The 93,734-nt window shown below is 40.8% G+C and carries 74 protein-coding genes, 11 tRNA genes, 3 rRNA genes and 6 pseudogenes (1 of these 94 cut by a window edge); 73 read left to right on the top strand and 21 right to left on the bottom strand.

Features of this window, described 5'->3' with window-relative positions; translation table 11 throughout:
• The 22 genes and pseudogenes from RCG21_RS31060 to pyc all read left to right on the top strand — a co-directional run.
• A partial coding sequence (locus RCG21_RS31060) for an AAA-type ATPase lid domain-containing protein (RefSeq protein ID WP_504928514.1) occupies positions 1-344 on the top strand: 344 nt, incomplete at its 5' end.
• Between the two features lie 321 nt (positions 345-665).
• A pseudogene (locus RCG21_RS31055) lies at positions 666-1,898 on the top strand (trans-sulfuration enzyme family protein).
• 214 nt (positions 1,899-2,112) lie between these two features.
• Positions 2,113-2,271: a hypothetical protein gene (locus RCG21_RS31050; RefSeq protein ID WP_308914224.1), complete on the top strand. Its 159-nt coding sequence runs from the start codon at positions 2,113-2,115 to the stop codon at positions 2,269-2,271.
• A 160-nt stretch (positions 2,272-2,431) separates the two neighbouring features.
• Entirely contained in the window at positions 2,432-2,698 is a 267-nt protein-coding gene (locus RCG21_RS31045) for a hypothetical protein (RefSeq protein ID WP_308914223.1), read from the top strand.
• Positions 2,699-2,727: 29 nt separating this feature from the next.
• Positions 2,728-2,853: a hypothetical protein gene (locus RCG21_RS31040; RefSeq protein ID WP_308914222.1), complete on the top strand. Its 126-nt coding sequence runs from the start codon at positions 2,728-2,730 to the stop codon at positions 2,851-2,853.
• A 283-nt stretch (positions 2,854-3,136) separates the two neighbouring features.
• The gene (locus RCG21_RS31035; RefSeq protein WP_308914221.1) at positions 3,137-4,168 is read left to right on the top strand and encodes a MalY/PatB family protein; all 1,032 of its coding nucleotides are present in this window, start codon (positions 3,137-3,139) and stop codon (positions 4,166-4,168) included.
• Between the two features lie 21 nt (positions 4,169-4,189).
• Positions 4,190-5,662, top strand: a complete 1,473-nt coding sequence (gene nhaC, locus RCG21_RS31030; protein WP_133333192.1) for a Na+/H+ antiporter NhaC — start codon at positions 4,190-4,192, stop codon at positions 5,660-5,662.
• 228 nt (positions 5,663-5,890) lie between these two features.
• Positions 5,891-6,856 (top strand): annotated as a pseudogene (gene trxB, locus RCG21_RS31025) (thioredoxin-disulfide reductase).
• Positions 6,857-6,869: 13 nt separating this feature from the next.
• Complete coding sequence (locus RCG21_RS31020) at positions 6,870-7,211, top strand: thioredoxin family protein (RefSeq protein WP_026573868.1); 342 nt, start codon at positions 6,870-6,872, stop codon at positions 7,209-7,211.
• Between the two features lie 377 nt (positions 7,212-7,588).
• The gene (locus RCG21_RS31015; RefSeq protein WP_308912637.1) at positions 7,589-8,407 is read left to right on the top strand and encodes an amino acid ABC transporter substrate-binding protein; all 819 of its coding nucleotides are present in this window, start codon (positions 7,589-7,591) and stop codon (positions 8,405-8,407) included.
• An 11-nt stretch (positions 8,408-8,418) separates the two neighbouring features.
• Positions 8,419-9,102, top strand: coding sequence for an amino acid ABC transporter permease (locus tag RCG21_RS31010; RefSeq protein WP_235824720.1), 684 nt, complete (start codon positions 8,419-8,421; stop codon positions 9,100-9,102).
• A gap of 20 nt (positions 9,103-9,122) precedes the next feature.
• The gene (locus RCG21_RS31005; RefSeq protein WP_133333195.1) at positions 9,123-9,866 is read left to right on the top strand and encodes an amino acid ABC transporter ATP-binding protein; all 744 of its coding nucleotides are present in this window, start codon (positions 9,123-9,125) and stop codon (positions 9,864-9,866) included.
• Positions 9,867-10,153: 287 nt separating this feature from the next.
• Positions 10,154-11,353 carry an FAD/NAD(P)-binding oxidoreductase gene (locus RCG21_RS31000; protein ID WP_133333196.1) on the top strand — a complete coding sequence of 400 codons (1,200 nt, stop codon included), beginning with the start codon at positions 10,154-10,156 and terminating at the stop codon, positions 11,351-11,353.
• Between the two features lie 26 nt (positions 11,354-11,379).
• Positions 11,380-11,961: a hypothetical protein gene (locus tag RCG21_RS30995; RefSeq protein WP_133333197.1), complete on the top strand. Its 582-nt coding sequence runs from the start codon at positions 11,380-11,382 to the stop codon at positions 11,959-11,961.
• Between the two features lie 16 nt (positions 11,962-11,977).
• Complete coding sequence (locus tag RCG21_RS30990; RefSeq protein WP_133333198.1) at positions 11,978-13,405, top strand: MBL fold metallo-hydrolase; 1,428 nt, start codon at positions 11,978-11,980, stop codon at positions 13,403-13,405.
• Positions 13,406-13,451: 46 nt separating this feature from the next.
• Positions 13,452-14,255 (top strand): annotated as a pseudogene (locus tag RCG21_RS30985) (sulfite exporter TauE/SafE family protein).
• Positions 14,256-14,385: 130 nt separating this feature from the next.
• A complete protein-coding gene (locus RCG21_RS30980; RefSeq protein ID WP_208025319.1) occupies positions 14,386-14,763 on the top strand; it encodes a RidA family protein in 378 nt (125 codons plus the stop codon).
• 352 nt (positions 14,764-15,115) lie between these two features.
• Complete coding sequence (locus RCG21_RS30975) at positions 15,116-16,594, top strand: amino acid permease (RefSeq protein WP_133333199.1); 1,479 nt, start codon at positions 15,116-15,118, stop codon at positions 16,592-16,594.
• Between the two features lie 229 nt (positions 16,595-16,823).
• Entirely contained in the window at positions 16,824-18,008 is a 1,185-nt protein-coding gene (locus RCG21_RS30970; RefSeq protein WP_133333200.1) for a MalY/PatB family protein, read from the top strand.
• 27 nt (positions 18,009-18,035) lie between these two features.
• On the top strand, positions 18,036-18,617 hold the full coding sequence (locus RCG21_RS30965; RefSeq protein ID WP_133333201.1) for a cysteine dioxygenase family protein: 582 nt from the start codon (positions 18,036-18,038) through the stop codon (positions 18,615-18,617).
• Positions 18,618-18,664: 47 nt separating this feature from the next.
• A complete protein-coding gene (locus tag RCG21_RS30960; RefSeq protein WP_133333202.1) occupies positions 18,665-19,972 on the top strand; it encodes an aminotransferase class I/II-fold pyridoxal phosphate-dependent enzyme in 1,308 nt (435 codons plus the stop codon).
• Between the two features lie 52 nt (positions 19,973-20,024).
• Positions 20,025-23,465: a pyruvate carboxylase gene (gene pyc, locus RCG21_RS30955; protein WP_133333203.1), complete on the top strand. Its 3,441-nt coding sequence runs from the start codon at positions 20,025-20,027 to the stop codon at positions 23,463-23,465.
• A gap of 55 nt (positions 23,466-23,520) precedes the next feature.
• Here the strand turns inward: pyc and RCG21_RS30950 are convergent, their stop codons facing one another.
• Positions 23,521-23,676, bottom strand: a complete 156-nt coding sequence (locus tag RCG21_RS30950) for a hypothetical protein (protein ID WP_165976178.1) — start codon at positions 23,674-23,676, stop codon at positions 23,521-23,523.
• A 299-nt stretch (positions 23,677-23,975) separates the two neighbouring features.
• On the opposite strand from RCG21_RS30950, the gene RCG21_RS30945 reads away from it, so the two are divergent.
• Entirely contained in the window at positions 23,976-25,064 is a 1,089-nt protein-coding gene (locus tag RCG21_RS30945) for a patatin-like phospholipase family protein (RefSeq protein ID WP_133333204.1), read from the top strand.
• A 59-nt stretch (positions 25,065-25,123) separates the two neighbouring features.
• On the opposite strand, the gene RCG21_RS30940 is transcribed toward RCG21_RS30945, so the two are convergent.
• On the bottom strand, positions 25,124-28,288 hold the full coding sequence (locus tag RCG21_RS30940) for an EAL domain-containing protein (RefSeq protein ID WP_133333205.1): 3,165 nt from the start codon (positions 28,286-28,288) through the stop codon (positions 25,124-25,126).
• Positions 28,289-28,413: 125 nt separating this feature from the next.
• On the opposite strand from RCG21_RS30940, the gene RCG21_RS30935 reads away from it, so the two are divergent.
• The 7 genes from RCG21_RS30935 to RCG21_RS30905 all read left to right on the top strand — a co-directional run bounded on the left by RCG21_RS30935 (position 28,414) and on the right by RCG21_RS30905 (position 36,492).
• A complete protein-coding gene (locus RCG21_RS30935; RefSeq protein ID WP_308914220.1) occupies positions 28,414-28,566 on the top strand; it encodes a hypothetical protein in 153 nt (50 codons plus the stop codon).
• A 599-nt stretch (positions 28,567-29,165) separates the two neighbouring features.
• Positions 29,166-29,792 (top strand): metal-dependent hydrolase, encoded by a 627-nt coding sequence (locus RCG21_RS30930; protein WP_133333206.1) that lies wholly within the window; start codon positions 29,166-29,168, stop codon positions 29,790-29,792.
• Positions 29,793-29,931: 139 nt separating this feature from the next.
• The gene (locus tag RCG21_RS30925) at positions 29,932-30,636 is read left to right on the top strand and encodes a hypothetical protein (protein WP_235824721.1); all 705 of its coding nucleotides are present in this window, start codon (positions 29,932-29,934) and stop codon (positions 30,634-30,636) included.
• A 208-nt stretch (positions 30,637-30,844) separates the two neighbouring features.
• Positions 30,845-31,966 carry an N-methyl-L-tryptophan oxidase gene (gene solA, locus RCG21_RS30920; protein ID WP_308914219.1) on the top strand — a complete coding sequence of 374 codons (1,122 nt, stop codon included), beginning with the start codon at positions 30,845-30,847 and terminating at the stop codon, positions 31,964-31,966.
• Between the two features lie 285 nt (positions 31,967-32,251).
• A complete protein-coding gene (locus RCG21_RS30915) occupies positions 32,252-33,625 on the top strand; it encodes an MFS transporter (RefSeq protein ID WP_308914218.1) in 1,374 nt (457 codons plus the stop codon).
• Positions 33,626-33,661: 36 nt separating this feature from the next.
• Complete coding sequence (gene hutH / locus RCG21_RS30910) at positions 33,662-35,221, top strand: histidine ammonia-lyase (protein ID WP_308914217.1); 1,560 nt, start codon at positions 33,662-33,664, stop codon at positions 35,219-35,221.
• Positions 35,222-35,301: 80 nt separating this feature from the next.
• Positions 35,302-36,492, top strand: coding sequence for a helix-turn-helix domain-containing protein (locus tag RCG21_RS30905; protein ID WP_308914216.1), 1,191 nt, complete (start codon positions 35,302-35,304; stop codon positions 36,490-36,492).
• Between the two features lie 5 nt (positions 36,493-36,497).
• On the opposite strand, the pseudogene RCG21_RS30900 reads toward RCG21_RS30905, so the two are convergent.
• Positions 36,498-36,644, bottom strand: a pseudogene (locus tag RCG21_RS30900) (hypothetical protein); the annotation flags it as partial.
• A gap of 196 nt (positions 36,645-36,840) precedes the next feature.
• A pseudogene (locus RCG21_RS30895) lies at positions 36,841-38,439 on the bottom strand (sigma-54 interaction domain-containing protein); the annotation flags it as partial.
• 273 nt (positions 38,440-38,712) lie between these two features.
• Here RCG21_RS30895 and RCG21_RS30890 point away from each other — a divergent pair.
• The 9 genes from RCG21_RS30890 (at position 38,713) to RCG21_RS30850 (ending at position 48,225) form a co-directional block, all read left to right on the top strand.
• A complete protein-coding gene (locus tag RCG21_RS30890; protein ID WP_308914215.1) occupies positions 38,713-40,134 on the top strand; it encodes a YfcC family protein in 1,422 nt (473 codons plus the stop codon).
• 32 nt (positions 40,135-40,166) lie between these two features.
• Positions 40,167-41,339, top strand: coding sequence for a beta-aspartyl-peptidase (iadA, locus tag RCG21_RS30885; protein WP_133340051.1), 1,173 nt, complete (start codon positions 40,167-40,169; stop codon positions 41,337-41,339).
• A gap of 358 nt (positions 41,340-41,697) precedes the next feature.
• On the top strand, positions 41,698-41,841 hold the full coding sequence (locus RCG21_RS30880) for a YjcZ family sporulation protein (protein WP_133340049.1): 144 nt from the start codon (positions 41,698-41,700) through the stop codon (positions 41,839-41,841).
• Positions 41,842-42,384: 543 nt separating this feature from the next.
• Positions 42,385-43,266, top strand: a complete 882-nt coding sequence (locus tag RCG21_RS30875; RefSeq protein WP_133340047.1) for an acetamidase/formamidase family protein — start codon at positions 42,385-42,387, stop codon at positions 43,264-43,266.
• 123 nt (positions 43,267-43,389) lie between these two features.
• Positions 43,390-44,079 carry a GntR family transcriptional regulator gene (locus RCG21_RS30870; protein ID WP_235824955.1) on the top strand — a complete coding sequence of 230 codons (690 nt, stop codon included), beginning with the start codon at positions 43,390-43,392 and terminating at the stop codon, positions 44,077-44,079.
• A 153-nt stretch (positions 44,080-44,232) separates the two neighbouring features.
• Positions 44,233-45,513, top strand: coding sequence for a histidinol dehydrogenase (hisD, locus tag RCG21_RS30865; RefSeq protein WP_208025441.1), 1,281 nt, complete (start codon positions 44,233-44,235; stop codon positions 45,511-45,513).
• 218 nt (positions 45,514-45,731) lie between these two features.
• A complete protein-coding gene (locus RCG21_RS30860) occupies positions 45,732-46,583 on the top strand; it encodes an ABC transporter substrate-binding protein (RefSeq protein ID WP_308914214.1) in 852 nt (283 codons plus the stop codon).
• A gap of 189 nt (positions 46,584-46,772) precedes the next feature.
• Positions 46,773-47,480 (top strand): amino acid ABC transporter permease, encoded by a 708-nt coding sequence (locus tag RCG21_RS30855; RefSeq protein ID WP_133340041.1) that lies wholly within the window; start codon positions 46,773-46,775, stop codon positions 47,478-47,480.
• 4 nt (positions 47,481-47,484) lie between these two features.
• Positions 47,485-48,225, top strand: a complete 741-nt coding sequence (locus RCG21_RS30850; protein ID WP_133340053.1) for an amino acid ABC transporter ATP-binding protein — start codon at positions 47,485-47,487, stop codon at positions 48,223-48,225.
• 194 nt (positions 48,226-48,419) lie between these two features.
• Here the strand turns inward: RCG21_RS30850 and RCG21_RS30845 are convergent, their stop codons facing one another.
• From RCG21_RS30845 to RCG21_RS30820, 6 genes are all read right to left on the bottom strand, one after another.
• Entirely contained in the window at positions 48,420-48,812 is a 393-nt protein-coding gene (locus tag RCG21_RS30845; protein WP_133340039.1) for a GtrA family protein, read from the bottom strand.
• Positions 48,809-49,771: a glycosyltransferase family 2 protein gene (locus tag RCG21_RS30840; RefSeq protein ID WP_308914213.1), complete on the bottom strand. Its 963-nt coding sequence runs from the start codon at positions 49,769-49,771 to the stop codon at positions 48,809-48,811. Before RCG21_RS30840 ends, RCG21_RS30845 begins: the two co-directional genes overlap by 4 nt.
• 171 nt (positions 49,772-49,942) lie before the next feature.
• Complete coding sequence (locus RCG21_RS30835) at positions 49,943-50,473, bottom strand: ferric reductase-like transmembrane domain-containing protein (protein WP_133340035.1); 531 nt, start codon at positions 50,471-50,473, stop codon at positions 49,943-49,945.
• 36 nt (positions 50,474-50,509) lie between these two features.
• Positions 50,510-50,803: a hypothetical protein gene (locus RCG21_RS30830; protein WP_308914212.1), complete on the bottom strand. Its 294-nt coding sequence runs from the start codon at positions 50,801-50,803 to the stop codon at positions 50,510-50,512.
• A 354-nt stretch (positions 50,804-51,157) separates the two neighbouring features.
• A complete protein-coding gene (locus RCG21_RS30825) occupies positions 51,158-53,422 on the bottom strand; it encodes a glycosyltransferase family 39 protein (protein ID WP_308914211.1) in 2,265 nt (754 codons plus the stop codon).
• A gap of 52 nt (positions 53,423-53,474) precedes the next feature.
• Positions 53,475-54,158: a response regulator transcription factor gene (locus tag RCG21_RS30820; protein ID WP_133340029.1), complete on the bottom strand. Its 684-nt coding sequence runs from the start codon at positions 54,156-54,158 to the stop codon at positions 53,475-53,477.
• Positions 54,159-54,441: 283 nt separating this feature from the next.
• Here RCG21_RS30820 and RCG21_RS30815 point away from each other — a divergent pair, with 283 nt between their 5' ends.
• Together RCG21_RS30815 and RCG21_RS30810 are read left to right on the top strand one after the other, a co-directional pair.
• The gene (locus tag RCG21_RS30815; RefSeq protein ID WP_133340027.1) at positions 54,442-55,128 is read left to right on the top strand and encodes a response regulator transcription factor; all 687 of its coding nucleotides are present in this window, start codon (positions 54,442-54,444) and stop codon (positions 55,126-55,128) included.
• Positions 55,125-56,606 (top strand): sensor histidine kinase, encoded by a 1,482-nt coding sequence (locus RCG21_RS30810; RefSeq protein ID WP_133340025.1) that lies wholly within the window; start codon positions 55,125-55,127, stop codon positions 56,604-56,606. Before RCG21_RS30815 ends, RCG21_RS30810 begins: the two co-directional genes overlap by 4 nt.
• Before the next feature lie 55 nt (positions 56,607-56,661).
• Here RCG21_RS30810 and RCG21_RS30805 read toward each other — a convergent pair whose 3' ends face one another.
• The 4 genes from RCG21_RS30805 to RCG21_RS30790 all read right to left on the bottom strand — a co-directional run bounded on the left by RCG21_RS30805 (position 56,662) and on the right by RCG21_RS30790 (position 61,823).
• Complete coding sequence (locus RCG21_RS30805; RefSeq protein WP_133340023.1) at positions 56,662-57,351, bottom strand: TetR family transcriptional regulator; 690 nt, start codon at positions 57,349-57,351, stop codon at positions 56,662-56,664.
• Between the two features lie 292 nt (positions 57,352-57,643).
• Complete coding sequence (locus RCG21_RS30800; protein WP_308914210.1) at positions 57,644-58,945, bottom strand: MFS transporter; 1,302 nt, start codon at positions 58,943-58,945, stop codon at positions 57,644-57,646.
• Between the two features lie 134 nt (positions 58,946-59,079).
• Positions 59,080-61,125 carry a CocE/NonD family hydrolase gene (locus RCG21_RS30795; RefSeq protein WP_308914209.1) on the bottom strand — a complete coding sequence of 682 codons (2,046 nt, stop codon included), beginning with the start codon at positions 61,123-61,125 and terminating at the stop codon, positions 59,080-59,082.
• A 323-nt stretch (positions 61,126-61,448) separates the two neighbouring features.
• Complete coding sequence (locus RCG21_RS30790) at positions 61,449-61,823, bottom strand: nucleotide excision repair endonuclease (RefSeq protein WP_133340019.1); 375 nt, start codon at positions 61,821-61,823, stop codon at positions 61,449-61,451.
• 288 nt (positions 61,824-62,111) lie between these two features.
• Here RCG21_RS30790 and RCG21_RS30785 point away from each other — a divergent pair, with 288 nt between their 5' ends.
• From RCG21_RS30785 to RCG21_RS30695, 19 genes are all read left to right on the top strand, one after another.
• Positions 62,112-62,510: a hypothetical protein gene (locus tag RCG21_RS30785; RefSeq protein WP_133340017.1), complete on the top strand. Its 399-nt coding sequence runs from the start codon at positions 62,112-62,114 to the stop codon at positions 62,508-62,510.
• A gap of 415 nt (positions 62,511-62,925) precedes the next feature.
• Positions 62,926-64,475: ribosomal RNA gene (locus tag RCG21_RS30780) — 16S ribosomal RNA — on the top strand.
• A 196-nt stretch (positions 64,476-64,671) separates the two neighbouring features.
• Positions 64,672-67,610, top strand: a 23S ribosomal RNA gene (locus tag RCG21_RS30775).
• A gap of 80 nt (positions 67,611-67,690) precedes the next feature.
• Positions 67,691-67,807, top strand: a 5S ribosomal RNA gene (gene rrf / locus RCG21_RS30770).
• Together the 16S, 23S and 5S rRNA genes with 11 tRNA genes alongside form the textbook arrangement of a ribosomal RNA operon.
• Before the next feature lie 42 nt (positions 67,808-67,849).
• Positions 67,850-67,924 (top strand) — tRNA-Glu (locus tag RCG21_RS30765).
• A 39-nt stretch (positions 67,925-67,963) separates the two neighbouring features.
• Positions 67,964-68,039: transfer RNA gene (locus RCG21_RS30760), tRNA-Val, on the top strand.
• A 13-nt stretch (positions 68,040-68,052) separates the two neighbouring features.
• A tRNA-Leu gene (locus RCG21_RS30755) sits at positions 68,053-68,137 on the top strand.
• A gap of 7 nt (positions 68,138-68,144) precedes the next feature.
• A tRNA-Gly gene (locus RCG21_RS30750) sits at positions 68,145-68,219 on the top strand.
• A 4-nt stretch (positions 68,220-68,223) separates the two neighbouring features.
• A tRNA-Leu gene (locus tag RCG21_RS30745) sits at positions 68,224-68,312 on the top strand.
• Positions 68,313-68,344: 32 nt separating this feature from the next.
• Positions 68,345-68,421, top strand: a tRNA-Arg gene (locus RCG21_RS30740).
• Between the two features lie 8 nt (positions 68,422-68,429).
• Positions 68,430-68,506 (top strand) — tRNA-Pro (locus RCG21_RS30735).
• 22 nt (positions 68,507-68,528) lie between these two features.
• Positions 68,529-68,601: transfer RNA gene (locus RCG21_RS30730), tRNA-Ala, on the top strand.
• Between the two features lie 254 nt (positions 68,602-68,855).
• A tRNA-Met gene (locus RCG21_RS30725) sits at positions 68,856-68,929 on the top strand.
• A gap of 5 nt (positions 68,930-68,934) precedes the next feature.
• Positions 68,935-69,008, top strand: a tRNA-Asp gene (locus RCG21_RS30720).
• Positions 69,009-69,155: 147 nt separating this feature from the next.
• Positions 69,156-69,226 (top strand) — tRNA-Gly (locus RCG21_RS30715).
• A gap of 204 nt (positions 69,227-69,430) precedes the next feature.
• Positions 69,431-70,225, top strand: a complete 795-nt coding sequence (locus RCG21_RS30710) for a GNAT family N-acetyltransferase (RefSeq protein ID WP_133339969.1) — start codon at positions 69,431-69,433, stop codon at positions 70,223-70,225.
• A 15-nt stretch (positions 70,226-70,240) separates the two neighbouring features.
• Positions 70,241-71,122: an alpha/beta fold hydrolase gene (locus RCG21_RS30705; RefSeq protein WP_308914208.1), complete on the top strand. Its 882-nt coding sequence runs from the start codon at positions 70,241-70,243 to the stop codon at positions 71,120-71,122.
• 14 nt (positions 71,123-71,136) lie between these two features.
• Positions 71,137-72,018: a PhzF family phenazine biosynthesis protein gene (locus RCG21_RS30700; RefSeq protein WP_308914207.1), complete on the top strand. Its 882-nt coding sequence runs from the start codon at positions 71,137-71,139 to the stop codon at positions 72,016-72,018.
• A 281-nt stretch (positions 72,019-72,299) separates the two neighbouring features.
• On the top strand, positions 72,300-73,013 hold the full coding sequence (locus RCG21_RS30695; RefSeq protein WP_308914206.1) for a DUF2278 family protein: 714 nt from the start codon (positions 72,300-72,302) through the stop codon (positions 73,011-73,013).
• A gap of 129 nt (positions 73,014-73,142) precedes the next feature.
• On the opposite strand, the gene RCG21_RS30690 is transcribed toward RCG21_RS30695, so the two are convergent.
• A complete protein-coding gene (locus tag RCG21_RS30690; protein ID WP_133339977.1) occupies positions 73,143-73,517 on the bottom strand; it encodes a nucleotide excision repair endonuclease in 375 nt (124 codons plus the stop codon).
• A gap of 272 nt (positions 73,518-73,789) precedes the next feature.
• Positions 73,790-74,329, bottom strand: a complete 540-nt coding sequence (locus RCG21_RS33670; protein WP_372512737.1) for a CBO0543 family protein — start codon at positions 74,327-74,329, stop codon at positions 73,790-73,792.
• 595 nt (positions 74,330-74,924) lie between these two features.
• On the opposite strand from RCG21_RS33670, the gene RCG21_RS30685 reads away from it, so the two are divergent.
• Genes RCG21_RS30685 through RCG21_RS30675 form a run of 3 tightly spaced genes read left to right on the top strand, consistent with a single transcriptional unit; the run spans position 74,925 to position 76,326 of the window.
• Entirely contained in the window at positions 74,925-75,527 is a 603-nt protein-coding gene (locus RCG21_RS30685; RefSeq protein ID WP_133339979.1) for a YARHG domain-containing protein, read from the top strand.
• Positions 75,527-75,784, top strand: coding sequence for a hypothetical protein (locus RCG21_RS30680; RefSeq protein WP_308914205.1), 258 nt, complete (start codon positions 75,527-75,529; stop codon positions 75,782-75,784). Before RCG21_RS30685 ends, RCG21_RS30680 begins: the two co-directional genes overlap by 1 nt.
• 17 nt (positions 75,785-75,801) lie before the next feature.
• Positions 75,802-76,326, top strand: a complete 525-nt coding sequence (locus RCG21_RS30675; RefSeq protein ID WP_308914319.1) for an N-acetylmuramoyl-L-alanine amidase — start codon at positions 75,802-75,804, stop codon at positions 76,324-76,326.
• 74 nt (positions 76,327-76,400) lie between these two features.
• Here RCG21_RS30675 and RCG21_RS30670 read toward each other — a convergent pair whose 3' ends face one another.
• Complete coding sequence (locus RCG21_RS30670; RefSeq protein WP_165976412.1) at positions 76,401-78,506, bottom strand: helix-turn-helix domain-containing protein; 2,106 nt, start codon at positions 78,504-78,506, stop codon at positions 76,401-76,403.
• Positions 78,507-78,658: 152 nt separating this feature from the next.
• Here RCG21_RS30670 and RCG21_RS30665 point away from each other — a divergent pair, with 152 nt between their 5' ends.
• The 3 genes from RCG21_RS30665 to RCG21_RS30655 all read left to right on the top strand — a co-directional run bounded on the left by RCG21_RS30665 (position 78,659) and on the right by RCG21_RS30655 (position 81,629).
• The gene (locus tag RCG21_RS30665; protein WP_308914204.1) at positions 78,659-79,873 is read left to right on the top strand and encodes an amidohydrolase; all 1,215 of its coding nucleotides are present in this window, start codon (positions 78,659-78,661) and stop codon (positions 79,871-79,873) included.
• A 68-nt stretch (positions 79,874-79,941) separates the two neighbouring features.
• Positions 79,942-80,145: a DUF3311 domain-containing protein gene (locus RCG21_RS30660; RefSeq protein WP_133339987.1), complete on the top strand. Its 204-nt coding sequence runs from the start codon at positions 79,942-79,944 to the stop codon at positions 80,143-80,145.
• Positions 80,142-81,629: a sodium:solute symporter family protein gene (locus RCG21_RS30655; RefSeq protein ID WP_308914203.1), complete on the top strand. Its 1,488-nt coding sequence runs from the start codon at positions 80,142-80,144 to the stop codon at positions 81,627-81,629. Before RCG21_RS30660 ends, RCG21_RS30655 begins: the two co-directional genes overlap by 4 nt.
• Before the next feature lie 47 nt (positions 81,630-81,676).
• On the opposite strand, the gene RCG21_RS30650 is transcribed toward RCG21_RS30655, so the two are convergent.
• The gene (locus RCG21_RS30650; RefSeq protein WP_308914202.1) at positions 81,677-81,817 is read right to left on the bottom strand and encodes a hypothetical protein; all 141 of its coding nucleotides are present in this window, start codon (positions 81,815-81,817) and stop codon (positions 81,677-81,679) included.
• Positions 81,818-82,045: 228 nt separating this feature from the next.
• Here RCG21_RS30650 and ftsZ point away from each other — a divergent pair.
• Positions 82,046-83,006: pseudogene (gene ftsZ, locus RCG21_RS30645) on the top strand (cell division protein FtsZ); the annotation flags it as partial.
• Between the two features lie 531 nt (positions 83,007-83,537).
• Here ftsZ and RCG21_RS30640 read toward each other — a convergent pair.
• Complete coding sequence (locus tag RCG21_RS30640) at positions 83,538-84,284, bottom strand: LuxR C-terminal-related transcriptional regulator (RefSeq protein WP_308914201.1); 747 nt, start codon at positions 84,282-84,284, stop codon at positions 83,538-83,540.
• A 287-nt stretch (positions 84,285-84,571) separates the two neighbouring features.
• On the opposite strand from RCG21_RS30640, the gene RCG21_RS30635 reads away from it, so the two are divergent.
• The 6 genes from RCG21_RS30635 (at position 84,572) to RCG21_RS30610 (ending at position 91,866) form a co-directional block, all read left to right on the top strand.
• Entirely contained in the window at positions 84,572-86,044 is a 1,473-nt protein-coding gene (locus RCG21_RS30635) for an aldehyde dehydrogenase family protein (protein ID WP_308914200.1), read from the top strand.
• A gap of 286 nt (positions 86,045-86,330) precedes the next feature.
• Positions 86,331-88,391: a copper amine oxidase gene (locus RCG21_RS30630; protein ID WP_308914199.1), complete on the top strand. Its 2,061-nt coding sequence runs from the start codon at positions 86,331-86,333 to the stop codon at positions 88,389-88,391.
• Positions 88,392-88,429: 38 nt separating this feature from the next.
• A complete protein-coding gene (locus RCG21_RS30625; protein WP_308914198.1) occupies positions 88,430-89,077 on the top strand; it encodes a cell division ATP-binding protein FtsE in 648 nt (215 codons plus the stop codon).
• Complete coding sequence (locus RCG21_RS30620; RefSeq protein WP_308914197.1) at positions 89,074-89,943, top strand: cell division protein FtsX; 870 nt, start codon at positions 89,074-89,076, stop codon at positions 89,941-89,943. The genes RCG21_RS30625 and RCG21_RS30620 overlap by 4 nt, the downstream gene beginning before the upstream one ends.
• Positions 89,936-90,895 carry a coiled-coil domain-containing protein gene (locus RCG21_RS30615; protein ID WP_308914196.1) on the top strand — a complete coding sequence of 320 codons (960 nt, stop codon included), beginning with the start codon at positions 89,936-89,938 and terminating at the stop codon, positions 90,893-90,895. The genes RCG21_RS30620 and RCG21_RS30615 overlap by 8 nt, the downstream gene beginning before the upstream one ends.
• Positions 90,896-90,963: 68 nt before the next feature.
• A complete protein-coding gene (locus RCG21_RS30610; protein WP_133340003.1) occupies positions 90,964-91,866 on the top strand; it encodes a hypothetical protein in 903 nt (300 codons plus the stop codon).
• 177 nt (positions 91,867-92,043) lie between these two features.
• Here RCG21_RS30610 and RCG21_RS30605 read toward each other — a convergent pair whose 3' ends face one another.
• Together RCG21_RS30605 and RCG21_RS30600 are read right to left on the bottom strand one after the other, a co-directional pair.
• The gene (locus tag RCG21_RS30605) at positions 92,044-93,117 is read right to left on the bottom strand and encodes a sensor histidine kinase (RefSeq protein WP_133340005.1); all 1,074 of its coding nucleotides are present in this window, start codon (positions 93,115-93,117) and stop codon (positions 92,044-92,046) included.
• Positions 93,114-93,734, bottom strand: partial view of a response regulator transcription factor gene (locus tag RCG21_RS30600; protein WP_308914195.1) — the 3' portion only. 60 nt of this gene lie beyond the right edge of the window; 621 of the gene's 681 nt are visible here — the last part of the coding sequence; the start codon falls outside the window, past its right edge; it ends in the stop codon at positions 93,114-93,116. The genes RCG21_RS30605 and RCG21_RS30600 overlap by 4 nt, the downstream gene beginning before the upstream one ends.

Below are 93,734 nucleotides of genomic sequence, written 5' to 3'. Positions count from 1 at the left end.
CATTGAAGGAGAGGAGGGAAGACATTCCCTTCTTCCTCCAATACTTCATTTGTAAGTATTGTTCAATCTTAAACCGTCCGTACATGACGGTCAACCGCCAGTTAGAAAAATGGCTAATCCAATATGATTGGCCAGGGAATATTCCGGCAGGTATCAAAGAAAGATGTGGAGTATATGGTGAATATGGCGGAATGAGGTGTGATTGGTTTTCGAGATTGTTCCGATTATTTGTACCGATCAAGGCACCTATTCAGACAGGAGGGTTAAGCTTAGATGAGATGGTTGCCGAATATGAAAAGTCCATTATTCAAAGTTTCTTTTATGAGTGGTCATGGCCGAAATGACAAAGAAAAAGTAGCCGATGAATTGAAAATTAGTTTATCGACACTTTATCGTAGTTTCAACGATATCATCTAAAAGTTTTCTAACTTTTCCCTGAGATTGCAATTTCATTTGCAATCTTTTTACTTAAGGAAAAATATTTTTGAATAATTAATAAAATATTTTTCAATTTGGAAATAAAAGCAGTACTGAATGGTCATGTTTGGCTCTAATCATCGCGGAAATGATAATTTCATCTCCTTTGCCAACCAGGAATGTTGAATTAACAAGGATTTTATTATGGCACAACTCTTCCATAATTATAATCAAAAGGAGTGAACAAAATGGAACTGGATACAAAATTAATTCACGGTGGTCCGTTGATTGATCAGCATACCGGAAGCTCATCCGTACCGATCTATCAATCATCTACCTTTCATCAAGCTAAATTTGCGCAATCACAGACAAGAGTTTACCTACACGCGTTTTGGCAACCCAACAAGGAAAGCATTGGAGGAAACTGGTAGTTGTTTGGAGTTTGCTAAATATGGATATGCCTTTGCTTCCGGTATGGCGGCAATTTCTGCGGTATTGCTAAATTTCTCACAGGGGGATCACGTAATCCTTTGTAAAGATATATACGGGGGAGCCTATCAGCTCATAACCGAGATGTTTCCGAGATACGGAATTGAATACACTTTCGTGGATGAGACGGATCTTAACGCCTGGAAGAAAGCAATCAAGCAAAATACAAAAGGAATTTATATTGAGACACCCTGCTTAATCCCTGTTTATTAACGGTTACCGATATTAGAGGTGTTGTTAATTTAGCAAAGAAATACAACTTGCTGACCATCATCGACAATACGTTTATGACACCCATTTCCAAAATCCGATTAAATTGGGAGTGGATATCGTCATCCATAGTGCGACAAAATTTATCAATGGCCATAGTGATGTAACCGCTGGATTCATTATCAGCCAATAAGAGATTGCGGAAACGTTATTCAAAACGCAAAAAATGCTGGGCAGTATGCTCCCCCATATGAGTTTCTGGTTAATTTTAAGAGGGATCAAGACCCTGAAAATCCGTATGGAAAAGGAAGTTGAAAATGCGGCATTTATAGCGGGTGAGCTTTAAAGCATAGCAAGGTGAAGGCTGTTTATTATCCGAGTCTTGAATATCACAATGGACGGGAGATTGATTTTTCCAAGCAGGCAGCGGTGGAGCTGTTTTAACATTTGATTTAGGAAGCTATGAAAATGTGAAGGACTTTTTTGCCCATGTAAGCATACCTATAGTGGCCATTAGCTTAGGCGGTGTTGAATCGATATTATCTTATCCTTTCACGATGTCCCATGCCGTAATTCCTGAAAAAGAGAGGCTTGAATTAGGGGTGACAGACGGGCTAGTTCGGCTGAGCTGCGGCATTGAAGATAAAAATGATCTTCTAAATGATTTATTTAAAGCCTTGGATCATGTAAAAACAGCCGATGTCTTCTTACAAAATACTATAATGATTGGAAAATACTTAATGGAGAAAATAGAGATCGCCAATGTACCCACAAAAGGTTGAAAAAGTGGACTTTTTTCAATAAACACTTAAACGAATCAGGTTCTATCAAGCGCGATGACCAGACGGGAATGGGATCATCGGGAAACAAAATTAGAAAGCTGGAATATTTATTAGCCGATGCAAAAAACAGAAAATGTGATTATTTAATTACCTGTGGCGGGATCCAATCGAACCACGCGAGGGCAACTGCGGTGTTGAGCGGCTGAGATACCAGATGAAATCCTTGTTGATTTTAAAAGAAAGTGAAGTAAATAGAACGGAAGGGAATCTATTTCTTACTAAATTAGTTGGTGCAACCATTAAGGTGGCAACTGAGGATGAGTATCAAGATTTAACACCTACAAGTGATTGCAAAAATGACAAAAGAGATTGATTGCCTCCGGGCACAACCCCTATGTCATTCCGATGGGAGGCTCAAACGGCATTGGTGCTCTAGGGTATGTAGAAGCCTATTATGAAATACTCCTTCAAGAACAGGCAATTAGGAATCGTGTTCGACACGATTGTCGTTACGAATCGGTCGGGCGGTGCCTATGCCGGTTTGTTATATGGAAATAAAAGAAAGTAATCAAAATAAAACCATTATTGGCATGAGTGTCTTAAATCAGAGGGAACAAGCCGTTCATGATCTATTACACATTTTAGAAGATATGGATCAATATAGAGACCATCATCTCCGTTTTTCGGCTGAGGAAATCAACATTATTGATCGCTATATAGGTTTAGGTTACGGTAAGAGCCAATTGGATGAACTGAGATTCATAGAGTCAATTCGCACAAGAAGAAGGGATTATCCTTGATCCGGTAGATATACCGGGAAGTCGAATGTATGGTTTATACAACGAACTTAAAGATGGAAAACTTGCAGGGAAGCCAAAACATACTGTTTATTCATACCGGTGGGATTTTTGGCTGGACGGACGAGAAGATTAAAATGTTATATGGAGCTATTTAATTGTGTTCTGTCTCTTTGGACACATCTCGGGGGTGCGTCCGGAAGACTGCTAAAAAGTTTCATTTGATATATTGGCTGCGAAAATCTAAACGCATTCGCAGTAATTTTTTAGAAAAATCGGGGGTAAGCATGATTCACAACTTTGATGAAACGATTAATCGAATTGGTACGGATTCCGATAAATGGGACAATGAAGGAAAATGCGGCCAATTGAATCGCACTGGGCATTGCTGATACCGATTACAAGGCACCATGTGAAGTTTTAGCGTCTGTAAGGGAAAAGGTGGATTTTGGCGTATTTGGTTATGGATATTTTCCGCATGATCGATTTAATGATGCGATCAAAGGGTGGTATGGCCGCCATCATAAAATTGATATTAGGGCAGACGATATTAGTTTTTATGCGCCTGGATTAATGACAGGGGCGTTATGGATGTTTTTAGATGCCTATACCAATCCGGGAGACAAAGTAGTGATACAGCCTCCTGTCTATGCAACCTTTAAAAGGGTAATAGAGAATTTTAATAGAGTTGCAGTCGACAATCCATTAACTTACTACAACGGAAGTTATCAGATTGATTTTGAAGATTTAGAAGCTAAACGAAAGCTACCAGATGTGAAAATACTTCTTGTATGTAATCCAGCCAATCCAATCGGGCGGGTATGGACAAAAGCGGAAATGCAGAGAATGTATGATTTATGCCGTGAGAATAACGTAATGATTATAAGTGACGAAATTCATAGCGATATGATTCACAAAAGTTTGCCTTTTCACTCCTTTTTAGAGATTTGTGAGGAAGAAGATCAAAATGTGGTGGTAATGAACTCTCCAAGTAAAACCTTTAATTTAGCCTCTTTCTTCAGTGCATATGTGATTATAAAAAATAAAAAAATGAAAAAAGCATTTGATGATATTTACACAAAATACCACTTTGATTATAACTATTTAGGAGTTGAGGCTTTAATTACGGCTTATAATAAATGCGATTATTATGTGGATGAATTAAATGCTTATTTACGAAGCAACATTGATTTTTCGATTAACTATATCCATAAACATTTACCAAAGTTAAAAGTTCAGTATCCTGATTGTTCCTATTTGTTATGGATTGACTGTGAGGGGCTGGGCCTCACCAGTACGGAATTGGATGAATTTTTTACAGACGCAGGGGTTAGAGTCAATGATGGGAGTTCATACGGAAAAGATAGTGGTAACTTTGTAAGAGTAAATATTGCTTGCACAAGGGCTTTACTAGAGCGCGCATTGAAACAGATTAAGCTAAACTATGATAAATATGGTTTTAAAAAAAACTAATTGAATTGTGAGGTTTTGCGTATGGGGAACAAACCTGAAAAGCAGGGAAATGCAACTGTTTCGTGGGATGATAAATCTTATAAATTTCCGGTGTCATTTAAATATGCAGTGGTTTCTGTCTTAATCTTTTTCGGCCTGCTGCTTACAGGAACACTTGGTTTTGGTGCATCTCTGGAATTAATGTTTTTGTTGTTATGGATTGTTGTGAGCCTGCTAGTTATGAAACTGGGATACAAATATAATGAGGTTCAAAATATGGCTTGGGAAATGGGAAAGCAATCTTTTGAGCCGAATACGATTATTTTAGTAGTCGGCGTCATGATTGCTACCTGGATGGCTTCTGGTACAATCCCTTATGTTATGTATTGGGGCTTAGAATTAATTTCACCGCAATACTTTTTAATCACGGCTTTGCTCCTAACATCAGCAACATCTCTTGCAACCGGAACTTCATGGGGGACTTTGGGTACAGCGGGTTTGGCCTTAATGACAGTTGGTAATGCACTTGGAGTTCCCCAAGCAATGACAGCAGGTGCCATTATTTGTGGTTCCTTCTTTGGAGATAAGTTGTCACCATTGTCTGATAGTACCATTTTAGCAGCTACCGTTGCCGGCTCTAAAGTAATGTCACACGTAAAACATATGTTATGGTCAACTGTCCCGGCGTATATTCTAACAGCAATTATCTTTATCATTTTAGGTTTAAAGTATGGAAAAAGTGGAGCGAATATGCAGGAGATTCAACAAATCACTGGTGTAATATCAAAGCATTTCCATTTATCCTGGATTTCATTGATTCCTCTTCTGGTTGTACTAGTGATGCTTATAAAGGGCATTCCATCTATTATCTCGCTATTAATGGGAGTGTTTAGCGGCATGGCTGTCGCTGTTTTTACTCAGGGGTATAATTTAACAAAAGTGTTTGATATCATGACCAATGGATTTGTGTTTAAAAGCGGCAGTACGTTAGTTGACCCCATCCTAAGCAGAGGCGGGCTCTACAGTTTAATGAGCTCATTCCTTGTTGTCCTTTTAGCCATGTGTGTAACCGGCATGTTAGAACAATCAGGCATTCTCAGTGCTTTAGTAGAGCCTTTAGTTAAACGTACACACGGTTCTACTTTTAAAATAACTTTAGTGACTATGTTAATTGCCTTAATCACAAATATGATTGGCTCATCGATGTTATTAACTGCGATTGTAGCGGGTTCGCTTATGAGAAATGTCTTTAAAAATAATCATTTGGCGCCAGAAAATCTTTCGCGTAATATCGAGGATGTTGGAACGATGGGTGCACCGGTTATTCCATGGAATTCCAACGCCATCTATTGTTCGCAGATGCTGGGTGTATCGCCATATGCTTATTTCCCATATGTCTTTTTAGCTTTCTTTGTCCCATTATTCGATTTACTCTACGGTGCCACTGGATTTGCAATAAAGAAGTTAAAGCCTGAGAAGCTCGAGGATGTTGAAACAGTAACTAAAGCGATCTAACTGAATAGGTTTTAATGTAGGCGATTCCTAATCGGAATCGCCCTTTTTTAATTGGTAAGTTGACCTGGTTCATGTTTTCTTAGTTTTAAAAAAATTTTTTTCAAACATGATAGGAAATAGGAATAAGTAACCTATCAGAAGCTGGGGAAATAGTGATTTTGCAAGGAATTTAAAATTGGCACGAATATTGCAAGTTAATCTTCATGACTAAGAGAAAGGGGGAATGAGATGTATAAAGCTATTATTCTAGGGACTGGACCTGCTGGGTTAACCGCTGCAATCTATTTAGCACGTGCTAACATAAGTCCTTTAGTCATTGAAGGGCCAGAACCAGGGGGGCAATTGACATTGACAACAGATGTCGAGAATTTTCCTGTTTTCCTGAAGGGGTTCTAGGACGAGAGTTGATGCAGAACATGCGAAAGCAAGCTGAGCATTTTGGAGCAAAGTTTAAAAGAGGTTGGGTTAAAAAGGTCGATTTTTCAAACAACCCTTTTACCTTAACGGTGGAAGGAATAGGGGAGCTAAAAACGCAATCATTAATCATTTCAACGGGAGCTTCTGCAAAACTTTTGGAAATTCCGGGGGAAAGAGAAAATATTGGCCGTGGGGTAAGCACCTGTGCAACATGCGATGGATTTTTCTTTAGAGGAAAGAAAATTATCGTTGTCGGCGGCGGGGATTCAGCTATGGAAGAGGCCAATTTTTTAACGAAGTTTGCTTCGGAGGTTCGCATTGTCCATCGCAGAAAGGAGCTTCGCGCTTCCCAAATTATGCAAGACCGTGCCAAAAAGAATCCCAAAATTACGTGGAGCTTAAATTCCATTCCTGAAGAAGTAATTGCAGGGGATCGACACGTTACTGGCTTGAAAGTAAGAAACAGCGAAACAGGAAAAGAGGAAATCCTGGAAACGGATGGTATTTTCGTTACCATCGGCCATAAACCGAACACAGCATTTTTAGACAATCAAATCAAAACGGACGATATGGGATATATCGTGGTGAATCCTGGTACCACCGAAACCAATATTCCAGGTGTATTCGCCTGTGGGGATGTTCAAGATCATAAATACCGCCAAGCCATTACCGCTGGCAGGAAGCGGTTGTATGGCTGCACTGGATTGCGAAAAATACCTTGATGCAAGTGAATTATGTAGTGAAAACAATCAATCTATCATGGAAAACCAAATATAGGGAGGATTTAAAAATGAAAGAGATTAAAACGAAACAAGAGTTTGAAGAGGCAATTTTATCAACAAAACCAGTTATGGCCAAATTCTATGCCGAATATTGCCCAGACTGCCAGCATACCGATTTATTTATGCCCATTTTAGAAGAATCGTATAAAGAAAAGGTAGACATGATTGCAGTAAACCGAGAACATTTTCCAGAAGTTTTAGAGAAACTAGACGTGTACGGAATCCCAAGCTTTATTGCTTTTCAAGAAGGGAAGGAACTGGACCGCTTTGTAAGTAAACTTGGAAAAAGTCAGGAAGAGGTTGAACAGTTTCTTAATCAAATTGTTGAGGCAAGTGGAAAACTAGGATAGAAAATCCTTGCCAGGGGCCAATAAATATGGAGATATTGCTCTATATTTATTGGCTTTAAAAGGAATATTTTTGAATAATTGAAAAATATTTTTCGAATTTGGGAATAGGAGAATAGTACTGAACAGTAGGTTTTCACTAGAATTATTGCAGAAATGATAATGATGCATCTTTTTTTTTAGCAGGAATGTTGAATTAACAAGGATTTTATTATGGCACAACTTTTGCATAAAAAGTAATTGAATAGGAGGAGGTGGAGTTCATTTGAAAAAAGTAGATATTGAAACGGGATAAATTAACAGAATATTTAAATGATACTGAAAAATGAAACTAATAAACCGCAAATCATCCATTTTTTATAAATACAGGGGGGAGTTTTATGAAAAAGAGTTTATTTATATTTGCTTTTTCAGTATTCGTAGCACTTGTATTAACGGCATGCGGGAACACTCAAAAAGAAACATCAGCCAAACCTGATCAGGCGGCAGAAAGTAAGAAACTACTGGAAAAAATAAAAGCAGATGGGACGATTAAAATTGGTACAGAAGGAACATATGCACCGTTTAGTTACCATGATGCATCGGGGAAATTGACTGGTTTTGATATCGAAATCGCTGAAGAAGTAGCAAAAAGACTTGGTGTGAAAGCTGAATTTGTTGAAACCCCGTGGGACGGAATTTTTGCGGGACTTGATTCGAAGCGCTTCGATATTATTGCATGTCAAGTAGGTATTCGTCCTGACCGGCAGGAAAAATATGATTTTTCTGATCCAACGAATGTGTCAAAACCTTACTTAATTGTCAGCAAAGACAATAACACGATTAAAACGTTCAAAGATTTGAAGGGGAAAAAGTCAGCCGAGTCACTAACTAGTATGTTTAAAGACATGGCAGCTTCCAATGGTGCTGAAATCGTCGGTGTTGAAGGATTTAATCAAGCTATTGATTTATTAATTTCAAAACGTGTGGATGCGACGATTAATGATGGGTTGTCTTATCTTGATTTCAAAAAGCAACAGCCTAATGCGCCGCTTAAAGTTGCAGCCGAACTTGATGAACCAACAAAAATGGGAATTATGTTAAGAAAAGGGAATATAGAATTGGTCGATGCTATCAATAAAGCACTCGCTGATATGAAGAAAGATGGGATGTATTTAAGCATCTCAAAAAAATACTTTGAAACCGATGTTTCCAAATAAGGAGTGTTCGAATGTTGGATCAAGAAAGAATGGACCGAATTATTGACATCGTTGTCAACTCATTTTTTCCGATGTTAAAAGCCGGGGTTGCTTTTACCGTGCCGTTGACACTCCTTTCTTTTTTTCTGGGACTGATTCTTGCTCTGCTTACTGCACTGGCTCGAATCTCTGGAATTAAACCTCTGGATGCTGCTGCACGATTTTATGTATGGGTGATTAGGGGAACACCGCTGCTTGTTCAGCTGTTTGTTATTTTTTATGGTCTTCCAAGTATAGGGGTTACCATTGGTCCGCTGCCATCCGCAATAATCGGTTTTACCATTAATATGGGCGCCTATAACTCAGAGATTATTCGCGCAGCTATCCTTTCCATTCCCAAAGGTCAATGGGAGGCAGGTTACTCCATTGGGATGAGCTACCCGCAGGCATTAAAAAGAATTATTCTCCCGCAGGCAACAAGGGTGTCTGTTCCGCCTTTGGCAAACAGTTTTATTAGTTTGGTAAAGGATACATCTTTGGCCGCTACCATTACGGTGACGGAAATGTTTAGAGTGGCCCAGCAAATTACCGCAACAACCTATGAACCATTGGTACTCTATTGTCTAGCAGGATTTATTTATTTGATTTTCAGTACAGTTCTTTCTAACGCTCAAGGACGGATGGAAAAACGGTTTGATCGTTATGTGACGGGTTAATTTGATAGGGGGATATCCGCGTGATTGAGATAAAGAACCTGCATAAGCAATTTGGACAAACAGAGGTTTTAAAGGGAATCGATCTTAAAATTGAGGAAGGCAATACAGTCTGTATTATTGGGCCATCGGGTTCAGGGAAAACAACCTTGTTACGTTGTCTGAATTTATTGGAAGCGCCTACAAAAGGGACCATTACGCTTGGAAAGTTTTCTTTGGATTTTCAGGAGAAAAAACAAGTTCCAAAAGATCGAGTGATTAAGTTCCGTCAACAAACAGGTATGGTTTTCCAAGGGTACAATTTGTTTCCTCATATGACGGCACTAGAAAATGTTATGGAAGGTTTAGTTTACGTTCGTAAACAAGACAAGGAAACCTCTCGTACGAAGGCTCTTAAATTGCTGAAAAAGGTAGGATTATCGGAACGGGCGAACCACTATCCATCCCAGCTTTCCGGTGGACAACAACAACGGGTAGGAATTGCCCGGGCGATGGCAATGGAGCCTGAAGTCCTCCTTTTTGATGAACCTACTTCCGCGTTAGATCCTGAGTTAGTAGGAGAGGTTCTAAAGGTCATGAAAGAACTTGCTAAAGAAGGAATGACGATGGTTGTCGTGACACATGAAATGAATTTCGCACGTGAAGCGGCGGATAAAGTCGTATTCATTGATAAAGGTGTGATCGTTGAAGAAGGAACACCTCAACAAATTTTTGAACATACAGGGCATGAACGGACATTACAATTTTTAAATAAACTTTGTTCATAGGAAAGGCCTAAGATTGCAAATCTCATTTGCAATCTTTTTTTTGAATAATTAAGAAAGTATTTTCAAATTTGGGAATCTAAAAACAGTACGAAACAGTAGATTTACACTATTTTCATATCGGAAATGATAAATTACTGGTTTTTTCAGTAGCAAGAAAGCTGAATTACCAATGGTTTTATTTTGGCACAACACTTGCAAGATAAAAAAACGAAAAGAGGGAGGGGGAGGAAATTAAAAAAAATAGACTTTGAATCTGTGCAAACTTAGGTGACTAGAGGAGGGTTTATATGAATGATAGGACAGACTACAAAGTTGTGATTGTAGGCGGCGGAAGTGCCGGTATTACTGTGGCAGCACGTCTATTAAAAGAATCAAGGGCTCTTTATGGGGAAATTGCCATTATTGACCCTGCTGAAAAACATTATTTCCAGCCGCTATGGACACTGGTTGGTGGCGGGGTTGTTGATAAAAAGGTAACAGAAAGAGAACAGTCTACTTTAATTCCAGATGGTATTGTTTGGATTAAAGAAGCGGTTGAAGATTTTTTTCCAAATGAACAATCAATCGTAACGTCATCTGGCAACAAATTGAGTTATGACTATTTAGTGGTTGCAGCAGGTATTCAAATTGACTGGACCAAGGTGAAAGGTTTAAAAGAAAGCATTGGCAAGAATGGCGTCTGCAGTAACTACTCTTTTGATTATGTCGATAGTACTTGGGAAAATATTCGCAATTTCAGCGGCGGTAATGCCATCTTTACAAATCCGAATACACCGGTTAAATGTGGCGGTGCACCGCAAAAAATTATGTACCTGGCGGATGATTACTTTCGCAAATCAGGGGTTCGCTCAAATTCCACGATCCACTTTTTCTCAGGAGCGGGCAGTATTTTTGGCGTAAAAAAATATGCGGATACATTGAACAAAGTAATTGAAAGAAAAGAAATTGAAACACATTATCAGCACAATTTAGTGGAAATAGATGCACAGCAAAAAAAGGCTGTTTTTAAAAACCTTTCGACTGATGAATTGGTAACGGTTTCCTATGACATGATTCATGTTGTCCCGCCAATGAGTGCGCCTGATTTCATTGAGAAAAGTCCATTAGCCAACGAGACTGGCTGGGTGGATGTAGATCCGTATACATTGCGCCATAAAAAATATGGAAATATCTTTGGAATTGGAGACTGTACCAATTTGCCAACATCAAAAACTGGCGCCGCTATTCGAAAACAAGCGCCGGTTCTTGTCCAGAACTTATTATGTCTAATGAACCAAAAGACAGGTATGCAAAAGTACAACGGCTATACTTCGTGCCCACTTGTAACGGGATATGGCAGCTTAGTTTTAGCAGAGTTTGATTATGAATCTAAGCCGGATGAGAGCTTTCCTTTTGATCAAGCAAAGGAAAGATACAGTATGTATTTATTAAAGAAGCAGGTACTCCCTATTGTCTATTGGAACGGAATGTTGAAAGGTTTGTTATAAAAAAACATGTCAGTGAGAGGAAGATTATGCAGAAAACAACGATTGATCACTTATCTGATCTCCAACCATTACTTTCATTATTGAGCCAGAAGGAAATACAAACTAGTTTAATCGAAACACTGGAAAAATTGCCAGGGCTTGTTGACCAGTATTCTGCCTTAGAACGAAACATCGCTTTTATAAAATCCACTCTGAGCGATAAAGAATCGATGGACTATTTATTGGGTGGACTAGGAGATGAATTCGGAAAATACATTCCCACTAAAGATTCATTGGAAGCATTGACGGCATTAGTCCAGGGCCTCCCTAAATATACTAAGTACTTGTCAATGATGGAACCGATTATGGATTTCCTCTTATCGATATCCCGTGATAAGGAGTCCGTTGATTATTTGTATAAGGGGGCACAGGAAATCGCAGGCCCGATCCAGCAAAAGGTTGAAAATGGCATGAATTTGATTCAGCGGGCGAAAAATGAAGCGGACAAAGACCATTCACCTGTGACCATCTTTACCGTATTCAAATTAATCAAGGAACCTGCCGTTCAGCGGGGGATTCATTTTGTTAAAGCGCTTGTAACCCTGGCTTCAGAACCTAAATCAAAATAAAGGAGTGTTCACTCACATGTTCATGAAATATTTTTATGATGAGAAACTGGCTCATGCCTCTTATCTGGTCGGGTGTCAAGCTAAGGGAGTGGCCATTGTGATTGATCCTTCCCGCGACATCCATTCCTACTTGATTACAGCGGAGGCTAATGGATTATCGATTACAGCTGTTGCGGAGACACATATTCACGCTGATTATATTTCCGGTTCAATGGAGCTGGCCTCCAAAACAGGGGCCAAGCTTTATCTGTCAGATGAGGGCGATGCTGATTGGAAGTATCAGATTGCCGATCAGATTGATTCCCAATTGCTGAAAGACGGGGATCGCTTCTCAATTGGGAATTTAACCTTTGAAGTCCTTCATACTCCAGGGCATACACCGGAACATGTTTCATTCCTATTGACAGACGGCGGCACAACAGTGCAAGCCCCTATTGGTTTATTCACAGGTGACTTTGTTTTTGCCGGAGATGTAGGCCGTCCCGACTTACTGGAGAGAGCTGCCGGTGTAAAGGGTTCGGCTTATTCGCTGGCAAAAAAAATGTTTAAATCCCTGCAGCGATTTCAACAACTTCCAGACTATTTACAAGTCTGGCCAGCGCACGGAGCAGGGAGTGCATGCGGGAAATCATTGGGTGCAGTGCCTTCGTCAACCGTTGGATATGAAAAGTTGGCCAACTGGGCATTGCAATATGATGAGGAAGATTTATTTATTGAAGAATTGCTTTCCGGACAACCTGAGGCGCCAAAATATTTTGGAATCATGAAGTCACTGAACAAACAGGGGACTACCCTAATCGAAAAACTTGAGCCAGTCCATCATGCACAACCTTCATTAACCCTCGTTCAGGAATGGATCCAAAACGGCATTGTGGTGGATACCCGGCAAGCGTTGCAATTTGCGCAAAAACATATTGCGGGAACCATCAATCTTCCCTGCAATCAATCCTTTGTGACGTGGGCTGGATGGCTGCTTGATTATGATCAGCCGATCTATTTATTGGTAAGTAAGGAAAAAGAAGCGGAAACCCTGAAAGCATTACAATCGATTGGACTAGATCAGGTGAAAGCTGTGATGGATCACTCGTTCATTGAACAGCTTGAATTGAATGAAATGGATGTCGTGGATTATCAATCAGTTGAACCAAAAGAGATTATGGAGAGGCTTGAGGAGTATTATGTCCTTGATGTTCGTCGGAACAGTGAATGGAGGGCAGGCCATATTCCTAAGGCTCACCATATCATGCTTGGACATTTAAAAGACAGAATGAACGAGATTCCTAGTGAAAAACCAATTCTTATAAACTGTAAATCAGGCGCAAGATCGGCGATTGCCGTTAGTATCTTGAAAGCAAATGGATTTGACCAAGTCCTTAATTTAACAGGCGGGTTTGACCAATGGCTAAAAGAGAGCAGTACAAAACTAGTAAATAAAATTCACTAAAGAAACACCTATATACACATCGTGGATTGTAAAAAGGAGTTATCGAATGACAATTCTACAATGGATTCTCACAATTGCCTCTGGCGGAATAATTGGCTTTACTTTAGGACTTATTGGCGGTGGCGGTTCCATTTTAGCGGTTCCTCTTTTGCTTTATGTGGTCGGGGTGAAAGACCCGCATATTGTGATTGGCAGTACAGCCCTTGCTGTTTCCATTAATGCCTTCTTGAATCTTATACCCCATTCACGTGCAGGGCATGTCCACCTAAGACCGGCCATCGTATTTGCAATACCAGGTGTAGTGGGCGCCCTCTTTGGTTCTTATCTTGGTAAGCTTTTACCGAGCAAGCAATTATTGTTTCTTTTTGCGCTACTTATGATTTTTATGGCTATTAAGATGATCATGCCTAAAAAGGCAGTAAAACAGGCAGCAAATATTGAAACAGAAGGTTTGAGTTAAATGGATAAATTTAATGGAAAAAAGTTATCCCTATTCGGCGTTATGACAGGATTGGCATCAGGATTTTTTGGCATAGGCGGTGGATTCTTGGTTGTTCCCTCCCTGCTGGCAGCCACAAATATGGCCATCGTTGAAGCAATCGGCACATCCTTGTTTTCTGTAGGAACTTTTGGACTAACAACCGCACTGAATTACAGCCTTTCTGGATTGGTTAATTGGTTCGTAGTACTGGCACTTGTATGCGGTGGATTTATAGGGGGAATCTTTGGTACCATCGTTGCAAAGCGTTTAAGCAAACAACGACAAGCCCTTCAATATATCTTCTCTGCTGTTGTCATAACTGTAGCTATTTATATAATGATTAAAAATGGAGACGCTTTGAATTTATGAATCTATATTTTGTAGAGACAACAGGAAGGAATTGATTTATTTTTTGTTAGATTGAAAGTATGCTAATTTCCACTATTGCACGGTGGAAATGTGATATTAAGATTAAATTTGAAAAGGAAGAGTGATTACTATGATGAAAGTTATCTCAACAAATAAAGCACCGCAAGCGATTGGGCCATACTCGCAAGCCATTCGTGTAGATGGATTTCTATTTCTTTCGGGGCAGATCCCGCTTGATCCCGAAACGGGAGAGGTAGTTCAAAAGGATATTAGACTTCAAACCGAGCAGGTTTTAAAGAATATTCAGGGTATTTTAGAAGAGGAAGATTTTTTACTTACGAATATTGTAAAAACGACTATTTTTATAAAAGATATGAATGATTTCCCTGTTATTAACGAAGAGTACAGTCAATTTATGCAGGGGCATAACCCTGCAAGGTCTACTGTGGAAGTAAGTCGTCTTCCAAAGGATGTAATGATCGAAATAGAAGCTATTGCTAAGAAATAATTTTTGCTGTGATCAACGATTTTTTGAACATAGGTGATCTTAGGTCAATTTTGAGTCTCGAGTTCTGCCTAGATCACCTATGAAGCTTTACGATCGTACATAAGTCCCTTCTACATGCCCCTTTGGCAGAACTAAATGAAAGCGTTATCGTATCGTTCTCTTTGCATCTTATGCTCCAGTGTCAGCTTGTATGTGATGATGATCCCTAGATTACACGCACTCCTCTTTCATACGGATGAGCGTTGCAAACGATTCTTTGCCTGATTGATTTTGTATACGGCAAAATGGCTATTAATTTTTTGCAATATTTTATCATTTTTGAAAGTAATTTTATAAAATCGGAGGTACTTATATGGGCAAACCGGTACTTAAATTAAATATGATCCCAAACAAGGAAAAATCAACTGGACAGTTACACCGAAGTCTACAGTCCAGACATTTAACGATGATGGCGATTGGCGGTGCAATCGGAACAGGGTTGTTTGTATCGAGTGGATCAGCGATTAGTAAAGCAGGACCTGGAGGGGCTCTTGCAGCCTATTTACTAGTGGGAATCATGGTTTATTTTGTGATGAATAGTTTAGGGGAGCTGGCATCCTTTTTACCTGTGCCGGGGTCATTTGAAACTTATGCAACAAGGTATGTGGATCCCGCCTTCGGATTTGCTTTAGGATGGAATTATTGGTATACCAATGCTATTACGATTCCGGCCGATCTCTCAGCAGCAGTTCTGATAATGAAATATTGGTTTCCAGACTCCTCTGCATTATTATGGAGTACGATTTTCTTAGTTATATTACTAGCTCTTAATCTATTATCCGTTAAGGGATATGGGGAAAGTGAATATTGGTTTGCAGGTATTAAGGTCGTTTCGATTATTTTGTTTTTAATCATCGGAACAGCTATGATATTCGGAATAATGGGAGGGCATACCGAGGGTTTAAGTAACTTTACAAAAGGAGATGCTCCCTTTCACGGCGGATTTTTAGCCTTCTTTAGTGTAATCCTTGTTGCCGGTTTCGCCTTCCAGGGGACCGAAGTGATTGCAACGGCTGCTGGTGAAACGAATAATCCATCTAAAAATGTCCCTAAAGCCATTCGAACCATTTTCTGGCGGATTCTTATTTTCTACGTATTAACGATCTTTATTATTGGTTTGATTATTCCTTATACGGATCCAAATCTGCTTAAAACGGGTATTAGCAATGTTTCGATTAGTCCATTTACCCTTGTGTTTAAACGGGCCGGATTAGCGTTTGCCGCTTCGGCCATGAATGCAGTCCTGCTTACTTCTATTTTATCTGCAGCAAATACCGCCATGTATGCATCTTCACGTATGCTTTGGTCATTGGCGAAGGAGGGAAAAGCTCCGCGTATGTTTGCGAAGGTTAATTCTCGCGGTATTCCAATGGCTGCCTTAATGGTATCGGTCATCTTCGGGTTTATTTCATTTCTTTCATCTATGTTTGGAAGCGGTTCCGTTTTTATGTGGCTAGTGGCTACTTCGGCTATGACGGGATTTATTAAGTGGTTCGGGATCGCTGTGAGTCATTACCGCTTTCGCAAGGCCTATATTGCTCAAGGAAAAGATCCTAGTGAACTGCCGTTTAAAGCTAAATTATTCCCTTTAGGTCCAATGATCACCTTCTTGTTCATTATTGTTTTAGTTCTTGGTCAAAATTTATTTACGGAAGGCAAGTTTGATTGGGGAACGACCATCGCTAATTATATCGGCATTGTTTTCTTTGTAGTGCTTTGGATTGGTTATAAAATGATTAAAAAAACTAAGGTTGTACCTCTTACGGAGTGTGACTTTGAGAATCGCGAGTAAGTTGATCCCAACTGTATTTCAATAATGAGATAATCCTTCCTTTCTGAGGAAGGATTTTTTTTCGGATGTGAGATGGATTCTTATCAGATTTGCTAAAAGACGGCCAAAAGCAAATTTGAACGAATACACCAAAAATTGTTGTATCAATGCTTGAGGATCATTTTTATAGTTGGCATGGTTTTTGCAATATAGTTTGGCGTAAAGAGTTAATTAGTTTGGGGGATGCGAAATGAATTACAACTTCGATCAGGAAATTAACCGGACCAATACAGCTTGCGATAAGTGGGATGATCTTGAGACACGCTTTGGTGTGAATGATGTCCTGCCCATGTGGGTGGCTGACATGGATTTTAAGGCACCTTCTACTGTGATTGAAGCCTTAAAGGAAAGGGTAGAACACGGGATTTATGGCTACACCTATCGCCCGGACTCGTATTTTGAAGCGATTGTGGATTGGGTGTCAAGAAGGCATCAATGGTCCATTAAAAAGGAATGGATCACCCATAGCCCCGGCGTTATTCCGGCTTTGGCCTTTCTCCTGCGCTCCTTAACCCAGCCAGGTGATAAGATCATCGTTCAATCACCAGTTTACCATCACTTCTTCAGAGTGATTGAATCGCAAGGACGTACGGTTGTGAACAACCCTCTATCCTTTAAGGATGGACGATACACGATGGATTTTGCGGATTTAGAGAATCAGATTGATTCGTCCGTTAAAATGTTAATCCTTTGCAGTCCGCATAATCCCGTGGGAAGGGTATGGACACAAGAAGAGCTCACACGTCTTGGGGAAATCTGTCTTAAAAATAATATTTTAATTGTTTCGGATGAAATTCATTTTGATCTCGTCTACAACGAGTATAAACATGTTCCAATCGCCTCGATTTCAGAAGAGCTGGCTAAACAGACGATCACGTGTTTTTCTCCAAGTAAGACTTTCAATATTTGGGGAGTCCAAACATCTGTGGTGATTATTCCAAATCGTGATCTGAGAGAACGCTATAATCGTGAAATCAACAGTATGGCGATTGGATGGGCAACCCCTTTTGGTATAGCCGCTTTAGAAAGTGCCTATCGATCTGGGGAAGAATGGCTGGATCAGCTGATTGATTATTTAGAAGGAAATGTAGATTTTGTTCGGTCGTATTTGAAAAAGAATGTCCCGCAAATCAAGCTTGTCGAACCGGAGGGAACATACCTGCTATGGCTGGATTGCCGGGAACTTGGATTTAGTATGAAAGAATTAGATCAGTTTATGCTGCAAAAAGCAAGATTGGCCTTAAATGAAGGTCACATTTTCGGTCAAGGGGGAGAGGGATTTATGAGAATGAATATTGCATGTCCCCGCTCTACGTTAGAAAAAGCCCTTCGCCAATTAGAACAAGCCGTCAATCAACTTTCACATACAAAGTAAGACCTAATACATTGAGGAGGAAGTAGGATGGATCACAGGAATAAATATGATTTCAAAGATTTTGTTGAGGATATGACCGATATGGTTGAACGGAGTCAGAATGATAAAGTTTGTGTTTTGGAAGCGGAAAGGTTAGTTGGTAAATTAATTCAATCCCATTCCTGGCTGCCTGCAGAGAAGAGAAGGCCAAGTGATGGGGGATACTCGCGGCATCCGTTGTATTGTGATCCAAAGGATCGTTTCGAAGTGATCGCGCTCGTCTGGAAGCCCGGTCAAAGGACCACGCTTCATGATCACGATGAAACATGGGGTGCAGAAGGCGTTGTAGCGGGTCAGATCAAAGTTACGAATTATATCCGATTAGAGGAATTATCAGGGGGAAAAATCGTTAAGTTGCAGCAGACGGATACCATCGTTGTAAACGAACAGAATACAGGGACGCTATTGCCTCCAGCCGACTGTCATATTTTAGAGGGGGTGGGGGATTATCCCGCCATCACAATCCATGTTTATGGAAAGCAATTGAGGAAATTCCGGGAATTCACTCCATTAGAAGAAGAAGGGCTCTATCTTGCACAAGAAAAGTATGTGGAATACACCGCTGTATAGGCTGTGATCTGGATTGACTAGAATTTATTACCGCGAGGAGGAGAGCCATGTTAAACCCGTTAGCTAAAGAATTAAATCATACGATAGAAAAAAATGATGCACATGTTTATCAAATGTTATCTTCGCTTGGGAAGTCCCTGTATTTTCCAAGAGGAATTGTAAGTCAGAGTGGAGAGGCTCGTGAAAAAGCCCATACCTTTAATGCAACGATTGGGACTGCCACAAAAAAAGGAAGTCCCATGTACTTGGAGGCTTTACAAAGCAAACTAGCAGCGTTTGATCCAAAGGATTTATATCCTTATGCTCCGCCAACAGGAAAAATGGAGTTACGAACGATCTGGAAAGAAAAATTAATGAAGGAAAATCCCTCATTAGGTGAAAAGAAATTGGGTCTCCCTATTGTCACCAACGGTCTAACGCATGGATTAAGCATTGTGGCTGACTTATTTGTGGAAAAGGGGGATCCAATCATTCTGCCCAATTTGTTTTGGGATAATTATCACTTAACGTTTGATGTACGACACGGAAGCCAAACCGTAACCTACCCTCTTTTTACAAGCACAGGTACGTTTCATGTAGAAGCGATGGAAGAAGCCATGATGCAATGCGGCAAGTCCAAGTTAATTTTAGTGATGAATTTCCCGAATAATCCAACAGGATACACTCCATATGAAGAAGAAGTAGCCAAGATTATTGAGGCAATTATAAGGGTAGCAAATTCAGGTATTGATCTCGTTGTGGTAGCCGATGATGCGTACTTTGGACAGTTTTATGAGGATTCAATAAAAGAATCGATTTTTTCACGGTTAGTTGGTGTTCATCCACGTGTACTTCCCATCAAGGTAGATGGCGCAACGAAAGAAGAATACGCATGGGGGTTTCGGGTTGGATTTCTGACCTTTGGCATTCAGAATCCAGAAGTTTTAGAAGCTTTAGAGGAAAAGACTTTGGCTTCGATTCGAAGCACGATTTCCTGTTGTCCGCACCCTTCGCAAACCTTTATTTTAGATGTTCTTCAGCATCCAAATTTTGAGGTCCAACGAAAGGACCATTTTCAAGTAATGAAAACGCGTTGGCAAAGAATTAAAGAGATTGTGAGCAGTAAAAAGTATACGGATGCATTTGAGGCCTATCCTTTTAATTCGGGTTATTTTGTCTGTCTCCGTATCAAGCAGGTGGATGCGGAGTCCCTTCGGAAATATTTAATTGATCAATATGGGGTAGGTACCATTTCGTTTGGACAGCAGAATCTCCGGATTGCTTTTTCAAGTGTTGAAGTAGAGGATTTACAACAACTTTTTGAATGTATTTATCAAGCCAGTAAGGAACTAGAGACGAATTTGGTCAAATTATAGATACGAGATTACTATTTACTAAGTTTATAGATCATAAGGAGAAGGTAAAAATATGACTCGAAAAATTAACAAAGTGTTAGTGGCAAACCGAGGGGAAATTGCGATTCGTATCTTTCGTGCGTGCACAGAGCTAAATATCCGGACTGTAGCCATTTATTCCAATGAAGATGCAGGATCTTTTCATCGCTATAAAGCGGATGAAGCGTATTTAATTGGAAAAGGGAAAAAGCCAATTGAAGCCTATTTAGACATTGAAGGAATCATTGAACTGGCCAAAACACATGAAGTAGATGCCATTCACCCAGGGTATGGGTTTTTGTCGGAAAATATTCAATTCGCCAAACGTTGTGAAGAAGAGGGTATCATCTTTATTGGTCCACAATCCAGACATCTTGATCAATTTGGTGATAAGGTGAAAGCTCGTTATCAAGCCCTCCAAGCTAATATTCCCGTGATCCCCGGGAGCGATGGTCCAATTTCAAGTCAGGATGAAGCGGAAACGTTCGGCCGAGACTTTGGTTATCCTCTTATGATTAAAGCCGCATTGGGTGGGGGCGGCCGTGGTATGCGTATTGTTCGAAGTGCGGATGAATTAAAAGAAGCTTATGAACGTGCTAAGTCTGAAGCAAAGACTGCGTTTGGGAATGATCAGGTTTATATCGAAAAATTTATTGAAAACCCTAAGCATATTGAAGTACAGATTTTGGGTGATCAAGACGGCAACATTGTTCATTTATATGAGCGTGATTGTTCGATCCAGCGCCGACACCAAAAAGTTGTGGAAATCGCACCGAGTGTTACCTTATCGGAAAAATTGCGTAGACAAATTTGCGAGGCAGCTATTCGATTAATGGCAAACGTTGGCTACCTAAATGCCGGAACCGTAGAGTTCCTTGTGGCAGGAGATGCGTTTTATTTCATTGAAGTGAATCCAAGGGTTCAGGTGGAGCATACGATTACTGAAATGATTACAGGGATTGATATTGTTCAGTCGCAAATTCTCATTGCGGATGGATACTCCTTACATAGTAAGGAGATGGGGATTCCGCTTCAGGATGACATACAAATCAATGGTTTTGCGATCCAATCTCGGGTGACGACAGAAGACCCTCTTAACCATTTTATGCCGGACACAGGAAAAATTATGGCGTTCCGTTCAGGTGGCGGGTTTGGTGTTCGTCTGGATGCTGGAAATGGGTTTCAAGGGGCGGTCATTACTCCTTATTATGATTCCTTGCTCGTAAAAGTAACGACATGGGCAGATACGTTTGAGAAGGCGGCTTCAAAAATGCTGCGTAACCTTCGTGAATTTCGTATCCGCGGGATTAAAACGAACCTTCCTTATTTGGAAAATGTGGTCAAGCACGAAAAGTTTTTAAAGGGTGACTTTGACACGTCCTTTATTGATACGACACCAGAATTATTCCTATTTCCGAAAAGTAAGGACCGTGGGACAAAATTGCTGACGTATATCGGGAATGTCACAGTAAATGGGTTCCCTGGCATCGGGAAAAAGAAGAAGCCTGTATTTACAAAACCCACCTTACCTAAAACCATCTGTTCAGAACCTATTCCCGTTGGTACGAAACAAATTTTGGATGCTGAAGGTGCTGCTGGTGTCGTCAAGTGGATTCAGGAACAAAAAGAAGTATTGTTAACCGACACGACCTTTCGTGATGCCCATCAATCTCTGCTGGCAACCCGGATACGGACCAATGATTTAGTACGAATTGCGGAGCCAACGGCACGCTTAACCCCTCATCTTTTTTCGGTAGAAATGTGGGGTGGTGCTACATTTGATGTATCGTATCGTTTTTTACATGAGGATCCTTGGGATCGGTTATTCCAATTACGCAAGAAAATGCCCAATCTATTATTCCAAATGCTTCTTCGTTCTTCCAATGCGGTGGGGTATAAAAACTATCCAGACAATGTGATTAAAAAATTCGTTGAAGAATCAGCAAATGCCGGAATTGACGTGTTCCGAATTTTTGATAGTTTAAATTGGGTGAAAGGGATGTCATTAGCGATTAATTCTGTAAGAGACAGCGGTAAAATTGCCGAAGCTGCCATGTGTTATACTGGAGACATTTTAGATCCGACGAGAAGAAAGTATGATTTGAGTTATTATAAACAGCTTGCGAAAGAGCTAGAAGAATCAGGTGCCCATATTATTGGGATTAAAGATATGGCTGGATTATTAAAGCCACAAGCCGCTTATGAGTTAATCTCGTCTTTAAAGGAAACCGTAGACATTCCGATTCACCTGCACAGCCATGATACAAGTGGAAACGGAATTTATATGTATGCGAAGGCCATTGAGGCAGGGGTAGATATTATCGATACAGCCGTAAGTTCGATGGCGGGTTTAACCTCGCAGCCAAGTGCGAATTCGTTATTTTATGCGTTAGAGGGTCAGGAACGGAAACCAAACATCGATATTCAGAGCCTTGAGGAGCTCTCCTATTATTGGGAAGATGTTCGTAAGTATTATCAACCTTTTGAAAGTGGAATGATCGCCCCGCATACAGAGGTATATGTTCACGAAATGCCCGGAGGTCAATACAGCAACTTACAGCAACAGGCCAAATCAGTTGGATTAGGGGATCGCTGGGATGAAGTAAAAGACATGTATTCAAGGGTGAATCACTTATTCGGAGATCTTGTCAAAGTAACGCCTTCTTCAAAAGTCGTTGGTGATATGGCCCTATTCATGGTTCAAAACAATCTTACGGAGCAGGATATTTACGAGCGCGGAGAAACATTGGATTTCCCGGATTCGGTAATTGAACTATTTGAGGGGTATTTAGGTCAGCCTTATGAAGGTTTCCCAAAAGAACTTCAACGCATTGTTCTGAAAGGGAGAGAGCCGATTACGGTTCGTCCCGGAGAACGATTAGAAGAGGTTAACTTTGAACAAATAGAAAAAACGCTTTTTTCTTCGCTTAACCGTCCTGTTACCAGTCAAGAAGCGATTGCTTATGCCTTATATCCAAAAGTATTTATCGATTATCAGAAGAACGTTGAGCAATTTGGGAATATTTCCGTTTTAGACACGCCTACTTTCTTATACGGAATGCGCCTTGGCGAAGAAATGGAAATTGAAATTGAAAAAGGGAAAACGTTGATTGTTAAGCTTGTCTCCATTGGTGAGGCTGGGCAGGATGGCATACGTACGGTGTATTTTGAGTTAAATGGTCAATCCCGTGAAGTCATGATTAAAGATGAGAGTATTAAGACCACTATCCTTTCTAGACAGAAAGCTGATTTAACCAATTTAAACCATCTGGGAGCTACTATGCCGGGTACGATTATCAAAGTATTGGTGCAAAAGGGAGAAACGGTCTCAAAAGGTGATCATCTCATCATTACCGAAGCGATGAAGATGGAGACCACCATTCAAGCACCATTCGACGGAATCATAAGAGATATTTATGTGAAAAGTGGGGAAGCCATTCAACAAGGGGATTTGCTTATTGAGGTAAGCCGATAAATCCTTTCTCGAAAGCATAAATCGCCCATAGGGACGGTTAACCGTCCCTGTGGCATTAGAGTTTTGCACTCTTTAGCGTCTTTAGTTCCTTTAACCTTTCTTGGATGAACTCAATTTGATCTTCGGTAATAATAAAATCGGTAAGACGGTCCTCAAAATGAGCAATTCGTTCATCTAACTCCTCTATCGTAATGCTATCAGGATTCCTCATAAACCTACCACTCCTTAAATTTTCATGAAAAATAGGGTCATTTTTTAAGTGAATTTATCATTTTTCGATCGCGATTAAACTATTTAAATAGTACTATAAATTTCGCGTATAAAAAATTGATAAAATTCGAAAAAATTCGACATTATCGCTAATCGTGTCGAAAACTAAAATGATAAAATATAGGTGTTAATTGATGTTATCACTTACAATTAAAGGTAAATGAACAAGAGCCTTGATTAATATATGTACGAAAAGCTATAAGTATGAAGCAAATCCAGTTATTTTAAGGAGAAGAAAATATGGAAAAAAAGAAGATTCTCTTAGCCTTACAAGGCGGAGGGGCGCATGGAGCTTTTACATGGGGAGTTCTCGACCGATTGCTTGAAGAAGAAAACCTAGAAATTGCGGCTGCATCCGGAACGAGTGCGGGGGCGGTGAACGCAACCGTATTGGCCTATGGATTGACGATTGGAAACAGACAAACAGCGCGGGAGATGCTTGACCTATTTTGGCGTAAAAACGCTGAATCGGGAATGTTTTCTCCTTTTCAACCGACATGGCTCGATCGGATGGTGAGTCCTGGTAATATGGATTTCAACCCGTTCTATCAATCATGGGGAATCCTTACTTCGTTCCTCTCCCCTTATCAGCTCAATCCATTCGATTTTAACCCGCTTAAGGATACACTGAATGAAATGATTGATTTTGAGAAGGTCCGTAACAATCAGAAAATAAAGCTTTTCTTATCTGCTACGAATGTGAGGACTTCACAAGTTAAAGTGTTTGATACCGATGAAATTACAGTCGATTCCGTGCTAGCCTCAGCGTGCTTGCCGCAAGTCTTTAAAGCGGTTGAAATCGACGGAGAGCATTATTGGGACGGTGGTTATGTAGGGAATCCTGCTCTTTACCCACTGTTATGGGAGCATGATTGTAATGATTTAATGGTTGTTCAAATTAACCCGACCAATTATCCCAAGCTGCCAACAACTGCTCATGATATTGTTGACCGTGCAACCGACATCGGTTTTAATGCTAGTTTAATGCGTGAAATACGCTTCATCAATGGGTTAAATCGACTTGTCGATAACGGATTTGATTACGATGGTGAATTGGAGAAAGTATATATTCATTTTATTAATACAGGTGAAGGGTTGAACCATTTAAATGGTTCAAGTAAATTGAATGTTTCGTGGGATTATCTCACTTACTTGCGTGACTTCGGCCGAAAAAATGCGGATTCATGGATTAAGGAAAATTACGATAAGATTGGCGTCGAGTCAACCTTTGATGTTGAAAAGTTTTTTGGTTCGGACTCCCCTGAGGCCCAAACTTTCATCCTTCCCGGCAGGAAAAAAGCCCGACCGTTTGATTGCTTTTTCCAATAAGTGGACCATGGGGACAGTTCTGATGGCATTTTTGAACCAAGAGAACCGTCCCTGTGGCTTTACCCTAAAGAAAGCGGCACCCTAATATTCACTGTTGTACCCAGATTTTCGATGCTTTCGAACGTTAACGTTCCTTTATGCTGTCTGATAATCCTCATACATAGCATTAAACCTAATCCCGTTCCTTTTTCTTTGTTACTATAGAAGGGTTCTCCTAATCTCTTGATCCGTTCTTCGCTGATTCCCACTCCGTTATCACGAACCTGAATCAGAAGATTTTCTCCGTTCTCGATTCGAACGGTGATGGTGATCATTCCTCTTCTGTTGAAATCTAAAGCTTCAATACTATTTTTACAAAGATTAAGTAAGACTTGTTTGATTTGATTCGCGTCACACATAATGGAAGGGAGCTTCGGTTCCATTTCAATGAAAAATTGGATTCCTTTCAGATGGGCTTCCGACTCTAGTAAGGTTTCTACTTCTTTTAACAAGGCAGAGATATTTACTTGTTTAAGCTGAATTTCCTGTGGTTTTGCAAGGGAAAGAAATTCCTTGATAATATCCTCGATTCGATTAAATTCCGATAGAATCACATTATAGTATTCTTCTTTTAATGGACCTTGTTGGAAAAGTTGAATAAACCCTTTTATCGAGGTAAGCGGATTTCTTATTTCGTGTGCGACTCCTGCAGCTAACTCCCCAACTAAAGATAACTTCTCTGAGTTCCATAGGAGTTCTTCTGCTTTTCTTTTCTCTGTAATATCTTTTCCGACTACCATGATATGCTCTACTACGCCATTCTCAACCATTACGGGGGTTCCTGTTAATTCAAATAATCTCCATTCGCCATTGGCATGTAAAAGCCTAGCCTCCGCCTTGGAAATGGATTGGGTCTTGATCACTTCGTCAAATTGCCTTTGGATCATGAGAGAATCTTCGGGATGAATAAGATGAAGGGTATTGTTGTCTTCAAAAAACTCTGGAGAATACCCTAATACAGTTGCATGGGAAGGGGATGCATAGATCCCGTTTCCATTCAGATCAAATAAAATAAGCAAATCCGACATGTTTTCTGCAATTAAACGATAGTTCTTTTCACTTTCCAGCAGTGCTCTTTCTGTATTCTTTCGATCTGTAATATCGATACAGGAAGCAATTACCTCCATCACTTCTCCGCCGCGTTTAATCGGGCTTAACACTGCAAGATAGGAAACGCCATTCACCTCTGTTTCATAGGTAACTCGTTCTTCTCCATTCCAGGCCCGCTCATAATACGGTTCCTTTTCTTTCGCAATCTCTTCCGGAAAAAACTCGATTAATTGCTTCCCTACGACAAGGTTAGGCATAAGGCCTAAACGATACAATAATTCACCGTCACATAAGGTGTGAATAAAATGACCATTAATTTTTTTGAATTTAAAAATCATTCCTTGTTGTAAACGGATCGTTTCGTTTAATTCTTTTTTCGCCTGACGCACTAATTCTTCGGACCACTTACGTTCATTGATATCTTGAGAAATTCCGGAATCTTTCACTACTTTTTCAATTTCAATAAGGGAACCCTCTAATTCCTGTGCTGATAATGGTTTCGTAAAGAGGAACCCTTGTCCTTCATCACAGAGATGCTGCTGTAAAAAGATTAGTTGTTCTTTTGTTTCAATTCCTTCCGCGACCACACTTAAATTTAAGTTATGTGCCATGGAAATGATGGTTTTTACAATCGTTTCGTCATTCGGGTTGTTTTGCAGACTACGAACAAACGATTGATCAATCTTCAAGGTATTCACCGGAAACTTTTGCAAATAATTCAATGAACTAAAGCCAGTTCCAAAATCATCTATACTAATATGGACCCCAAGCTTCTTTAGTTTGTGTAAGGTGTTAATCGTACGTTCGATATTTGCCGTCATACTCTCGGTAATTTCTAATTCTAAATAGTTTGGTTCCAACTTCGTTTGAAGAAGAATCTTCGCAACCGTTTCCTCCAAATTGGATTGAGTAAACTGCTTAGCCGATAGATTAACCGATACGGTTGTTACGAATCCTTTCTGCTGCCATTCCTTATTCTGTTTACAAGCTGTATAGAGTGCCCACTCGCCAATCGGAATAATTAACCCCGTTTCTTCGGCAACCGGAATAAAGGTATTTGGCGCGACCATCCCTAGTTCTGGATGGTTCCAACGGATTAAAGCCTCAACTCCAACGATTTTCCCTGTTTTTAAACTGATCTTTGGTTGATAGTGAAGAAGTAACTCCTCCTGTTGGATTGCTTTATGAAGGTACATTTCTAATTTCAACGGATTTATATCCGTTTCGCGGCTATTCATGGAGTAAAATTTAAAATTATGTTTTCCATCCTTTTTGGCTTGGTACATCGCAAAATCAGCATGGTTGATTAGGCTTTCTACTGACTCACCGTCTTCGGGGAATAAGCTGATTCCGATGCTGGGACTCGTAAAAATATCGTAATTTTGTATTTTAAAGGGAGAAGCTAGAGCATCTAGTATCCTTTTACTAACTTTTGCTGCCACGTCTCGGTCCGCGTTATATAAAAGGACAATAAATTCATCGCCGCCTTGTCTGAAAACGATGTCTTTATCCTCTACAGTTGACTTTACACGTGCAGCTACTGCTTTTAATAATTGGTCCCCTGTATGATGACCAAGGGTATCATTGATCATTTTGAATCGATCAAGATCCATAAATAATACGGCAATATTTTGTTTCTTTTCTGCGGCTAGGATTAATTCATTTGAGAGTGTTGAGTTTAATTTATTTAGGTTTGGCAGGCCTGTTAAGTAATCATGATAGGCCATATGTTTATAGTTTTTTTCTATTTCTACTTGATTGGTAATATCCTGTGCGATTCCAAAAACACCATTGATTTGTCCCTCTACGATAATAGGGACGAAGGTAACCTGTAAATGAATCTTTGATCCGTTCTTATGAAGGATTGTCGTACGAAAGTTTTGTGGTTCTCCTTTTATACATCGGTCAAAGTGGTGCAGAGCCTGTTCGCGTTGTTTCAGAACGATCAGGTCTCTTATTTTCATCGGCCGTAATAGTTCTTCTTTCCGAAACCCTGTAAGTTTTTCACAAACAGAATTGTAGTGGGAGAAGGTTCCATCTACATCAAGGGAGAAGACCATGCTGGCATTATGTTGAAAAAGCGATTGGTAATGTTGATTGTATAGTTCTAATTGTTCAATCATGTCTTTGGCCATCACATAAACTCCTAAACGTAATATTTGAAGATCTAAGTTTAGTGGGTTGAGATTCTATATTTAATAATTATAAACGTTTTTTCGAAAAATAGATTCTGCTTTTGGTTAAAAAATGGGAGGTACAAGTGCAAAAGTGGTGGGTAACGTTAAAATACGTTGGGTCCTTGGACCCTGAAGAGTGGGATTTTACTGAAAATGGTAATTATCCCTTTGGAAAGAGACTTATTTTAAGAGAATTACATGGGCGTTTAGTAGTTTTAATAGAGAGTGGAAGATAAAAGGAGGGAAGAGGAAGATAAAAGTGCAAAAGTGGCTGATAAATTGATAAAACTGGAAGGTAAAGTGTCAAAACTGGTGGATAACGTTAAAATGTGTTGATTTCTTGGATCCTGCGGAGTAGGGTTTTACTGAAAATGGAAATTATCTTTTGAAAAGAGACCCATTTTGAGAGAAATAAAAGAGTGTTTAGCAGTTTTAATAGAGAGTGGAAGATAAAAGAAGGGAAGTGGAAAGTAAAAGCGCAAAAGTGGAAGATAAATTGATAAAACTGGAAGGTAAAGTGTCAAAACTGGTGGATAACGTTAAAATGTGTTGATTTCTTGGATCCTGCGGAGTAGGGTTTTACTGAAAATGGAAATTATCTTTTAGAAAGAGACCTATTTTAAGGGAAATACATGGATGTTTAGTAGTTTTAATAGAAAGTAGAGGGTAAAAGGTGGGAAGTGGAAGATAAAAGTGCAAAAGTGGCTGATAAAGTTAAAATACATCAGGAAAAGAATCATGCATTCATTAATTAAAGCTAAACAGAACACTTGTTTTGTTGTAGAATGAAGACAATGGTGTTTTTAGAAAAATTTAGTTAGAGGTGGATTTTCGATTGAATGGAACAGCACATGCAGCAATTGGGGCAGCGACAGGTTTTGTTGTTGCCAACACTATACAAACCTCCCCGTCTATGACTCTATTTTTAATAGGATTGGGTGGGGTTTCGGGATTAGTCCCCGACCTTGACATTGACGGGAAACTTCGTGAAAAAATTACCTTATCCCATCAGGTGATCCAGCTAGTAGCACAGTTAATTGGAATTTTGATGATCCTTTATAGCTTTTTTCAGGGTGCAGGGAGAGAAAAATTGCTTGGGATTGGAATCGGCTTGGTGATGATGGTGATATCGGCGAAGATCAAGCAAAAGCATATGTTAACCCTTACCGGAATCGGTGTACTAGCAGGTGGATTCTCTTTACAGGAAATGTGGTTGATTCTACTGGGGATATATATATTAATTGCGTCCTTTGTTCCACATCGCAGCTATACCCATTCTATATTAGGAGTCATTTTCTTCGGAGTGACCGCTTCAAAGTTAGAAGCGTCACTCGGAATGGACGGTGTTTATTATACGTGCATTCTAGGATACATTAGTCATCTGATTGCTGATTTAAAAATATTGCCATGTAATAGACGGGGCGTTAAATTGTTTTTGCCTATTTCATCGAAGGAACTATAGATTGTAATTTACCTTGAAAATAATCCTTTCCCACACATCTTTCAAACCTGTTGCATTAAATGTTATTGGTACCCAAGAAGAAGGCCGAAAACCGTTCAACTAAAAAGTATGAAGAAAAATAAAAAAGGGGAAAAGGACAGTGGGGAGTAGAGAAAAACACAAAGGTAACCAAGACAATCGTATTCCCAATAGTAAAGAAAAAAATAAAGATAAACACCAAGAAGGCGTTGAGTATGCCTATCCCAGCAGTAAAGAACAATTTAAAGCTAAACACCAAGAAGTTATTGAGCGTGCCTATCGCATTCCGATATTTTTAAGTACGACCACACATTTAAATGACAATCAAAGCATGTTTCTAAACCGTCTAATATTAGAGATTGAGAATGCTTTGCTTTTTCCGCGTACCTTACCTTTAAGTGAGAGTTACCCGGAATCCATTTTAACGGATATTCGCCGGTTAGTTTCATCAAGTTATGGAATGTTGGCCATGAACTTTCGTCGATTTCTCGTTGAGGTCGTTGAAACCAATGAAGGACCATCTCCATCGACCCCTCCGTTCTGGGAGGGATCCGTATATTCACAAGTAGAACCTTCTATGGCTTTTCAATTTGGTCTACCTATATTATTAGTAAGGGAAGATAATACGGACGCCAATAATGGAATTTGGTCAGGCGGAATTGCCCCGCTCAACACATTTATTGTTTGGGATTCTGAAAATCAAACAGTTGATGAATTTTTTAATACCATTGAGTGGAGAGAAGCCTTTGCCAATTGGAGTGCAGAGGTAAGAAATGCTTATTATATTCAGACAGAGCCTAAGTTCAAATACAGATGCGATCGGTAAATTGGTATTTTTACCAAATTGAATATTTTATTAAGCTGAAAAAATAAGCATCGATTTCGATGCTTATTTTTATTGTTTTAAGATTTTCTTTTCAAAATTCAGCTTTTCCTGTCAATTTATAAGGGAAGGTCTTTCCGGATGATATATTATTAATTATATAGGAATTATTTTAAACATGTAGAAGATTACATGGGAGAGGTGAAAACAGATGGGAAGACATTATGATGTGATTATTGTTGGAGCAGGATCTATGGGAATGGCTGCTGGTTATTATTTATCCAAGCTGGGAATCAAAACATTGCTGCTTGACCGGAACAATCCACCGCATGATCAGGGAAGCCATCATGGGGAAACAAGGATTATCCGTCACGCTTATGGTGAAGGGAAACAATATGTTCCCCTTGTATTACGAGCACAGGAATTATGGGAACAACTTCAGGAGGAATCAAATAAACGGTTATTTCTCCAAACAGGGGTGCTGGGAGTTGGAGCACCGGGGTCTCCTTTTATAAAAGGAGCAATCGATAGCGGCAGGGAATATTCTTTGCCTTTTGAAGTCTTATCGAGTGAGGAGATGGCATATCGATGGCCGGGTGTTACCTTCCCAGAAGGATTTACCGGATGCTTTGAAACGAGGTCAGGAGTACTGTATAGTGAACAATGCATACAGGCTTTTCGAGACCTGGGCATTGAAAATGGTATGACGTTACTTCCGTTTACACAGGCTGAAAAGATTGAAGTTGATTCAAATGGAGCAACCATTACAACGGAGAATGACACCTATTATTCAGATTTTGTCGTGGTAAGTGCGGGTGCATGGTCGGGGAAATTGTTAAAGGAGTTAGGATTGGATCTCTCACTTCAGCCCACCAGGAAAACCGTTTCATGGTTGGAATGTGACCGGCAATTATATGATTCTAGCCTATTTCCCGCCTTTACAGTTGATTTACTGAATGCCCATTATTATGGGTTTCCGAGCATTGGTGGAAGTGGAGTGAAAATCGGCCGCCATGATGGGGGAGTACCGGTGGATCCGGATGCAACGGTAAGCCCGTATGGAGCGGATGATGAACAGGAGATACGTACGTTTTTAGAGAAATATATGCCGGGAGCAAATGGCCCTTTGGTAAAAGGAAGTACTTGCTTCTATACGTTAACGCCGGATGAAGATTTTATTTTGGACAAGCATCCTGAGTATCCGCATCTGTTTATTGCTGCTGGGTTTTCTGGACATGGATTTAAATTTTCAAGCGTGATTGGCGAAGTCATCAGCCAGGTTGTTACAAAGGGGAAAGCGGATTACGATTTGAGTAGATTTTCAATAAGGTGATAATGTCCATGGGGACGGTTCTTCTGGCTTTTTGAATCAGGAGAACCGTCCCTATGGTCTTTTTAAAATAGCAATATTGTGCTAATATTTCGAAATATCCTCTAGAGTCAAACAATTTAAAAATAGATATAATCGCTTTATCACACTAATTGATTAATTATTTACTAGTTTATTAATCAATTGAAAACGCTTTAATTGCTAGCTGTAGAGGAGGAATGAGTCGATACGTTTATTTTTTTGGAATTGAATATCTGAAAAATCAAAAATTAGAGAGGGGAATTTCCGGTGAACAAACAAACCTATAGGATGGATGACGCTCCGCTAAATAAGTTTCATATAAAAATTACTGCGCTGACCTTTGGTTCCAATTTTTCGGATGGATATGCTCTTGGAATCATCGGGATGGCCCTTAGTCTGCTTAGTCCGCAAATGCATCTTGGTCCATTGTGGAATGGATTAATTGGAAGCTCAGCCTTAATCGGATTATTCTTTGGTAGTCTTTTGCTTGGCGGACTTTCTGATAAAATTGGCAGACAGAAAATCTTCTTATCTAATTTTGTCATTATTACCATAGCTTCTGCTTTGCAATTTTTTGTGAATGATCCCATCACCCTTTTCATACTAAGGATTTTAATCGGTATTGCTCTTGGCGGGGATTATGCAGTAGGTTCTACATTACTTGCGGAATTTGCACCAAGAAAGTACAGAGGTCTTCTATTATCATCCTTAAATGTTTTATGGACCGTTGGTTATGTGCTTTCCAATGTTGTAGGATATTATCTTGGAAAAATGGGACCGGATTCTTGGCGCTGGATGCTTGTGAGTGCAGTCGTTCCTGCTGTCATTGTTTTAGTGATGCGGATTGGAACTCCTGAATCTCCAAGATGGCTGGTGAAAATGGGCCGAAAAGAAGAGGCAAGAGAAATCGTGAAAAAATATATTGGACCTCATGCCGTAATGGATGAAACGATTTCGCAAGATGCTGCCACCAATTATGGAATGAAGGATCTTTTCAACAAACATCTTTGGAAACGCACGGCATTTGGCGGCCTTTTCTATGTATGTCAGGTAGTCCCATACTTTGCTATTTATACTTTCCTTCCAACCATTTTAGAGAAAATGGGCTTTGAAGAAACCTTTACGGTTGATATGCTGTTAAATCTATTCCTTCTTGTGGGTTCAATCGCAGGTTTATGGTGTACAGAAAAGCTCTCACGCCGCGGTTTTACCATTTATACCTTTATTATCCTAACAATTTCCTTATTTGTTCTAAGTCTTTTGCCAGCAGGATCGCATGGTTTTTCGATTATGATTTTCGTCATTTTCACCTTTGTTATGGCGGCAGCTTCCAATTTAACTCTTGTTTACCCAGCAGAGCTATTCCCAACGGAAATTCGCGGTACGGGCGTTGGGATGGTTACCGCAATCAGCCGAATCGGTTCAGCGATTGGAACATTCCTTTTGCCGATTAGTGTAAGCTCCTTTGGAATGACAGCATCTATGATCACCATGTCTGTTATCTTATTGATTGGAACGGTTGTTTCGATTTTCTGGGCACCTGAAACGAAATCACTTGGCTTGAATGAAGCGAGTGATCCAAACCTAGACGTTGCAATTAGTCTAAATGGAGAGGGAAAGAGTGTTGAAGCAGTCAAATAACATTCATTTCTTGGTCATGAAAGGGGGAAATAAGGGATGATTACTACGGAATCAAACACCCGCCCAAAGGAAATAAAAAAAGTTACCTTGGGTGATGGAGATGTTTCCCTAAATGAAATCATTGCTGTTGCTAGATATGATGCAGAGGTTTTATTTTCACAAGATTACGACGACCGGGTCAATCTTTCGCGATCAGTCATTGAAAAGTTTTTGGAAGAAGAGCGGGTCATTTACGGGGTCACAACGGGATTTGGCAGTAATGTAACCCAAAATATCTCCGCTGAAGATGCTGAGACCCTTCAAAAAAATATTATTCGTTCTCATGCCGTTTCGGTTGGTGCTCCGTTGGAGAAAGAAGTGGTAAGAGCCATCCAATTCATGATTCTAGTGAACTTAGGGATTGGTTTTTCAGGTGTAAAGTTAGCGACTTTAGAACTTTTAAGGTCGCTGCTCAATCACCAAATTACTCCTTTTGCCCCTGGGGAAGGGTCGGTCGGGTATTTATCTCCGGAAGCGCATATGGCCTTAGTGTTAATGGGGGAAGGAAAGGCCTGGTATAATGGTGAGCTGATTCCCGGGAGTGAAGCATTAGAAAAAGCTGGTTTACAGCCAGTAACATTAGGTTGTAAGGAAGGATTAGCCCTTACAAGTGGAACGACTTCGGTCACTGCTTTCGCATCATTAGCTCTCTACAACAGTATTCAGGTGACAAAAACAGCGGATATTGCTGGTGCGTTGTCTCTAGAAGCGTTAAAGGGAACCATTAAAGCCTTTGATCCACGAACACATGAGGTTAAGAGACATGTTGAACAAGCTGGCACAGCTCGAAACCTTGTAAAAATGCTGCAAGGCAGTGAGATTGCTGAAAAATATCAGGATTACCGATTACAGGATGCCCTTAGCCTGAGATGTATTCCTCAAGCTCATGGAGCCGTAAAAAAGGTTTTAAAAGATGCGGAATTTACCATATGTAATGAGATAAACTCGTCAAGTGACAATCCACTGATTATTACAGAGAATCAGGGAGATGCCCTTATGGGTGGGAATTTCGATGGAACATACGTCGGTATCTATGCGGATACAATGGCCATTGCAATGGCCAATCTAGCAAAGGTTTCAGAGAGAAGGCTAGACCGACTAGTTAACTATCATGTAAGTGAACTTCCGAATTTTCTCGTAGCCAAACCAGGCTTAAATAGCGGTTACATGATTCCACAGTATACGGCAGCAGGACTGCTGAATGAAATAAGGGTTCTTGCACATCCCGCAACGGTTGATAATACACCAACCTGTGCCAGTCAGGAGGATGTTGTCAGTTTTGCTTATTTTGCCGCAAAAAAAGCCTATCAAATCGCTAAAAAGCTGGAGAATATTTTAGGGCTTGAACTGATGGCAGCTGTCCAAGCGTTGGATTTTCATCGACCTCTAAAACCTTCACCCGTCAGCCAAAAGGTTTATGAGCTCATCAGGAGCGCGGTTCCAACGGTAGAAGAAGATCGATATTTCTATCCTGATATAGAATTTATTACCAACCTTATAAATGAAGGAGAAATTCTAAACGCTGTCGAATTGATAATGGGAAAATTAGATTGGTAGGAATGTTTAGAATAATGGAAGCTTTTTTACTCATCTTCATTCGAGTAGAATAGCTTCTATTCTTTTTGGGGGCTAAGAATATGGTCGAGGAACTGACACAAATATCTTTTGCACAGCTACTTCTTTCAGGGACCTTTGTACACGTGGCACCTTTTGAAGTTTTACAAGAAAAGTACAGCGCGAATATTCAGCCTAATGTAGTTGTTTTAGTTTCGATGGATCGTTATCCGGATTTAGCTGACGGAAAACCGGTTGAATGGAAAATAAATGTTGGGCGGAGGCTTGTGGAAGAATTAGACATCCTCTTACCTGTTCCATTTTTATGGGCATGGACAGAAGAGGGGGTTCTGGCGCTCTTACTGGATTTTCATGAGGTACCTGCACATGATAGAAAGAGGGAAATCCTTTTACTGGCTGAAGAGATTCAAAAGGGATCCGATCAAATTGGCATACATGTATCGATTGGGATCGGAAATTTTTATGATGACCCAGTTTCTCTCATTTGTTCATTTGAAGAAGCCAAGAAATCAATGTCCGGAAGGTTTTTTCAAGGGAATAAATTAATTTTTCACACAGATATGAGAAAAAACATGGTGGAATCCTTAAAGATTCCTTTAACAAAAGAAAAGTCAGAACTATTTTCTATTGTTAGAATCGGGCACACAGAAGGGGTTGTGACCCAAATGAAAGGAATCATGGAGAGGGTTGCTAAGATTTATAGCTATAATGAAGAGGTCTTTAAATCTGAGGTCATTGATCTGCTCATGATGATGTCTAGAATTGATTTAGAAGCCGGAGTAAGTCCTGTCTCGATTTTGACCAACACGGCAAATGTCATTCAAGATCTCTATCATACGATCCGATATGACAAATTTGTTATGAAGGTTTGTAAGTATGCAGAATGGTTAACCGAACAGGTAGAAAATATCCATATTGGTGATGTTTCACCCAATATTAAACAGGCGATTCGGTATATGAAAGAGAATCATCAAAAAGATGTTTCTTTAGAAGATATCGCCCATTATTGTCACTTAAGCAGATATCATTTTAGCCATCTTTTTAAAAAAGAAGTGGGAACCAGTGTCATGGATTTTTTTAATAAGCTCCGAATTGATAAATCCTTATTCTATTTAGAAAAGACCGACTCATCCGTGCAGGAAATTGCGAATCAAGTGGGTTTCCAGGATTCCAATTACTTTAGCCGATTATTTAAAAAATATATCCATTCGAGCCCAACCGAATATCGGCGATTAATGAGTAATCGTTTTTGAGGGGTCTAGGCGGGATTTATTAATAAAACACTTTTGTCAATATTGTATTTAGCGTGCCGGTTGTTGATGATGTAGGTTTCGTAAATTTCTCTATCCATCGGATCCTCGACGATGGATAGAGAAATTTTATACACTTCATCACGGTGCATTTTTTTTGTACGCTCCTTTTGACAATCTTTTTACTGCAATGTAAAAAGAAATCACCATTTTATAATCTATTCCCTGATTCTAATCAAACGTTTGATTAAAAAAATGCGTAGATCTTGTCGGTTTGTAAAGAGCGGGTGATTGTTTCCAAGTATTTTAGGATGGATTAACCACCTTCTCTAGTCGTATCAAAGGCACAATTTCTAACTTTACCCACTTTCCGCTCTTTGTGATGAGATGCTTAATCAAAAGTGGAATATCGGCTCTTCTCTCATTGAGTGGTGGAATACAGAGATTAAGTACATTCAGCCTGTAAAACAAGTCTGATCTAAATGAGCCTTCCCGTATCTTTCCTTTAAGATCTTTATTCGTTGCGGTAATCACTCGAACATTAACAGGAATAATTCTTCCACCTCCGATTCTGCGAATTTCTCTCTCCTGCAGAACGCGCAGCAGGTGTGATTGAACAGTGAGACTTATGTCGCCAATTTCATCCAAAAAGATAGTCCCGCTATCCGCCAATTCAAACAGACCTTTCTTGCCTCCCCTTTGCGCTCCTGTAAATGTCCCTTCTTCGTAGCCGAATAATTCGCTTTCAAGCAGGGTTTCTGTTAAGGCGCTGCAGTTTACAGCCAGAAACGGCCCGTTTTTCCGCATTGAATGCCCATGAATAGCATGCGCAAATAGTTCTTTTCCTGTTCCTGTCTTGCCCTGAATCAAAATCGGATGCTCCGACAAGGCGAACTTCTTGGCGATCAGCTTGCATTCTTTCATTACATCATGCTCGCCAATAATATCATGAAAGCTGTATTTCGTATAAAAACTATTATTTTGCATTTCTCTTTGCGCAGTCTTTTCAATTTCAGAGGCTTGATGTACACTTTTGAAGGTTGCGACAATGGTATTTTCTTTCATCATTTGCAATCGAAAAATAACGACATCCACGCCGTCTATGTCGAAGAATTTACTTTCATCCTTGCCGTTCATGATGAAATCGATAATATCCCGGCGATTCATCACATGTTCTATATACTTATTGATCACATCTTGCGCACCAACATGAAACAATGCCGCAAGACTATGATTGAATACCGTAACCCGTCCCTCCTGGTTAACGACCAATATTCCATCATCGACAGTCCCCAACACATTTTGGATGTGCTCGCTCATCTGCTTGGCATCCCGCTCTGCAACTAACAGCTTACGTTGTAATTCAATGATATTGCGAATATACCTTTCTGAAATCTTCGAGGCTATATCTTTGTCCAAACCGCAGCATTCCACAACTTCCAAAATGGTTGTCATATCAAAAAGACGCACGCCTATATCGATTACTTCTTTTATATAAGAGGGGCACAGATGCGTTTCTCCTGGTGAAACGGCAATTTGAACATCCTCATAAAACAATATGCCCTTCCGAAAAGGGATAATTTGAATATGATCGACACCAAGCTGATATAAGGATTCAATAAGGCTTATCGTTGCATCATGATCATCATTTACCAGCAGAACTGTTGAGCCTTCAGGTATTCTTAAAAGTTTGTCAATGTATTCATGATGAACGGTTCTCTTGCCCACAATTATTTTCTCGGCATTCACGCTATACATACCGTTGGTTCTATTAAAAGCAGCATCTGATGAACACAAGATAATGGTATCTTCCAGAGACTGCGGTATTCCTTCATCTGCAGCATGACTGTTAATTTGAACATAGTCTCCAAGCAGTTGTTCCAGCTGTTCGTGCAAAGCTTGCTTTGTTTTTACACTTCCCGCTATAAGTGTAAGGGCGGATTTCGTCATAAGATCCCTTCCTGTCTTTAAATTGGTTCTATTATATCACCAAAAAAGGCCAATTAAACCCTAAAGAATGATTCCAAGTATATAAATCCCCTTTAGAATCAATCTCCCCATTTTGGCACAGATTTTGCATCCATAAATGGACGAAGTGCCAGAGGATTTGAAAAGGAGGGGGAAATATAGGATGAAAGGTAAAAAAGGATAGGCGATCAGAGAAAACGAATTGTAAGCGTTTTTGTAGGATTCTTTTATTTTAATTACAAAGGAGATTTGTGTATGGGCCAACCACAAGAAAAAGCTGTTTCGCTCGGAACAGCGGGGAAAAGAGAGAGAAAAATCAATATTTTTGTATTGCTATTCATCATTCTTTTTATTGCAACTCTATTAACCTATGTTTTGCCTGCTGGGGAATATGTACGGATTGAAGCGAATGGACGGACAACGGTAGACCCTCACTCTTTTAAGTGGTTAAAATCTGCACCAGTAGGTTTGTTCGATATGATAAAAGCTGTTCCTACAGGAATGGTAGAAGCGGGCAATATTATCTTTTTCTTGTTAATTATCGGAGGATTCTTCGGTGTATTAAGAGCAACAGGTACGGTTGACGTACTTATTGCAACTTTGGCTCGGAAGTTGGCAAGGCGTGAAAAATTATTAATCCCTATCGTGATGCTGGTTTTCGCTGCGGGAGGCTCCTTAATGGGGATGGCGGAAGAAACGCTGGCTTATGTTCCTCTTGTCATTCCGCTAGCGTTGGCTTTAGGATTTGATGCAATTACAGGAACGGCCATTGTCATAATAGGGGCATTGTCAGGGTTTACGACTGCCATCATGAATCCCTTCACAGTAGGGATCGCGCAAGGCATCGCGGAATTGCCGATGTTCTCAGGCATAGGATACCGCCTCATTTTATTTGTTATTGTTTACCTTGTTTCTGTTCTTTTTATCTATCGTTACGCAATGAAGGTAAAGAAAAACCCTTCTATAGGCGTCTACGGAAAATATACAAAAGAAGAAGCGAGCCATCTACTGCAATCCAATGAGAAGTTAACAGCGAGGCATAAATGTATCTTAGTTGCTTTTTTACTTAACTATATCGTTTTGGCTTTAGGTGTGATCAAGTTCCAATGGTACATTACAGAAATTGCAGCCTTATTCATTATATTGACAATCGTAGTTGGAATCATCGGAAACATGTCTGCAGATCGTATTGTTAACTCCTTTACAAAAGGTTCTGCTTCCTTAATCGGTGGAGCCTTGATCATCGGCGTTTCACGTGCGATTCTTGTTGTATTAAATGAAGGGCATATCATCGACCCTCTCCTGCATCAAGTATCTGAGTCCATCAAACATTTTCCTGGCTATTTAAGCGTTGCCGGTATGTATAGCTTCCAGACGCTTATTCACTTTGTTCTAGCGTCCGGCAGCGGTCATGCAATGCTGACAATGCCGATTATGGCGCCGCTCGCGGACCTACTGCATATTACACGCCAAACTGCGGTGTTGTCTTTCTCTTTTGCAGACGGAATCGGAAATATGATTTTTCCGACTGCCACCACCTTAATGGCAAGTTTGGCCATTGCCGGTATTTCTTGGACAAAGTGGGCGAGGTGGATTCTTCCGCTGGTACTCATTCAATATCTCATCGGATTAATAGCTGTCATCACAGCTTACTTTATCGGATATGGTCCATTTTAAGGCCAAGAATTATTAACAGGAGGAGAAAAAAATTGCTTACCTTAATCAAAAATGGCGAAGTATACGCACCCAATTACCTAGGACGGAAAGACATATTGATAGCAGACGATAAAATCGCATTTATCGATAACAAAATTGAGATTCCTGACAACTTTGTTCCTATTCAAATTATGAATGCAGCAAATCTTTTAGTTGTTCCGGGATTTATAGATTCACATGTTCACATTATTGGTGGAGGCGGCGAGGGCGGATTCAAAACCCGCACTCCCGAGCTTATGCTCACTGATATTACAACCGCAGGTATTACAACACTAGTTGGCTTACTTGGTACGGACGGGACAACACGAAAAATGGAGAGTCTACTTGCCAAGGCGCGGGCGCTTGAAGAAGAGGGTGTTTCCTGCTTCATTCATACAGGCTCCTATCAAGTGCCCGTAAAAACACTAACGGACACAATCGAAGACGATATTATTTTAATCGACAAAATTATCGGTGTTGGAGAGATTGCCATTTCTGACCATCGATCATCAGAACCCACATTTGAGGAACTGGCTAAAGTCGCTGCTGCGGCACGAAATGGTGGGATCCTTTCAGGGAAAGCCGGCATAATAGAAATTCATGTAGGGGACGGGGAGGGGAAGCTTTCATTGCTGCATGAAATTGCAGATCAAACTAACATTCCGATTCGGCATCTCCATCCGACACATATCAACCGAAATGAAGAATTATTCAAGGCGGGAATTGATTACGCAAAGCAAGGGGGATATGTTGACTTTACTACAAGTACCATTCCTCAGTTTTTGGAGGAAGGCGAAGTGAAGTGCAGCAAGGCATTGCGCAGGATGCTTGAAGAGGGGATTCCAGTCGGACACATCACCTTCTCTTCAGACGGACAGGCAAGCCTTCCCTTCTTTGACAGCGATGGGGCGTATGTAGGCCTTCAAGTCGGAAAAGTATCGTCGTTATATCATGAAGTAAGAGATGCTGTTTTAGAGGAAGGCATCCCGTTGGAAACGGCATTGGAGGTCATCACCACGAATCCCGCACAAGTGTTAAGGCTTTCAAGCAAGGGCAGCATCCAAACCGGAAAGGATGCTGATATCGTATTGTTGCAAAAGGAAACATTAACAATTGACACTGTAATGGCAAGAGGACAGGTAATGGTTGAAAAGGGGGTTCCGCTGATAAAGGGAACTTTCGAATAAAAAATGGGAATTTACGAAAAAAAGGAACCGTGTACGGAAAGACAAGATTTTTTAGGAGAAAAGCAAGTTCCGGCCGGGCGATGCCTATTACAAGAAACGGGCTATAAACAGTTAAAATTCGAATTACGAATTTATCGACAAAAAACTTCCTCGGAAACTAGAGGATGTTCGTTTTCCAAAAGGCAAAGGTGGCTAACTACTACTTAGTCATCTTATTTAGATAATTATAATTTCCCTGAAAAGCTCAGATTTTGTAATAAATTACTGGGTGTATCCTAAAAAAAGTTAGGGAAAACGCCCTTACCTCCATAACTTATCAACATATTTTATAAGGAATAAAAAAGAGGAGGACTACAAAATGGATGGATTTGGATACGGCGGATTTGGTGGCTGCGGTTGCGGCGGTTTTGGCTACGGAGGTGTCGGCTTCGGCGGCGGTTTTGCATTAATCGTTGTATTGTTTATCTTGTTAATTATCGTTGGTGCAGTAATCTTTTATTAAGTAAGAACAATAAAAAAGCCCTTTAAGGGCTTTTTTGTTTGGGATTACTCTTTATATGACCTATGTGCACACAAGGGGTAATGAGGGATAGTTGTAACGGCTACACTCTAGCGTATGCGTATGGCTAGGCAAAATAATCAAATGGTTAAGCCTGATTTTTGGGGATTTAATTTATCGTAAAGGAATTATTTTAATCATGTAGAAAATTACAAGGGAGGGAGGAAAAAAGGGAGAAAACCTTTAATTCTCAAGGAACACATCTGACGAATTAAGCGGAAACAAAAAGAATAAGAGCAGAGCTACTTATCAAGATTTATTCTTAAGAAAAAGGCTTTGTTAAAGAACAATGTTAATTTTTAAACAAAGTTGATTGGAGCGGAAGGTGCGAGACTCCTGCGGGAGCAGCGGGACAGGTGAGACCCCACAGGCGCTAAAGCGCCGAGGAGGCTCACCGCCCGCCCCGCGGAAAGCGCGCATCCTGGAGCGGAAATCAACAACCAAGTTTAACACAGCCAAGAAAAATAAAATAGGCAAGGTGAAAACATGAGACAAACAATAAAAGGAAAGTATGTATACGAGTTTTCGAGTGCGAATAAACCAATCGCTTCGGTTAAACTTGGCGAAATAGTGGATATCGAAACGATTGACTGTTATGGGGGACATTTAAAAACGGAAAAAGATTTAATCACTGACTTCCCTCATTTAAAAGTAAACCCTGCAACAGGACCTATTTACATTGAAGATGTGAAAAGGGGGGATGTACTTGAAATTATCATAAAAAAAATTGAACTTGATTCTGCAGGCGTGATGTCAACCAGACCAGGAGGTGGGCTTCTTGGTGATTACATTCGTGAAGCACAAACCCGGATTTTAAAGATCGAAAACGACATGGTGATCCTAAATAACACGATGACATTTCCCGTTAATAAAATGATCGGGGTTATAGGCGTTGCCCCCCTTAATGAAGCGATTCCAACTTCAACACCAGGAGAACATGGCGGTAATATGGATACGAAAGATATTACGGAAGGGAATACCCTATATTTACCGGTTTTTCAGACTGGTGCCCTTTTGGCTTTGGGAGATCTGCACGCATCTATGGGAGATGGGGAATTGAATGGGACTGGTGTTGAAATCGGCGGGAAAGTCACACTTCAAATTAACAAAAAGGAAAACGTAGAACTTTTTACGCCCATCGTGGAAACAGACAGTCATATTCTCATCATTAAAAGCGCAACAGAATTTCGTACTGCTGTAAGAGAGGCTATGATCGAAGGGATTAGGCTTTTACAAAAGGAACATAACCTGGAGTTTGCCGATGCCTATCGCATGATCAGTGCAAAAGGGGACATTCGAGTTAGTCAGCTTGTCAATCCGAAAATCACTGTTCGGCTTATGTTGCCAAAATGCCTGGTGTCTATATGAATTGACTTTTATTGTCAGCTTTCGACAAATATATTCAAAATTATTCAAAAATTATAAATATATTGACGTTTCAGATAAATAAGACTAAACTATTATTATAGAATAATTGAAGGGGGGGCTAGTTTGCCAAATTCAAAAATGGGGGAACAGCAGATTTATCAAATTTTACGGAATGCAATTTTCAATGCAGAACTTCCTCCAGGTACCCAATTAGTAGAATCTTCACTTGCTGAAGGATTTGGCGTGAGCCGAACCCCGATTCGAGCGGTTCTTTCTCGTCTGAAATATGAATCTTTGGTTCGTTTTATTCCCAATAAGGGCACTTTTGTTTATTGCCCGACACCTGAGGAAGCGGAACAAATCTTTTATATTCGAAAAATATTAGAACCGGAAGCTACATATTTAACTGCACTACAAGCGAGTCCCTCTGACCTGGAAAGGATGAACTTTTTCTTGGATCAGGAGGAACAGTTTTACCAGCAAGATCAGCCACAGAATGCCCTGCAGGCCATTCAATCCTTTCATCTAGCCGTGATTGAGGCTTGTAAAAACTCCTATCTCATACAATATTTGCGGGAGATTCTTTCCTTAACGCTTATCATTCAAACATTTTATGACGTGACAGTAACGGAAACAACCCATTCGAATCATCAGCACCGGGAATTGTATGAAGCCATTAAACAACGAGATTCCATCCGCGCAAAGCAACTTGCAATTGAACATATTCCTTTCATCATACGAGATATTGACTTCACGAAAAAATTAAATCATGCGTTACCCATTGATCAAATTATTACTCGGTACACACTCTAGTCATTTTTTTTAGGGTTAATTGTATACAATCATTGTACACGCTAGGGGGATACAATCTGATCTATCGTAATGATGGTTTTCCAACACATGTCGGATTCTGCCATTTTTAAAACTGCTGGGTAACCAGTATATGCCTACAAAGGAGAAATGAACATGGAAATGTTAAAACAGGAACAGCTGAACAATGGTGAGGCAGTTCGTGTAGAAGAAGCTGTTGCTTCCATTATTCAACGAGTTCGGCAAGAGGGGGATGCTGCCCTTAAAGCCTACCTAAAACAGTTTGACGGAGTGGAGATTGAAGAACTTCGTGTCCAAGAGGACGACATTCAGAGAGCCATTTCCCAATTACCGCAAACGATGATTGAAGACCTTCAGTTTTCGGTGGAGAGAATTCGCGCTTTTGCCGAGGCGCAGCGGCGAACACTAACAGAATTTGAGCAAGAAATGATTCCGGGGGTGTATTTGGGACAGCGGGTGATTCCGATTGAAACAGTTGGGGCTTATGTTCCCGGGGGAAGATATCCATTGTTATCTTCTGCACAAATGGCGATCATTCCCGCTAAGGTTGCAGGTGTTTCGAATGTGAAGGTCTGTACACCGCCTACTAAATCGGGAGAAGTCCACCCGGCTGTATTGGCGGCGGCTCACTTTTCCGGTGCGGATGAAGTCTACCGCGTGGGCGGGGCTCAAGCGATTGCCGCGCTTGCTTACGGCACGGAAACGATTGCACCGGTTCATAAAATTACCGGACCAGGTAACCTGTATGTGACCGAGGCCAAGCGGCAAGTTCATGGCCAGGTGGGAATTGACTTATTAGCGGGCCCGAGTGAAGTGTTGGTGATAGCCGATCAATTTGCCAACCCTGTTTATGTCGCTTCCGATTTACTCGCTCAAGCAGAGCATGATGTAAATGCCAGGGTGGCCTTAGTTACCACCGACCGTGATTTAGGCGTGGCAGTTCTTCAGGAAATTGAAGAACAGCTAAAAACCTTGCCAACTGCGGTAACGGCACGTGCTTCATGGGAAAAATGGGGACAAGTATTCCTTGCCGACAGTTTAGAAGAGGCCATTGCTATTGTAAACGAGTGGGCGCCAGAACATCTCCATGTTCAAACCATCAATGCGTATGACATTAAAGAACAATTTATCAACTATGGATCATTATTTCTAGGAGACCTATCCTCTGTTGTTTATGCAGACAAAGTGTGTGGAACGAACCACATTCTTCCGACTCGGGCTGCTGCTAAATATACAGGCGGTGTGTGGGTTGGGACATTTTTAAAAGTGGTGACCTATCAGCAAATCAAGCCAGAAGGCGTCAATGTCCTGGCACCACATTGTGTACGGCAGTCTAACCAAGAGGGTTTGATTGGTCACCTTCGTTCTGCCAATGTCAGATGGAGCGGAATGCTTGATCTCGAAGTGAAAAGCTAAATTAAAGGCTGTGCTAAACCTGGTTGTTGATTTCCGCTCCAGGATGCTCGCTTTTAAGCGGGGCGGGCGGTGAGCCTCCTCGGCGCTGAAAGCGCCTGTGGGGTCTCACCTGTCCCGCTGCTCCCGCTGGAGTCTCGCACCTTCCGCTCCAATCAACTTTGTTTTAAATATCAACATTGTTCTTTAACAAAGCCAAATTAAAAGGGGGATTTTTTTCGATGAAACGATTGACCAAAATGTTTTTGCTTACGGTTCTTTCTATTATTCTATTAGCAGGCTGCGGCGGCCAAAAGTCAAATGGAAATGCGGATGGTTCAAAAAATAGCTCCGCAAGTGCGTTACAAAGGATTAAAGATAAAGGAGTGCTTGTTGTCGCATCCTCTAACGACGTTCCATTTGCCTACATTGATAAGGATACAAAAAAGTTTTCAGGGATTGATGCTGAAATTATCACGGAAGTGGCTAAGCGTTTAGGCATTCCAAAAGTAGAAATGAAAGAAGTAAAGTTCGAAAACTTGCTGCTTGATCTTAATAATAACAATGTGGATATGGTAACCGATGGTATGTATATCAAGCCTGAGCGTCAAAAAATTGCTGACTTCACGAACATTTGGTACACCGAAGGGGAAGCATTGGTTGTCGTGAAAGATTCTCCTATTAAAGGTTTGGATGATTTAAAAGATAAGGTTGTCGGCGGACAAAAAGGAACCGCATTCCTTGAGTTTGCGCAAAAGCTTCAAAAGGAAGGCAAAATTAAAGAGGTTAAGGTGTTTAATTCACAATCTGAGCTTCTTCTTGCCGTAAATACGAACAAAATTGATGCATGTATCACAGATAGTGCGGTTGCGGGCTATAGTATCACAAATGATAAAACGTTGAACTTAAAATTAGTATCACCTTATAAGGCTGAAGCAGCTGGAAATATTGGTGCAGCGGTCCGTAAGTCAGATAAAGATCTGTTAGATGCGGTAAATAAGGAACTGGATAAGATGAAGGAAGATGGCTTTATCCTGAAGACCTTGAAAAAGTATGGATTAAATGAAGATAATTTCGTACCTGCTGGAAAATAGATTTAAAGAGATTCTTTGTCTTACATGCTCCTGACTTCTATCATGGTTTAGCTCAAGCGCCTAGCGGCAAAAGGACTTCATTATACTTTAATTGAATGTTGTTGGTTTTCTTCATTTACCTTAGTCGAAGTTCCAGTCCCAGAGCCGCTTATCGGGCGCTTGTGCTTTTCTAAAAAGGGTGATTCTCATATGAACATTTTAAAAAATTTAGATTTTGCTACAGCGTTTAAAGATCTTTCTCCAGAATTGGTAAAAGCACTGGGGACTGTTCTTGGAGCCACCGTGTGCGGGTTCGCTCTGGCATTAATCCTTGGAACACTGATTGCTTTAGGGCGGATTTCTAAATTCAAGTGGCTGAATCGAATATTGGTGATATTCCTAGAAATTATTCGCGGAACTCCTCTACTTGTCCAACTCGTCTATATGTATTATGTAGTACCGTTGCTCCTCTCACTTGTAGTCCAATTTTGGATTCCAAATTATCAAATCAATTTTAACGCCTTTACAGCAGGTACTGTTGCGATGGGAATTAACTATGGGGCTTATTTGTCAGAAGTTATTCGATCCTCAATTATTTCAATTGACCGCGGGCAAACGGAAGCAGCACTTGCCCTGGGGTATACGAGCAAGCAGGCGATGTGGTCGATTGTGATCCCACAAGCGGCTCGAGTGGCATTGCCGACCTTTGGTAATTACATCATTATGATGGTAAAGGATACTTCACTTCTTGCATTTATAACCGTGTATGAATTATTATTGCGGACTCAAGCTTACGCCTCTCAAACATTCTTAACGATTGAATCTTATACACTATTAGCTTTAGCTTATTTGGTTTTAAGTTTACCAATGGCTCAAGTTGTACGAGTACTAGAGAGGAGATTACGTCGTCATGTCTAATGTGATCATTGAAGTCAATCAATTACGAAAATCCTTTGGTTCCAACGAAATTTTAAAAGGAATCGATTTAGAGATAAAGGAAGGCGAAAAGGTAGTTATCATCGGCCCATCGGGATCAGGAAAATCTACTTTTCTTCGCTGCCTTAATTTTTTAGAAATCCCAACGGCGGGGACTGTAAAAGTCCATGGTGATTATTTCGTAAAGCCGGGCGAAAAATTTGATGAGAAGCATGTAGCCAGGCTTCGGACGGAAGTGGGAATGGTATTTCAAAGGTTTAACTTATTCCCAACAATGACGGCGTTGGAAAATGTGATGGCTGCTCAAATGAAAATCCGTAAAAAATCCAAGGAGGCGGCTCGTGCAACGGCTGAAACCTACCTGCGTAAAGTAGGTTTGGCAGAACGGATGAATCATTATCCGAGCCAATTATCAGGTGGACAGCAGCAGCGTGTCGCGATTGCCCGGGCCCTTGCGATGGAGCCGAAAGCAATGCTGTTTGACGAAGCCACCTCTGCACTCGATCCGGAACTAATTGGCGAAGTTTTAAATGTTATTCGTGATTTGGCCAAAGAGGGAATGACCATGGTGCTGGTTACCCATGAAATGAAATTTGCTGAGGAAGTGGGCGATCGTGTTATCTTTATGGACGGAGGCGTCATCGTGGAGGAAGGTCCGCCGAAGGAATTCTTCCACAACCCGAAACACAACAGAACACGGGAATTTATTCAGAAAGTGGAACATTAATAGAATGGTAAGGCAGCTTTCCTAATTTTTTAGGGGGCTGCTTTTTAATTGGACCTTTGGGACGGTTCTGTCGGCTTTTTTTGTCAGAAAGATAAAAAAGTAGACCAAGAGAACCGTCCCTATGGTATCAGAACAATATGCTTTAAGTCCTCCCTCATAAGGGCTGCTTCAATGGTTGACTGCTTTTTTAATCTTCATGGTTGAACCCCCCTAGTAAATACCATTCTTTTCGTTCCAATATAATTCATTCCAACACTTGCTGCTGTGACGAGTAACTTACTGATCCATAATGGAAGTCGCAAATGCTTATAAAACATCGTTAATAAAAAAGAAGTCATAACCAAAGTAATCAGGTTCACACCAAGAAAAGTGAAAAATTCTCGCTTACTTCCTTTTCCTTTTTGTTCAAATGTCCATTTTCGGTTCATGATATAGCTGTTTAACACCCCGGCACTGTACGAAATACATTGAGCGACGATGTAGTTTACATTGAACCAAGTCAAGAATGCATAGACGCTAAAATCAATCGAGGTATTGACCGCACCCACAATTGCAAATTTTATAAAAGAAAGCCATCGCTTGGTCATCTGTATATCATTTTCTTTTCTGGCTTCTTTTGATAGATCTCTTGAACAATATAGAGTGGACGATGTTTCGATTCGTCATAGATTCGGCCGATATATTCACCAGTGATTCCGAGAATAAAAAGTATAAACCCGTTAAAAAGCAACTGAATCACAATCAGGGAGGACCAACCTGTGATGGTAGTATGGGTAAACAGTTTTAAGTATAGGACAATGAACAAGTAGAAAAAGCCGATGACCGATAAACCCGCACCAGCAAAGCTTGCTAGTTTTAATGGTTTATAGGAAAAGGAGGTAATGCCATCCATCGACAATTTCAGCATTTTCTTGAGCGGGTATTTAGATTCGCCCGCCAGACGCTCGTCCCGTTCATACTCGACGGCAATTTGTTTAAACCCAACCCAGCTCACTAACCCGCGGACAAAACGGTTTTTTTCTTGCAGGTTATTCATTTGATCACATACTTTACGGTCCAATAAACGAAAATCTCCTGTATCAAGCGGGATGTCGATATCTGTCATCGAATGTAAAAAGCGGTAAAACAGTTTGGCAGTGTATTTTTTAAAAAATGTTTCTCCTTTTCGTTTCGTCCGTTTTGCATACACCACATCGTAGCCTTGTTTCCATTTTCCAATCATTTCCAAAATAAGCTCGGGCGGATCCTGCAAGTCGGCATCAATCACGACTACGGCCCTTCCTTTTGAATGATCCATTCCTGCTGTGATGGCAATTTGGTGGCCGAAATTCCTTGAAAAATCTACTAAAATAACAGCGGGGTCCTTTTCACTAAATTCCTTTATGATGTCGGCTGTGCGATCACGGCTGCCGTCGTTCACAAAGAGAAGCTCGTAAGATTCTCCTGTCGATCTCATTACCTCGGTCAATCTACGGTAGGTTTCATGAATCACTGCTTCTTCGTTGTACACGGGTACAACGATTGAATATTGAACAACTTGATTCATTTCTATCACTCCTTCACGAAATATCTCATTGAATTCATTATGGGCCTGCAACCTGAAATCAGCTTGAAGATCAGCTGAAGGTTTCCTGAAATTAGTTGCTGGAATCCATAAAAAAGGGGGGATGAACCCCCTTTTTTGAAAAATTGATTTTTACTGGCGGAAGCAATCCATTTATCCTTGTGCAGCTGTTAGCTTTTTCTTACTCGAAAACAGCATCCCCCCAAAGATGATGACGGGTGCGATATTCACGGCCGCCAAAATCGTTCCTTGGAAGTCCGTACCGCTCAATAATCCATGTAACGTAACGAGTATATAGAGTATGGGATTTAGCGCATGCAGTTTTCGCCATCTTTGATACCCAATTTTATTGCGGAATTTTGACGTAATGATCGTTAAGATTAAAAAATAAGTCGCAATTGAACCCATCGCCATGGAGATCGTTTCATAGCCGCTGGCAAATGGAATCAAGATTTCAGACAGTTTAAAGGGGAGATAAGAATCTATTAGCAAAATTCCTAAGTGTCCCCCTGTAAGAATTAACGACCAATCTGACAGTACTTCATGAAGATGAAGTAGGTTGTTTACTTTCTTTTTTCGTTTCTTCTGGACCATGGAATACAGTCCAGTAAGAACGGCCGCATATAATAATAGATAAGCTATCGTTCCGGTTGCCCGAATCGCATACCATTCAAATGTCTCCATTTTATTTTCCTCCTCGTTTCCATTTCGTCCTCATGATCAGGTTCCTCCAGTCGTCGTATCGAAACCGCCATGCTGGCTAAACGATTGGTCTTGTGAAACAGATTGAGTATTAGACTGCTTGGAATCGCTGATTCTGTTTCGGTTTGGGAGTTCATAGGTGATCGAAGAACTTCCACTCTGGGTTGGACTTTGTGTTGTGACCTGAGCTTGAGTGGTGGCAGTTGTTTTGTTTATGGTATCTTTGTTGATCCCAAGGTATGAGATCATGCCAGCGACGAATGCTAGACTGGCAAAGCTTACACTCCAAGAAGTAAATTTCTTTTTATTCATTTTTGTTGCCTCCTTGTATTTAAATGACTTCTTTTTGTCTATGTCTGTATTATGGATTTTCAATCTGAATTCAGCATGAGCGTAAGCTGAAGGTTTCCTGAAAAATAATGAAATGTTTTTTGGAAAATGGTGATTTTTCTTGATTCGCTGATAAACAGGCCGAATTCACTGATAAAACCTTTCAATTCGCTGATAAAGGGTCTAAATTCGCTGATAAAAGTTGTTAACGCACGCATACAGTAGCTTTCTTAGTGTAAAAACAACAATTTTTATGATAACGAATTTAGAAAAGCAAAATAAAAAGGATCGAGCCCTGTTTATCCAGGGCTCAATCCTTGCTCGTTTCCAACCACATTATTTAGATTTCGGTTGAGTCAAATCATAGAGAGTCACACCATCGACTGTTGTTGTCTTAAAATTGTTTTGAACCCAATTGGTGATTTCTGAATTAGAACCACCGCCCATTGGTCCTCTTTGGAAGTTACCATTAGAAGTGCTTCCATTTGTTTTTCCATTCGTATTATCAGTGGACATGCCGCCGCCCATGCCGCCTCTGCCGGAGTTAATAAAATAATGAATCTTTCCATCACTCACGTATTTCTTAAACTGGGCAAGGGTAGGGGTCGGATCACTGCCGGTAAAGCCGCCGATGTCCATGATGGGCGCACCTGTCGCTAGTTGATATGGAGCCGAAGACTGTGAACCGATCGTTGCAGCCACCCAGGTGTATTTCGTGGCATCCTTTTTAAACAATTTTACGATATTCTTGCCAGGTGTGGCGTTGTCATCAGGACCACCCTGTTTAGCGTTCCTGGTTCCTCCTGCGGATGAAGGTGGCATTTGACCACCAAAGCCGGACTGTCCTGGGGAAGAATTAGTTGAGCTGTTCCCAGGAGGCATTTGCCCGCCAAAGCCGGAGTTTCCAGTTTGTCCTGTAGACGAATTACCTGAATTGTTCCCAGGAGACATTTGCCCGCCAAAACCGGAATTCCCGGATTGTCCTGTAGACGAATTACTTGAATTAGCCCCAGGCGGCATTTGACCTCCGCCAAAGCGGCCAGGGAATCCATCGCCACCCGTCGAAGGACCTGCAGAAGGCATCGATCCAGTATGTGGTGTCGCAATGGTCTGGACTGTATAGGCAAACGGACCAGCCAGGCAGGCAGCCAATCCAGCTGCGGCAGCACCCATCATTAAATTTCGCCGAAGCTTTGGTGCGATCATCATCGTAATAGCAGCAACCAACCCGATCACTAGGATGGCCACACGCAGCCACGGGTACCAGGTTGAAGTACGGTCAAGTAAAATATAAGACCAAACTGCTGTCGCTGCAATAGTCGCCGTTAACCCTAAACGGGCAGCCAATTGTTCACGTCTCGTCCAAAGAACTTCAACACCAATCCCGATGATGGCACCAATAGCTGGAGCCAGGGCAACTGTGTAATACGGGTGAATTGTTCCCGCACTATAGCTGAACACAATACCGGTCACGAAGAACGTTCCAGCCCACAAAAGCATGGCAGGAATGGTGCGATCACTTTTCCAGTTCCGGCGGACAAGCCAAACCGCAACGATTAAAAGAATCAGTGCCGCAGGAATCAGCCAAGAAATCTGGCCTCCCATTTCGGAGTTAAATAGACGTGTCAGACCAGTGCTGCCACTGAAACTCCCGCCCATGGCGCCGCCGGGTCTGCCCATATTGGCCGCTTGATTTACCATATCATTGGCAGTTGAAACTCCTGTCGCAGCTTTTGGGCTGCCCATACCGGACTCATTCCCGGTAAGCCGGCCTAAACCGTTGTATCCAAAAATCAAGTCCAGAATGCTGTTTTTCTGAGAACTCCCGATATATGGACGGTTCGCAGCCGGGACAAGCTGAACAATCGCCACCCACCAACCTGCTGAAACCACAACCGTAATCGCACTGATCACCATTTGCACTAGTCGCCGGCGTACCGATACAGGGGCAAATAACAGATAGACGACTACAAACACAGGGATGATCAGGAATGCGGCCATCATTTTAGTCAAAAAGCCAAAGCCAATGAAGACAGAGGCCCACACGAGCCATTTTGTTTTCCCTTCCTCAAGTGCTCTTGTAAAGGCATAGGCACTTGTTGTAAGTAACAGAACTAGGAGCGCATCAGGATTATTAAAACGGAACATGAGCGCGGCCACCGGTGTCATTGCAAGGACTGTTCCCGCGATTAGCGCTGCACCGGCACTGAACCAGCGGCGAATCGTCAGGTAAAGGACCCATACACAAGCGACACCCATCAGTGCTTCTGGAACAAGCATACTCCAGGAATTCAGGCCGAATATTCGCGCCGATAATTCCATGATCCACAAGGAAGCAGGGGGCTTATCGACTGTAATAAAATTAGATGCATCAATGGATCCGAAGAAGAACGCCTTCCAACTTTTCGTACCCGCTTGTACTGCGGCACTGTAAAAGGAATTGGACCAGCCTGATTGGCCAAGCCCCCATATATATGCGATTACTGTCAACAGCAATAGGGTCAACAGAGCAGGCCGTTCCCATGGCGGATTTCCTGGCCGGCCTCTTACATTCATATTACTCGTTTGCAATGGTTCGGATTGATTTGTTTTTTCCATCATATGATTCCTTTCCTTTTGCTGCCTTTTAAGAGGTCAGCAATTATTTTACTTATCATGCTAGATCCAGCCGATAACCGGCACCACGGATTGTCCGGATTAAGGTACGTTTATGATCATGAAGCTTTTCTCTCAATAGGCGGATATAAACTTCCACAATATTTTCTTCACCACCAGCGTCATAGCCCCACACCTTCTTTAAAATAGTTGCTTTGCTTAGGACCATTCCGTGATTAATCACCAATAATCGAAGGAGTTCATATTCCGTTGGTGAAAGTTTCAGACCTGTTTCATTGAAACGAATTTCCCTCCGACGGTCATCAATTTCAAAAGGACCGATTGCGATATTTTCTGAAAGAATGGGAAATTGATTTCTTATTCTTGCATGGATTCGCGCCACCAGTTCTCCAAAGCTAAAGGGCTTGACCATATAATCGTCGGCACCTAGATCGAGTCCTTTCATTCGATCCTCCTCGTCCCCCTTTGCCGTCAGCATAATAACAGCCAGATTTCCTAATTTTTTAAGAATCTTGCATGCTTCAATCCCACTCATTCCCGGCATCATGACATCGAGGATGACAACATGTGGTTCAAAATCTTTGGCTAAGTCGATGGCTGATGCACCGTCTTGAGCGGTCCTTACTTCGAATCCTTCCTCTATTAATCCGAGCTCTAAAAATTGCAAAATCGATAATTCATCATCCACTAGTAGTATTTTTATATTTTTAGTTGTCCGCATCGTTTCGCTACTCCTAAGGATGTTATTTTCTTTCTCCCCATTTTCATGTCTCCTCCCCGTTTTGTTCATGTCTGTATTGTGCACGGCCAACCTGAATTAGACTTGAAGGAAAGCTGAAGGTTTCCTGAAAAATTCAGCAAACTAGTTGATGCATAGTATAATAGGTATTTACATAACGATTCCGACATTTTTATATCGATTAAGCCGATATTCAGTTTTCATTCAGCTAATTTTCAGCTAAATAGACGAAACTATATCTATTAGGGGATCTGGAGGTATGATCATGAATGCTAAAGAAGGTATTAAAATCTTACTCGTCGATGACGAACCACATATTTTGCAATTTTTAGAGATGGGTCTTACAGGGGAAGGGTATGAGGTAAAAACAGCATTAGATGGGTTGATGGCGATTAATGTAGCGAAGGAATTTGAGCCGCATATTGCGATATTAGACGTGATGATGCCTGGAATGGATGGGTTTGAAGTGTGCAAAATGATTCGAAAAAGCGGTGCGCAAACCTCCATTATTATGCTTACGGCCAAAGATGAGGTGGAAGACCGGGTGAAGGGGTTAACCATCGGAGCCGATGATTATGTGATAAAGCCATTTAGTTTTGAAGAATTATTGGCTAGAATTCGGGCCCGGCTGCGCAATCAATTCCCGAATCTATTTAATGAAGTCACGTATGGACCCTTTAAGCTGGACGACCGAAGAAAAGAATTTACGTATAACGGCCGAATTTTGGAGCTTTCTCCAACTGAATATGAGCTTCTCAAATTCTTAGTGATGAACCACGGGATCGTGATGAGCAAAGCCATCATCTTAGATCGGGTTTGGGGCTATGATTTTCTTGGGGAAGAGAATATTGTGGAAGTGTATATTCGCTCTTTACGAGATAAGCTGGGGGATAAGCAGCACCAGGTGATTCGTACGATAAGAGGTTCAGGCTACAGGGTAGATTTCTCATGAAGGGGGTAAAGAATTTATTTTTTTCCCGTTCCTTACGCTATCAACTTCTTGCACGGACGTTAGTCATCTTGGCTTTTATTTTACTGGCGATTGGGCTTACGCAGTACTTGGTTATGAAGGATTTCCTGTTTCAGAATGAGGCAGAAACGCTAAGTGCAAGGCTGATGTCATTGCCAAAAGATATTGGTTTAAATGTAGATTTACCAGATGATAATGAAAAGCCTCATGACAACGGGGACACTTTCCCGGGGCCAAATCATAAGTTTTTCTTTTTACAGGATATGTCGCTTGCGCTGATTAAGAATAACGGCAATTTTCAAGACCTTTTAGAAAATAGTAGTATCCAAGCTCCAATACTTTCTAAAAAGGAATATCAAAATATTTTGCAGGATTTTTCAACTCATCAGGATGTTTCCTATCGTATCGAAACGAATTCAAAGGGAGTCGAGCAATTGATTGTGTTTAAGCCAGCGGGGGGAGGTTTCCAGGATCAAATCTCCGGAATCCTGCAGCTGGGAACGAATACGGCACCGCTCAAGCATGTACTTCTTCAGCAATTATTGATTTTTTCCATTCTTTCCGCTTTAGCTTTAGCTGGTGGACTTGGAATTTACTTGCGCGTTCTGAACCAAACCCTTGTGCCGTTATCACGGATTGTGAAAGCGGTGAAGAAAACCAATGCCGGAAACTTAGAAGAGCGCCTTCCGGTTGAACAGGGGCAGGAAGAGATTGATCGTTTAGCGGAGTCGTTTAATGACATGTTAGCGAGATTGGGAAAATCCTTTGAGTATGAAAGAGAAACGAAAGAACAAATGAGACGTTTCATCGCGGATGCCTCTCATGAGCTGCGAACACCGCTTACTTCCATTTCCGGATTCATTGAGGTTTTATTAAGGGGAGCTGCCAATCGTCCAGAACAGCTGTACAAAGCATTAAATAGCATGCAGGGGGAATCAAGGCGGATTATTAAATTAGTAGAGGACTTATTATTGCTTACGAAGCTGGACCGTGCTCCTGAATTACAGGCTAAAGAGAGCAATCTTTCCATGTTAATCGAAGAGATGGAACCTCAACTAAACGTTTTGGCGGGAGATCGCGCGATTCAATTTCAGCTTGCTCAAGATGTTGTTGGATTCTATGAATCAGATAAGTTAAAGCAAGTGATTCTTAATCTATTTAATAATGCTGTCCAGCATACGGATCCAGTATCCGGGGTGATTAAGGTTTCGCTTGAAGCATCTAATCAGTTTGCAAAGCTTTCCGTAGAAGACAATGGCACAGGGGTGAGCGAAGAAAGTCTGCCGCTCATTTTCGACCGTTTTTATCGTGCAGATGTTTCCCGTGCAAGAAGAACGGGAGGAGCAGGCCTTGGATTATCGATTACTAAATCTATTGTAGAGGCACATGGAGGAAGAATTGAGGTCGAGAGCAAGCTCGGGACCGGAACCATCTTTATTGTGTTTTTGCCGATGGGGTAACCATAGGGACGGTTCTGCTGGCTTTTTGGAGCCACCAGAACCGTCCCTATGGCTTTTACTGCTGATTCGTATGGTCATATTTTTTAAAAGAAAAAAGATTCGCGTTGTGAACAATCTCTGTAATATAGTTCATGGTGATTTTCACTGCCTCCTGAAACTCATAGCTTTTGCGATTATTTAAGATATTTGTAAACATTCCTTGCCAGATTAAAATGGTTAATTCATTAATCGCATCAACGTTTTCTTCTTTGATATATCCCTCTCTTAGTGCATTTTCTAAGAAGGACCGCCCCCGTTTTGACACGTTTCGTTCAAAGAGAATAATCTTTAACTCCTCAGGAATGTTAATCAAATCAGCCGGATAGATTTTATAATATTCTTCAAGCAGCTTTTCGGGTTGATCCCCTAAATCCATAATAAATACCGCATTAAAAATTTGTGGCTGCTTAAAGGAGTGAATACAAAAACATTCCCATGCTAACAAGTACTTTTCAATGGGATCTTTTCCTTTTTCAATATAAACAGCTACCTCATCCGTGTAAGATTTCAAGAATTTCATGGATGCGAAAAAGATCAGATGGGAGATTTCAGAAAAATAGTTATAAATCGTGGCGCTGTTATAACCTGCCTTATCCGCAACTTTCCTGATCGTTACATTCTCTAAACCTTCTTCTTCGATAATTTCAGCCGTTGCGTCGACAAAGTATTTCCACATGCGGCTCAATTGTATTTCCTTTTTTTTCATCGTTATACTCCTTACAAATTTTATATCCATATAAGTTATTTCGTTCTTAGGCGAAGTGAGATCTAAGGGCTATGTTAACTTTGGCTGTTGATTTCCGCTCCAATCAACAGGGCTAAAAATTCAACAATGTTCTTTAACATAGTCTTTTTAAAAAAGATGATAGAAAAATTATACCAAACTATTGGCTCAGAAGCCGAAGTAATAATGACCCGTGGTGGAACTGGTTCAAAATGAAAAAGCTGGCGAAAAACAAAACTTTATCGCCAGCTTCTTTTCATTTTAGGGGCTCATTCTAACTTGCTTTTTTTTCTTTCATTATTTTTCTCTGAAGGGCAATTTCTTTTCGTTTTTCTTTCGTTACTCTTTGCCAAATGACAGCGGTAATCAATCCAACGATCGTTAAGCCTAATAAAATGGCGAATAATACCTTATAACCAGTGGTACCATCCCAGTGGTCCAAACAAGCTCCGGCAATAATCGGCATAAAGATTTCCCCGCTATACCCGATGATCATTAATGGCATAGCGACAGTTCCTGTTGTTTCAACGGGATAGTCTCCTTCCACCAAAATCGCGAAGTGCGTTGCCTGTAAGGCATACATGGCTACATAAACAACGGCGATAAAGACTAACAGTAACAGGATAAGAGAAGGCTTTCCGGGCAAAAGAATGAGAGCGACTAAGCCGGCTGCCAATAAACTATAGGCAATGATGACCATATTCGAAATCCCAATTCGATCCCCGATGATTCCGGAGGAGAAACTTCCGACTGGGCGGCAGTATTGTGAAAAGTAACCCAGTGCTGCGGCAATGATGGTGGAAGCACCAAATGCTGCATGTGCATAAGGAGTAATATAATAGAAACTATTGATCATTGCATAAGATGTTAAAATAAGAACGGCTGCCAGCCAGGTTGTTGGCATTTTTAGAATCTTCCAAAGGATATCCCAATTAAATTTTGTATGATCCTTTTCGTTACCTTGATCACTGCTGTTGTTTTGTTCAGGACTCTTGTAAAGCAGCATAACCATGATCCCTAAAAGAATACACATCACGGAATAGAAAATAATTACTGTGGACAATGCGACCTTGTCACTCAGCTGCTTTGAAACAAAGGCGAAGAGTCCTAAAACCAAAGCGGATTCGATTACTTTGGCAGCACCGCGTCCGCCTTCAAAAAAGCCGAATGCTTTTCCTTGTTCATTTTCATTTGCTAACGAACGGACGGCTTTTATTAATGCTACCCAAAAGGTCAGGATGGATGTAAATCCCCAAGCTCCATAAATTAAGACCAATACAGAGTAAGGGGGATACAATAGTAAGGTAAAGCCTAGAGCTCCTGTCACGATTAAGGAGAGCGTCAATAAGTGTTTCGTTTTCCAACGATCTGCCACATAACCTGCAAAGATATAGGAAATCAAACAAGTAATTCCAAACACACTTCCGAGCGAACCCATTTGTGTATTTGTTAAGTGAAAGTCCTTTAGAAATACATCATAATAATAGTTTCGAAAATATGGCAATGTATAAATCATTTCACCTGCAATAATTAAAATGATTAGAGTAGGTATATTTTTTCTTAATTTTCCTTCCATCGCATTTCCCCCAATCGCTGGCTTTAAGAATTGTCCAGCGCAAGCGTCCTGCCCCTCGAGGTCACAAGCCAATCCGTTAAGAAGGCTTGGCTTGTGCTATGCCTGAGGCTGACCAAGGCGCTTCCGCTTTTCTCTTAAAGCCCTACGCGTTTAATTTTTTGGTCCCAATTTTTCTTGAATGCCGGCTCGCCGTTCTCTTTTACATCCATTTCGCCAACGATGATAAAGTTTTCCGCATCTGAAGTTTGCGTAACGGTAATGTCAGCTTCAATCCACCAGCCCTCACGGCCAATTCTCATTTTTTGATAAATGGTATACTTTGCGGAAAGAGGATCAGCATTGCTTAATGTCAACTCCCGCTTCAAATTGTGTTCAACGGTCACATCAATTTCATCAAAGCGATAAACCCCTTCACCAAATACCCCGCCGACACCATCCGTTATACAAGTCCATGTATCGGCTACAATATCATAGGAAATCGAACGATCGACTTTGCCCTCTGAAAGTATGGTTATCGGAGTTAATGGCGCACTCTCCGGACTCATATTCGGTCCTGCTGTCCGGCTGCCGTTAAAGATTGGCAATGAAAACTTAGCGGTTTCCAGATTCAATGTAAGTGTTGCATCCTCCGGCATGGTCCAAAACATTGGCCAAAAAGTGGTAGCAATTGATAAACGAACCCGGTGTCCGGCTTTAAATTTGTGTCCGCAACAGTCAAGATTCACATAAGCATTTACTTTCTCACCAGCGGTCAGCAAGTCTACCCGGTCATGTCCATTTAAATGGGCTAAATTCATTACACCGTAGGAAACACGGGTAACGGCTCCGTCCGGCGCCACATCTGATAACTGTGCAAAAAGCATTGCTTTAGGTTTGTCACTTGATAATTGTACTTCGAATCTCGGGTAGCCTACGATTTCTAATGGGTTTTCTAATAGATCACTTTCAAAGACCATCGCCATTCCATCATCTAATCGCTGGTCTGAAGGACTTTCTCCAAGTACTCCGGCACCCATCCATTCACCTGATAAAAGGCCGTGATTTAGAGGGGTTTTTAATAACACTTGCTCTTCTTTATCATCTTGTTCTTCCAGTAATTTACCATGCGTCAATTGATACGTTTTTGTGAGAACTTCGTTGGATGGCCATGATTGAAGTCCAACCCACTCTCCTTTACTAACCGGTTTAATAGAAGAAGGCGGCATGCTTTCCTCAAGCCATACATCGATCATTGGTCCATCGATGCAATCATTTTCGATTCCTTTTAGCCAATGATCCCACCATTTAACAGCCTCTTGTAAAAAGCCCAACGCCGGACCTGGAACGCCATCCTGAGGATAAACATGTGCCCATGGACCGATGATCCCTTTCCTAGGGACCGAAAGCCCTTTCATTAAGCTGAATACGGTATTTGTATAAGAGTCTTCCCAGCCATCAATGGCAAGAACGGGCACTTCAATGTCATCGTAATTTTCACAAACTGAACCATGCTTCCAATATTCATCCCTTGTTTGATCCTCCATCCACTGTGCCATCCATAACGGCATATTTTCTAACCGTTCCAGCCATTTTTCCCGCCAGCTGTCGCCGACAATATGAGGGTCAAGCGGACGTACCTGATAGGCGAGCATAATGTTTCCCCACCAGAAATTATCGTTTAACAGACAGCCGCCTTTATAGTGGATATCATTGTTATAGCGGTCATCGGTAAATCCAAGGGTAATAATGGCTTTTAAATTTTTGGGTCTTCTGGCTGCAACTTGAAGGGAATTAAATCCTCCCCAAGATTTACCCATCATTCCGATGTTTCCATCACACCAAGGTTGATTTGAAATCCATTCAATTACTTCTAGGGCATCATCTTGTTCTTGCTTTAGGTATTCATCTTGTAAGAGACCATCGGATTCCCCCGAACCTCTCATATCCACTCTGACTGCTGCATAACCATGTCCGGCAAAATAACCATGCATCGGTTCATCTCTTGTCCTTGTACCATCAGTTTTACGGTAAGGAATGTACTCTAAAATAGCCGGTACTTTTTCACCTTCCGGAACTTCAGGCAGCCAGATCCGACTGGAGAGTCTCGTTCCGTCTTTTAAAACAATCCAAGTGTTTTCAATCGCTTGATACGTATAAGGAAAATTGGTGATAATTTCTCTTTCTTTGCATTCTGTTGACATGTTAACATCCCTTTCTTCCTCTTTCGCCACAAGAGGTTTAACATAAAAAGTTTCACCTTAAAGCGCTTTCTAAAAGCTTTAAATCATTGTTAAAAAACAATCAAAGTGATTTTATAATCATGATTACTAAATTACTATGTTCAGTATAGCATTCAAAAATATGTTGCACAACTTAAAATTTTTAGAAAAATTGAACTTTATTTCAAGAGTCTGACCCCCGCTCGGGTAAGGAATTAAAGCGGGAAAGCACGAATAATATTGAGGTTGAAAATGGGAAAAACACCTTGCGCTAATGGCGCAAGGTGTTTTGATGGGGGCGGGATTTATTTATAAAAGACTTTGTCAATATTGTATTTGGCATGCTGCTGGTTGATGATGTAAGTTTCGTAAATTTCTCTTTCCATCGGATCTTCGACAACAGATACCGCAATCTTGTATACCTCATCGCGGTGCGACTTTATTGGAGAAACCGTATCCTCAAAGTGTTTCTTTACCCTTGGACGCAGCTTCCGGGCTTTGCCGACATATAATAGTTGATCCTCTGCGTTAAAAAGTAGGATGATCCCGCCTTTATCACGCGGAATTCGATGATAATCGGTAAAACCATATTGGCTGCTAATCACGGCTTCTACTTTTTCACCTAGCTGTTTTTGTTTCGTTAATACTACATCAGGGTTTGGTATTTCAATTTTTATCATAAACTTCACTTCCTATTCTAAGGTAAAACGTAATTTTAGCTCTCTTAAAATACATTAGTTAATGGTTATTTTCAAGTTTTTGGGTGGGGCTCCCTACACTTGCGGTGATAAGGATTTATACTAGAGTGTAAAAATACATCCTCATTTGCCCATCATTTTATGAGGTCTAATCATTTTTCGGAGTCATGAGGTGCGGTAACTTGATTTATTAGGTAGATTGTCCACACCTTGATTTGAAATCCATCATATTCTATTTAAAAGAAGAAGAAGAAAGGAAGAAGAGGGTCAATGCTGGAGAACGATAATGAATTAAAAAGGGAACCAATTGAGGAAATCGACCGGTTTTCAAGACTCATGCTTGGCAGTCATAACCGCAGAGAACCTTATCAAATGAATGAAAATACTTCACAAGAATTTCTGGAGCAACCTGGGCGGGCATCTTTTAATCGCACCACCAATCGAATGGATGGTTGGCTATTTGGCTTTCAGGAAAAAGAAGCTCCGACCTCCTCACAAAACAATCTAAATCAGATAGAAGGTCTCCTTAACCAGATCGATTTGATGCAGCTGATGGAAACAGTTGATATGTTCGTTGCGACAACTAAACAATTACAACCTTTATTTAATGATTTCACCCCTTATTTCAAGCAGTTGGCTAAAAAATTCAAAGCATTTAAAGAGGGCTAGCTTTCTACCTACAACTTCCACTAAAAATTGGGTAGGAAGAAAATAGAATCAAAAAAGTAATTTTATAAAAACTTTCTATTGCAAGTTAACACCCACGGTGTTATATTAATAAAGTCGCTCCCAGAAAGAGTGGATATGTAAACAAGATTAAGTAAAATTTACTCTTGTTTTGATGTGCATAACGTGATATAATGTAAAAGTTGCTCTTGAAAAGAGTGCAAAAATCAATCGGAATTGGAAATAATTGATGATTGATAGAATTTAAGAAGTTTGATAAAATAATATTCCTGTCACTTTTTATAAGTGCTATTGTTCTTTGAAAACTAAACAAACAAAAACGTCAACAAACAATAATAATCATGTTTCTTCTATTATATAGAACATGAGCCAACGTAACAAATGAGCTATATCAACTTTCTTGGAGAGTTTGATCCTGGCTCAGGACGAACGCTGGCGGCGTGCCTAATACATGCAAGTCGAGCGAATCAATAGGAGCTTGCTCCTGTTGGTTAGCGGCGGACGGGTGAGTAACACGTGGGCAACCTGCCTGTAAGACTGGGATAACTTCGGGAAACCGGAGCTAATACCAGATAATCCTTTTCCTCTCATGAGGAAAAGCTGAAAGTCGGTTTCGGCTGATACTTACAGATGGGCCCGCGGCGCATTAGCTAGTTGGTGAGGTAACGGCTCACCAAGGCGACGATGCGTAGCCGACCTGAGAGGGTGATCGGCCACACTGGGACTGAGACACGGCCCAGACTCCTACGGGAGGCAGCAGTAGGGAATCTTCCGCAATGGACGAAAGTCTGACGGAGCAACGCCGCGTGAGCGATGAAGGCCTTCGGGTCGTAAAGCTCTGTTGTTAGGGAAGAACAAGTATCGGAGTAACTGCCGGTACCTTGACGGTACCTAACCAGAAAGCCACGGCTAACTACGTGCCAGCAGCCGCGGTAATACGTAGGTGGCAAGCGTTGTCCGGAATTATTGGGCGTAAAGCGCGCGCAGGCGGTCCTTTAAGTCTGATGTGAAAGCCCACGGCTCAACCGTGGAGGGTCATTGGAAACTGGGGGACTTGAGTGCAGAAGAGGAAAGCGGAATTCCACGTGTAGCGGTGAAATGCGTAGAGATGTGGAGGAACACCAGTGGCGAAGGCGGCTTTCTGGTCTGTAACTGACGCTGAGGCGCGAAAGCGTGGGGAGCAAACAGGATTAGATACCCTGGTAGTCCACGCCGTAAACGATGAGTGCTAAGTGTTAGAGGGTTTCCGCCCTTTAGTGCTGCAGCTAACGCATTAAGCACTCCGCCTGGGGAGTACGGCCGCAAGGCTGAAACTCAAAGGAATTGACGGGGGCCCGCACAAGCGGTGGAGCATGTGGTTTAATTCGAAGCAACGCGAAGAACCTTACCAGGTCTTGACATCCTCTGACACTCCTAGAGATAGGACTTTCCCCTTCGGGGGACAGAGTGACAGGTGGTGCATGGTTGTCGTCAGCTCGTGTCGTGAGATGTTGGGTTAAGTCCCGCAACGAGCGCAACCCTTGATCTTAGTTGCCAGCATTTAGTTGGGCACTCTAAGGTGACTGCCGGTGACAAACCGGAGGAAGGTGGGGATGACGTCAAATCATCATGCCCCTTATGACCTGGGCTACACACGTGCTACAATGGATGGTACAAAGGGCTGCGAAACCGCGAGGTTTAGCCAATCCCATAAAACCATTCTCAGTTCGGATTGTAGGCTGCAACTCGCCTACATGAAGCCGGAATCGCTAGTAATCGCGGATCAGCATGCCGCGGTGAATACGTTCCCGGGCCTTGTACACACCGCCCGTCACACCACGAGAGTTTGTAACACCCGAAGTCGGTGGGGTAACCGTAAGGAGCCAGCCGCCTAAGGTGGGACAGATGATTGGGGTGAAGTCGTAACAAGGTAGCCGTATCGGAAGGTGCGGCTGGATCACCTCCTTTCTAAGGATAATGCAGTCCTTATGGACTGATAAGATGTTGACCGTTTCTTGTTTGTTTAGTTTTGAGAGAGCAATTCTCTCAAAGCTTTTTTAAATCGTTCTTTGAAAACTAGATAATCGTAAGAAGAAGAAACCAAGTAAAAACCGAGTAATCGCCATTTTAGTTTTTCTCTCTAATTTTAGAGTAAAACCTTTTAGGTTAAGTTAGAAAGGGCGCACGGTGAATGCCTTGGCACTAGGAGCCGATGAAGGACGGGACTAACACCGATATGCTTCGGGGAGCTGTAAGTAAGCTTTGATCCGGAGATTTCCGAATGGGGGAACCCACTGTTCGTAATGGAGCAGTATCTTTATCTGAATACATAGGATAATGAAGGCATACCCGGGGAACTGAAACATCTAAGTACCCGGAGGAAGAGAAAGCAAACGCGATTCCCTGAGTAGCGGCGAGCGAAACGGGAACAGCCCAAACCGAAAGGCTTGCCTTTCGGGGTTGTAGGACACTCAACATGGAGTTACAAAGGAACGGGGTAGATGAAGCGATCTGGAAAGGTCCGTCATAGAAGGTAAAAACCCTGTAGTTGAAACTTCGTTCCCTCCTGAGTGGATCCTGAGTACGGCCGGACACGTGAAATCCGGTCGGAAGCAGGGAGGACCATCTCCCAAGGCTAAATACTCCCTAGTGACCGATAGTGAACCAGTACCGTGAGGGAAAGGTGAAAAGCACCCCGGAAGGGGAGTGAAATAGTTCCTGAAACCGTGTGCCTACAAGTAGTCAGAGCCCGTTCATGGGTGATGGCGTGCCTTTTGTAGAATGAACCGGCGAGTTACGATTACATGCAAGGTTAAGTTGATGAGACGGAGCCGCAGCGAAAGCGAGTCTGAATAGGGCGTTTGAGTATGTGGTCGTAGACCCGAAACCAGGTGATCTACCCATGTCCAGGGTGAAGTCCAGGTAACACTGGATGGAGGCCCGAACCCACGCACGTTGAAAAGTGCGGGGATGAGGTGTGGGTAGCGGAGAAATTCCAATCGAACTTGGAGATAGCTGGTTCTCTCCGAAATAGCTTTAGGGCTAGCCTCACGAAGTAAGAGTCTTGGAGGTAGAGCACTGTTTGGACTAGGGGCCCTCATCGGGTTACCGAATTCAGACAAACTCCGAATGCCAATGACTTATCCGTGGGAGTCAGACTGCGAGTGATAAGATCCGTAGTCAAAAGGGAAACAGCCCAGACCACCAGCTAAGGTCCCAAAGTATACGTTAAGTGGAAAAGGATGTGGAGTTGCTTAGACAACCAGGATGTTGGCTTAGAAGCAGCCACCATTTAAAGAGTGCGTAATAGCTCACTGGTCGAGTGACTCTGCGCCGAAAATGTACCGGGGCTAAACGTATCACCGAAGCTGTGGGTGGACACCATTAGGTGTCCGCGGTAGGAGAGCGTTCTAAGGGCGTTGAAGCTAGACTGTAAGGACTGGTGGAGCGCTTAGAAGTGAGAATGCCGGTATGAGTAGCGAAAGATGAGTGAGAATCTCATCCACCGAATGCCTAAGGTTTCCTGAGGAAGGCTCGTCCGCTCAGGGTTAGTCGGGACCTAAGCCGAGGCCGAAAGGCGTAGGCGATGGACAACAGGTTGATATTCCTGTACCACCTCTTTATCGTTTGAGTGATGGGGGGACGCAGGAGGATAGGGTAAGCGCGCTATTGGATATGCGCGTCCAAGCAGTTAGGCTGAGAAGTAGGAAAATCCGCTTCTCATAAAGGCTGAGCTGTGACGGCGAGGGAAATTTAGTACCGAAGTTCCTGATTCCACACTGCCAAGAAAAGCCTCTAGCGAGATAAAAGGTGCCCGTACCGCAAACCGACACAGGTAGGCGAGGAGAGAATCCTAAGGTGAGCGAGAGAACTCTCGTTAAGGAACTCGGCAAAATGACCCCGTAACTTCGGGAGAAGGGGTGCTCTTTGAGGTGAATAGCCTCGAAGAGCCGCAGTGAATAGGCCCAGGCGACTGTTTAGCAAAAACACAGGTCTCTGCGAAGCCGCAAGGCGAAGTATAGGGGCTGACGCCTGCCCGGTGCTGGAAGGTTAAGAGGAGGGGTTAGCCTTAAAAGCGAAGCTCTGAATCGAAGCCCCAGTAAACGGCGGCCGTAACTATAACGGTCCTAAGGTAGCGAAATTCCTTGTCGGGTAAGTTCCGACCCGCACGAAAGGCGTAACGATCTGGGCACTGTCTCAACGAGAGACTCGGTGAAATTATAGTACCTGTGAAGATGCAGGTTACCCGCGACAGGACGGAAAGACCCCATGGAGCTTTACTGTAGCCTGATATTGAATTTTGGTACAGCTTGTACAGGATAGGTAGGAGCCGTAGAAGCCGGAGCGCTAGCTTCGGTGGAGGCGTCGGTGGGATACTACCCTGGCTGTATTGAAATTCTAACCCGCACCCCTGATCGGGGTGGGAGACAGTGTCAGGTGGGCAGTTTGACTGGGGCGGTCGCCTCCTAAAGAGTAACGGAGGCGCCCAAAGGTTCCCTCAGAATGGTTGGAAATCATTCGCAGAGTGTAAAGGCATAAGGGAGCTTGACTGCGAGACCTACAAGTCGAGCAGGGACGAAAGTCGGGCTTAGTGATCCGGTGGTTCCGCATGGAAGGGCCATCGCTCAACGGATAAAAGCTACCCTGGGGATAACAGGCTTATCTCCCCCAAGAGTCCACATCGACGGGGAGGTTTGGCACCTCGATGTCGGCTCATCGCATCCTGGGGCTGTAGTCGGTCCCAAGGGTTGGGCTGTTCGCCCATTAAAGCGGTACGCGAGCTGGGTTCAGAACGTCGTGAGACAGTTCGGTCCCTATCCGTCGTGGGCGCAGGAAATTTGAGAGGAGCTGTCCTTAGTACGAGAGGACCGGGATGGACGCACCGCTGGTGTACCAGTTGTCTTGCCAAAGGCATCGCTGGGTAGCTATGTGCGGACGGGATAAGTGCTGAAAGCATCTAAGCATGAAGCCCCCCTCAAGATGAGATTTCCCATAGCGTCAAGCTAGTAAGATCCCTGAAAGATGATCAGGTTGATAGGTCAGAGGTGGAAGCGTGGCGACATGTGGAGCTGACTGATACTAATCGATCGAGGACTTAACCATAGTCTTAAGGTGAACTCGTTTTTACTAAAACTTCTTCTGTATTATCTAGTTTTGAGGGAATGATACCTCAAATAAAATAGTCTGGCAATAATGGCGAGAAGGTCACACCCGTTCCCATACCGAACACGGAAGTTAAGCTTCTCAGCGCCGATGGTAGTTGGGGGCTGTCCCCCTGTGAGAGTAGGACGTTGCTAGGCTAAGCCCCTTTAGGGGCTATTATTTTGCTGAATTTTATAGTTGGCCCCTTGGTCAAGCGGTTAAGACACCGCCCTTTCACGGCGGTAACACGGGTTCGAATCCCGTAGGGGTCACCAAAGTTTTTTCGAAACAGTGAAAATAACTGACAGTATAATGGAGGATTAGCTCAGCTGGGAGAGCATCTGCCTTACAAGCAGAGGGTCGGCGGTTCGATCCCGTCATCCTCCACCATTTAATTGGATATGCGGGTGTGGCGGAATTGGCAGACGCACCAGACTTAGGATCTGGCGCCGCAAGGCGTGGGGGTTCGACTCCCTTCACCCGCACCATTCTTATGCGGAAGTAGTTCAGTGGTAGAACACCACCTTGCCAAGGTGGGGGTCGCGGGTTCGAATCCCGTCTTCCGCTCCAATTTGCCGGGGTGGCGGAACTGGCAGACGCACAGGACTTAAAATCCTGCGGTAGGTGACTACCGTACCGGTTCGATTCCGGTCCTCGGCACCAGTATTTTGCGCATGCAAAAAAACTTTCATAATGCGCCCGTAGCTCAATTGGATAGAGCGTCTGACTACGGATCAGAAGGTTATGGGTTCGACTCCTTTCGGGCGCGCCATATTTTTACGGGAAGTAGCTCAGCTTGGTAGAGCACTTGGTTTGGGACCAAGGGGTCGCAGGTTCGAATCCTGTCTTCCCGACCAGTCAAAATGATATTAATACCATGGGGCCTTAGCTCAGCTGGGAGAGCGCCTGCTTTGCACGCAGGAGGTCAGCGGTTCGATCCCGCTAGGCTCCATTCCTTTTTTGGGAAATTAGTCAAATTGCACCGATTAAGCCGCATCTTGAATAAGCATACTGAAATCGGGGCGGTTGTTAAGCTTGGAGCATGATCCAAATTTAATATTTTTACTATCGCGGGGTGGAGCACGTTCGAATATGCTTCTTCGAATTATCCACAGCGCACCGATTGAGCCACATCTTGAATAAGCATACTGAAATCGGGGCGGTCGTTAAGCTTAGAGCATCATTTAAACTTAATATTTTTACTATCGCGGGGTGGAGCAGTCTGGTAGCTCGTCGGGCTCATAACCCGAAGGTCGCAGGTTCAAATCCTGCCTCCGCAATATATGGTCCGGTAGTTCAGTTGGTTAGAATGCCTGCCTGTCACGCAGGAGGTCGCGGGTTCGAGTCCCGTCCGGACCGTTCTTTTACCCCAGTAGGATATACCTGCTGTTGATATAGATTTTTTTTATGGCTCAGTAGCTCAGTTGGTAGATCACGATCGACCAGTATCCCCGGTTCAAATCAGGGAGGCCGACCACCGGTATTGTAAAAAATAAAATATCATTTGCGGGTGTAGTTTAGTGGTAAAACCACAGCCTTCCAAGCTGTTGTTGTGGGTTCGATTCCCATCACCCGCTTCAATCTTGAAAGAGTTTAAATATTAAAAAAATATCTTTGAAAAAGCCGTAACCTCCTGATAGGTTACGGCTTTTTAAGTTCCTACTTAGTATTTATAATAGAATTGGAGGAATTAGGAAAGAGACTGAATGGATAATAGTATTTGTGAAGCTGTCTTTTTCGTCAAAAGGAAGGTTAAAATTGCAATCGGAAGGAAGAGAACTATGATTAGAAGACTAAATAAAAATGATCATGAGGTTTGTCTTAATTTCCTAAAGACCCGACCTGCTGAAAATTTATTTATCATTGGTGACATTGAAGCATATGGTTATGAACAAGAGTTTCAAAAGCTTTGGGGAGAGTTTAACGAAAGAGGAAAATTGATTGCTGTCTTGTTAAAGTATGAGGAAAACTATATACCATTTGCGACAGAAGCTTTTAATGCTAATGGATTTGCCGAGATCATGTCTAAAGATCCTGCTTTTAAGATGATGTCTGGACTTAAGGAAATCACAGAACAAATGGAGCCATACTTGCCTCAACCATATAAAAGGAAAAGACAAACCTATTATGCTAAGTGTACCAAATTGAATGTTGATCCTACGAATATTGATTTTTCGAATATTCAACAAGCAACTCCCACGGATGCAGCGGATCTTGTTATCTTATTAACCTCTATTCCAGAGTTTTGCAATTCAACTATCACAGTGGATAGAAAAATTCGTGAATGGAAAGACGGCAGTTCCCGGTCATTTTTTCTAGAGGACGATGGAAAAATGGTTTCCACTGCCTCAACAGCTGCAGAAAATTCATTGTCTGCAATGGTTGTGGGGGTAGCTACGTTAGAAGACTATAAGAAAAAAGGATATGCAACCAAGTGTATGCTTAGGCTATGCAGCCAACTTTTAAGCGAGGGGAAAGAACTTTGTTTGTTCTACGATAATCCTGAAGCGGGAGCGATTTATAAGCGAATTGGCTTTGAGGATATTGGTTTTTGGATGATGTATACCTATCGATAAAGATCGAGGTGTTCTATGAGGACGGGAACCATTTTTAAAAACCCGGAAGGAAAAAGAAAACTTTCTCAACACTATGAAAATTATCTTCAATCATTAAAGTTTGAGGTTGATAGAATCTATATCAATACAAGCTTTGGGAAAACTCATATGCTAGTAGCAGGACCTGTCGAAGGAAAACCATTGTTTATATTTCAAGGTGGCAACTGTATCAATCCAATGACATTATCATGGTTTTCACCGTTGACCGATCAATATCGAATCTATGCCCCTGATACAATTGGTCATCCAGGATACAGTGATGAAACTAGGATTTCTGCGAAGGATGGAAGTTTTGCGATCTGGATTGAAGAATTAATGGATTACTTTGGGATGAAGAGTTGCGGATTTATTGGAGCGTCCTACGGAGCCGGGATTATATTGAGAATGGCCTCCTTTAAGCCTGATAAAATTGATTGCTCCGTCTTAGTGTCACCAGCGGGAATCCAGTTAAGTTCTAAAATAAAAATGATTAAGAATATATTTCTCCCGTTAATTTTATTTAAAGCTACATCCTCTGAAAAATATCTTAATCAAATCGCTGGTGCCATGTCCGATCGTCGTATGAAAGAAATCGATAAACAAATCATCGGTGATATTTTTAAATACATCAAACTCGAACAAGATATGCCAAAATTGACAGAAAAAGAGGAATTACGAAATTATCATTCACCAACGCTAGTCATCGCGGGGGAAAAGGATATTTTTTTTCCTGAAAACAGCATAAGTAAAGCAGCAAATGAAATCATACCGAATTTAATAGCTTTCCAATCTTTTAATATGGGACATTTTCCTTCGGAAGAAAATTTGGTGAAAATTAACGCGGGGATTAATGAGTTTCTAAATACGCACTACGAATGAAGGAGAGAAGCAAATTGAAGAAAATTAATTATTCAATTGTGGATGTTTTTTCACAAGGGAAATATACAGGAAATCAGCTTGCTGTTTTTAAGAATGCTGGAAATTTATCGGATGAGGAGATGCAGCAAATCGCAAAGGAATTGAATTATTCTGAAACGACTTTTATTTTATCTAATGTGAAAAATAACGGGGGATATGATGTTCGGATTTTTACGCCGAATGAAGAAGTTCCTTTTGCTGGCCACCCGACATTGGGTACGGCGTATATTATTCAAAATGAAATTCTAGCAGAACCAACGGACAAACTTAAGTTAAATTTTAAAGCTGGTCAGATCCCCGTTTCCTTCGACCATCAAGAAGAAGTGATTTGGATGAAGCAAAATGAACCAACTTTCGGTCAAGTTTTAGAAGCTGATAAAGTTGCTGAAGTTTTAAACATCGATAAAGAATACATAAATGTAAAATATCCTATCCAGGAGGTCTCCACGGGTCTTCCAGTGATTATTGTCCCTTTAACCTCTTTAGAAGCTGTTAAAAAAGTAAAGATTAACAAAGAAAAATACTTTGAGCTAATTGAATATAGGGAAGCAAAAGCGATCCTGGTTTTTTCTCCTGAAGCCTATCATCCAGAAAATGATTTAAATGTTCGTGATTTTGGAGATTATTATGGGATTCCTGAGGATGCGGCTACGGGAAGCTCGAACGGCTGCTTAGCCGGGTACTTATTAAAGTACCGATTTTTTGAAAAAAATGAAATTGATCTTCGTGTCGAACAAGGATATGAAATGAACAGGGCTTCTTTATTGTTTTTAAAAGCAAGTGATGCTGATGGGAAAATTAGTGTTTTTGTAGGTGGCAGGGTAGAAAAAATCGCTCAGGGTGAATGGTTTCTGTAGTCGTTTTTTTGAGAATCAATCATACAAAGTGTGGAAAAAATTTTTTCCACCCTTTACCGTCATCTTTTGATTGGACGTTCCAATGTAAGGATTTCATCTTCAAGGGAAGAAAACTTCTGTTCCACTACATGTTTTACATCTAAGAAGCGGTGTGAAAGGCTAATTTAATCTAAAAGTATTAACCTAGTAATAGAAAAATAAGGAAATAGAATGTGGTGATGAAAAAGAATATGGCTTAAAATAGAAACAAGTAATTAAATTTACTAGAGGAGGATCTGCCAATGCCTTTACGAAATTATACCGTTTTGAAAGGGAAAGTTGTGAACACTGCCATCGGTCGCTCCGGAAACCCTCATTTTGAAATTCATCTTAAAGATGACCAAGAGACGAATTATCGAATCGCGGTTAACATTCAATCAGGAACGCACCCCTCGGAAGTTCTTTACTATGTTAGCGAGAATTTTAACTCCGAACAAATCACAAAATTGCCATCACTCCCTTCTGGATTTATTCCCATCACGAACGACAATCGGGATATTGCCCTCGACTATATTCGCGGGGGATTATTCGACCCCAAGGAAATGGTTGCCCTTCCACCTTTTAAACCTGGTCTCAATAATGATTTAAATGAAAAAGTAGAGTACTACATCAAGGAAGCCATGGAGAAAAATGCAACTCTATATGCTTATGGTGAGAGATGGGGACCGGAAGAGGATAATCCGGATCAATATTTTCACTTTTTACCTGGTAACGGGATCCATGATATTCATATGAATCAGGGGAATGTGGGCCGATGGAAAAATGATGATGGAATCTGGCAAGACGGTGGGATCCTTATTCATTTTACCGAAGAGAATCGATGGGCAGGGATTTTTTTAGCCTTCCAATCCCAATCCTGGTGTACGGATGATAACGGACATGCAATTGAATCCGTAAATAAATGTAATCATTTAAACGTTGCAAATGTCAGCAACCATCTACAATCTTTGTACTGAGCTATAGTTGGAAATCCACCTATTATAAGGCCTGAATTCGGGGGTCTGACCCCCACTCAGCAAAAGTTTATAGAAAATGTGAAAATCACCTTGCACTTATAGTGCAAGGTGATTTTATGTTGACGGAATTTATTTATAAAACACTTTGTCAATATTGTATTTTGCGTGCTGCTTGTTGATGATATAGGTTTCGTAAATTTCTCTTTCCGTTGGATCTTCGACGACGCAAACCGCAATTTTATATACTTCATCACGGTGCATTTTAATGGGGGAAACGGTATCCTCAAAATGTTTCTTTACTCTTGGACGCAATTTCCGTGCTTTGCCGACATATAACAGTTCATCCTCTGCGTTAAAAAGTAGGATAATCCCGCCTTTATCACGAGGAATTCGATGATAATCCGTAAAACCATATTCACTGCTAATCACAGCTTCTACTTTTTCACCTAACTGTCTTTGTTTCGTTATTACAACATCAGGATTTGGTATTTCAATCTTTATCATAATCTTCACTTCCTATTCTGAGGTAAAACGTAATTTAAGCTCTCTTCAAAATACATTAGCTAGCAGTTATTTTCAAGTTTTGGGGGTTGTTGCTGAGAATAACTGCTCCTATTGTCGAATATCAACAAATTTTTGAGGGATATCAACACTTTTTCGAGGATATCAACACTTTTTCGAGGATATCGACACAAAAATGGATTATATCAACAAAATTTAAACAGATATCAACACTTTTCGGATTATATCAACAATTACGCTCTAAAGCCTCATCATTATTTTAATTTTAAAACGGGTATTTGAAAGTAAAGAACCAGAAAAATCGTACATATAAAACAGAGAACCCATGCCAATAAGGGCTTTTTTTGATGAATTGTGATACCAATAAATATAAAAAACCAAACAATTAACGACCACCAGAAGTTCCATTCATTGTGATAAGACAAAAGTTTCATCAATAAAAAAATGGTCTCTATGACTGTGAATACAATACTCCATACGAAAATATAAGAAAATTGTATAACGAATTGAGTCTTGTTTGGATAAAGTGAAAGAAAAATTAAAATGATGAGAGGGATATTTGTATAAGCAATAAAAAAATCAGCTATCGTATGATTGGGAACTAATAAGGATTTATGGAAGAACCAGAGTGAATGTTTATAGGTAATGATGGCAATAAAAAAGTCTACACTAATAGCAAATAGGATGGTTGAGTAATATTCTCTCCAATTTTTCCAATCGGCAAATATGATTGCTGCAACAAGAAGTATTATTGAAAATAGTAAAGGGAAGTATCTAAATAGTTCGTGAACCATAGTGTCCTCCTATAAGTCCCAGTCAATATGCCATTTTATTATGTCCATAATAAGGAAATTATTTTCAGGTTTTATTGAGGAACCCTTTCTGGGGATTTTGACAATGTTTTTACTGAAGTAAGGCGGGAAATCCTTATTTAACAACCTATTTCCGGATACTAATCAATTGTTTGATTAGTAGGCTGGTTTGTAGGAACTAGTCAAAATATGCGGGATATGCTGGATTTTGATAGTTTGGGAGATTATACGGAAAAAACAGAACGATCTTATCGACAAAATATTTCCTAGGAAACTAGCCAATGTTCGTTTTCTAAAAGGATTTGCTCCGGTTTTAATTAAACGTTTGATTGGAAAAGAAGGCGCTGAACTTGTCGATTTGTGTAGTAAACTGGTAGAAAGACGGCTGGTATTTACAATTGGGAGGAAAACTAGATGGGGGAAGAACAGTTACTTACTTTGGCTTTGAGTTGGTTCAAATGTCACATCAATTTAATCTGTTTGCAAAAATTGAATCCTCTTTTTGTTCTATAATAACTATGATTATAGATATTTTTATGTCCTTCTAGGAATAATTAATAGATGGGGGAATGATTTCATGAATTCTTGCAGTAATTGTGGTAGAAAAGTTAATAAATCTAGTGGATTCTGTCCGAACTGCGGTTCGGGAATCACTAAAGATCATAAAAATATATCCCCAAACCCTAATTCCCGTGTGGAAAAAAAGAAATATCGTTCGAAAAATAAGAAAATAGTGGCCGTTGGATCCATTGTTGGGATGCTGGCTGTTGTAAGTGTCACTCCGTTCGTAGTTAAAGGCCTTCAAAAGCCAGTAACAAAAACAAGTGTTACAGCAACTAAAAAGGTTGCTCCATCAACAGAGAAAACGGCAGAAAATAAAAAAGAATCTAGTGACCTTTTGCCAGAAAGTTCAAAACCTTCTTCTTCCGATTATATTATACCTACTAGTAATAAAAGGTTGCTGAGCTTAGACGACATAGATATCTTACCAAAATGGCAGCTTCGTTTAGCCAGAAATGAAATCTACGCCCGTCATGGCTATGTGTTTAAATCGAAGGATTTGCAAAAGTATTTTTCAGGTAAATCGTGGTATCATGCCAATGCATCCTTTGATGGCTCATTAAATGATGTAGAAAGACAAAATGTAACCACCATCAAGGCAAGAGAGGACAGTCTATAGTGAGCCGCTTTTTTAAAAAATATGGTTCCATTCTTCTCATCCTTGTGATGGTCTTGATCACATTTATTTGTTTTCGAGCAGTTGAACAAAAAGAACCGCTTGCACGGGATGAAAAAAAGGAAAAGACAGCACTTCCCATCACGGCGAAGCCAAAAAGGAAACCGCTTGTCATCTGCATTGACCCTGGTCACCAGCAAAAAGCTGATTTATCAACTGAAAAAATCGGCCCAGGGGCTAACAGGAAAAACCAAAAGTAACGGGAGGAACTAGGGGGATCACAACCGGTACACCTGAATATAAGCTGACATTAAAGGCTTCTAGAATTTTAGGTGCAATCTTAAAAGAAAAAGGTTTTAACGTCGTGTATACACGAACCTCAAACGATGTGAATGTAAGTAATAAAGTAAGGGCTGAAATGGCCAATGTGAATAAGGCGGACTTGTTTATTCGCCTTCATGCGGACGGATCAACCAATCGGAGTGTCAGAGGCTTTTCGATTCTAACCCCATCAAGCAAGAATCCTTATACGAAAACCATCTACAAGGATAGTTTAAAGGCCTCCCAATTGATTATGGATGAGGTAAAGGAAAATCGGGATGTCAAAGTAAATGGTATTTCCTTTCGCGACGATTTGTCCGGCACAAATTGGTCTCAAGTCCCAGCGGTCTTAATCGAAATGGGATTCATGACAAACCCAATCGAGGATAAGAATCTTTCGAATGAAACGTATCTCACTTATTTAATGAAAGATGTTGCTCGTGGGATTGTAGATTTCAGGGAGTCAGTGCGTCGTTCATGACAGTGCCTGGCCCCACATCAATTATTAGGGAACGGTAAAGGTTGCAGGGAGAAGTGTTATGAGCACTTCTCCTTTTAAGCTTGTACGAAGCTTCTCAAGTGGCAGGCTAATTGAATTTTTAGGTTATCTTCTGGATTATTAAAATCAACATTTAATAGTTCTTCGATTCTTTTTAACCGCTTGTAAAGCGTATTTATATGAATATGAAGCTTTTTAGCTGTTTCGACAGCTGACTTGTTCAATTGAATATAGGTAAGGAGTGTATGTTCTAGTTCATGATGGTTCTTTTCTGACAAAAGCTGAGCTAATGTTTCCTCTAAAAAACGTTCAATTTCCTGCGGCTGCTGATGGATAAATAGGCGGTTTACTCCAATGTTTTCATAATGAATAATCCTCTGTTCGCTCCGATTAGCTAAATACGCGAGTGCTTTTTCTGCTTCATCATAGCTCCTTGAAATATATTCAATTCCTTTATAGGTTGAACCAATACCAACCGATACCTCTAATCCATCCTTACTTTCCCAAATCCTGATTAGATTTGCGAGTCTTTCCGTTATCTTTGCTTGAGTTGCTGGATGATCAGTAGAGATGAGAAGATTGACTTTATTGTGAAAACCATAGATTAACAAATGATGCTCTGGAAAGCCTTTTTTAATAAATGAAACTAAGCGGTGAATATTTGCTTCTAAAAGTTGCAAGTCAGGATATGTTTTTATTTCAAATAAGGCAACACATAGATAGGAGGATGGAATGAGTCCAAGATCTTTTGCATGTTCATAGAGCGAGTCGGGATTTGTATTTTTAATGATTGCAGTAAAATATTCATGAGTTTTCTTGTAGTAAATATCTGTCAACGTATGTTTTTTTACTAATTCTAATGAAAGAATCGCACCTCCTTGTTCAATCGTTACGATATCCATTTTGCTCAGCGGATTTGTTGCTGCCACAATTAAGCACCCTAAAAAAGCAGTTCCATTATGAATCGGATAAAGATAATAAGAACCATTTTCCGTGCCATGAACTTCGATATTATGAGGGCCATGATTCGGATGAATTATTTTTCTAATTTCTTCATAATGAAAGAGGTGGAGCTGGCTTTGATGACTGCAAAAAAATTCATCTTCCGTGCAATCGAAAAAGGAAATGGGCGTTTCTATCATTTTGCTTAATTCCGAAATAATTGTTTTAACGCCTTTATTTTCCAATGAAATTTGTGTTAACGTTTTATGAACTTGATTGCGTTTGTTTAACAATGCATTTTTTTCTGTCAACTGCTCACTTAGTTCTGTCAGCACAGCAAAATTATTCTTTATCTCAGAAAAAAGCGCTGCATTTTGGATAGCAATGGCTGCTTGGTCAGCAAAACCTTGTAATAAATCGATATCCCGGTTTGTTAAGCCTCCTTCAGTGAAAAATTGGTGTACCATCATGACGCCAATTCGCTTTTCCCCAACGGAAACAGCTACACAAATTCCTCCTTTAAGAAAATGCTGATCGGAAGAAGCCATAATATGTTGGAAATTTTCCTCCGTAATCTTTTCTTCGCTCATTGAAGCCAAGATTTCTTTTCGAGAATGGTAAATTCTCGTCTTTCCATCTAGATAGGTCATTCCCGTTATCGACTCACCACTTTTGGGTTGGAAGTGGTTAATGTGTTCATTGAAACCAACAGCTGCCTTTATAACCAGTCGTTCCCGCTCCTCATCAAATAGCTGTAAATATCCTGCATCTGATGCGGGGATCACCTTGATGGCATTTCGAACGATATTCGTTAGCACCTCATCCGTATTAATGGATGAATTGATTGATCTTGTTATTTCCATCACCATTTTCCATTCGCGATCTCGCTTTTGAATCAACTCCTGACTGTATAAAGGATAAAAATAATAGTGAAGCTGTTTGAGTGTTTCGTCAGGTAGAATCAAATTTTCTTTAAACATGCAAAGACAGATATAAAACTCTTCCGGATATAAAAAATGGAGGAAGGTCTTCCCGTTTTGACTGTTTATCGAATAGGTTTTAAATGGTTTGCAAAGGGAAAAAAATGGCGGTAAAAGAGGAATCTCGCTGCCGTTACTATAAATATGTTTTTGATCATGCTGTTGACCTGCCCAAATTTGAAAAGGGGTTTTATTTATTACATGATCTAAAAAGGATAGAGCTGGCTTTATCACTTCCATAGGAACCTCCTGGTGTAAATGCATACATAATATTGAGGATAATCGGTAAATACCTACATTGAAAACGCTTTAAAATCATTTTATACTTTTTATAAGATTTTGAAAAGTATGAGGATTATTCGGTGTGTAGTCTACTAAAAGGAGGTTTACTTATGCAAGAACAGCTTTTTGACAAACTGGAAAAACTTTATTCAGAAATGGTCGATATTCGAAGGGATCTTCATATGAATCCCGAGCTGTCGTTCCAAGAGGTGAATACACCGAAGAAAGTAGCCGCTTTTTTAACCAACTTAGGCTTGGAAGTGAAAACAGGAGTGGGCGGAAGAGGTGTTACGGGATTGCTCCGAGGGGGTAAGCCAGGGAAAACCGTCGCATTACGGGCTGATTTCGATGCCTTGCCGATTCAAGACGAAAAAGATGTTGAATACAAATCCAAGGTCCCTGGCGTGATGCATGCATGTGGACATGATCTCCATACTGCCGCATTACTTGGTGTTGCCAAGGTGTTAAGTGAAGTGAGAGACGAATTGGAAGGAAATATTGTGTTCATTCATCAGTTTGCTGAGGAAGTAATCCCTGGCGGAGCAAAATCAATGGTTGAGGACGGTTGTTTAGAGGGAGTAGATGTGATTTTTGGAGCACACGTTTCTTCCATGCATCCCTATGGAATCATTGGCATTAAAGAAGGCTACATCTGTGCTTGTGGGGATACATTTGAAATTGAGATTCAAGGCAGAGGTGGTCATGGTGCAACACCTCATTTAACAGTTGACCCCGTTGTGACTGGAAGTCAGCTTGTGATGAATTTGCAGCAAATAGTCAGCAGGCGGGTTGATCCTATTAAAACGGCTGTTATTACAGTCGGTGCCTTTAATAGTGGCAGCGGGTTAAATGTAATCCCAGATAAAGCAAGAATTATCGGAACTGTTCGGACGTTTGATGAAGAGGTAAGGGATTTGATTGAGGAACAAATGGGACAAGTTGTCGAATCCACATGCAAAGGGGCAAGTGCGGTTTCCAACTTTACATACACTCGAGGCTACCCAGCTGTCTGGAACCATCCAGAGGAAACAAAAAGAATGGAAAAATTGGCGACATCCTTGTTTGGAGAAGACAAAGTCCAACATATTGAAGCGATGATGGGGATGGAAGACTTTGCTTATTATGTAAAGGAAGTTCCAGGAACTTTCCTGTGGGTCGGCGCCGCTAACCCTGAAATCAATGCTATTTACCCGCATCACCATCCAAAGTTTGATGTGGATGAGCGGTCCATGATTTTGATTGGGAAACTATTTATCAGTGCTGTTTTTGATTATCTATCAGAACATTCTCGAGCAAAATCAGGCTTCATCATGCAAGAAAGCTAGAATGATTTGTAAGCGTATCCACTAGGTTTAAGATGTGTCATTCAACTTTTAATTAAGGGGGAAAACTGATGAAACGAGTGATTGCGTTACTTTCCTTACTACCGTTTCTAGGTATGCTAGGATGTTTGCCATTTGTTAACAAAGTAGAACCGTATATTTTAGGATTACCGTTTGTGTTTTTTTGGGTGATTGTGTGGGTTATTTTGACATCTGTCCTATTGGCAATCGTTTATAAACTGGACCCTGCAAACAAGGAAGGGGATATTGTATGAATTCAGCCCTTTTAGTTATTTTTGGTTTTTTACTCTTTTCACTTTATTTAGGGATCAAAGCGAAAAAAGGCAAGGATATGAGCCTTGAGCAGTGGACAGTCGGAGGACGAGGCTTCGGTGCAATCTTTGTCTTTCTTTTAATGGCGGGTGAAGCTTTTACTACCTTTACATTCCTGGGTGCGAGCTCTTGGGCCTACGGAAAAGGCGGACCAGCCCTTTATATCCTCGCTTATTTAAGTCTTTCTTATGTCTTAATTTATTGGATGTTTCCGGCCATCTGGAAATACGCAAAGGAACAGAATCTTGTTTCCCAATCGGATTTCTTTGTTACAAAGTTTAAAAGTAAATATCTAGGGGTACTCGTAGCCTTTATTGGTGTCATATCCATGATTCCTTACATTGTTCTTCAATTAAAAGGATTAGGAATCATTGTTTCGGAAGCTTCTTATGGATCGATATCTCCCACCGCTGCAGTTTGGATTGGTGCTATTTCCGTAACGATTTATGTCATGATCTCTGGTATTCACGGCTCGGCATGGACCGCTGTCATTAAGGATATTTTAATCTTTGCGATTGTAGCCTTTATCGGGATTTATATTCCTTTCCATTACTATGGAGGAATAAAACCGATGTTTGAATCGATTCATGCAGCTAATCCTGGATTTTTAACAATTCCTGATAAAGGATTAAGTGTATCATGGCTCATCTCTACTGTTATCATGACCGTGTTAGGGTCAGCCATGTGGCCTCATTTGTTCGTATCGGCCTACTCGGCAAAGAGTGCAAAAGCAGTTCGAAAAAACGCCATTTTTACGCCTTTATATGTTATCATGCTGCTTTTTGTCTTTTTCGTCGGTTTTGCGGCTATCGGTCAAGTCCCAGGTTTAGAAGGGGCAGCAACGGATCTTGCCTTGCTCCGAATTTCAATTCAAACATTTGATCCGTGGTTTGTCGGGGTAATCGGAGCAGCAGGATTATTAACCGCTTTAGTCCCCGGTTCGATGTTATTAATGGTTTCATCGAGTTCATTAGCTAAGAATGTTTATAAAGTTATCGTGCCAGCAGCAACAGATAAACAGGTTTCCATCATTGCAAAATCCCTAGTACCTGTAATCGCGCTTATTTCCGTTTATTTTACTTTAAATGGGGGAGATGGGATTGTAACGTTGCTTTTAATGGCGTATAGTTTTGTGACCCAATTATTCCCGGCGGTTCTCGCAAGTTTAATGAAGAGTAATTTTGTTACGAAGCAAGGTGCTGCGGGCGGAATGATTACGGGAATGATTGTCGTAGGGTATGTTACGATTACCGGGGCATCGATTGGCACGCTTTTCCCAATTTTGCCGCAATCGGTGCAAGAATTAAACACCGGGATTATCGCTCTCATTGTAAATGTTTCAACTATGATCATTGTAAGTCTTGTTACAAGAAGCAAAGTCGTTCAATCAACTGTAAAAGAAGAAGTTCAATCTGTTTCATCTTGAATAAACCAATTCCGTATGAAAAATTACTCATCGGTACGAAATTTAGCTTAGTGAATCGGTGTGACGTTCAATGAAAAAGCAGGAGGTGGAAAATCACCTTCTGCTTTTTCATTTCTCAATCTATTTCTCTCTGAGAAAAAAAGATGGTAGGTAAATTCTATTAAAAAGAAGTGTGAATTTTTCCCCATTTTTTCCCCCTTTTGAATAGGTTTATCTTAACTAGACAATAAAATCCAGGTTAAGTAGACTTAAAACTACATCATGTTTAATGGCAAAAGAGTCATTCTAGAAACTTTACTTGGACCTCCTAATCTACTAAACACCAAAAAGAGACGGGAAATTTAAATTAGATAAAAGATTTATCATGCAATCCTAGTGAGGAAATTCAACTAAATTTAGATATAGGAGGAATCATCATGTTAGAATTTGATGCCGATTTCGACCAATTCGCTACGATCAAAGTCATTGGTGTTGGCGGCGGGGGAAACAACGCCGTGAACCGAATGATCGAAGCTGGGGTGGAGGGTGTAGAATTTATTGCTGTTAATACCGATGCACAGGCTCTTAATCAATCAAAAGCCGAGATTACAATGCAAATCGGCGGAGCCTTGACAAGAGGTTTAGGAGCTGGTGCAAATCCGGAAATAGGAAGAAAGGCCGCCGAAGAAAGCAAACAGCAGCTCGAAGAGGTTTTAGCAGGCGCAGACATGGTTTTTGTTACAGCTGGAATGGGCGGCGGAACTGGTACAGGGGCAGCTCCGGCGATTGCGAAAATTGCCCGTAAGCTTGGCGCTTTGACCATTGGGGTTGTTACCCGTCCGTTTAAATTTGAAGGTCTAAAACGTGCAAAAAACGCTGAAATTGGAATTAACGCCATCGGGGAAGCGGTGGATACCCTTATCATTATTCCCAATGACCGGTTATTGGAGATTGTAGATAAAAAGACCCCCATGGTGGAAGCTTTCCGTGAAGCGGATAATGTCCTCAGACAGGGGGTTCAAGGGATTTCCGATTTAATTGCTGTGCCTGGTTTAATCAACCTGGATTTTGCTGATGTGAAAACGGTCATGTCTCATAAAGGTACTGCCCTAATGGGAATCGGTATTGCCACTGGGAGTAATCGTGCGGCTGAAGCTGCTCGGAAAGCATTAAACAGTCCGCTGCTGGAAACCTCCATCAATGGAGCGCAAGGTGTGATCATGAATATAACGGGCGGCAATAATTTAAGTCTTTTTGAAGTACAGGAAGCAGCCGATATTGTCGCTGATGCTTCTCACGAGGAATTAAATATGATTTTTGGGTCGGTTATTAATGAAAACTTACAAGATGAAATCATTGTAACCGTCATTGCTACTGGATTCAATGAGGAAGAGGAAACCGTTGTAGAAACGCCTTCCCAGCCTTCCGTGGAAGAAATATCTGATACATATCAAAGGGAAAATCGGTTACCGCGCAGGCCGCGCGAGCCGAGATACCGAAGTGAACCCGTTCAAGATTATGACCGATACTCTGAACCTTCAAGGGGAGAGTATGACCGATACTCCGAACCTTCGAGGGAAGAGTATGACCGATACTCCGAACCTTCAAAGGGAGAGTATGACCGATACTCCAAACCTTCGAGGGAAGAGTATGACCGATACTCCGAACCTTCAAGGAGAGAGTATGACCGGTACCCTGAACCTCCGAAGGAAAATCATGATCGGTACTCCGAACCGCCAAAAGTAAATTATGACCGATACAACGAACAGGCAAAAGACCCTTTGGATATTCCGTCGTTTCTGCGTAATCGAAGGAGACGAACTTGATTCATTTAGGAAGTCAGAAAGGGAATTCAGATTGATTCATTCAAAAAACGCTCATATGAGCGTTTTTTTGTTTTGATATTTTTTATAGAAGATGATGTGCCAGTCACTTTGTATTTATTTTATAGCACAAACTTGTTCGGTTTGAGACATCTAACTTTTTATAGATACTTTGCAAATGTTTTTTTACGGTATTGACACTTATGAATAGTTCATTGGCCAAATCGACATTTGTAAAACCTTTTTGAACTAGATTTAATACTTCCTTTTCTTTCAACGTCAACTCATGAAAACTGTCATTGATGTTATTTTTAGTTGATTCATATGGTCTTAAAGGAGATTGGAGGATCTTTTGTGTTAAGAATCTAGAAATCATCTCCATCGACATCAATTCCAAGGAACTAAAGGGATGATCCTTTTTTGATCGTACAAAATCTATCAGTCCTATAATCTTATTTTCATTATAAAGTACTAATCCAACATCATAATAAAACCCGTATTTTTTCATGAAATTATTATAGAAATCGCTTTTTTCATAGCCTTGTGGAGGGAAGAGTTCAAGATTACTGATAACCCTTTGTTTATGTATTCTATGTATCATTTTTTGTGGAATTAAAACGTCAAAATGATAATGATTCTCTAGATAGTCATCCATGACATACTTATCTATATTTAGCATGACAGGATCGATAAAGTTTTCATTCTCATCACTTAACCAAAAATTAGATTGATGAAAACCAAATAATCGGTCAAATGCAAGCAGCACTTGTTTTCGAAAATCCTGTTCGGTACCTGTTACTTCATCCATGAAGGTTAGAATTTTTTGATACATACCACTGGGTAAAAATTCCATATAGTCATCACCGATTTTATTTTTGATTATAACATATTCATCATACTTAACTGAATAGTCTGTCACATTATTTTAAATAAATAAAAGCGATTCCTTTTATCACTGAAAGTATATTGAAATATTATGAAAAAATATCCATTTTTATCATTTTGTTCCTTGTTATTCCTAACAAAAATGGCCCATCTGGGTAATAGAAATTAAACCGAAATTTCAGAATAATAATAACATAACAAATTCATTGTGCTGCTTTAAAATCCGTAATGCACAAAAAGGGAGTGGATGAAAGAATGACAAAAGTTTATAAGCTGTTTATTGGGGGAAGTTGGGTTGATAGTAATTCTGGAAAAACCTTTAAGTCGATAAACCCGGCCACTGGTGAAATCAATGGAATAATCTCTGAAGCAGATGAAGGGGACGTCCATCAAGCCGTTCAAGCAGCTCGTAAAGCTTTTGAATCGGGTGCATGGGCGAGTATGCCTCCTGGAGATCGAGGCAGATTGCTTTATAAAGCGGCTCAAAAAATGTGGGAAAAGCTAGACTTCCTTGCTGAACTCGAATCCATGGATAATGGACTTCCTATTAATGAAACAAAATACATTGCCATGCCTGCAACCATTGATGTTCTTGAATTTTATGCCGGTCTTGCTAATAAAGTTCAAGGGGATACATTTGCTTCACCCTCCAATCGATTTAACTATTCTTTAAGAGAGCCGTTAGGTGTAATTGGGGCAATCGTGCCTTGGAATTTTCCGCTTATGCTTACGATGTGGAAGCTGGCACCAGCACTTGCAGCTGGTAATACCATTGTGATTAAACCAGCTGAGGAAACCTCCATCAGCATTTTAGAACTTGCAAAAATCTTTCAAGAGGTGGGCATTCCAGATGGGGTTTTGAACATTATCCCCGGAACAGGACCTGTCGCGGGTAATGCATTAGTATCGCATCCTGAAGTAGATAAAATTGCCTTTACAGGTTCGACTGAGACAGGCCGCCTGATCATGCAAACTGCCAGCCATAATTTGAAACCGGTTTCACTTGAGCTGGGCGGTAAGTCACCGAATATTGTGTTTAATGATGCCTCTCTTGAAGATGCCGTTAACGGTTCCATGTTTGGAATTTATTTTGCACAAGGTCAAGTATGTGCAGCAGGTTCGCGCTTATTTGTTCAGGACGGGATTTATGATAAGTTTATGGATTTATTTTTTAATAAAGTTCAATCGATACGCATTGGAAATCCCCTTGATGCAACCACTCAAATGGGGCCGCAAGTATCTGATAAACAACTTAAAACCATTGAACACTATGTAAGCTGTGGACTAGAAGAGGGGGCCAGGTTAGTAACAGGCGGTAAACGTTATGAACATGCTGGCAGCGGTTATTATTTTTCACCGACTATTTTTGAAAACGTAACAAATCAAATGAAGATTGCCCAAGAAGAGATTTTCGGCCCAGTTGTATCCGTCATTCGTTTTAAAGATGAAGAGGATGCGCTTTTAAAGGCAAATGATACTGTGTATGGCTTGGCATCAGGAGTTTGGACAAATGATCTTCAACGGGCACATCGCATGGCGCGTGGCCTAAAATCCGGAACGGTATATGTGAACACGTATAATATGCTGGATAGTACGACTCCTTTTGGCGGCACAAAGCAAAGCGGGTTTGGCAGAGAGTTAGGAGTGCAGGCAATGGATATGTATACCCATACAAAAAGTGTATGGATCGATTTGAATAAAAATGGATTAAATTGGTACGGAGTATAAATCAGTCTGTATTCAAGGATGTAAATATGTTTGTGAGAAGTTGATTGAGCGGAAGGTGCGAGACTCCTGCGGGAGCAGAGGGACAGGTGAGACCCCACAGGCGCAAAGCGCCGAGGAGGCTCACCGCCCGCCCCGCGGAAAGCGAGCATCCTGGAGCGGAAATCAACCACTCTTCTTCTTGGATAAATAGCAACAAAGCTTACGAAAAAACAAAAATCTTTTAGAAAACAGCCTTATTCAAATAGCGCTATTATTCTAGTAAAACGCACAAAATGGGGAGGTATTTATGAAAAAAAGTAAACTTGTACCTATTATTCTTACAACTGCTTTAGCTGTTTCTGGAGGAGTTGGTTTCTATCATCATCATCAAATAGCAGAGGCCGCTGAAAGTGCAAAAGTAAATTCCGTTCAAAAAGAAGTTCCCTATAACCCTTTAAATCCTTTAAGCGCAGATGAAATCAATTCGGCACGTACTATTCTCAAGCAGCAGGGCTATATCAAAGCAAACACTCGTTTCCAAGAAATAAGCTTAAAGGAACCAAACAAAGAAGCGGTAAAGAACTGGAAACAGGGAAAAAAGCTCCTTCGGCAGGCATCGATTATTGTCATGCAGGATAATCATATAAAAGAGGGACTCGTAGATTTAGGGGAAAAAAAGGTCTTATCCTGGAAGGAAATGAAGGGTGCGCACGGTATGATTCTCGCGGATGACTGGGCAACCGCACAAAAGGCTATTCTCGCTAGTAATGAATATAAAAAGGCTCTGTTAAAACGGGGAATAAAAGATTTTTCTAAAGTTATTGCTACTCCTCTAACCGTTGGTTATTTTGGTCCGAAAGATAATAGTGCGGATCCAAATAAAAAATTATTAAAAAGTGTGGCTTACTTAGATACAGGAGACGGGAATTTCTGGGGACACCCTATCGAGAATCTTGTTGCCGTCATCGATTTGGATAAAAAGAAGGTGATTCAAGTTCAGGATGAAGGCGTGATACCGGTCCCAATGAAAAACACCTCTTATGTCATGAAGGATAATGCTAGTAAGCGCGAGCCGGCTAAACCTCTTAATATTGTGCAGCCAAAGGGTACAAGCTTCCACGTTAATGGGAATGAAGTCAAATGGCAAAATTTCACCTTCCACTTTCGCTTGGATCCGCGTGTAGGCCCTGTTATTAATACCGTTACCTATAATGATCATGGAAAAATAAGAAAAATCATGTATGAAGGCAGTCTTGGCGGAATGACCGTCCCTTATGGAGATCCAGATGTCGGTTGGTATTTCAAATCATATATGGATTCCGGGGAATATGGTGTAGGGAATTTAGGCAGACCTCTTGTGAAAGGTTCGGACGTACCAGCAAATGCTAAACTGTTCGATGCTACTTTGGTTGACTACCAAGGGAAGCCGTATGTATCACATAATGTGATGGGCATATTCGAGCGTGAGGGCGGTCCTGAATGGACACATAATGATTTTGTTACAGGCACTTCGGAGAGCAGGGATCGACGAGAATTGGTTCTTCGTTTCATCACGACTGTAGGGAATTATGATTATATATTTGATTGGGTATTCCAGCAAAACGGGAATATTGAAATCGATAGTGGTGCTTCAGGTATTGAAGCGGTTAAAGCTGTGAAGAGTAAGACGATGCACGACAGTACGGCCAAACAAGATACACGAAATGGGACATTGCTTGATCAAAATCTAGTCGGTGTATACCACCAGCATATTTTTAATTTCCGGCTTGATATGGATGTAGATGGGGAGAAAAACAGTGTGGAGAAAATAACCCCTAAAGCTCAAAGTGTTACCGACAAATCGTATCCTTATCGCAATAGTGAAATGGTTGTCGGCAAAACTATCTATAAAAAGGAATTAGATGCAGCACAGAAATGGACTGACCCTAGCAAACTCATACTGGTTACGAATAGTGAAAAGGAAAATAAGCAAGGGTATCCGACGGGTTATCAGATTATCCCTTATGCTGGCGGTACCCAGCCATTTGCTGAAAACCTGCTGTTTACGAGTGATTCCTATCTTGCGAAGCGAGTCGGTTATGCAGGAAAACATGTTTGGGTAACACCTTATAATGAAAATGAACTATATCCAGAAGGGAAATATATCAATCAGAGTACGAAAGAAATCGGCCTGGGATTGTGGACGCAGCAAAATCGACCAATTGAAAATACGGATGACGTTGTTTGGGTCACAACTGGAATTACCCATATTCCAAGAGCGGAAGAATGGCCAATCATGCCAACAGAATGGGTATCCCTATTATTGAAACCATATAATTTCTTTGATCAGACCCCAACTCTTGATTTGCAAAAACCGAACAGCAAGTAATAAAGAATTCGAATGATTTTGATTTAGAAGGTGAAATGATGATAAAAATTGAAAATCTCAAGCAAAGCTACCTGGGAGTTCCAGTGATAAAGGGATTAAACCTTGAAATCCAAAAAGGAGAATTGGTATTTTTACAAGGAAGTTCAGGGTCAGGGAAAAGTACCTTTTTAAAAATACTAAATGGGTATACCGAGGACTTCGGGGGAGAAGTATGGATCGAAAATGTTTCCATTAGAAAAATGAAAAAATTTGAATTAAGACGCATAACTGGTACAGTCTACCAATCTTTCGAATTGCTTGAGAGAAAAACAGCTTTCGAAAATGTTTGCTTAGCCGGTGAAGTATTAGGGAAAAGTCAGTCTGAAATCATGGGGCGGGCCAAGGAGCTTTTTGAACAGGTAGGCTTGAGAGGAAAGGAGGAACGGTATCCGGCACAGCTATCAGGAGGAGAACAACAAAGGGTAGCGATTGCTCGTGCCTTACTCAATAAACCGAAAATATTGCTTGCTGATGAGCCAACGGGAAATCTGGATCCGGAAAATGCATTCATGATCATGCAGCTATTTTCACAAATTAATCAGCAACATGGTCTCACAATGCTAATCGTTACACATTCAAAGGAACTAGTCAAAGCGTTTCCAGGTAGAAAAATACGAATGGAGGGGGGGATTATAAGAGAGCTATGAATATCTTAATCTATAGTTTGCGTGACGTTAGAGAGGGAATCAAACGAAATGCTGCAGCTGCCATAGCAACGATTTTACTGGTATTTATCTCTCTATCCATTTCAGGCAGTTTTTTATTAATGAAAACAGGTTTGGATAATGTGACCAACTTTCTAAGTTCCCAAGTGAAAATAAAGATATTTGTAGATCCTTCCGTTAATACACAAGAGGTAGCGCAAATCTTGAAAACGAAGGGCTTTACTCAAAATATAACGATTGAAACAAAAGAAGAAACCTTAAATAATTTAAGGCAATTTTTTCAGGGGAAGTCTTACTTATTTGATTCTTTTAAAGACAGTCAACTGCCAGATACCATCTTGCTGGATTTAAAAGATAAAAGCGAAATTGATACGGTTGCAGAAGGATTAAAATCGATTAAAGGGATTACAGATGTCATTTATGCTCAAACATATGCTCATACCATCCTTTCATGGTCGAGCAAGATCAATCGATACGGACTGATTGTTTTAGCTCTTATGATTACATGTTCCTTTTTAACCGTTCATGTTGCCGTCCATTTGGGTTTATACCAACGGCAAAAGGAAGTACAGGTCAAACTATTACTGGGTGCAAAAGTCTCTCATGTTCGGAATCAAATTTTGTTTGAGGGCTTTCTATTAGGTTTGATCGGAAGTATATTCGCTAGTTTTACTATATTTTTACTCTATGAATATGTTTTGTATCAATTACAGGTAAAATTTTATTATATTTTTACTTTTAGTATTCAAAATATGAATTTGATTATGCTGACTCTTATCGCATGTGGAGGAGCGATTGGATTATTAGGAAGCTACTTTGCAACAAGAAAGATGTTGAAAAATGGCTAAATTTATTATCGGACTTCTCACATTTTTTCTGGTATTGATTGCTGCGTCTCAAACGAGCGCTCATGTTTTAGGTGTTTTCAAAGAGTTTCTAGTCGGCATAAATGAAAACACAACCCAACAATTAAAAAATGAAATGCAAAAAACCAAAGTCGAAATTGAACAATTAACACCACAGGTGCAGGAAATGCAAATGGGATATGCCCAGCAACAGGAGTTGGCTGCAGATAAATTAATGTTCTATAACTCAATTGGTATGGATGCTTATTTGAACTTTATTTTTCAATCCAATCAAATTGAGGATGTCTTAGCGAACAAAACGATTATCCAAAAAAAAATAAAGAATGACCTGCAAGATCTTAATGATCTTTACTATCAATATATGCAATTGAAAGTGACGAAGGAATCGCTAGAAGGAGAAACACAGCTATTAGGTGCCATTCAAGAGAATTTAAATGTAAGGAAACAAATACTCGATCATTATGGACGTTTAAGTCCGCTTCAACTAGCAGATAAAGTCGGGCAATATTGGGACATTGTCCGTATCTTTTTGCAGGGTGATCTGCTTTATGACAATCGTTTACTATCTAAAAATTTAAAGGACTTTGTTACACAAAAAACGGCAACTTCTCCCTACCGCATAGAGGAAACGATGTTAAATCAAAAATGTAAGGTGACGTATTTTATCCGTTCTGATCATATTTATGTTCATTATCATACCGATTATGATGATTTGATCTTAATTGGAGTGATGGCGATGGACAATCAAAACACAGCCAGTTTAAAGATCGAAGCTGGTTTTATCGATGGATTTATGATTCCGAATGGTGAACTAAAAGATCTCAAAGCTCTATCTATTAATCTTGCAGTTCTAAGCAAAGGCTCGAAAAACTTTTATGTTGAACAAACGAATGGAGCCATTGAGATTCAAAAGGCAGAGGATGCCGGGGAATAAATAGGAAAAGGAATCTCACTCCAAACTACGATTCTGTATAAATAACATGATTAAAAGGAAGAAATAAAATGAAAAAAATGATTTCAATAATAGCTGTTCTATTTAGCGTCTCATTCCTATTTTCTTCAACCGCTTTAGCCCATATTACGAACGAAAAGAATATCTATGACGATATTCAATTTTCGAAAGTTCAAGAACAAATTGTGATCCTTCGAACGATTGGAGCCCTGGCTGCGCCGGAAGGAGTGAATTTATTTAAGCCACAAGAAAAACTGACACGTGCTGAGTTAGCTTATTATATCGCCACCTTTGATCATTTAGCGGATGATACGGCTAAAGAAGAAGTTTTTGAAAAAGCTGCACTTCAAAAAAAACGTATCATTAGTCTGGATGGTAATGCTACATATCAAGACGTAGATCAGGCATTCTTTGGCGGAAAAGCTCCTGATTCACATAAATCAAGTGAATTGACTCATGAAGACTATGTCCGTTATTTAAGCAGATTCTTAACAGAAAAGGTTGACGGAAAAACATTATATGACTTAGCTGGGGCAGCAAATGGACCAACAGGAACCATAAGCGATGTCAAAATCATTAAAGAGGGTACAGAAGATCAATACGTCATAACCATTGAGGGAATGAATTATAAAATAAATCCACATGGTAAAGTTTTGTATGGACCGGTTGATCTTCAGTCTTGGGGTGGGAAAAAAGTAGACCATTCTATTTTGGTTACCCACGATGGAGAGAAAGTAATTGGTTTAATTGTTTCCGCGAAAGGTCAGTTTGCAGACGATCAATTGGTAAACGATCACTCATCGATGGGGACTCACTCTATTACTTCAAAAGGAGAGGAAAAACCATTCCCGTTTGTTCCGATGGCAGGTGGAGGTATAGTTGTAATCCTTTTCGCTTGGATATTTGTCGTTAATCGGTCAAATAAGAAAAAACGAAAAGAGTTTCTTCAGTAAATTGAAAGACAAGTTGGTCTTAATGTTTAGACTATTGCACGAAATACAAAAGTGCAAGACCTCCAGTCACTAGAAGAAATAAATATCCAAAAGAGAACCGCCCTCATTTTCGCTGAACAATTTTGCGCAACGAACAAAAACAAGCACCTTCTACTTTTTAGAAGGGCTTGTTTTTGTTTATTGGTCAATTGGCAAGATCACTTTAAGCTCTGTCCCTTTGTTAGGGGAACTTTCAACCTGTATATCCCCTTTATGCATTTCAATGATTTTCTTTACAATCGAAAGCCCTAATCCACTCCCGCCATTTGAACGGTTCCTTGATGGGTCGGCTTTATAGAAACGTTCAAAGATATGCATCTGAACCTCTTTTGTCATCCCAATTCCAGTATCTTTAATCGTCACAGTAATCCTATCCGCAGCATTTTTAATTATTTCCACACCAATCTTCCCATTGTTTGGTGTAAATTTAATGCTGTTATGGAGTAAATTTATCCAAACCTGATCCATCAGCTCTTCATCGGCATTGATGGTTACTTTATTCAAGGAAACATCCATCTCAAGATTTTTATTTCTCCATTGCGGTTCATTCGAAAGGATGACTCTGCGCAATTGTTGATCTAAACGGTAGGATTTTGGTTCAAATGGCGGATGGTCGGACTCCAATGAAGTTAGCTTTAACAGATTATCGCTTAGCTTTGAAAGCCGCATGCTTTCCACCTCAATAATTTCGAGGTATTGCATGCGTTCTTCATCAGATAGATGATCACTTTTTAAGGCATGGGCAAATCCTGTTATGGAGGTCAGAGGTGATTGGATTTCATGAGAAACGTTGGAAATAAACTCCTGGCGCATTTGTTCCATTTCACCGAGCTCTGTTGCCATATGGGTAATACTCTCTGCAATTTCATTAAAGGGATGATTTCGATTCCCGAACTCTTTTTTATAAAATGAAAGATCAATATTAAAATTCCCTTGAGCCATCTTTGCCATCGCCTCAATCATTGGTCGCAAAAACAGACTCTGTTTTTCTTGAAAAAAACTAATTTTAGAAAAGCCATACATGATGAGTCCAAAGAGAAAAAATCCAAAAAAGGTATCGATCATCTGCATCTTATAGGAAGATAACTGATGGATGGGAAAGGCTTGGAAAAACCAGGGAGTGATGTAAAAAGCGGCTGTCCAGCATAAAAGTAATAGGAGTAAAATGGCTAAAACCTCGCCGCTTTTTTTTACCATCTTGATGATTTTCATTTTTTCACCTCTAAACGATAACCGAGCCCGCGAATCGTCGTAATTTTAAAAGGGCAGTTCACATCTGAAAAACGCTGTCGCAAACGTTTAATATGAACGTCCACGGTTCGCTCATCCCCTTCGTAATTATATCCCCAAATATCTTCAATCAACTGTTCTCTTGAAAATGTTTTGCCCGGATAGGCTGAAAATTTATATAAAAGCTCAAATTCCTTTAGAGGCAAGGTGATTTCGTTTCCACCATCAAACACTTGGTAAGTCGCGCGATCCAGCTCGATATTTCCAATATTCACCTTATTTGAGCGATTGATATGGTACCGTTTGAGTAATGCCTTTAACCGTGCTAACAGTTCAGCGGGATGAAAGGGCTTGACCAAATAGTCATCTGCCCCAAGCTCAAATCCTTTTACTTTTTGAGCTGTTTCTCCCTTTGCCGTCAGCATCAGGATGGGAAGGGAATCGGAATAATAGGATCTTATGTTCCGGCAGAAGTCCCAGCCATCCATGTTTGGCATCATAATATCAAGAATGATCAGATCGACTTTTTCGGCCTCGAGCAAGGATAACGCTTCTTTTCCATCCTGGGATTCTAAGATTGAAAAGCCTTCCTTGGACAA

Source organism: Bacillus salipaludis, assembly GCF_030938565.1.
GTDB lineage: Bacteria > Bacillota > Bacilli > Bacillales > Cytobacillaceae > Neobacillus > Neobacillus salipaludis_A.
This window is presented reverse-complemented; position numbering and strand designations above follow the sequence as displayed.

Coding starts and splice junctions, on each gene's coding strand:
- RCG21_RS31020 (WP_026573868.1), top strand. CDS start 6,870: ATGAAAGAGATTAAAACGAAACAAGAGTTTGAAGAGGCAATTTTATCA.
- RCG21_RS30660 (WP_133339987.1), top strand. CDS start 79,942: ATGAAACGAGTGATTGCGTTACTTTCCTTACTACCGTTTCTAGGTATG.
- hutH (WP_308914217.1), top strand. CDS start 33,662: ATGATTACTACGGAATCAAACACCCGCCCAAAGGAAATAAAAAAAGTT.
- RCG21_RS30965 (WP_133333201.1), top strand. CDS start 18,036: ATGGATCACAGGAATAAATATGATTTCAAAGATTTTGTTGAGGATATG.
- RCG21_RS30630 (WP_308914199.1), top strand. CDS start 86,331: ATGAAAAAAAGTAAACTTGTACCTATTATTCTTACAACTGCTTTAGCT.
- RCG21_RS30880 (WP_133340049.1), top strand. CDS start 41,698: ATGGATGGATTTGGATACGGCGGATTTGGTGGCTGCGGTTGCGGCGGT.
- RCG21_RS31040 (WP_308914222.1), top strand. CDS start 2,728: ATGGTTTATACAACGAACTTAAAGATGGAAAACTTGCAGGGAAGCCAA.
- RCG21_RS30875 (WP_133340047.1), top strand. CDS start 42,385: ATGAGACAAACAATAAAAGGAAAGTATGTATACGAGTTTTCGAGTGCG.
- RCG21_RS30615 (WP_308914196.1), top strand. CDS start 89,936: ATGGCTAAATTTATTATCGGACTTCTCACATTTTTTCTGGTATTGATT.
- RCG21_RS30940 (WP_133333205.1), bottom strand. CDS start 28,288: ATGGCCAAAGACATGATTGAACAATTAGAACTATACAATCAACATTAC.
- RCG21_RS30825 (WP_308914211.1), bottom strand. CDS start 53,422: ATGATGGAAAAAACAAATCAATCCGAACCATTGCAAACGAGTAATATG.
- RCG21_RS30905 (WP_308914216.1), top strand. CDS start 35,302: ATGGTCGAGGAACTGACACAAATATCTTTTGCACAGCTACTTCTTTCA.
- solA (WP_308914219.1), top strand. CDS start 30,845: ATGGGAAGACATTATGATGTGATTATTGTTGGAGCAGGATCTATGGGA.
- RCG21_RS30810 (WP_133340025.1), top strand. CDS start 55,125: ATGAAGGGGGTAAAGAATTTATTTTTTTCCCGTTCCTTACGCTATCAA.
- RCG21_RS31010 (WP_235824720.1), top strand. CDS start 8,419: ATGTTGGATCAAGAAAGAATGGACCGAATTATTGACATCGTTGTCAAC.
- RCG21_RS30670 (WP_165976412.1), bottom strand. CDS start 78,506: ATGGAAGTGATAAAGCCAGCTCTATCCTTTTTAGATCATGTAATAAAT.
- RCG21_RS30795 (WP_308914209.1), bottom strand. CDS start 61,125: ATGTCAACAGAATGCAAAGAAAGAGAAATTATCACCAATTTTCCTTAT.
- RCG21_RS30655 (WP_308914203.1), top strand. CDS start 80,142: ATGAATTCAGCCCTTTTAGTTATTTTTGGTTTTTTACTCTTTTCACTT.
- pyc (WP_133333203.1), top strand. CDS start 20,025: ATGACTCGAAAAATTAACAAAGTGTTAGTGGCAAACCGAGGGGAAATT.
- RCG21_RS31000 (WP_133333196.1), top strand. CDS start 10,154: ATGAATGATAGGACAGACTACAAAGTTGTGATTGTAGGCGGCGGAAGT.
- RCG21_RS30815 (WP_133340027.1), top strand. CDS start 54,442: ATGAATGCTAAAGAAGGTATTAAAATCTTACTCGTCGATGACGAACCA.
- RCG21_RS30845 (WP_133340039.1), bottom strand. CDS start 48,812: ATGACCAAGCGATGGCTTTCTTTTATAAAATTTGCAATTGTGGGTGCG.
- RCG21_RS30820 (WP_133340029.1), bottom strand. CDS start 54,158: ATGCGGACAACTAAAAATATAAAAATACTACTAGTGGATGATGAATTA.
- RCG21_RS30685 (WP_133339979.1), top strand. CDS start 74,925: ATGAATTCTTGCAGTAATTGTGGTAGAAAAGTTAATAAATCTAGTGGA.
- RCG21_RS30625 (WP_308914198.1), top strand. CDS start 88,430: ATGATAAAAATTGAAAATCTCAAGCAAAGCTACCTGGGAGTTCCAGTG.
- RCG21_RS30710 (WP_133339969.1), top strand. CDS start 69,431: ATGATTAGAAGACTAAATAAAAATGATCATGAGGTTTGTCTTAATTTC.
- RCG21_RS30840 (WP_308914213.1), bottom strand. CDS start 49,771: ATGAATCAAGTTGTTCAATATTCAATCGTTGTACCCGTGTACAACGAA.
- RCG21_RS30830 (WP_308914212.1), bottom strand. CDS start 50,803: ATGAATAAAAAGAAATTTACTTCTTGGAGTGTAAGCTTTGCCAGTCTA.
- nhaC (WP_133333192.1), top strand. CDS start 4,190: ATGGGGAACAAACCTGAAAAGCAGGGAAATGCAACTGTTTCGTGGGAT.
- RCG21_RS30835 (WP_133340035.1), bottom strand. CDS start 50,473: ATGGAGACATTTGAATGGTATGCGATTCGGGCAACCGGAACGATAGCT.
- RCG21_RS33670 (WP_372512737.1), bottom strand. CDS start 74,329: ATGGTTCACGAACTATTTAGATACTTCCCTTTACTATTTTCAATAATA.
- hisD (WP_208025441.1), top strand. CDS start 44,233: ATGGAAATGTTAAAACAGGAACAGCTGAACAATGGTGAGGCAGTTCGT.
- RCG21_RS30975 (WP_133333199.1), top strand. CDS start 15,116: ATGGGCAAACCGGTACTTAAATTAAATATGATCCCAAACAAGGAAAAA.
- RCG21_RS30620 (WP_308914197.1), top strand. CDS start 89,074: ATGAATATCTTAATCTATAGTTTGCGTGACGTTAGAGAGGGAATCAAA.
- RCG21_RS30690 (WP_133339977.1), bottom strand. CDS start 73,517: ATGATAAAGATTGAAATACCAAATCCTGATGTTGTAATAACGAAACAA.
- RCG21_RS30945 (WP_133333204.1), top strand. CDS start 23,976: ATGGAAAAAAAGAAGATTCTCTTAGCCTTACAAGGCGGAGGGGCGCAT.
- RCG21_RS30705 (WP_308914208.1), top strand. CDS start 70,241: ATGAGGACGGGAACCATTTTTAAAAACCCGGAAGGAAAAAGAAAACTT.
- RCG21_RS30970 (WP_133333200.1), top strand. CDS start 16,824: ATGAATTACAACTTCGATCAGGAAATTAACCGGACCAATACAGCTTGC.
- RCG21_RS30650 (WP_308914202.1), bottom strand. CDS start 81,817: ATGGGGAAAAATTCACACTTCTTTTTAATAGAATTTACCTACCATCTT.
- RCG21_RS30995 (WP_133333197.1), top strand. CDS start 11,380: ATGCAGAAAACAACGATTGATCACTTATCTGATCTCCAACCATTACTT.
- RCG21_RS30635 (WP_308914200.1), top strand. CDS start 84,572: ATGACAAAAGTTTATAAGCTGTTTATTGGGGGAAGTTGGGTTGATAGT.
- RCG21_RS30610 (WP_133340003.1), top strand. CDS start 90,964: ATGAAAAAAATGATTTCAATAATAGCTGTTCTATTTAGCGTCTCATTC.
- RCG21_RS30790 (WP_133340019.1), bottom strand. CDS start 61,823: ATGATAAAAATTGAAATACCAAACCCTGATGTAGTATTAACGAAACAA.
- RCG21_RS30950 (WP_165976178.1), bottom strand. CDS start 23,676: ATGAGGAATCCTGATAGCATTACGATAGAGGAGTTAGATGAACGAATT.
- RCG21_RS30855 (WP_133340041.1), top strand. CDS start 46,773: ATGAACATTTTAAAAAATTTAGATTTTGCTACAGCGTTTAAAGATCTT.
- RCG21_RS31050 (WP_308914224.1), top strand. CDS start 2,113: ATGAAATCCTTGTTGATTTTAAAAGAAAGTGAAGTAAATAGAACGGAA.
- RCG21_RS30665 (WP_308914204.1), top strand. CDS start 78,659: ATGCAAGAACAGCTTTTTGACAAACTGGAAAAACTTTATTCAGAAATG.
- RCG21_RS31045 (WP_308914223.1), top strand. CDS start 2,432: ATGCCGGTTTGTTATATGGAAATAAAAGAAAGTAATCAAAATAAAACC.
- RCG21_RS31015 (WP_308912637.1), top strand. CDS start 7,589: ATGAAAAAGAGTTTATTTATATTTGCTTTTTCAGTATTCGTAGCACTT.
- RCG21_RS30960 (WP_133333202.1), top strand. CDS start 18,665: ATGTTAAACCCGTTAGCTAAAGAATTAAATCATACGATAGAAAAAAAT.
- RCG21_RS30605 (WP_133340005.1), bottom strand. CDS start 93,117: ATGAAAATCATCAAGATGGTAAAAAAAAGCGGCGAGGTTTTAGCCATT.
- RCG21_RS30980 (WP_208025319.1), top strand. CDS start 14,386: ATGATGAAAGTTATCTCAACAAATAAAGCACCGCAAGCGATTGGGCCA.
- RCG21_RS30805 (WP_133340023.1), bottom strand. CDS start 57,351: ATGAAAAAAAAGGAAATACAATTGAGCCGCATGTGGAAATACTTTGTC.
- RCG21_RS30990 (WP_133333198.1), top strand. CDS start 11,978: ATGTTCATGAAATATTTTTATGATGAGAAACTGGCTCATGCCTCTTAT.
- RCG21_RS30785 (WP_133340017.1), top strand. CDS start 62,112: ATGCTGGAGAACGATAATGAATTAAAAAGGGAACCAATTGAGGAAATC.
- RCG21_RS30695 (WP_308914206.1), top strand. CDS start 72,300: ATGCCTTTACGAAATTATACCGTTTTGAAAGGGAAAGTTGTGAACACT.
- RCG21_RS30800 (WP_308914210.1), bottom strand. CDS start 58,945: ATGGAAGGAAAATTAAGAAAAAATATACCTACTCTAATCATTTTAATT.
- RCG21_RS30860 (WP_308914214.1), top strand. CDS start 45,732: ATGAAACGATTGACCAAAATGTTTTTGCTTACGGTTCTTTCTATTATT.
- RCG21_RS30890 (WP_308914215.1), top strand. CDS start 38,713: ATGGGCCAACCACAAGAAAAAGCTGTTTCGCTCGGAACAGCGGGGAAA.
- RCG21_RS30640 (WP_308914201.1), bottom strand. CDS start 84,284: ATGGAATTTTTACCCAGTGGTATGTATCAAAAAATTCTAACCTTCATG.